This is a genomic window from Breoghania sp. (assembly GCF_963674635.1).
Classification (GTDB): Bacteria; Pseudomonadota; Alphaproteobacteria; order Rhizobiales; family Stappiaceae; genus Breoghania.
Genome location: NZ_OY771475.1, coordinates 3,376,880 through 3,492,222, shown reverse-complemented (window position 1 = coordinate 3,492,222; position 115,343 = coordinate 3,376,880). Strand labels below are relative to the sequence as shown.

Here is a 115,343-nt window from a genome sequence, read left to right as displayed (position 1 = left end):
GAAGCTGGAAGGCGATTTCGTTGAGTGCGGGGTCTTCCTCGGTTTTCTGTCCATGACGATATGCCATGCGCTCAACTTCGCGACTGTGCCCAAGACATTTTATCTCTTTGATACCTTCGATGGCATTCCGGACGATGGGAGCACAGAGACAGCGCGTCGCAACGGTTCGTATTTCGACTGCTATGATCAGGCGAGCAAGAACTTTGAACCATTCCCCAACGCGAAGCTGGTGCGAGGTCGACTGCCTAAGACGCTGGAGGATGTGACGATTGATCGGATTGCCTATCTCTCTGTCGATCTGAACCATGCGGGAACTGAGAAGGCGGTTATCAACGAGCTGTGGGATCGCCTGTCGCCGTCGGCAATTGTGCTGATCGATGACTACGCCTTTGCCAAGCATGAAGACCAGCACGAGATGTGGGACGAATTCGCCACCTCCAAGGGCTGCTCTGTCCTCACGATGCCAACAGGTTCCGGGGTGCTGATCAGACCCTGACAGGAAAGCGCAAGATCGTCTCACCCGAGGGGGAGGTCTGGTCGAAGGCCGGGTTGGGGGATCGAAGCCATCCAGGTCGACAGGAGATTGCTCCCGTCCCACATTGCAGACGTGAGCGCGCCTGACGGTTCGCCCACAACCAATCTAAAAGATAGGAGCGAACCTAGCGGTTCGCCCATAACCAATACAAAAGAGGAGCGAACCTAGCGGTTCGCTCCGGGCACCCAAAGGACGTCGCCCGCCCCCTTGTCATTGACCCAGCGCGCGGCCACGAAGAAATAGTCGGAAAGTCGGTTCATGTAGCGAAGCGCAGCCGCGTTGATGGCCTCGCGTTCCGCCAGTTCGCCGATCAGCCGTTCCGCGCGCCGCGCAACGGTGCGCGAAAGATGCAGATGCGCTGCCGCCGCCGTGCCCCCCGGCAGGACGAAGGAGCGCAGCGGCTGAAGATCCCCGTTCAAACGGTCGATCTCCGCCTCAAGCTTTTTCACCTGTTCGTCGGTCACACGAAGAGGCTCATAGGCAGGCGGCTCCTCCGTTTCCGGACTTGCCAGATCCGCCCCCAGATCGAAGAGATCGTTCTGAATACGCGCCATCGCGGCATCGAGCTCGGGATGATCGCCAAGGTGCAGGCGCGCGAGGCCGAGCGTGGCGTTGGTCTCATCCACCGTTCCATAGGCGGCGATCCGCAGGTCATGCTTGGCCCGGCGCTCACCGGATCCGAGCGCCGTTGTTCCGTCGTCGCCCGTGCGCGTGTAGATCTTGTTGAGTACCACCATCGCAACCGTCTCCACCCCTGTGCCCGGCACCTGAATCGGCGCCCATTTTGCGCGCGGACCGTAGACCAGACTTGCCGCCGCGAAAAGTCCGTGAGCGCAAAGCAAACCGTCGCCAGACGTGAAAGCGGGGAAGGCAGCGCAACCGGCCACCTCCCCCGTCCCGAATTCCATCGCAAGCCGGTCGATCGACCGGCCTACTGGCCCGTGGCTTCCAGCACATCCTCGAAGGAGCGCAGACCCGGCACCGGCGAGTTGACCAGAACTGCCATGTTGCCGGGCTGATGCTGGTTCTTCCACATCTTGGTGTGGGCCTTCGGGATCTGTTCCCAGGGAAAGACCTCCGACATGCACGGATCGATGCGCCGTTCCACCATCAGCTTGTTGGCCGCCGCCGCCTGCTTCAGATGGGCGAAATGCGACCCCTGAATGCGCTTCTGGTGCATCCACACATAGCGCGCATCAAAGGTGATGTTGAAGCCGGTCGTTCCCGCACAGAAGACAACCATGCCGCCTCGCTTCACCACGAAGGTCGAAACCGGGAAAGTCTGCTCGCCCGGGTGCTCGAAGACGAAATCGACATTCTCACCCTTGCCGGTGATCTCCCAGATCGCCTTGCCGAACTTGCGGACCTCGGAGAACCATTCCTTGTACTCCTCGGAATTGACCTTCGGCAGTTGCCCCCAGCACTTGAAGTCCTTGCGATTGATCACGCCCTTCGCACCCAGGCTCATGACGAAATCGGTCTTGTCTTCCTCGGAAATGACGCCGATGGCGTTCGCACCGGCGGCCGCACACAGCTGCACGGCGAAAACGCCGAGACCGCCCGAGGCGCCCCAGACAAGCACATTGTCACCGGGCCGCAGGATATGCGGGCGATGCCCGAACAGCATGCGATAGGCCGTGGCGAGCGTCAGCGTGTAACAGGCGCTTTCCTCCCAGCTCAGATGCTGCGGACGGTGCATGAGCTGACGGGCCTGAACGCGCGCGAACTGCGAGAACGACCCGTCCGGGGTCTCGTAGCCCCAGATGCGCTGCGTGGCGGAGAACATCGGATCGCCGCCATTGCACTCCTCGTCGTCGCCGTCATCCTGATTGCAGTGGATCACGACCTCGTCGCCCACCTTCCAGCGCCGGACCTTCGAGCCGACGGCCCAAACGATGCCGGACGCGTCGGAGCCGGCAATATGAAATGGCTGCTTGTGGACGTCGAAGACGGAAATCGGCTCGCCGAGACCTGCCCAGATGCCGTTGTAGTTGACACCCGCCGCCATCACCAGAACGAGCACCTCGTCATCGCCGATCTCCCAGGTCGGCACGACCTCCTTCTGCATCGCCTCTTCCGGAGGACCGTGACGGTCGCGACGGATCACCCAGGCGTGCATGTTTTTCGGCACATGACCCAATGGCGGGATCTCTCCCACCTCGTAGAGGTCCTTGTACTCGGCGGCAGGCTGCGGCGGCGCAGCCTCGATTTCAGCGGTGACAGCCATTTTGTCTCTTCCCATTTTTGCTTCTCTCCGACCTCGGTCGCTCACCCGTTGCCAAACGCCCTTCCCTGCGTCGACAAGACAAGATGGCGGCCACCCGGATAGCCGGGCCCTCCCTCGCGGACAGACATCAATATTGCGCTGCAATATCGAGTGGATGCAAGAGCCTTACATGGTTCTTTAGTCGCAAGCATTGAAAAGTATCAGACCGCAGCGCGGCATGATGTTGCGTAAGGTGGAGTATATTCGCGAGAAAAACAGAGATAGTGCCTATAATCGCGCCATGGTGACTGCTGCGCCGCAACAGAACCCGGAAATGAAAAGGGCCGCGCGACACATGTCGCGCGGCCCCATCGATCATATCCCGACGGAATGGCGGGTTCAGGCAGCCCGAACACGGGAGAGAAAGGCATCCACCTCTCCGCGCAGGGACGTGGCGTCCCCGCTCAGCGCTTCGGCGAAGGACTTCACATCCCCACCCAGTTCGCCCGTCTGGGTCGCGCCATCGCGCACCACGACGACAGCCTGGCTCACCTGCTGTGTGCCACTGGCGGCCTCCGACACGTTGCGCGCGATTTCCTGAACGGAAAGCCCCTGCTCTTCTGCTGCCGCCGCGATGGAGGAAGCCGTCTCGCGCATGACCTCAAGGCGGCCGCTGATCGTGTTCACCGCCGTCATCGACGCGGATGCCGCGCTCTGCATCTGCTCGATCTGGCTTTCGATCTGTTCCGTCGCCTTGGCCGTCTGGCTTGCCAGCGCCTTGACCTCAGAGGCCACGACCGCGAAGCCCTTGCCCGCCTCGCCCGCACGAGCTGCCTCTATTGCCGCGTTCAGCGCCAGAAGGTTGGTCTGGTTGGCGATATCCTGAATGAGGCTGATCACCTCGCTGATACGCGCAACCACGTCGCTCAACTCGCCGACAGAGGTGCTGGTGCGGGCGGCTTCCGCCGCCGTTTCCACCACCAGACGCGCATTGTTTTCAAGCTGGCCGTTGATTTCGCGGACCGATTCAGCCAGCTGCTCGGCGGAGTCGGCCACCGAATTCACATTTGCCGATGCCTGCTCAGAGGCACTGGACGCCTCGATCACGCGGCCTGACGTACTGTCGGCGAGGTCTGAGAGCCGCTCCGCATTGCTGGTCAGCGTACTGGCGGATTCGCCCAACCGATTGACCAGCGCCATGACCGAGTTTTCAAACTCCTGCGCCAATGCTTCCAGCTCTTGCTTGCGCTGAACGCGGTTGCGTTCTTCCGTCTCGCGCGCCTCTTCTTCCAGACGCCGGTTCTGAGCCAGATTGTCTCGGAACACCGTGAGCGCACGGGCCAGATCCCCGACCTCATCCCCGCGGCTCGCATAATCGATTTTCGTTTCCAGAGCGCCCTGCGCGATTTCGCCCGTCTCACGCGCGATCACACGCATGGGATGCGAAATGCCGCGATAGCCGAACAGCCCCGCGCAGATGGACAGAACACAAAGGGCCGCACCGGAGACGATGGCGGTCACTTTCACATTCTGAAGCTGTGTCGCCTGCGCCGTCTCCGCGTTGCGGACTTCGGTCAAGAGCGTGGATTTGTAGCCGGCCAGAGCGGTGTGAAGCTCCCGTGTCAGATCCTCGATCTCGCCGGTCACCTCCAGCGCCCGCGCCACGTCGACCGTCATCGGACGTTCCATCAACGCGATCTGGCGATCCGCATAGGCGCTCTGCCACTCCTTTGCATGCCCCTCGGCGTCCGTCAGAAGGGTCTTGTCCAGTTCCGTCTCGCTCTCAAGCTTCGAATAGGCCTCGGCCCGACGCTCGTTCGCCTCACGATAGCTGGCGACCCGGCTCTCATCGCCCGTCAGAAGGTAGGTGCGGATATAGGCCTGCGCATCGGCGAAATGCTTCTCGTAGCCGTTCACCGTGTCGAGCGTCTTCATGAGACTGGTCATCTTCATCACGGAATTCTGTGCAGCGCCGATCGCATTATAGGTCACCAGGGCCCCCGCCAGGCCTGCAATGAGGATGCAGGCAAAGATGGCGGCCAGCTTTCCGGTGACGGAGAGCTTGCGAATGTTCATTTTAGCTCAGTCCTTCTGGAAGGCCGCAATCACACGCCGAGGCGGCGCTGCAACTCGGTCAGGTTGATTTCGATTGTCGCTGCCCCGATGGGGGTGCCGGTATCGACATCCGCAATGGTCATGTTGACCTGCGCGCGCCACGTCTTTGTCGCCTCGTTCCATTCAGCCTCATCGATAAAGACAGCATCGCCGCCCATCGGGAAGGTCTTCTGGAACTTCGCTTCATCACCTTGCCAGTAGTCGGACGTGATGGAACTCTGCCCCACATTGAGGCCGTAGGAATCGACAACGAAGATTTCCGAATAGAGGCCAAGCGACGCGGCCTGAATGCGCGACAACTGCGACGAGGTCGGGTTGGACATGACACGCGCGATCATCGGCTGCTTGCCGTCGCTTTTCGTTTGGGCACGCCATGTCGTGTCAAGCTCATCGATCCGCGCCTGATCGATTCCGGCCAGACGTTTGTTCTGCGCCTTTACGGAAATCTGGATCACCTCATCCTTCAAAATGGCCCGAAGGGTGGAAATGACGTCAGCAGAGATCAACCGCCCCGGCTCGGGTGCGGTGGCTGGCGCGGCAACGTCACCGGCAATGGCGCTTGCCTGCAGGACGACCGCAAGAAGACAACCGGATACGAGTGCTTTCACCATGCTTCCGAACCTTTTCTTTGACATAGCATTCATATCGCTTAGGTCGGGTTTACTTATGATTAAATTCATTCCTCATGAGTAGTATTTCTTATGTCATATAAGAGAATATTATTGACCGGATTGAACGGAACCGGTTCTGACGTTTTGACGCCTGCGTGAGATCTGAAATACCCGCATTTCTTTTGTACTTTCACACGCGGCGCAAAAATCATTATAAATATTAAATAGTTCACCGAAGCCCTCAACGCTGGATCCTGTGCGTCTTTGAAAATCCTGATGCCCGCGGGCCACCTCCCGCTTCCTCTAGGAGACCTCTTCCTTGGTTTAGGTGACAGGCGGAATGAAAAGCCGTAAAACGAAATTGCGGCACTGCATCATTCTTGGGAGGAACAGCGCGATGTCGGCAAATATCAGGACAGGGGCGGACAAGCCCTGGATTTTCCGCACCTATGCGGGCCACTCGACGGCAGCGGCATCCAACGCGCTTTATCGCTCCAACCTCGCCAAGGGACAGACCGGCCTTTCCGTGGCTTTCGATCTGCCGACGCAGACCGGCTATGACCCGGATCACGCGCTTGCGCGTGGCGAAGTGGGCAAGGTCGGCGTGCCGGTCGCGCATCTGGGCGACATGCGGGCGCTTTTCGACCAGATCCCGCTTGAAAAAATGAACACCTCGATGACGATCAACGCCACCGCGCCTTGGCTTCTGGCGCTTTATGTGGCGGCAGCCGACGAACAGGGGGCAGACCGCTCTCTCCTGTCCGGCACAACGCAGAACGATCTCATCAAGGAATATCTCTCCCGCGGCACCTATGTGTTTCCGCCCGCGCCCTCCATGCGGCTGACCACCGACATGATCGCCTGGACCTACCGGGAGATGCCGAAATTCAACCCGATGAATGTCTGCTCCTATCACCTGCAGGAGGCGGGCGCGACGCCCGTGCAGGAGCTGGCCTTCGCGCTCGCGACCGCGCAGGCCGTGCTCGACAATGTGAAGGCGTCCGGCGCCATCGCGCAAGCCGACTTTCCCAAGGCGGTCGGCCGCATCTCGTTCTTCGTCAATGCCGGGCTGCGTTTCATCACCGAGATGTGCAAGATGCGCGCCTTCACGGAACTCTGGGATGAGATCTGCCGGACACGTTACGGCGTGGAGGACGAACGCTACCGCCGCTTCCGCTATGGTGTGCAGGTCAACTCGCTGGGCCTGACCGAACAGCAGCCGGAAAACAACGTCTACCGCATCCTCATCGAGATGCTGGCCGTGGTGCTGTCCAAGAACGCGCGCGCCCGCGCCGTGCAGCTGCCTGCCTGGAACGAAGCGCTCGGACTGCCGCGCCCCTTCGACCAGCAATGGTCGCTGCGCATGCAGCAGATCGTGGCCTATGAGACCGACCTTCTGGAATATGGCGACATCTTCGACGGCTCGGCGGAAATCACCGCCAAGGTGGAGGCCCTGAAGGCGGAAGCGCGCGAGGAACTGGCCCGCATCGACGCCATGGGCGGCGCGGTGGCGGCCGTTGAATCCTCCTACATGAAGCAGAAGCTCGTGGAATCGAACACCCGCCGCCTTGAGGCCATCGAGAGCGGCGAGCAAACCGTTGTCGGCGTGAACCGCTGGACGGAAAGCGAGCCCTCACCGCTGGCCGGTGGCGCCGATGGCGGCATCCTGACCGTGCCGGAGCATGTGGAGGCAGAAGCCGTCGAGGCGCTGAAGGCCTGGCGCGCGGCGCGCGACGACGCGGCTGTTTCGCAAGCCATCGCCGCCCTGAAGAGTGCCGCCGCCGAAGACCGCAACATCATGGAGCCCTCCATTGCCGCGGCCAAGGCAGGTGTGACCACCGGCGAATGGGGCGCGGCCCTTCGCGAGATTTTCGGGGAGTATCGCGCCCCCACCGGGGTCGGACGGTCCGCACGCGAGGACGGCAGCGAGACGGAAGGTGTGCGCGCAGCGGTTGAGGCGGTGTCGCGAAAGCTGGGGCGTCGACTGAAGTTCCTCGTCGGCAAGCCCGGCCTCGACGGCCATTCCAACGGCGCGGAACAGATCGCGGTGCGCGCGCGCGATTGCGGCATGGAGGTGGTCTATGAGGGCATCCGCCTGACACCTGCCCAGATCGTCAACGCAGCTTTGGAAGAAAGCGTGCATGTGGTGGGGTTGTCGATCCTCTCCGGCTCGCATCTGGCGCTGGTGCGCGACGTGATGGACCGCATGCGGGCCGCAGGTCTCGACGATGTGCCGGTTGTCATCGGCGGCATCATTCCCGAAGAGGATGCCAAATCCCTGCTGGCCGCCGGCGTTGCCGCCGTGTATACGCCGAAGGACTTCCAGCTCACCGACATCATGGCCGATATCGTCAGGATTGTGGACGCACAGGCAGTGAAGGCGGCGTAAAGACACAAGAGACGCATGATCCAAATCTCGGCCTCTTGGTTCAAAGAGATAGATCATGCGTCAAAGAATAATACTTCTCGCCCTGATTTTGGTCATTACGATTGGGCTCATCCCGACTCTTGATGTTTATAAATATTTTCTATTTGAGCATGAAATCAGACTCAACTTACCATATCTGATCATTACGGCGGGACTTGCACTCCCGCCTCTTCTTGTTCTTTCAGGCCTCTTGGCGGCTTTCACCAACTGGCGCTTAAACAGGGTCATCGCGTGGCTTCTGGCGCTCGCCGTGCTTTTCGGTTTCCTGAGTTGGGTTATGGGGGCCGCAGCCCTTGCTGCACCGGGAGCCACTCTCATCTGGTTCCGTGCTTTGGCCCTTGCCTTGTCGTCCCTGGCCTTGCTCCGCCTTTTGACTTCTGCGCCCCCCCCCGCCCCATCGTCCCGGCTTGCCTGGACGATGATCGGCATCGCCGCTGCAATCGCCGTGTGGTCTCTGGCCGGGATGATCTGGATCAGCTACAGCGCGTCGGCCATCGCAGGAGATCGCCCGTATTGCCTTGCCTTCCATTCGCGCGAAGGCAAACCCGTCAGGTCGTTCTCTGAACTCAGATATTTCTCATTCTTCACAACGTCTTCCGGTTACAAGAGAAGCTCGCACTGGTACTTTCATGGTGTCCTGATCGTGAATGCAAAAGAGGGCAGACAAGTATACAACTGGTCCCCGCGAGGATTTGCATGGGATCGGGTTCATAATCCGGAAATCCTGCTCGAAAACCCGGTGAGCGCATGCGATCCGAAAGCGGAGTTCATGAGAGATCTTCGTCTCTACTGAGAGCCGCAGGTTCCTTCATACGCGACCGTCCAGATGCCGCGCTTTCCTGAGATCGGGGAACATCCTCGCCCAGAGCACGGCAACCGCCATCGTGCCTGCGCCGCCCACCACGACCGCCGACACCGTGCCGATGGCCGCGGCCATGACACCGGCGCGGAATTCGCCAAGCTCGTTCGAAGCTCCCACGAACACCATGTTGACGGCATTGACCCGGCCGCGCAGCGCATCGGGGGTCCACAGCTGGATCAGCGTCTCGCGCACATAGACCGACACCATGTCGAAACCGCCCATCAGCAAGAGCGCCGCAATCGACAGCCACGGCATTGTCGAGACCCCGAAGACAATCGTGAAAGCCCCGAAAAATCCGACAAAGACGAACATCAAAAGCCCCGCGTGATCGCGCAAGGGATGGGCGGCCAGCCAAAGTGCCACCATGATCGCGCCGATGCCGGGCGCGGCGCGCAGGAGCCCAAGGCCCCACGGGCCCAGTTCCAGGATATCGCGCGCATAGACAGGCAGAAGCGCCACCGCGCCGCCCAGCAGCACCGCGAAGAGATCGAGCGAGATCGCCCCCAGCACCACCTTCTCGCGCCAGATATAGCGAAACCCGTCAATCACGGAGGTGAAGGTCACGCGGCCCACTGCGGTGTGCTGCGCCGGTTTCGGGATCAAGAAGACGGATATGGCGGCACCGGCCAGCATCGCCAGCGCCACGATATAGCTCGCAAGCGGCGATACGCCGTAAAGGAGCCCGCCCGCCACCGGCCCAACAATGCTTGCCACCTGCCATGCGGAGGAATTCCAGGCAATCGCGTTGGCCAGATGCTCCGCCGGAACGAGATTGGTAACGAGCGCAGACGCCGCCGGATTAAAGAAGGCCCGCGCCGTACCGAAGCCCAGCAACAACGCAAAAACCGGCCAGACAACGGATGAACCCGACAGGGTGAAGCCAAGAAGGGCCGCCGCCATCACCCCCTCGCCCACCAGCGCCCCCCCCATCACCGTGCGCCGCCCGAACCTGTCGGCAACCGTTCCCGTCATGAGAACGAGCAGAAAGGCCGGCAGGAACTGGGCAAGCCCCACAAAGCCCAGATCCAGCGGATCGCGGGTGATGTCATAGACCTGCCAGCCAACCGAGACGGAAATGATCTGCACCGCGAAGGTGGCCCCGAAGCGGGCGGCCCAATACCGGCGATAGGCGGAATGGGTGAAGGCGAGCCAGCGTGACGCCTTGTGGTCCGCGCCGGATTGCGCGCCGTGAGACGGCTCCGTTTCGTGAGGTGGTGACATGCGGAGCATCCCGGGCGTCGCAAAAGACGAACTGCCGTAGCGGATTCTGCCAACAGCAGGATCGATCTCTTATATCAAGCCGGGGTTCCTGCACAGTGCCAAGACGTTTCCATCTGCATTTCGTGGACGATGCTTCAATCGCGGCGGACCATCTGGTAAGGGCGTGAATGTCGCGGTAATGTCTTGCCCGCCCCGCGCACATCTGTGCCGATACCGTTTCCTCTCCAACACTTCCGGAACGCCATGACAGACCAACTGAAGATCGCCACCTGGAACATCAATTCCGTGCGGCTTCGCCTGCCATTGGTGGAACGGTTCCTGCAAACCTATGCCCCCGATGTCCTGTGCCTTCAGGAAACCAAATGCCCGGATGCGAGCTTCCCCTTCGCCGCTCTTCGCAAGGCGGGCTACCAGAACATCGAGATCAACGGCCAGAAGGGCTATCACGGCGTCGCCACGCTCTCGCGTCGCCCGCTGACGGGTACCGAACGCAGGCGCTTTTGCGACAAGGACGACAGCCGTCACATCGCGACCGACATCCCCTTCGCCGATCGCAATCTGCGCATCCACAACTTCTATGTGCCTGCGGGCGGCGATGAGCCGGATGCCAACATCAACGAGAAATTCCGCCACAAGCTCGATTTCCTCGACGAGATGGAGGACCTCCTTGGCGCGACCCAGTTTCCCTGCATTGTCGTCGGCGACTTGAACATCGCGCCTTACGAGCAGGATGTGTGGTCCACCAAGCAGCTTTCGCGGGTGGTCAGCCACACACCGCTTGAACGCGAACGTCTGGAGGATGTCCGCAAGGCAGGTCCGTTCGTGGATGCCATGCGCGCTCACATCCCCATGGAAGAAAAGCTCTACACCTGGTGGAGCTACCGCGCCCGCGACTGGAAGGCCGCCAACAAGGGCCGCAGGCTCGACCATGTCTGGGTCACCCCACCGCTCGCACCCAAGATCGTCGATGTGAAAGTGATCGAGGAAGCCCGCGGTTGGGAAAAGCCGTCCGACCACGCCCCCGTGCTGACCACACTGGAAGGCTGAAGAGAGGCAACGAGGGCACCCGATCAAGCCCTCCCCGCCTGACCAGCGGATCTTGTCGCCGACATGCGCGCTTGCCGCCCATCCTTCGAGACGACGCTTCGCGTCTCCTCAGGATGACATCGTGGGTGGGGATGCTTTGAGATGCGCAACATATGCAACGTCATCCTGAGGAGCGCTCATCGAGCGCGTCTCGAAGGATGGGCCGCTTGCTCGAAACGGATCCCAAGCCCCTACTTCTGAACCTGGGCCATCTGCGCGCCCACCGCCGCGCCGCCCATGCCGGGTTCCGGCGAACGTCCCGCACCCGGCAGCTCCGCCCGGATGCGTGGCAGGCATTCGGGATAGGCGTCCTGCAGCCAGCCGATCATCTTTTCGCGGATTTCGCAGCGAAGATCCCACGCCCTCGGCGAGGTTGATGCGGTCATCAGCGCACGAACGAGAAGACCACGCTCATCGGAGGCCTCCACCTGAAGGTTCACGACGTTGCGGTCCCAGAGCTTCGACTGGTCGAGCAACTCTTCCAGCTTCTCCCGCATTTCCTGAACCGGCACCGTGTAATCCACCCGCCAGTAGACGGACCCGATGATCGAGGCGGATTCGCGCGTCCAGTTCTGGAACGGCTTTTCGACGAAATAGGAAAGCGGCACCACCAGCCGCCGCCAGTCCCAGATGCGGATGACGACATAGGTCGCCGCGATTTCCTCAATCCACCCCCATTCGCCCTCCACCACCACCGCATCCTCGATACGGATCGGCTGGGTCAGCGCGATCTGGATGCCCGCGATGAGATTGGACAAAACCGGGCGCGCCGCAAAGCCGACCACAAGGCCCGCCACGCCTGCGGAGGCGAACAGGCTAACGCCATATTCGCGCACCGGTTCGAAGGTCATCAGCGCAAGACCGATGGTGAGGATGACGATCACCACATTGATGACCCGCCGCATCACCCGGATCTGCGTGATGTAGCGCCGCGCCTGAAGATTGTCCTCCACATCCAGCCGGAAATGGCGCGCATAGCGGTCGGCCACAACGCCCAGAACCAGGACCGCCGCCCACCCCACCAGCAGGATCATCAGCACGAACATGGCGTGATAGATGTCGCCGATGAAGCGGAAGGGCACATCGAGCAGCGGCACCGCGAGCGCCAGCGCCACGATGAAGAAGACGAGCCGCGTGATCGGCCGGATTCGTTTCGCAATGAGGGTGAGGTTTGGATAAACCTTGCCGAAGGTCCGGTTGAAGATGCCGATGGCGACGCGATGGGCCAGATATCCGATCAGGATCGCAAACAGGATCAATCCGGCCGCCAGAATGGGATCGGGCAGCCGGTCAATCTCGGCAGGCGCCAGTTTGTCGAGTTCTTCCAGCACGGCGGTCGGTCCCCGGAACGTCCTGCGGATCGCGCAGGATGCTCCGGATCAACGCATGACCTTGAGTAAGGTTCCCGCACCTGCGGCGCTGATTAGAACCACTGGTTTTTCTGGCGGATGAGACCTTCCTGCGCGGTGGAGGCGACTAGCCGTCCGTCGCGGGAGTAGATCCGGCCCCGGCTGAAACCGCGCGCGCCGGAAGAAGACGGGCTGTCGGTTGCATAGAGCAACCAGTCATCGGCCCGGAAGGGCCGGTGGAACCAGACGGAATGGTCAATGCTGGCGGGCTGAATCTGATCGGAGAAGACCGACAGGCCATGCGCAAACAACGAGGTGTCCAGAAGCGTCATGTCGGAGGCGTAGGCCAGCACGCAGCAATGGATGTTCGGATCGTCCGGCAGGGTATCGGTGGCGCGAATCCAGACATATTGCTCCGGCGGCAGTTTCTCGTTGGAAACGTAGTGCCGCATGTCCGTCGGCCGCAGCTCAAGCGGGCGCTTGCGCTCCCAGTAGCGCTGCACGGATTCCGGCGCATGTTTCAGGAATTTCTCCTTCAGTTCCTCCTCGCTCGGAAGGTCTTCCGGCTGCGGAACGTCCGGCATCTCCATCTGGTGATCGAGACCGTTTTCGGGGATGTGGAACGAGGCCCCCATGGAAAAGATCGCTTCGCCATGCTGGATGGCGACGACCCGCCGCGTCGCGAAGGAACGACCGTCGCGGATGCGGTCCACCTCGTATAGAATGGGCACCGACGGATCGCCCGGGCGCATGAAATAGCCGTGCATGGAGTGGATGTGATGGCCGACGCTCACGGTTTTCATCGCCGCGCCCAGCGCCTGCGCGACGACGCGGCCGCCAAAAACCCGTTGCCAGCCGCTTGCCGGATTGCGGCCCCGGTACAGATTGTGTTCAACATCCTCCAGTTCGAGGATTTCCAGGAATGTCTCGACAGCCGTATTCATATGCGTTTGTTTCCAGGGACCAACCGGGAATAAGCCCGGCTTCCAAAAGGCGGGAAATACGTTAGACAATGCGGCAGGGATACCAGATGCCATCACGTCGTTGTTGGCGGAACCCTGCGCAGGCGGGATGCGCAAGTCAAGTCGGGGCTGTACTGAGCGGCAACCGGAATGGCGCCGGACAGACAGTCTCAGCCGGTGCCCATTAGCTGCAAGGAGTGGATATGTCGATTATCCGGAAGGATGACGAGGTGCTGGACGTTCTGGTCGCCGGTGGCGGTTATGTCGGGCTGTCGCTGGCTCTGGCGCTGAAGGTTTCCGATCCCGCGATCAAGGTCGCGGTGGTCGACATGCGACCGCGCGCGGCCATCGAGAAAGACCTGCGCTGTTCGGCAATCGCGTCCGCCGCCGAGCGCATGCTCACCCATCTCGGCGTCTGGCAGCAATTCGCGGACCGCGCCCAGCCGATCAATGAGATGATCATCACCGACAGCAAGCTGCGCGACACGGTGCGTCCGGTGTTCCTCACCTTTTCCGGCGAGGTCGCACCCGGCGAGCCTTTCGCGCATATGGTCGCCAATTCCGACATGGTCGGCGCGCTGCACGACACGGCGGCCGCGGCCGGCGTCGAGATCATATCGCCGGAGGGCGTGTCCTTCTTCGAGGCGGATGGCGAATCGGTTTCGATCGAGCTTTCCGGCGGCACGACCCGCACCGCACGCCTTCTGGTCGCCGCCGACGGTGTGCGTTCCAGGTTGCGCGATCTGGCGGGCATCAACACCGTGCGCTGGTCCTACGGCCAGTCGGGCATCGTGTGCACCGTGGAACATGAACGCCCGCACGAGGGGCGCGCGGAAGAACACTTCCTGCCCGCTGGCCCCTTCGCCATTCTGCCGCTCACCGGAAACCGCTCCTCGCTCGTCTGGGCCGAACGGACCTCTGTTGCCGATACCCTCGTCAAGGGAGACGATTTCACCTTCGATCTGGAGCTGGAACGCCGCTTTGGTTACCACCTCGGAGAGGTCAAGGTCGCAGGCCCGCGCCATGCCTATCCGCTGGGCCTGACGCTGGCGCGCGATTTCGTGAAGCCGCGTTTCGCGCTGGCAGGCGATGCCGCCCATGGCATCCACCCGATTTCCGGTCAGGGCCTCAATCTCGGCTTCCGGGACGCTGCCGCGCTCGCCGAAGTGATCGTGGAGGCCCGCCGGTACGGCCAGGATGTCGGCGCGTTCGACGTTCTGGAGAAGTACCAGCGCTGGAGGCGCTACGACACGTTCCAGATGGGCGTGGTGACGGACGTCTTGAACCGGCTCTTCTCCAACGAATCGGACGTGCTGCGCGCGGCGCGCGACTTCGGCCTCGGTGTCGTCGATCGCCTGCCCGGCCTGAAGCAGATGTTCATTCGCGAGGCCGCCGGGCTCACCGGAACCGTGCCGCGCCTTCTCACCGGCGAGGCGATCTAAGGTGTCGGGAGACACCCGCCTTCCCGGCAAGGGACGGGCGGTCCTGATTACCGGCTGTTCATCCGGCATAGGGGCAGCGGCGGCCACCGGCCTGCGCGCGCGCGGCTACCGTGTGCTCGCCTCCGCCCGTCAACCGGCCGATGTGGCCAAACTCCAGGCCGACGGCTTTGAGGCCTTCCACCTCGACTATGCGGATGCCGATTGTGTGGCCGAGGCCGCGACAGCCGTTCTGGCGGCAACCGGCGGGACCCTCTACGGGCTCGTCAACAATGGCGCCTACAGCCAGCCCGGCGCGGTGGAGGATGTCCCCCGGGCAGCGCTCGCCGCGGAATTCGAGGCCAATCTCTTCGGCTGGCATGATCTGACCTGCCGCCTGATCCCCGCCATGCGGGCACGCGGCGAGGGCCGAATCGTGCAGGTCTCGTCTGTTCTCGGCCTGATCGCCATGAAATATCGTGGCGCCTACATCGCATCCAAGTTTGCCCTGGAAGGCTTGAGCGACACACTGCGTCTGGAACTCGCAGGCACCGGCATTCATGTGGTTCTGGTGGAACCCGGCCCCATTGCCACACGATTCTCGATCAATGCGGCGGAGCATTTCCGCAAGACCATCGATGCGGAGAATTCGCCTCACCGCGATGCCTATGTCCGGCGCAGGGCGCGGCTGGAACGCGGCGGGGCGAAACGCTTCAAGTTGCCGCCCGAAGCCGTGGTCCGGCGCATCGAACAGGCGCTGGAAGCCCCGCGCCCGAAACTGCGATACCGCGTGACGACACCCGCCCATGTCGCCGCCATCGCCCGCCGCCTGCTGCCCGGTCGCGTTCTGGACCGTGTCCTCGGCGGAGCTTCTGACCGCGAACAATGAAATTGGACGTTGCGGCAGATTTCGATCATCAATTAAAAGGAATGTCTGATCAAGAAACCGGCGGCAGCCTGAAAAGGGAGGATGCGCCGGTCCGGGGGGCTCCTTGATGGCACAATTTCTCTACAATCTCATTCCGGTTGGCGTCGGCATTGTCGGACTGATCCTGATAGCCGGCCTTTTCAACATGCTGAGGGGCGGTTCGGCCAACACCTCGCAGAAACTCATGCGCGCCCGAGTCATCGCGCAGGCCGTGACGATCGCGATCGTCCTCGTGGCCGCCTTCATGCTGCACGGCCCGAGCTGAGCCCGACCGGACCAGCGGACGGGTTCACGCTTCCGCGCGGGCCTGTTCGCGCAAGATCCGGCGGATGACCTTTCCCGTCGTCGTCATGGGCAGGCTTTCGACAAACGCGATTTCGCGCGGATATTCATGCGCGGCCAGTCGAATGCGCACATAGTGGCGGATTTCCTGCGCCAGTTCCGGCGTCGCCTCCACATCCTCCTTCAGCACGATATAGGCCTTCACAATCTCGGTGCGCACCGCATCCGGCTTGCCCACCACGGCGGCCAGCGCCACCGCGGGATGCGCAATGAGACAATCCTCGATCTCACCCGGCCCGATACGATAGCCAGCCGACGTGATCACGTCGTCGTCGCGACCGACGAAATGGAAATAGCCATCCGCGTCCATGACGCCCTGATCGCCGGTGAGCATCCAGTCACCGACAAATTTCTGTTCCGTCGCCTCGGGTCGCTTCCAGTATTCAAGGAACATCACCGGATCCGGCCGCGCCACGGCGATCTGCCCCTTTTCACCGGCGGGCAACACCTCGCCCTCAGCCCCGATCACCGCCACATGATGCCCGGGAACCGGCTTGCCGATCGCACCTGCCCGCGAAACGCCGATCTTTGCGCAAGAGGAGAGCACGAGATTGCACTCTGTCTGGCCGTAAAACTCGTTGATCGTCAGCCCCAGCCCCTCATGGGCCCATTCATAGACCTCGCGTCCAAGCGATTCGCCCCCCGACCCGATGGAGCGTATCGCCAGATTGAACCGCTCGCGCGGGCGCTCCACCGTGCGTAGGATCTTCAGGGCGGTCGGCGGGATGAAGGCGTTGGCGACCTTCATGTCCGCCATCAGCGCAAGCGCCTCTTCGGGATCGAACTTGTCCGCCCGGTAAGCCACGACCGGAATGCCGAAATGCAGCGATGGCAGGAGGACGTTCAACAGTCCCCCGGCCCAGGCCCAGTCGGCCGGCGTCCAGAACCTGTCTCCCGGCTGCGGAAGAAACTCGTGCGGCATCTCCACGCCCGGCAGATGACCCAGCAACACCCGATGCGCATGAAGCGCGCCCTTGGCGGGGCCCGTGGTGCCCGATGTGTAGATCATCAGGGCCGGATCATCGGCCCGCGTCACCACCGTTTCGAAACGGTCGGAGGCCTTCGCCATGACATCCGCAAGCCGAAGCACACCCGCAAACGGTTCGTCTCCCCCCTCTTCAACGCTCAGAACTGTCTCAAGCTCAGGCAGGCATTCGCGGATTTCCGCGATCTTCTCAAGGCCTGCCCTGTCCGTGACGATCGCCTTCGCCCCGGCATTCGCCAAGCGGTATTCCAGCGCCTCCACGCCAAAGAGGGCCGCCAGCGGCAGGGCGACCGCGCCGAGCTTGTAGGTCGCAAGATGGGTGAGCGCGGTTTCCGGCATCTGCGGCAGCAGGATCGCCACACGGTCTCCACGCCCGACACCGAGCGCGGCCAGTGCGTTGGCAAGCCTGTCGGCGCGCCGGCGCAGCTCCTGAAAGGTGATTTCCTCAACCGTGCCGTCGCGATGCCGGTTCTGGATCGCGACGCGCGTCGGGTCAGCCAGCGCCCAGCGGTCGCAGACATCGGCAGCGATGTTATAGAAATCAGGCACCTGCCAGCGAAAACCGGCAATGAGCCCGTCATACGTATCGGATCTGGTCAGCATATCTCCCCCCGAACCGGCCGGGTCGCCGGTTCCGACGGCCGATGGTCGGCCGCTCCTTATTGGTTCCGCGCCACATTAGGCTCCGTTACGGAACCCTGCAATCGCACAGAAGGGAGAATGGGCCGGTAATTCGCAAAGCCCTGTTATTCCTCGGGGCCTGCCAGAACCAGCGACCAGAACACCTTGTACTTGCTGCCCGGCGCATAGGCCGTCGCGATGCCCATCCGGGTCATGCGCTTGTCGAGCATGTTGGCATTGTGCTGCGGGCTGTCGCGCCAGCCGGAAAAGGCCTCCGCCAACCGCCGATAGCCTGCGGACACATTGGCCACCACCGGCCCCTTGGGGTAACCCGACGCATCGAGGCGTTGACGTGCCGCCTTGCCCTTTGCAAGCGAGACATCGACCGACTGCGCCGCGGCCATCTCCCGCGCCTGTTCCTCTGCCACCTTCGTCAGGGCCGGGTCGAGCGTGAGGCCGGGCGCGCCGTGTTTCTCGCGATAGGTGGAGATCATGGTTCGTGCGGAAGCTTCATCCACACTCACCCCGCGACGCCCCAGATCGACATAAAAGGGAGGGGTCTCGCTCACCTGTTCGGCGCAGCCCCCCAGCAGCAAGAACGCGCCCACGGCGAGCGCGAGGTGACGGCCCGAAATCATCATACATTGTCTCCATCCGCATCGGCTTCGCCCGGAGCTTCGGCCACCGGGGGCGAGGGCTCATGCGGTCCGGTGTGGGTCGGCTCGCTCGCCGTAGTCGTGTGTTGCAGGTTCCGGCTGGTTTCTTCCCGGCCGCGCAAAGCCGCTTCCAGCCTGTCCATGTCGCGGATGTTGAGATCGCGCTGCGGGAAGGGAATCTCGATGCCCGCGTCCCGGAAGCGGCGCATGATCTCGAAACGCATGTCCGACTTGACCGACAGCGCGTAGTCGATTTGGGCCAGATAGGCGCGCAATTCGAAATCGAGCGACGAGGCCCCGAACTCCATGAAATAGACGACAGGTGCGGGATAGGCCAGCAGCTGGGAGTTCTCGCGGGCAACCTCCATCAGGATATCGCGCACCAGTTCCGGATCCGTATCGTAGGAAACGCCCACGCCCAGAATGATCCGGCCCGACGTGTCGTCGTGCATCCAGTTCTTCACGACGCCGGAAATCAGGTCGGAATTCGGCACGATCACGGTCTGGCGATCGAAGGTTTCGATTTCCGTGGCGCGCACATTGATGCGCCGGACATAGCCTTGCGCCTCGCCCACGACGATCCAGTCGCCCACCTTGATCGGGCGTTCCGCCAGAAGGATCAGGCCGGACACGAAGTTGTTGACGATCGACTGAAGGCCGAAGCCGATACCGACCGACAATGCACCGGCGACGATGGCGACGTTTTGAAGGCTCAGCCCCATGAAGGTGAAGGCGATCATGCCCGCAACGATCACGCCGACATAGCCGACACCGGTGCGGATGGAGGATTTCAACCCCACATCGAGCCGCGTATGCGGCAGATAGCTCATCTCAAGCCAGCGTTGCAGGGCGCGCGTGACCGTGAGCCCGACGACGAAGATCACCAGCGCCAGAACAACCTCTGACAGCGAGAAGTGGAAGGAGCCGATCTCGAAACCGAAGATCACCTGCCGCACCAGACTGGTCACGTCTCCGGTGGAAAAGCCCCACGGGGCCAGCAGCGAAATCACCGCGCCGACGATCAGCAGGATGCGCAGCACACCGGAAAGAAGCACGCCGATCTGCTCGATGGTTCCCGGCTCGAAGGCCAGTGTCTCGCGCAAAGCGCGCCCGAGCCTGCTGTCGGCGCGAAACATCGCAAGGGCGACGTCATCGACCACCACCAGCAACAGGTGCGTGATGCCGAAAACCGAGACAGACCATATGATCTGCTGCGCCACGAAGGAGGAGACCTGCATGTAGCCGATGACCGGGGCGAACAGCGTGATCAGGGCTCCCAGCCAGAATACCGGCATCAACCAGCGCGCGATCGGGCTGAGGCCGCCCCCATCGATCGTCTCCGCCTCCGCTTGTCCGGACCCCGCGATCGCCTTCAGGGCAGCAATGATGATGAAGCCGAGAATGATGGCGATGACGGATTGCAGCGCCAGGATCAGATCGACCGGCGCGGTCAGCACATCGAGCACGTCATTGAAGATCAGCGACATCGCGAAGGTGATGCCCGCCGCCGTCGCCAACTGCATCAAGCGCCCGGCAGCATCGTCACTGATGGGCAGCAGACGCCAGTTCGGACGGGAGGGAGCAATCAAGGCCCATGCAAGACCCTGCACGAAGGATGCAAAAACGGCACCGCGAAAAATGGCGCCGAGTACACGGCCGACCTGATCCGGCGCCAGGTTGAAAGCTTCCAGACCGCGGAACAGGATCACCATGGCCGCCGCCGGCACCACCGTTGCGAGAATGGTGATCGCCAATGCCGCCGTGGAACGATGCATGGGCGCGGGCGTGACGTCCGGATCACGGGCAGCCCTGTCGAGCAGCAACCGGCGCAGCGGCCAGATCAATCCGTAGGTTCCCACAAGCGCCATCACCACGAGCATCACGGCCCAGGCGCCGGATATCGCGTAGATCGCACGGAACCAGTTGCTGACGAGACGGCCCGCCGACGAGATCAACGGCCCCAGATCTTCGACGACCCGCGACCAGAAATTCGGATCAAGGACGCTGGGCGTGGGCGTGAAGAGACGGCGCGTCAGCTGATCGCGTCGATATTGCACGATCCGGGTCAGAAGCTCATCGGCGCGCAGCTGGATGACCTGCACCTGCTTCAAGAGGCCGTTGATTGCGCTGAGTTGCGCGCGCTGCTCCTCCAGTTGGGCCGCAACTGCGGCGGAAACCGCCTCCTGCGCGCCTTCCGCCGGCTGCAATTCCTGGACACGGCGCTCCACGGCCTCCGCTCGCGGCCGCAAGGTGCTGCGCACTTCCTCGCTCGCGGTGCGCATATCGACTATGGCGGAGCGAAGATTGTCGAGCCGGGTGGGATCGATCGTCTGAAGCTGGAGATCGGCTTCGGCCTGATCGAGTTGGCGTCCCCACATGTCGATCTTGCGCTGGTTGGTGTCCAGCGTGGCCTGCAGGGTTGGATCGAGCTGAACCGGTTCAGCCGCAACCACGGGCGCCTTTGGCGCCGCCTCGGGCTTGGCGGTGTCAGCCCCGCTCTCATCGCCACTCGCGGACGTCTCCGCGGCGGTGTCAGCCCCGCCCGAGTGCGGGAGCTGTGACGCATCTTGAGCCCATGCCGAACCAAGGCCTGGCGTGACCAATAGACAGGCAAGAACGGCGAAGAGACGAAGCATTGGGATCACGGTCAGGTCCATCAGTCGGTTCGCAGGGCGGAAGCGCGGACAGCCGTCTACCGTCCGCCGCATCACCGACCGGCACGATTTTGGCCGGCCAACTGTGCCGTGTGACGGTGATTCCCGCAACGCACAGCCTTCTCGCATCGCGCTATTTTGCGGCTGAATTTGGGAAATGCGAAACCTTGGCCTGTCGACCCTGTCACCCCTTGAGTGCGGCAACGACCTCCTCGGGGATCGCTTTCGACTTGATCTTGGCCGGATCATCGGGATGCTTGCCGACCCAGACCCGCTTTTCCGTTGCCTCGATGGCGAGTTGGTCGCCCTTCATCACCTTGTGAAGGATGTGAAACGAAGATCGTCCGAGTTCTGTGACGCTCGTGTCGATGCGAATTTCATCGCCGAAGGCCGACGGGATCATGAATTTCGCCTGGGTATCGACCATGGGAAAGCCGACGAAATCGTATTTCTCGATCAGTTCGATCTTCTTGAGGCCGGTGGCCTTGTGAAACAGCCCGGCGGTGCAGGCATCGAACATGCCGAAATAGCGCGGATACCAGACGATCCCCGCCGGATCGCAATCCCCCCACTCGATCTGGATGACGCGGCTTGAAACGAGCATGAACGAAACCTCCTCCACATTTTTGCGGATGAGGTTGTAGCCCGCCGGCGGCGTATTGACCATAAGTCAGTTTCAGTTCGTGACCGCAGCGTTGTTTAGGCCGCCGGACACCCTACGCCCCGTCTCCTCGCCAGTGATCCTGCCATATAGATCAAACTCCCGGCTCAAATAGACGGAGCCTTCCCTGGAGAGATGAGTTGTATCCCGATAGATGGTCATGTCCCCCACATGGGTCAGACACGTCTCGCCCTCGCAAAGCAGATCGCGCAGCCTTATGACCTTGGCGAAGGGCTCCAGCGCGCTGTAGATCCCGTAGACCGACTTGCGGAAAGTCGCATCTTCCTCACGCGTGATGCCACAGGCATCGAGCGACGTGCCAAACACCTCGTGCCGGTAGAAGCAATCGCCGAAGTCCTTGCCGTTGATTGGTGGGGATGTGATGAGAACCGGCGTCTTGCCGATCCGTTTGACCCAGTCGATTGTCTTGCGAAGCTCTTCAACGGCCTTCTCCGGCCCTCCAGGAACAACGTTGCCCGCAGCATCCAGCATGCCACGGTCGACTGAAAACTGGCTCATGAGTGATGCAATCACAACGAATTCCACACTCTCGTTGTGCGAGAGCCACTCAACCACCCGATCATTGAAAGCCAGGCACTCTCTCGACACACGCAGATCCGGACCTGAGTTGTATTTCAAGCCAGCACCATGGAGCATGGCCGTACAGGCTGACTTTGTCAGCTGGATCATCCGGATATCCGGTCTGGCGGCTTTCAGGCCGTCCACGAGATGGCGTGCATGGGAATCCCCCCAAACGGCGATGACCGGCTGATCATCTGTCTTGCAATCGGGGATGTCGACCGCGCCGTCACAGGCCTCCGCCAGACCATAGGCTGGCTTCAGGCGTTCACTGAGCTGAGTGATCAATGGATTGCGAAGCGGCAACCAATGCTTGCCCTGAATGACCGTGTAGCGCGCGCCGACGATCATGAAGACAGTGGCCGCGAGGGCAGCAGTCGCGATCTTGATCGGTGAGGCAAAACGCTGACGACGGATCGGGCGTTCCAGCACAAGATAGGTCACCCAGGACAGCGCAAGCGACAGGCCGACAAGGGCCAGGTAATCGCCGGTGGAGAGACTGTCCTGTCCGAAACGCAGCCTCGCAAAAACAAAAACCGGCTGATGCCAGAGATAGAACGAATAGCTGAGCAGCCCGATACCAACGAAAGAACGGCTTCCGAGCATTTGCCCTGCCAGGCTGCGGACGTCGGCAAAGGCAATCACAAGCATCGCACCGATAACGGGAATGACCGTCCACAGGCTCGGATAACGAAACTCTTCGCCGAGAAGAAACACCGACACGAGAATAAGGCCGACACCCAGCGCACTCCCGGCTTCCGCCTTCCACCGCGAAACGGCCCCCGGCCTCACGCCCTTCATGGCGAGCACAGACCCGGCGAGAAGTTCCCAGGCCCGTGTCGGCAAGAGATAGTAATTCAGCAGACTGTCAGTCCGCGACATGTATTCCGCGAAGGCGAGACTGATTGCCAGAAGGATAACCGAAACTGTCAGTAGATGGGGACGCCACCAGCGCCAGAGCGCGAAAAGCAGAAGCGGAAAAACCACATAAAACTGCTCTTCAATGGCGAGGCTCCACGTGTGGAGCAATGGCCGCAGCTGCTCGGCAGCATCAAAATAGCCACCACCCGCCATGTACCTGATATTCGAGCCAAATAGCGAAACCGCCACCACATCCTTGGCAAACTCGCGCAGCTGATCCGTTGGCATCCACAAATAGGCCATCACGAACGAAGCCAACACGACCGCGACAAGGGCGGGGATGATCCTTCGAATACGCCGATCGTAGAACCTGAGTAGCGAGAAGGAGCCTTTGGAAAGATCGGCAAGCAAGATGCTGGTGATCAGATAGCCGCTGATCACAAAGAACACATCTACGCCGACAAAGCCGCCTTTGAAGGGCGCAAGGCCTGCATGGAACAACACCACGGGCACGACGGCCAGCGTCCGCAAACCGTCGATTTCAGGGCGATAAGCCAGCCTCATCAGCGAGAACTTCCAAGTTGTCCGAGTCCCGCGTTTTACGGGATCGCCCGGCGATCTTCCACCCTTATCAAAAAGCCTGGCGGCAATTGAATTGCCATGTCCCGATAATGAAAAAGGGGCCGCCCCAAGTCGGAGCGGCCCCTTTCATCTCTCGGACAGGTTGAACCCGGTCCCTACGCCACCAGGTTCCTGAGAACGTAGTGCAGGATGCCGCCGGCCTTGATGTAGTCCAGCTCGTCTTCGGTATCGATCCGGCACAGCACCTCGATCGCCTTCTTGGTGCCGTCTTCGTATTCGACGTCGATATTCACCATCTGGCGCGGCTTCAGGTCGGCCACGCCCTTGATCGACACCTTCTCCTTGCCGGTGATGCCATGCGACTGCCAGCTCTCGCCTTCCTTGAAGGTGAGCGGCAGCACACCCATGCCGACGAGGTTGGAGCGGTGGATACGCTCGAACGACTGCGCGATGACCGCCCGCACGCCCAGAAGGCGCGTGCCCTTGGCCGCCCAGTCGCGCGAGGAACCGGTGCCGTATTCCTTGCCGGCGAAGATCACGAGCGGCTGGCCCGCGTCGCGGTATTCCATCGCCGCGTCGTAGATCCACTTCTGCTCGCCGTCCTTCATCGTCACGCCGCCTTCGACGCCCGGAACCATCTGGTTCTTGATGCGGATATTGGCGAAGGTGCCGCGCATCATGACTTCGTGGTTGCCGCGGCGCGAGCCGTAGGAGTTGAAGTCCACCGGACGAACCTGATGATCGACAAGGTACTTGCCGCCCGGGCTGTCGGCCTTGATGGAACCGGCCGGCGAGATGTGGTCGGTGGTGATGCTGTCCAGGAACAGGCCCAGCACCGCCGCGTTCTCGACATCCTGAAGCGGCTTCGGCTCCATGGTCATGCCTTCGAAATAGGGCGGGTTCTGTACGTAGGTCGAGGTCGCGGGCCAGTCATAGGTCAGACCGCCTTCAACCTTGATCGCCTGCCAGTGCTCGTCGCCCTTGAAGACGTCGCCGTAACGCTCACGGAACATCTCTTCCGTGATCGAGGTGCGGATCAGCTCCGCGATCTCGGCGCTGGTCGGCCAGATGTCCTTCAGGAACACCGGCTTGCCGTCCTTGTCCTCGCCGAGCGGGTCCTTGGCAAGGTTGACGTTCAACGAACCGGCGATCGCGTAAGCCACCACCAGCGGGGGCGAAGCCAGGTAGTTGGCGCGCACATCCGGGTTCACGCGGCCTTCGAAGTTGCGGTTGCCCGAAAGCACCGAACAGGCCACCAGATCGTTGTCGTTGATCGACTTGGAGATCTCCTCCGGCAGCGGGCCGGAATTGCCGATGCAGGTGGTGCACCCATAGCCGACAAGATCAAAGCCGAGCGCATCGAGATCGTCCTGAAGACCGGCCTTGTTGAGATAGTCGGTCACCACCTGCGAGCCCGGTGCCAGCGAGGTCTTCACCCACGGCTTCACCTTCAGGCCCTTGGCGACCGCATTGCGCGCCACAAGGCCCGCGCCGATCAGCACCGAGGGGTTGGAGGTGTTGGTACACGAGGTGATCGCGGCGATCACCACGTCGCCGTGGCCGAGATCGTGGTTGCGGCCTTCCACGGCGAAGCGCTTGGAAAGCTCGTCCGCCTTCTTGAATTCCTCGTCCATCACCTTGGCGAAGCCTTCCGGCGCCACGTCGAGCGCGACACGGTCCTGCGGACGCTTCGGGCCGGCAATGGAGGGAACGACGGTGGAGAGATCCAGCTGCAGCGTGTCGGTAAAGACCGGCTCGGAGTGGGTGTCGCGGAACATGCCCTGCGCACGGGAATAGGCTTCCACCAGCGCAACGCGGTCATCGGCGCGCCCCGTCGAGGTCAGGTAATTGAGCGTATCGCCGTCCACGGGGAAGAAGCCGCAGGTCGCACCGTATTCCGGCGCCATGTTGGCGATGGTCGCGGCGTCTTCCAGCGACAGGTTGTCGAGGCCCGGGCCGTAGAACTCCACGAACTTGCCGACAACGCCCTTCTTGCGCAGCATTTCCACGACGGTCAGCACGAGGTCGGTCGCCGTCACGCCTTCCGGCAGCTCGCCGTCAAGACGGAAGCCGACGACTTCCGGGATCAGCATGGAGATCGGCTGGCCGAGCATGGCCGCCTCCGCCTCGATGCCGCCCACGCCCCAGCCGAGAACGGCAAGGCCATTGACCATGGTGGTGTGGCTGTCGGTGCCGACCAGCGTATCCGGATAGGCGATCGTTTCGCCGTCTTCGTCCTTGGTCCAGACCGTCTGGGCCAGATATTCCAGGTTCACCTGGTGGCAGATGCCGGTGCCCGGCGGCACCGCACGGAAATTGTCAAAGGCTGACTGGCCCCAGCGCAGAAACTCGTAACGTTCGCCGTTGCGCTCATATTCGCGTTCCACGTTCTGCGTGAAAGCGGTGGAATTGCCGAAGTGGTCGACCATCACGGAGTGGTCGATAACCAGATCGACGGGAACCAGCGGGTTCACCTTTTTCGGGTCGCCGCCAAGCTTGGTCGCCGCATCGCGCATGGCGGCCAGATCGACGACCGCGGGCACGCCGGTGAAGTCCTGCATCAGCACGCGCGCAGGACGATAGGCGATTTCGTGGGAGGACTTGCGCTCCTTCAGCCACCCGGCAACTGCGCGGATGTCATCGGCGGTCACGGTCCGACCGTCTTCGAAACGCAGCAGGTTTTCCAGAATCACCTTCAGCGAGAAGGGCAGCTGGGAGATGCCCTCAAGGCCGTTCGCTTCCGCGTCGGGAAGCGAGAAATAGGTGTAGCTCTTGTCGCCGACGGCAAGCGTCTTGCGGCATTTGAAGGTGTCGAGCGATTTTGTCACGGCTGGCGATCCCCTTTCATTCGAGGGCGCATCGCCATTCGCCGACGGCGCAGCGCCCTGTTGGCGGCCTGACCAATGCAGGCCCGCAGCAGGAATTCCGGGTCCGGTCCCTCCGGGCCTGCCGGAGAAGGGAAACGAACCCCAAATCTTGTCGCATGGTCCGGATCCGATCAGGTCTTGCGACCCGACGAAAGACCGTCCCCTGGCGATAGTTCTCTGCCGGCTTCACAAGGACAGCGCCGTCGTCACTCTCCCGCCGCCTCAACCTCCGGCGACGGATACGGGAAAATACAATGTCCCCCCAACGAGTGACCTTCCGGCACCGCGTCTTGCATAGCGCGGCTCGTCATAGCGAATCTTGCGGAGCGGCACCAGTGCGGCGTGCGTCAAACAGCATCTTTCCGCACCGCCACACTCTCGGCTCGCGCGTTTTATATACAATGGTATACAAAAGTCATCCCCGAATTGCGCAGACCGCGCAAATTGCCGCCCCTGCCGCTTTTGCGCGGTCAAAGCAGCTCACGACCTGCCGCAAACCGCATTCCTCCTTGATCGCAGGTGTGAAAACAGCCTAAGTGCCTGCGCGACCTGTGGGGATCGGGAGGCCTTGCCTTTGAAGCTGATCGCGGAAAATCTCGCCTGCGAACGCGGTGGTCGCCGCGTCTTCGATAAACTTTCCTTCAAGCTCGACGCCGGAGAAGCGCTGATCGTCACCGGGCCCAACGGCGTGGGAAAGTCCAGCCTGCTGCGCGTTCTGGCCGGTCTGGTCGCCAGTGCGGAAGGCTCCGTCACGCTCCAGGGGGGCGATGTGGACAAGACGCTTTCCGCCCAAAGTCACTATTTCGGCCATGCCGACGCGCTGAAAGCCCCGCTGACGGTGGCGGAAAATCTGGCCTTCTGGCGGCGCTTCAATGACAGTCCGGCGGCAACCGTCGATGAGGCGCTGGAGACCGTCGGCCTCGACTTCATCTCCCATCTTCCCGCCGCCTATCTCTCGGCAGGACAGCGCCGCAGGCTGGCCCTTGCCCGCCTGCTGGTTTCGCACCGTCCGCTCTGGCTGATGGACGAGCCGACCTCCGCGCTGGATACCGCATCGGAGGCAAAGCTTGTGGACCTGATGAACGCCCACCTTGCGCATGGCGGACTGATCGTGGCGGCAACGCACCAGGATCTGCCGGTCAAACCCGCCCGCCACCTGCGCTTCCAGCCAGCCGAGATTGCGGCATGAATGCTCTTCCCGCCCTTTTCCTGCGCGAATTGCGGCTCGCCGTGCGTGTCGGCGGCGGTGCGTGGATGGGGGTTCTGTTCTTTCTTTGCGTGGTGGTGGTGGTTCCCTTCGGCATCGGGCCGGACCTGAACCTTTTGGCCCGCATCGGCCCGGCCATCCTGTGGATCGGCGCACTTCTGGCGTCTCTCCTTGGCCTCGACCGGCTGTTTCAGGCAGATCGCGACGATGGCTCTCTCGACCTTCTCCTGATGAGCGATACCCAGCTGGAGATGGTTGTCTTCACAAAATGCCTTGCGCATTGGGCCTCCAGCGGCCTGCCGCTGGTCATCTCCGCGCCGGTTCTGGCCATGTTCCTCAACATGGAGCCGACGGCCACAGCCGCGCTTACCGCAACGCTTCTGGCCGGAACCCCCGCTCTCACCCTGATCGGCGGCATTGGCGCGGCGCTCACCGTCTCCCTTCGCCGGGGCGGGTTGCTGCTCGCCATTCTCGTGCTGCCGCTTGCAATCCCGACCCTCATATTCGGGGTGAGTGCGTCCAATGCGGCGCTTGACGTCTCGCTGCCCTTTGCGACGCCCTTTGCGATCCTGTGCGCGCTCACCCTGATCTCGACCGTCATCGGCCCCTTTGCTGCTGCGACCGCCCTCCGATTCTCCTCGGATTGACCCAACGCCGCATTGATGCCGCAACCTTGCGCGATTAGAACCGTTCCATGGCAATCATCGACCTCGCAAATCCGACCCGTTTCCTTCGACTGAGCGACCGGCTGCTGCCCTGGCTCATCGGCGCGACCGTGCTGACCATGACCGCAGGCCTCTACCTGGCCCTTTTCGTCTCGCCCGACGATTACCAGCAGGGCGCGACCGTCAAGATCATGTACATCCACGTGCCCTTCGCCTGGCTTGCCATGTTCTCCTATTCGGTCATGGCAATCGCCGCGCTGGGCACATTGGTCTGGAAGCACCCGCTGGCGGATGTCTCCGCCCGCGCCGCGGCCCCCATCGGGGCCGCTTTCACCTTCCTGTGCCTGGTCACCGGCTCGCTTTGGGGCAAGCCCATGTGGGGCACCTGGTGGGTGTGGGATGCGCGGCTGACTTCGGTGCTTGTGCTTTTCATCATGTATCTTGGCATCATCGCCCTGTGGCGCACGATCGAAGAGCCCATTCGCGCGGGCAAGGCCGTGGCCGTGCTGACGCTTGTCGGCTACATCAACATTCCCATCATCAAGTTCTCGGTCGACTGGTGGAACACCCTCCACCAGCCCGCCTCGGTGATGCGCATGGATGGGCCGGCCATGCCGTCCTCCATGCTGACGCCGCTCCTGACCATGGCCCTGGCCTTCACGCTCCTCTTTGTGACGCTGCACATGATGGCCATGCGCAGCGAAATCCTGCGCCGCCGCATCCGTGCGCTGCGCCAACGCGAGGCGGCAGGCGCAGCCGGTGTTGCAACGGCCACGCAGGTCACCAAGGAGGCACCATCCACCGCTTCTGAAACGGAACAGGCGGAGGCACAGTCCTGATGCTGCCAGATCTCGGCAATCATGCCGGCTTCATCATCGCATCCTACGCAATCACACTTGCGGTTATCGGCGGCATGATCTTCTGGATCGTTGCCGATTACGCCCGTCAGAAGTCGATCCTGGCGGATCTCGACGCACGCGGCATCCGCCGCCGTTCAGCCAATACGGATTCAAAGTCATGAGCGGAGTGTCCCCCGACACCGATCCCTCAGCGGGCGAACCACCACGCCGCCGCGTTTCGGTGCTCGTGCTTCTGCCGCTGATCATATTCGTCGCTCTCGCGGCCCTTTTTCTCGTGCAGCTGACCGTCGGGCGCAGCCCGAACCAGATCCCCTCCGCACTGATCGACCGCCCTGCCCCCGATTTCGATCTCCCTGCGCTGGCGGGTCTTGAGCGTGACGGCGCACAGGTGCCGGGTCTTTCGACCGCCGACCTCAAAACCGGCGACACCGGCATTGATCTGACGGGCCGGGTGACGCTGGTGAATGTCTTCGCCTCCTGGTGCGTCCCCTGCCGCGAAGAGCATCCGCTTCTGGAGGAACTCGCCAAACGTCCCGATGTCCGGCTGGTCGGCATCAACTACAAGGACAAGCGCGCCAATGCGCTGCGCTTCCTCGGATCGCTCGGCAATCCCTATGAGGCCATCGGTGTGGACGAGAAGGGCCGCGCCGCCATCGACTGGGGCGTCTACGGTGTGCCGGAGACCTTCGTCGTCGATCGCACAGGCCGCATCCGGTACAAGTTCATCGGTCCGCTGAGCCCGAAAGCCATGACCGAGGTGCTGATCCCGCGCATTGAGGAAGCCCTTGCGGGCAACTGAGCGCAGTCGACAGGACAGACTGATGACAAGGGGTGGCTTCGCAAAGGCCGCCCCTTGTCGTTTCCGGGATCCGGCGCGCCCCTCCCTCGCCGTACAAACGAATGTCACCCCAACGTGACTTTTAATTGACCCGTCCCGCGACTAAGGTCGCCTCACATTTCTCGGCAAAAGAGAGTGCCTTCTTCGGAAGCGCATGCCTCGGGTCACGGCACCCCTCAGGAACAGGACGAAGAATGCTCGGAACGGACAATCCGTTGAACCCGCGCGAACCCGCCCGGCACAAGAGCGTTGCCGCGCTGTGCTCGATGCTCGCGCTGGCGCTCTCCTTGCTTCTTCCAGCCCCCGCCTCAGCCGACCCCAAGGCCGTTGTGGAGCTTTTCACCAGTCAGGGCTGCGCGTCCTGTCCGCCCGCCGACAAACTTCTTGGCGAACTGGCCAAGCAGGAGGATCTGATCGTCCTCTCGCTGCCGGTGAACTACTGGGACTATCTCGGCTGGAAGGACACCCTCGCCAGCACCGACAACAGCGCCCGCCAGCGCGCCTATGCGGATTTGCGCGGCGACCGCGCCGTCTACACGCCGCAGGCCGTCGTCAATGGACGGCGCCACGCGATCGGCTCCGACAAGCGCGCCCTGCTGAACGCCATCAAGAGCGCAGGTGAGCTGCCTGTTTCGGTGAGCGCTGAAATGGGAACCGATGCGCTTGATATTCACGTCGGCGGGGGCAAGACGCCTGGCATGATGGCGACCGTCTGGCTCGTGCTGTTCGATTACAAACGCAAAGTGCCGATCGCACGGGGCGAGAATGGTGGCCGCACCATCACGTATCACAATGTCGTGCGCCGGATGCAGGCCATTGGCATTTGGAAAGGCGAACCGGCCAGCTATTCCATGCCGCGTGGCGAACTGGTGAAGGCCGGCATGCAGGGATGCGCCATTCTCATTCAGGGCGAAGACGGAAAAGGCCACCCCGGCCCGATTGTCGGCGCGACCTATCTGGCCCGAGATCAGCGACAGGCCGCCGCCCGCTAGCCGAGCCCGTGACGGGCTTCCCAGTCGAAGGCCTGTTCCATCCGGTCATTTCCCCAGAACAACTCGCCATCGGACGTGACGAAATTCGGTGAGCCGTAGAGGCGCAACCTGTCCACCTCCGCTCCGCGCGCGCGCAAGACGGCCTTGATCTCCTCCCCCCGCGCCTCTTCCAGCAGCGCATCCGCATCAAGACCCAGATCCATCAGGATGCCCGCCAGCAGTTCCTGTTGCGAGATATCCATCCCCTCCCCGAATTCCGCGTGATAGACCGCGCGCACGAAGGCGGGCGTCCAGCCCTCCTTGCGCCCCAGAAGCGACAGCCGAACCGCCATCACCCCGTTTTGGGGAAAGATCTCCGGGCGCATGAGCGGCAAGCCGTAAAGCTCGCAATGGCGCTCCATGTCGCGCCACATGTTGGCACCCTTGTCGGTATAGGCGTCGAAAGGCGACTTCTCCCAGCCCTGCCGCCTGAAAATCGGCCCCAGCAGGAAAGGTTCCCATACGACGTCGATGCCACGTTGTCGCCCCTCCACCTCTATGCGCATCGCAGCCAGATAGCTGTAGGTGGATGCAAACTCGAACCAGAAACTCAGCGCCATTCTCTTCTCCCCTGCGAAGCGGCCAGACTATTTCACCATGAGGCCTCCCGGTCCAGAGACGCGGCCACGGCTTCGCCGACGAACAAGGTCTTGCATCGCAGCACGAACATAGATTGACTGTGCGCTGTTCCACCGAGATGCGACCGGGAATTTCCCGGAGCAAGACGCACACAGCTGCCGGCCCGAATGATGTCCGACCCCGAAAAAGACAGCCCGACCCTGATGCGGGCCGTGTCTCACCTGCGCAGCATCGCCAGGGCCGCCCCACGCCATCCGGTCGTCAGCCTGATTTGTGCGACGGTCATCGCGAGCGGCTTCTTCCTGCTTTTCCCCGGCGTCGACCTGTGGGTCTCCGGCCTGTTCTTCGATCCCGCTTCCGGCAATTTTCCCGCCGCAAGCAACGAAGTCCTGAAACGCCTGCGCTCGCTTGGCCCCTATCTGGTGTGGCTGATCGCGCTCGGCAGTGTCCTGATCCTGGTCGTCAAGGTCATCTGGCCCGAACAGCCGCCGCTGGTCCCGCTGGGAAAACCGCTCTTCCTGCTGATCACCCTTGCGCTGGGCCCCGGCCTGCTGGCAAACGGCATCCTGAAAGCCCATTCCGGTCGCCCGCGCCCGCGCAATGTCGACGTTTTTGGCGGCGACTTGCCCTATGTCGACGTCTGGCGCTTCACCGACCACTGCAAGTCCAACTGCTCCTTCGTTTCCGGAGAAGGATCATCGGGCGCCTGGCTTCTGGCTCTGGCGCTGGTTCTGCCGCTTGCCTGGCGCAAGCCCGCCTTGTGGGCAACGGCAACGATCGGCGTGCTGGTTTCCGTTAATCGCGTGGCCTTTGGCGGGCATTTCCTGTCAGACACGGTGCTCGCCTGGACACTGAACGGGCTCCTCATCGCCCTGTTCTACCATCTGTTCTTCATCTGGCAGCCCGCATGGGTGACGCCATCTTCGCTCGATGCTGCCTTCTCACGGATCGGTTTTTCCTTGCAGGACCGATTTGCCTATCTCGATGCCCGCGTGCGCCGGTTCAAACGCGCACACAAAAAGACTGAATAACAAGACTTCACCTTTTCATCCGGAGGTTCTTCCCGTGCTCGTTCGCGACGTCTGTATCGTCGGCGGCGCCGCCGTCGGCTTGTCCATCGCCCATTTCCTCAAGCGTGACCTGAATTTCCAGGGAACCGTCACCGTCGTGGAGCGTGACCCCGCTTATGCGCGGGCCGCCACCACCTTGTCCGCGGCCTCCATCCGCCAGCAGTTCTCCACCCCGGAAAATGTCCGTCTGTCGCTTTATGGCCGCGACTTCTTCCGCGCCCTGAAGGACCGCTTCGGCGCCGATGCAGATATCGGCTTCAAGGAAGGGGGTTATCTGGTTCTGGCGGGCGAGGCCGGAGCCGAGATCCTGCGTGAAAACCACGAGGTCCAGTGCGCGGAAGGCGCCGATATCGCGCTTGACGATCCGCAGGATCTGCTCGCACGGTTTCCCTGGCTCAATACGGAAGGCCTGGCGGCAGGCGCCTGGGGCCGCAGCGGCGAAGGCTGGTTCGACGCGCATCTGCTGCTTGCGCTCTTGCGCAAGGCCTGCCGGGAAGATGGCGTGGAAATTCTCACCGACACGGTCGTCGGCCTCACCCGCGAGGACAACCGGATGACCGGCGCAACGCTGGCCTCCGGCGAAACCATAGCCTGCGGCACCCTGGTCAACGCGGCCGGGCCCTCTGCGGGCGATGTGGCAGCCCTTGCGGATATCGACCTGCCGGTGGAGCCGCGCAAGCGCTCGGTCTTCACCTTCCGCTGCAAGGACGCCGCGCCCGGACTGCCCCTGATGGTCGACACATCCGGCGTCTATGTGCGCCCGGAAGGCGAGACCTTCATTTGCGGCGTCTCCCCGGCCGCCGAGAACGATCCGCGTGCCGCCGACGACGATTTCGATCCCGATTGGTCGCTATTCGAAGAGACTATCTGGCCCGCGCTTGCCCATCGTGTGCCCGCCTTCGAGGCGATCCGACCAGGCCCCGCCTGGGCCGGACATTACGATTACAACACGCTCGACCAGAACGCGGTTATCGGCCCTCACCCGGAAATCGCGAACTTTCTCTTCGCGAACGGCTTTTCCGGCCACGGCCTGCAACAGGCCCCCGCGGTCGGCCGCGCCATTGCCGAATGGATCGCGCTTGGCCGTTATGAGAGCCTCGATCTTTCCATCTTCGGCTATGAGCGCATTGCGCAAAATCGCCCGCTCTTTGAAAAGGTCGTGATCTGATCCGTCATGGTCCGATCCGGGGACGTTTCCTCCCTCGCATGACGAGCCTGTGTGGTGGAGATCTGGCAAGAGCCCTCTAGATCACCGAATGACTCTGACATTGAGAGCGCGAGGGAGGACATGTCTCATGACTGAAAAACCGCAAGTGCTGACCCCGGCCGAGCGCGACGCCGCCCTGGCCCGGCTGGACGGCTGGACCACGCCCGATGGCCGTGACGCCATGACCCGGACGTTTCGCTTCGCCGATTTCAATGAGGCCTTCGGCTTCATGGCGCGTGTGGCGCTGGTCGCGGAAAAACACGATCACCACCCGGAATGGACCAACGTCTACAACAAGGTCGAGGTCACCCTCTCCACCCATGACGCTGGCGGCGTAACCGCCCGCGACATCGCTCTGGCCGAAGCCATGGAGGCCATCGCCGCCACAACCTGACATCAGGCTCCCGGCGGCGCGGCGCCAAACCGCGATCAGGCGCCCTTGCGGATCACGAAACGCATCCAGCCATCTTCACGGGCGCTATCCTCCAGCACATGGCCTTGCTCATTGCAGAAATGAGGAATGTCGAGCCCGGCAAGCGGATCGCTGGCCAGCACCGCGATCCGTTCGCCTGCCTCCACGCCCTGAAGCGCCTTTGCGGTCTTGAGAACGGGCATGGGACAATTCAGCCCGCGCAGATCCAGCTCGCGCGAAATGGCCGGCCCCTCTCCGTCGCCATCCCTGGGCAGGGGGGCAGTGGCAGGCAAAGCGTTGGCGGTGTCCGTAGATGATCGCTGCGATGTCATGGCGGGAAAAAAGCACGTCGCGTCGCGCGCGCAAAGACATTTTGCCCGCAGGCTCCCCGAAGGGGGCCTGTCCTCAAGACGGTTGCACAAGGCGAACAAAGCGGACAGGCTGGGACGGGTTGCGGCGGGGTTCGCGTTGAACTGCCCGGAACTGCCTGACGACAAACGGTTTGCGGGAGGATCCGATGTCCACGAGTTTTGCAGATCCGTACGAGATCCTCGATTTCTGGTGGCAGGCGGGGCCTGAGAAATGGTTCGCCCGCGATGATGCCTTTGACGCGGAAATCGCCGAGCGCTTTTCGGATATCCAGCGCATTGCGGCCGAAGGCGGCTTCGACAGCTGGGCGGAGACCCCGCACGGGACACTCGCCCTCCTTCTCCTGCTCGACCAGTTCCCCCGCAACCTCTTTCGCGATGATCCGCGCGCCTTCGCCAGTGACGCCAAGGCGCTCCAGATTGCGCGCATGTCACTTTCCCACGGTTTCCACAGGGCCTTTCCCAAGAAGGCCCGGCTATTCTTTTTCCTGCCCTTCGAACACGCGGAAGACATCGAAGCCCAGCAGACGAGTGTTGATCTGTTTCGACAACTTGGGGAACAAGAAGGCTACCTATATGCACTTATACATATGGATGTCATCCGGCGCTTCGGGCGCTTTCCGCACCGCAACCCCGCGCTGGGACGCATGACGACCCCCGAAGAGCAGGTCTATCTCGATACAGGCGGCTTCTCCGCCTGAATATATACTTCGCAAAGAGAATGAGGTCAGCTGACCAGCCTGTTGCCTGTCGGGAAGGTTATCCTTTTCGCTGCGCGACAGCATCCGCCTATTGCGTCAAAAAGCCTTGACCGCATCAGTATTGATGCTTGTGTTTTGCTCGCAAAAGAGGTGTGATCCCCCTCCTGAATACCGTCCATTCCCCCCTTGCGCCAATGGAGGTGGCGGGAATATTTTTCCGGTATTTTCAGAAGAGAGGAACAGTCATGTTACTAAAGAAGACGATGCGCTTCGGAGCGGTCGCGTCCGTTGCGATGCTCCTTGCCGCACCGGCCATGGCAAAGACACTTGTCTATTGCTCGGAAGGCAGCCCCGAAGGCTTTGATCCGGCCCTCTATACCGCTGGCACGACCTTCGATGCCTCCGGTCGCGCCGTCTACAACCGTCTTGTCGAATTCAAGCACGGCGGTACGGAGATCGAACCGGGCCTCGCGGAAAGCTGGGACATTTCGCCTGACGGCAAGGAATACACCTTCCACCTTCGCAAGGGCGTGAAATTCCAGACCACGGATTTCTTCACCCCGACCCGCGAGCTGAACGCCGACGACGTGATTTTCTCGTTCGAGCGTCAGGCTGCCACCAAAGGAACCTGGTTCGACTATTCGAACGGCTCCTGGGAGTATTTCAACGGCATGTCCATGCCGGACCTGATCGAGAAGATCGAGAAGGTTGACGACCTCACGGTGAAGTTCGTCCTGAACCGCCCCGAAGCTCCGATGCTCGCGAACCTCGCGATGGACTTCGCGTCGATCGTGTCGAAGGAATATGCCGACAAGCTGGAAGCCGAAGGCAAGCCGGAAATGCTGAACCAGGTGCCGTTGGGAACCGGCCCGTTCCAGTATGTCGCCTACCAGAAGGACGCGGTCATTCGCTACAAGGCGAACCCGGACTACTGGAAGGGCAAGGAAGCCATCGACAATCTGATCTTCGCCATCACTCCGGACGCCTCCGTGCGTTACGAGAAGCTGAAGGCGGGTGAATGCCAGATCATGGCCTATCCGAACCCGGCCGATCTGGAAGCCATGAAGGCCGATGACTCCATCAACCTGATGGAAAAGGCCGGCCTCAACGTCGGCTACATGGCCTACAACACGCAGATGCCCCCCTTCGACAATCCGAAGGTCCGCAAGGCGCTGAACATGGCCATCAACAAGCAGGCCATTCTCGACGCCGTGTTCCAGGGCTCCGGCCAGGCGGCCAAGAACCCGATCCCGCCGACCATGTGGTCCTACAATGACGCCGTGAAGGACGATCCGTACGATCCGGAAGCCTCCAAGAAGATGCTCGAGGAAGCTGGCGTCAAGGATCTGTCCATGAAGGTCTGGGCGATGCCGGTGCAGCGCCCCTACAACCCGAATGCGCGTCGCATGGCCGAACTGATCCAGTCCGATTTCGCCAAGGTCGGCGTCAAGGTCGAGATCGTGTCCTATGAATGGGGCGAGTACCTCAAGCGCTCTTCCGACGTGAAGCGTGACGGTGCGGCGCTGCTCGGCTGGACCGGCGACAACGGCGATCCGGACAATTTTCTTGCCGTCCTGCTCGGCTGCGACGGTGTGGGTGGTTCAAACCGCTCGCAGTGGTGCTATAAGCCGTTTGAGGACCTGATCCAGAAGGCCAAGATCACGTCTGACATTGCTGAGCGTACAAAGCTCTATGAAGAGGCGCAGGTTGTCTTCAAGGAGCAGGCGCCGTGGGCGACCATTGCCCACTCTACCGTCTTCATGCCCGTTGCCAAGAACGTGACCGGCTTCGTGCAGGACCCGCTGGGTTACCACCGCTTCGACGACGTCGACCTGAAGTAGGTTGTAAAAGACCCGTTAACAAATTGATCCCGGTCGTGTATACGGCCGGGATTTCCCGTGCCTGACTGGCCACGGCAGGACCAAGAGTTCATCGGTTACCCCATGCTTCGTCTGATCCTCAATAAGATCGGTCTGCTGATACCGACGTTTATCGGCGTGACCATAATTTCGTTTCTTTTCATCAGGTTGCTGCCGGGTGATCCGGTCTTGCTGCTTGCGGGCGAGCGTGGCTTGACCCCGGACCGCTACGCCAAGCTGTTGCACCAATACGGCTTTGACCAACCATTGTGGCAACAATATCTCGACTACCTTGTCGGGATCTTTCACGGTGACCTCGGCGTTTCCATTTCCACCCGCCGTCCCGTGTTGAATGAATTCTTCTCCCTGTTCCCGGCAACGGTGGAACTCTCGCTTTGCGCGATCATCTTCGCCGTGGTCATCGGACTGCCGGCCGGTGTCATCGCCGCGCTTTATCGTGGCAAGACCCCCGATCACGCCGTCATGACCACCGCGCTTGTCGGGTATTCCATGCCGATCTTCTGGTGGGGCCTGCTGCTGATCATTCTGGTTTCCGGCACATTGGGCTGGACCCCGGTCTCAGGTCGCATCTCGCTGCTCTACTATTTTGATTCGGTAACCGGCTTCATGCTCATCGACAGCCTGTTGTCCGGTGAACCCGGCGCCTTCACCTCCGCGGTCAGCCACCTGATCCTGCCCACCATCGTGCTGGGCACCATCCCGCTCGCCGTGATCGCGCGCCAGACGCGCTCCGCCATGCTGGAAGTTCTCGACGAGGACTATGTCCGCACCGCGCGGGCCAAGGGCCTGCCGCCGCGGCGTGTCATCGGCCTGCATGCGCTTCGCAACGCCATGATCCCGGTCATCACCGTGATCGGCCTGCAGATCGGCGTGCTCTTTGCCGGTGCAATCCTGACCGAGACGATCTTCTCGTGGCCGGGTATCGGCAAGTGGATGATCGATTCCATCTTCCGCCGGGATTACCCCTCCGTGCAGGGCGGCCTTCTGCTCATCGCGGTGATCATCATGCTGGTCAATCTGCTGGTCGATGTGACCTACGGTCTGATCAACCCGAAAATCCGGCACACGAGGTAAGCCATGTCGGAAACGACCCTCACCACCTCGCAGCCGGAGCGTGCCACGGGCCGCATCGCGCTGCTGAAGGAGTTCTGGCAGTACTTCTCCACCAACCGTGGAGCGGTCGCAGGTCTGTTCTTCTTCCTGGCAATCATCATCATTGCCCTCTTTGCAAACTACGTCGCTCCGCACGGCGCTTCCGTGCAGTACCGCGATGCGCTTCTGGTTCCCCCGTCCTGGACCGAAGGCGGCGACGCCCGCTTCCTGCTCGGCACCGACGCCGTGGGCCGGGACATTCTTTCCCGTCTGATCTATGGCAGCCGCTACTCGCTGTTCATCGGCTGCGTGGTGGTCTCCATCGCGCTGATCGCCGGCATCTGCTTCGGCCTTCTGGCTGGCGCGATGCGCGGTTGGGTCGACACGCTAATCATGCGCGTCATGGACATCATCCTGTCCTTTCCCAGCCTGCTTCTGGCCCTCGTGCTGGTCGCCATTCTCGGCCCGTCTCTGACCAACGCGATGATCGCCATCGCCATTGTCCAGCAGCCGCATTACGTCCGCCTCACGCGTGCCGCGGTGATGAGCGAGATGTCGCGCGACTACGTGATGGCGGCGCGCGTTTCCGGCGTGAAGGGCCTGCGCCTGATGCTGGTCACCGTGCTGCCGAACTGCATGGCACCGCTCATCGTTCAGGCGGCCCTGTCCTTCTCCACCGCGATCCTCGACGCGGCCGCCCTCGGCTTCCTGGGCGTCGGCGCACAACCGCCCACCCCGGAGTGGGGCACGATGCTGGCCGAGGCCCGTGAGTTCATTCTGCGCGCATGGTGGGTCGTCACCTTCCCCGGCATCGCCATCCTGCTGACCGTGCTCGCCATCAACCTGTTCGGCGACGGTCTGCGTGACGCGCTCGATCCCAAGCTGAAGAGGTCGTGACCATGTCCCTCCTCGATTTTTCAAACCTGAGCGTCGAGTTCGAGACGCTGAACGGCGTTTTCCGCGCCGTCGACAAGGTCTCGCTGACCGTCAATCCCGGCGAAGTCGTCGCGATCGTGGGCGAGTCCGGATCGGGCAAGTCGGTCTCCATGCTGGCAGTCATGGGCCTTCTGCCCTGGACCGCCCATGTCACCGCCGATCACATGACCTTTCAGGGCCGGGACATGTTGTCCATGCCCGGCAAGGAAAAGCGCAAGATCATCGGCCGCGACATTTCGATGATCTTCCAGGAGCCGACCACGAGCCTCAATCCGTGTTTCACGGTCGGATATCAGATCACCGAAACGCTGAAGATGCACACGGACCTGAGCCGTTCGGAGCGCAAGAACCGCGCGATCGAGCTTCTGCGGCTCGTCGGCATTCCCGCGCCCGAGCGCCGGATCTCCGCCTTCCCGCATCAGCTTTCCGGCGGCATGAACCAGCGCGTGATGATCGCCATGGCGATCGCCTGCGATCCCAAGCTTCTGATCGCGGACGAGCCGACAACGGCGCTCGACGTGACCATTCAGGCCCAGATCCTTGAGCTTCTGCTGAAGATCAAGGAAGAGAACGACATGGGCCTCGTGCTGATCACCCACGATATGGGTGTGGTGGCGGAAACCGCTGACCGCGTCGTCGTGCAATATGCGGGACAACAAGTCGAGCAACAGCCGGTGAAGGGTCTCTTCCACGATCCGCATCATCCCTACACGTCCGCGCTTCTCGCAGCCCTTCCGGAGCGCGCGACAGGTGATCACCTGCCCTCCATTCCGGGCGTGGTGCCGGGACAGTTCGACCGCCCGACCGGGTGCCTGTTCTCCCCGCGCTGCAAGTTCGCAACCGACAAGTGCCGCCTTGAACAGCCGCCGCGCGCTGGCGCCGAGCTTGGCTACGCGCTTTGCCACACGCCGCTTTCCGACGGCAAACCGGACAGCGAGGCTGCATGATGGCAGAAACGGACATGAAACAGGAAACCGCCCGCAGCGAAACCCGTCGGGGTGAAACGGTCCTTGTCGCAAAGGACATCAAGCGCCACTACGAAATTCCGCAAGGCGCCTTCGGCAAGCCGAAGGTGCTGAAAGCCGTGGATGGTGCGAGCTTCACGCTGGAACGCGGAAAGACGCTGGCGGTGGTGGGGGAATCGGGCTGTGGCAAGTCCACGCTCGCCCGTGTCGTCACCATGATCGAACCCGCCAGCGGCGGCTCGCTCAAGATCGGCAAGACCGATGTCGTGGGTGCGTCGAAGGACGCGCTTTCGGCGCTGCGCTCCAAGGTCCAGATCGTCTTCCAGAACCCCTATGGCTCCCTCAATCCGCGCCAGAAGATCGGCGCCGCGCTGGAGGAGCCGCTTCTCGTCAATACCAACCTGTCGCGCAAGGAACGAGAAGAGAAGGCCCGCGCCATGATGGCCGAGGTGGGCCTGCGCCCCGAGCATTACGATCGCTATCCGCACATGTTCTCCGGCGGCCAGCGGCAGCGTATCGCCATTGCGCGCGCTCTGATGCTCGACCCGTCGATCCTTGTCCTCGACGAGCCGACCTCCGCACTGGACGTGTCGATCCAGGCGCAGGTTCTGAACCTGCTTCGCGAGATCCAGCGGCGCTACAACTTGGCCTATCTGTTCATCTCGCATGACCTGTCGGTGGTGCGCTACATCGCCGATGAGGTGATGGTGATGTATCTGGGCCGCCCGGTGGAACAGGGGCCGCGGGACGCGATCTTCGAAAGCCCGCAGCATCCCTACACGCAGGCCCTCCTGTCGGCGACGCCGGTGGCGAACCCGGAAGGCAAGCGCGAGCGCATCGTGCTCACCGGCGAGCTGCCTTCGCCGATTGCGCCGCCGCCCGGCTGCACCTTCCATCCGCGCTGCCCCAAGGCCACGGCCATGTGCCAGCAGGCTCTGCCGCCGGTGCAGACCGTCTGCGGCACGACGAGCTGGTGCCATCGTCCGTGGGAAAGCGACGAGGCCGGAAAGGCGGCCTCCGAGCCCGCTGCCTGACCCGGGTTACGCCCCTTAATTCACGCCATGAAGGCCCGTTCGAATCCGACACGCCGGTGTCGCCATTCGAGCGGGCCTTTTTCGTTCCCGCCCCGGCCTGTCACTCGTATGGATTAGGCACGTTTGGCATTGCACATAATTGTTCTGTCGCATAACATTCTCTGACGGCGGACGGGAGGAAACGATTCCGCCGATTTTTTCAGGACACCAAGCAGGGAGGGCGACGTGTCCATGGCGCTTCAAGCCTTTGCCGAACCGGTTTTCCGGTCCGAGGACTATCGTGACGTGGCGTTGATGGATCTGACCGTCAACACCCATGAGCACGATGACGGTACAATCTATATTCAGCCAGAAGCCGAGCTCGGCCCCTATCCGGGCAAGCTCACGGAAAGGCTCGACCACTGGGCGAGACAGGCGCCTCAGCGCACTTTCATCGCCATGCGCGATCCCGAAAAGGGCGGCGCCTGGCGCGAGCTCTCCTACGGCCGTACCCGCGCCCTGGTGCGCAGTCTCGCGCAAGCGTTGATCGACCGGGGACTGAGCCCGGAGCGTCCGGTTGCGATCCTGTCGGGCAATGACATCGAGCACGCGCTGCTTGGCCTCGCCTGCCTCTATGCCGGCATTCCCTATGCGCCGATCTCGCCGGCCTATTCCACGCTTTCAACCGACCACGCGAAGCTCAAGCACATCATTGGCCTACTGACGCCCGGACTGATCTTCGCCTCCGATGGCGAGACTTTCGCGCGCGCGTTTCAGACGCTGGCGTCAGACGACCGCGAATTCGTCGTCACGCGCAAGGGCGATGAGAAGACCACGCTGTTCGAGACGCTGACCGAGACGCCGGAAACGCTGGATGTGGACCGTGCGCATGAAGCCGTGGGCCCGGACACCATCGCCAAGTTTCTCTTCACCTCCGGCTCCACAGGGCTTCCCAAGGGCGTCATCAACACCCAGCGGATGATCTGCGCCAACCAGGTGATGCTGAACACGGTTCTGCAATTCCTCAAGGAAGAGCCGCCGGTGATTGTCGACTGGCTGCCCTGGAACCACACGTTCGGCGGCAACCACAATGTTGGCCTCGTGCTCTTTAACGGCGGGACCCTCTATATCGATGAAGGCAAGCCGATGCCGGGGGGAATTGAGGAAACGGTGCGCAATCTGCGCGAGATCTCTCCGACCGTCTATTTCAACGTGCCCAAGGGCTATGAGGCCCTCATTCCCTATCTGAAGACCGAACCGGACCTGCGAAAGCGGTTCTTCGCGCGCCTCAAGCTCACCTTCTTTGCCGGTGCCGGCCTTGCTCAGCCTGTGTGGGATGAGTTCGACCGGATCGCGATTGGAGAAACGGGCAAGAAGATCGTCATGCTGACCGGTCTTGGCGCGACCGAAAGCGCGCCCTTCGCCTTGTCGTGCTCACCGGAGACCACGGCGTCCGGCCATGTGGGTGTGCCGGTTCCCGGACTGGAGCTGAAGCTCGCGCCGGTGGATGGAAAGATGGAGGCCCGCCTGAAAGGCCCCAACATCACCCCGGGATACTGGCGTGACGAGAAGAACACCGCAAAGGCCTTCGACGAGGAGGGCTATTACAAGCTCGGCGACGCGCTGAAATTCATCGACCGGAGCCGCCCCAATCTGGGCTTCCTCTTCGATGGCCGGGTTGCGGAGGACTTCAAGCTGGCGACCGGAACCTGGGTCAGCGTGGGCCCGCTGCGGGCGCGTTTCCTCGACCATTTCGCGCCTTTCGCGCGCGACGTGGTCATTGCCGGGCTGAACCGGGACGACGTGACGGCGATGGTCTTTCCCGACCTTGGGGCCTGTCGCACCCTTGTGCCGGACCTCGGCTCCGAGGCAAGACCCGCGGCCCTTCTGCGCCACCCCGCCCTGCGCACAATGCTGAAGGAGCGGCTTGACGCCATGGCGCGTGAGGCCACCGGTTCCTCCACCCGCATCTGCCGTCTCCTGGTGCTGGAGGAGCCGCCTTGTATCGATGCCGGAGAGGTGACCGACAAGGGCTCCATCAATCAGCGCGCCGTGCTGGCGCGCCGTGCCGAGCTGGTGGAGCGGCTCTATGACGTCGCCTGCCCACCCGACATCATCGAGATAGACTGATCCCACGACCAAGCAATCCCGAGAGACTTCCCGAAGGAGTTTTCGATGGCCGCTGGCCTTTGTTCCACTTTTTCCGATGCCTGGCTGCTGGATGGCGCCCGCACCCCCTTTGTCGACTACAACGGCGCGCTGGGACTGATCTCGCCCATCGATCTGGGCATCAAGGCCGGACGCGCCGCGCTTGAGAAATGCGCCATCGATCCCGGCGACATCGGTTCCGTCATTTGCGGTAACATGGCGCAGGCGAGCTATGACGCCTACATGCTTCCGCGCCATGTGGGCCTCTATAGCGGCGTTTCCCAGGAGGTGCCCGCTCATCTTGTCCAGCGGGTCTGCGGCACCGGCATCGAGGTGGTCATGCAGGCCGCCGACACGGTCTCTCTCGGGCGTGCCGAGGCCGCGCTGTGCGTCGGCGCCGAATCCATGAGCCGCAACCCCATCGCCGCCTATACACATCGCGGCGGCTTTCGCATGGGGCAGGTGGAGTTCAAGGACTTCCTGTGGGAAGCCCTGCTCGACCCCGCCTGCTCCTGCACCATGGGCGATACGGCGGAAAATCTCGCTAAACGCTATCAGATCACCCGCGAGGAGGTGGATGCCTTCGCCGTTCGCTCCTTCGAGTGCGCCATTGCCGCCCGCGATTCCGGTTTCTTCGATGACGAAATCGCCCCCGTTACCAGCGAGACCTTCGCGCTAGAGGGCTACAACGACCGCGGCATCCGCCTGCCGCGCAAGGTGGAGGCGGTGGAGGAAGACAGCCACGTCAGGCCCTCCCCCATCGAGGTTCTGGCAAAGATCCGCCCGGCCTTTGGCGGCGTTCAGACAGGCGGCAATTCCTCTGCGGTCGTGGACGGAGCGGCCGGTGCGGTGGTGTGCTCGTCCGCCTATGCCGAGAAGGCCGGCAAAATGCCGCTTGCGCGCATTGTGGCCGGTGTCTCGCTCGGCGTCCCGCCGGAGATCATGGGCATCGGCCCGGCTCCTGCGATTGCCCGTCTGTGCGCGCTGACCGGCGTCCCGCTTTCCGAAATCGACCGGATCGAGATCAACGAGGCTTTCGGGGCGCAGATCCTCGCCTGCATTCGCGAGCTTGGGCTCGATGAGGCGAAGGTCAACGTGAATGGCGGGGCCATCGCCATCGGCCATCCGCTGGGCGCGACGGGGGTGCGCCTGTCGCTGACGGTTGCACGCGAACTGAAACGCTCCGGCCTGCGCTATGGCATCGCGTCGGCCTGCATTGGCGGCGGACAGGGCATCGCCATGCTGGTGGAAAATGTCGCCGCCGTGAACTGATCCTGGCGCCTGATACAGCGCCTGACGCGCCTCTGGCGCCGCTTCGGGGAGGAACCGACATGCGTATTGACGGGGGCTGCCATTGCGGCGCCATCACCTTTGAAGCGGACATGGACCCGGACGCGGTCTATGTCTGCAACTGCACCGACTGCCAGGTCCTCAGCGGATCTCCGTATCGGATCGTGATCGTGGTCGCAGCCGACAAGGTGACGCTTTCAGGCGAGCCGAAGATCTACATGAAGACCGCAGAAAGCGGGCGCCCCCGTCAACAGACCTTCTGTGGCGAATGCGGCGCCCCCGTCTATTCGCGCGGGGTGGGCGCGGATGCGGGCATGATGGCGCTGCGATGGGGCCTGGTGACCCAACGCCATGACATCAAGCCCGTGCGCAAGGCATGGTGCCGATCTGAAGCCCCCTGGCTCGATGAGCTCGTCAGGCTCCCCGGCAACGAAACGGCCTGAAGGGCGCGCACATACAAAGCACCTACAAAAAAGGCGCGGGTTGCCCCCGCGCCTTTTTTTCAGGCCCTGTCGTCAAGGAAAGCGCGCCTCACACGACCGCAGGCATCGGCCGGATCACCTGCATCAGCAGGCGATAGGGCGCAAGCAGCGTCAGGGAGACGAGCATCTTCACCGAGAAATCGCCGACCGCCCAGGAAATCCAGCGCGGCGCTTCGATGTTGAAGAGGCCCAGAAGCGGCGCCTGATCGGTCGCAAACGCGTCGCCATGCCCCAGAAATGCGAACGCCATCGAAAACGCAATCCCGAAGAACAGGATCGTGTCGAGCACGGAGCCAAGGAAGGACGAGAGAAACGGAGCCTTCCACCAGGAACTGCGGCGCAGGCGGTCGAAAACAAAGACGTCGAGCATCTGGGCGGCCAGAAAGGCCGAGCCGGATGCCAGTGCAATGCGCGGGTTGGAGAGCGTGACCGACAGCGCGACCGCCACACAGAAACCGACAAACACCACCCAGCGCGCAGCAACCGCCCCGAACCGGCGGTTCGTCAGATCCGTCACGAGAAAGGCTGCAGGATAGGTGAAGGCGCCCCAGGTGAGCAGGTCGGCCAGATCATAGCCGCCGACGGTCATCTGGAACGGATACTGAACCAGAATATTGGACGCCAGAACAACCAGCGCCATGGCGGTCACGCCAAGGGCCAGCGAACGGACGGTTAAAGGCTGCGTCCGGGTCATCCGAGCCACTTTCCTTTGAACATGCGCATGCGGCGCGCGCCCGTTTTACCGAACGCCCGCCGCATGCAAAAACTCTTACAATCGTCTCGCCTCAGCGCCCACGACGCCCGGCATACCGGGTTTCGAAGGTCTGGAGGTCTGCCCCGTGCGGTCAGGCCCGCGCCGGGAAAGAACCAACTTAGGCGGTGGCAGCCTGCTGCTTGCGCTTGATTTCGCGCTTCAGCTGAGCGGCCTTCAGCGACAGTTCGTCGGTCTTGGCCTTGGCCAGGAACGCGTCGAGACCGCCGCGATGCTCCACCGAACGCAGCGCATGCGCACAGATGCGCAGGCTGAACGAACGGCCAAGCGTCTCGCTCATGAGCGTGACGTTGCACAGATTCGGCAGAAAGCGGCGACGCGACTTGTTGTTCGCGTGGCTGACGTTGTTGCCGGTCATCACGTCCTTGCCGGTGAGTTCGCACCGTCGGGCCATGGGAACACCCTTTTTATTGCTTCGCGAAGCCACACATGCGCTTCGCAATGATCTCGTCAAAGCCGGAAAATTCGGCTGAAGGTTCAGGCTCCGGATTGGCCGCGCCACCCATAAGGGCAACAGGAGTGGACGTGGAGGTCCATCTCGCCAGGTCCGGCCTGTCGGAAAGTCGCCTCGGTATAGTGATGCCCCCCCGCGGCGTCAAGACCGAAAGCGGGTCCGCGCCAAAATGGATGGCGAATGCGCCCCGGATACCGAATGTTAAGCTTCCGGTTACCATAAGCAGCAAGAATTGAGGCTTAATCACACCGTCCCGGCGGGTTGCGCCACGGTGAAAACCTATTCCGCCAAAGCGGCGGAAAGGCTACCTTGTCGCAGCAACGTCCGAACGGAGGACTTGAGCGTGTTCAGGATTCCCGATCGCATGACCGTTTTCAATGCCGCACGCACACGCCCATGCCGGCCATTTGTGGCCGCAGTTGCCGGGCTCGGCCTGCTCGCTCCCCTGGTTCTTGCCGCGGCCGCGCCCGCCGATGCGGCCTCCCGCGGCACCCGGCTTGGCGCCAGCTACGACATTTCCTTTTCCGGCCTGACCTTCGCCAAGGGCGACCTGTCCGTGGATATCAAGGGCAACGCCTATGAGGCCCGCATGGGCATGCGCACCTCGGGTCTGGTTGGCGTTTTCGTGGCTTCCAAGTCCAACGCGGAAAGCACCGGTCGCCTGCGTGGCTCCCACGTGGTTCCCACCCGCTATTCGATGATGGCGGAAGAATCGAAGATCTCCTCCCGCGTCGCCATCCATATGGGCCAGGGCAACGTGCAGGATTTCGCGGTGAGCCCTCAGCTCAAGAAGCGGCCGGATCGCATTCCCGTCACGAAGCGCCACCGTTACAATGTGGTCGACCCGCTCTCCGCCGCCATCATGCCGATCGCGCGCAAGCGGGACAGCCTGTCGCCCGAAGCCTGCAACCGCCGCCTGCCGATCTTCGACGGTTGGCAGCGCTATGACGTGCAGCTTTCCTATCGGCGCACGGAAAACGTCTCCGGGCGCGGCTATGATGGCCCCGTTATCGTGTGCGGTGCGCGCTGGATACCGGTTGCCGGCCATCGCCCGGCAAAGAAGTCGGTTCAATACATGGCCGACAACAAGCACATCGAGATCTGGCTGGCACCGGTGGCAGACGAACCGCTTCTGGTGCCCTACCGCATTTCGCTTCGCACCATGAGCGGCGACATCGTGGTGGAAGCGCGGAAAATGACGCTGCGCGAGATGGACAAACGCCGCGCGGCGCGCTGATGGGACGCAGCACCGGGCAGTGACGGAAATTGCCAGCAAGACCGGAAACGCACCGGGCCCCTTGCATCGCTCCGGCCTGCCCGCGCATCCGCCCGGTCTGCCCTTGCATCCGCCTTGCCTTCCCTGGCGTCCCCTTGCCATCCCCGCGGGAACATCCGCGTCCTCGCGCAGCCCACAGCTCGTAACTGCGGAAAAGAACCGAACTCGCTTTCACCGTTTGGCGCGCCCCATATCTCACTTGCATTACGAGCGCGCTTGACACACATGGGACTTGCGGCCAGTGTCGCGCCGCGTTGCGATATCCGACTTCTGGCGCCGCTTGCGAGCGACGGGCGGATACCGCAAGACAAGACGAACGAACAAAGGTGCCGGCAACCTCCCTGGCCGGTCAGGGTCGCGGAAACGCCGACCCTCCATGAGCGGAAAGTTCTATGCCCAGCTATCTGGAATTCGAAAAGTCGGTTGCCGATCTGGAAGGCAAGGTCCAGGAACTGCGGACGATGAACCGCGACGACGACGTCGATGTGGGCGACGAAATCGCCCGCCTGGAGACCAAGGCAAACCAGGCTCTCGCCGACATTTATGCGAAGCTGACACCGTGGCAGAAAACCCTCGTTGCCCGCCACCCGGATCGCCCGCATGCGGCCGACTATATCGATCAGCTCGTCGAGGACTTCACGCCGATGGCCGGCGACCGGAAGTACTCCGAGGATTCAGCCATCGTCACCGGCATCGGTCGCTTTCGCGGACGTCGCGTCGCCGTGATTGGCCAGGAAAAGGGCCACGACACCCAATCCCGCCTGAAGCACAATTTCGGCATGGCGCGGCCTGAGGGCTACCGCAAGGCGGTTCGCATCATGGAACTGGCAGATCGCTTCGACATGCCGGTCGTTACCTTTGTCGATACCGCGGGCGCCTATCCCGGCATTGGCGCGGAAGAACGTGGCCAGGCGGAAGCCATCGCCCGCTCCACCGATGCCTGCCTTCGGCTCGGCGTGCCGAATGTCGCGATGATCATCGGCGAAGGCGGATCGGGCGGCGCGATCGCAATCGCGACGGCGAACCGGGTCATCATGATGGAACACGCCATCTATTCGGTCATCTCGCCGGAAGGGGCGGCCTCCATCCTCTGGCGTGACAGCGCCCGCGCGCAGGATGCCGCGACCAGCATGAAGATCACCGCACAGGATCTGGTCAAGCTCTCCGTCATCGACGCGATCGTTCCCGAGCCGATGGGCGGCGCCCATCGCGCGCCCGATATTGCGATCCGCGATGCCGGCAACAAGCTGGAAAGCGCGCTGGCGGAATTCGATGGCATGAGCCATGACGAGATCCGGCAGCTACGCCACGAAAAATTCCTGGCAATTGGCCGCAATCTCTAGTCGGTCATCATATCGCCGGATTCAAATATAATTGAGCTAATGAAGGATCGGTCTGAAGGTTCTGCCTCCGGCCTTTCCCGTATTCGTGCGCTCGTCGGTCATCATGTCGGCCGGAGCGTTGCGCGAGGGCATTTTATTGCCGTGTTTCGGGTGTTCATTCCCCTGCGCTAGGCCCGGTCAACGACACGCAGAGGCTGGCCGGACCATGGCGGCAGTCTGATCTAAGCGAGCCTGTAAACCTTTTCGAAAGGTTAACAAACTACACTCGATATCCACTCCGGCTTGCGCCCGGCACATGCGCATGCGGACCTGGAACGCGTCTCGCCGGGCCGCCAGCAGCCGTTTTCATCATGGCGCTGGTCGAGCTGAATGACGGCGATAGTTGAGGTGGACACATGTCTGCTCCTGACAGGGCATTTTCAACCAACATGACAGCTTCGGACAAGACCTGCGCCCACGGGGCCGCCCCTCGGCATACGCTCAAGCGCGCAATCACCCGCGCTGTCTTTGCCGCAAGCCTGATCGCGCTCTCGGGGTGCCAGGCAGACGAGCTGGGATATGGTGCCAAGGCCGAACGCCCCCTTCCCCATGCGATCAAGGCGGAGATGTCCGCCAAGCAGATGAAGCCGTCAGATCCGATTCTGGTGCGGCTCTTCAAGGAAGAATCGAAGCTGGAAATCTGGAAGCAGACGCGTTCCGGCCGCTACGCGCTCTTGAAGGAATACGACATCTGCAAATGGTCGGGCGAACTTGGGCCCAAGGTGAAGGAAGGCGACCGTCAGGCGCCGGAGGGCTTCTACACGATCCGCCCCGCGCAGATGAACCCGAATTCCTCCTATCATCTGTCTTTCAATACCGGCTTTCCCAACGCCTATGACCGTGCGCTCGGCCGTACCGGCAGCAACCTGATGGTCCACGGCGCATGCTCCTCGCGCGGCTGCTACGCCATGACCGACGAACAGATCCAGGAGATCTACGCGTTGGCGCGCGAAGCCTTCAGGGGCGGCCAGAGAGCCTTCCAGCTACAGGCCTACCCTTTCCGTATGACGGCAGAGAACATGGCCCGGCATGCGGACAGCGAACACACAGAATTCTGGAAGATGCTGAAGACCGGCTATGACCATTTCGAGGTCAGCCATCTGCCGCCCAAGATCGATGTCTGCGACCGGCAATATGTCTTCGATGCGGAACCGGAAGACGAGAATGCAAGATTCGTCTCCACCCGCGCCTGTCCGGCGTATGAAGTGCCGGAGCGCCTGCGCCTTGCCGTCGCCGCCAAGCAGCGCGCGGATGACGAGAAGACGGCAATGATCGTCGCCCGTCTTCAGAAAAAGCGCGAGCGCGAAGAAAAGTGGAAGAACGGCGAAAGCGCGATGGCGAAGCTGTTCGGTCCGGGCAATGAAGCGGCGACAACGGCCGATGGGCCTGCGGCGACCGGCCCTGCACCGGCGCAGTCTCCCGTGCTGTCCTATGCCACCGCGCCCGATGGAACGCCGGTGCCCGCCCCCAATCCGGAACGCGACGACCTGACCACGGCATCTACCCGCAAGGGTGGGTTCTTCTCCAGCCTCTTCACCGGCAACGAAAGCCGCGCCGCCTCGCCGGTGGCGCCTGCCTCCGAACGCCCCGCGAACGCGCCCCTGCCACAAGCAAGCGCGTCCCAGGCAAGCGCGCCCGTTTCCCAAGCCCCCTCCGGCCCGGCAACGCAAACCGCGGACGCGATCACGCCGGAAGAGAAGCCTTCCCCCAAAAAGGCTGAGGAAAAGACCGGCTCCAAGGTCTCCCGGATGGTTTCGCGCTGGTTCAGCTTCGGCAAGAACTGATCGGTCGGAACACCCCCGAACGAGGCTGAAGCCGTCAGGCTTCGGCCTCGACCATCTTCGCCTCAAAAACACGCTCCCAATGGCAGCCCGGCCGCCCCCCTCGGCATGTGTGCGCCCCAGCAGACTTGCGCCCCAGCAGACTTGCGCGCCCCGCCCCTGCTCCAGTCCTGCCCTTTTGCATTTTGTGAAGGCCATCCGTCGGCTGCCTTCCCTTTTCGCGCGCATCATGCCCGCCTGTGCCGATCCGCCCGGCCGCATCCCGGCCAAACCCCGCCCTTTCACCGTCTTCCGCCCTTCACCGTCGTTCGGTCCTGTCCCGTGGCCCAGCCTGAGCGCTCCGCTGCCTGTTTCCAGTTGCAAACGATTTGCATTTGCATTCTCCGAAGGAAGCTGATTGTATAACGCTTCCAATCTGCCGCTGATGCCGCGCGCTCGGCCGCAAGCCCGATCGGAGTAAGAATGAGAGTCGGTTCCCGCCTGAAACGATGGATTGCGCTGGCCGGTCTGACCTGCGGCATCGCCTTTTCCGGCGCGCTGAGTGACGTCGCCCTGGCGAAGCTCAAGGTCGCCACCAGTTTCACCATTCTCGCCGACATGGCCCGCAACGTGGCGGGCGAGCATGCCGAGATCGTCTCCATCACCAAGCCCGGTGCGGAGATCCACAATTACCAGCCGACCCCCGGCGATATCATCCGCGCTCAAGGCGCTGACCTGATCCTCTATAACGGGCTCAATCTGGAGCTTTGGTTCGAGCGGTTCTTCAGCAACCTCTCCGGCGTGGAGCGCGTTGTGCTGTCGCAAGGCGTGGCGCCGATGAGCATTGATCAGGGGCCCTATGCCGGAAAACCGAACCCGCACGCATGGATGTCGCCGTCCGACGGCCTGATCTACGTGGAGAACATCCGCAAGGCGCTTGTTGCGGCCGATCCCTCCAATTCCGCCGCCTATGACGCAAACGCCGCCCGGTACAAGGCCGAAATCGAGGCCCTTGCCGCCCCCATCAGGGCGGAACTTTCAAGGATCCCGCCCGAGAGGCGTTGGCTTGCGACCAGCGAGGGCGCTTTCTCCTATCTCGCGCGCGATTTCGGATTGAAGGAGATCTATCTCTGGCCGATCAACGCCGATCAGCAGGGCACCCCGCAACAGGTCCGCAAGGTGATCGACGCAATGCGCGACCATGACATCCCCGTGATCTTTTCCGAAAGCACCGTCTCGCCCAAGCCTGCGCAACAGGTGGCGCGCGAGACCGGCGCAGCCTATGGCGGGATCCTCTACGTGGACAGCCTGAGCGATGAGGGCGGCCCCGTGCCGACCTATCTCGACCTCATCCGCATCACTTCGCGCACCATCGCAGAAGGACTGACCGGCAAGGCAGGCGTAAAATGAGGACACCGCCCGCACGAAAGTCAGCCAATTCGGACACCCCGCCCGAAACCACCCCGGCGTCCGCCCCCGGGCTTTCCGTTTGCGACGTCACGGTCACCTATCGAAACGGCCACACCGCACTCATCGATGCCAGCTTCGCCATTCCCCGCGGCTCGATCACCGCGCTTGTGGGCGTCAACGGCTCCGGCAAGTCGACGCTCTTCAAGGCGATCATGAATTTCGTGCCCCTGGCGAAGGGCTCGGTCAGCATTCTCGGCCTGTCGGGGCGCGATGCGCAGCGACAGAACCTCGTCGCCTATGTGCCCCAGAACGAGGATGTGGACTGGAACTTCCCCGTTCTCGTGGAAGACGTGGTGATGATGGGCCGCTATGGCCACATGAACTGGCTACGCATTCCCGGCAGGCGCGACCATGAGATGGTCGAGGCGGCCCTCCAGCGCGTGAACATGGCCGATTTTCGAAAGCGCCAGATCGGGGAGCTGTCGGGCGGTCAGAAGAAACGCGTGTTCCTCGCTCGCGCCCTTGCGCAGGAAGGTCAGGTCATCCTGCTGGACGAGCCCTTCACCGGCGTGGACGTCACGACAGAGGCCCAGATCATCGCGCTCCTGAAGGATTTGCGCGACGAAGGCCGGGTGATTCTCGTCTCCACCCACAATCTGGGCTCGGTTCCCGAATTCTGCGATCGGGCCGTGCTGATCAACCGTACCATCCTGACATCGGGGCCAATATCCGAGGTCTTTACCCGCCCCAATCTGGAGCGCGCATTTGGCGGGGTCTTGCGGGAATTCACGCTTGGAGGCGCCGATCTCCACGACGACAACGATCCGCGCAGGCTTTCCGTCCTGACGGATGATGAACGCCCCATCGTCATGTATGGCGAGAATGGCAACGCCTTGCGCACCATGGCGCGCGAGGGCGACGCGGCCGCCAAAGGGGGAGAGGGGGAATGAGCGCGCTCATCGAGCCCTTCACATATGGCTACATGATCAACGCCATGTGGGTGTCGGCGCTGGTGGGCGGCACCTGCGCCTTTCTCTCCGCTTACCTGATGCTGAAGGGCTGGTCGCTGATCGGCGATGCGCTGTCCCATTCCATCGTGCCGGGCGTTGCGGGCGCCTACATGCTGGGCCTCCCCTTTTCCATTGGCGCATTCGTGGCGGGAGGGCTGGCCGCGGGCGCGATGCTCTTCTTCAACCAGCGCACCAAGCTCAAGGAAGACGCCATTATCGGCCTGATCTTCACATCCTTTTTCGGCCTCGGTCTTTTCATGGTCTCGCTGTCGCCCACCTCGGTGAATGTCCAGACCATCATTCTCGGCAATATTCTCGCGATAACGCCCACCGATACGCTTCAGCTTGTCCTGATTGCCGCGGTGACACTGGTCGTGCTCCTGGCCAAGTGGAAGGACCTGATGCTGACCTTCTTCGATGAAGCCCATGCGCGCTCCATCGGGCTCAAACCGGAACGTCTCAAGGTCATCTTCTTCACCCTGCTCGCCGCCTCCACCGTCGCCGCGCTGCAAACCGTCGGGGCCTTTCTGGTCATCGCGATGGTGGTGACGCCCGGCGCCACCGCCTATCTCCTGTGCGACCGCTTTCCCCGCCTGATCGCGACAAGCGTCGCCATCGGCACGATAACGAGCTTTCTGGGCGCCTATGTCAGCTACTTCCTGGATGGCGCGACCGGCGGCGTCATCGTCGTCGCCCAGACGCTCATTTTCCTCACCGCCTTCCTCTTCGCGCCCAAACACGGAATGCTGGCGAACCGGGCCCGCGCCCGCGCCATGCTCACCGCCGATAGCCATGAACCGTCGGGAGCGGACAAATGAGCGACGCCCTCGCCACGGCGCTGATGCCCTTCCAGTTCCCCTTCATGCAACAGGCCTTCGCGATCTCGCTGATCGTTGCCGTACCGATGGCGCTTCTGTCCTGCTATCTGGTGCTGAAGGGCTGGTCGCTGATGGGCGATGCGATCTCCCACGCGGTGCTGCCGGGCGTTGTGCTTGCCTATATCGCGGGGCTTCCGCTCGCCGTCGGGGCCTTCGGGGCGGGCATGACTTGCGCACTCGCAACCGGCTTCCTGAAGGAAAACAGTCGCATCAAGGAAGACACGGTGATGGGTGTGGTCTTCTCCGGCATGTTCGGACTGGGCATCGTGCTTTACGTCTCCATCAGAACGGATGTGCATCTCGACCACATCCTGTTTGGCGACATGCTGGGTGTGACATGGGCCGACGTGGGCCAGAGCGCGCTGATTTCGCTGGTGACGACCGGGTTCGTCCTGATCTGGCGGCGCGACCTGCTGCTTGCCGCATTCGATGCCCAGCATGCCCAAGCCATCGGCCTGCCCGTCCGCTTTCTCCATTACGGACTTCTGGCGGTAATCTCGCTTGCCATCGTGGCGGCCTTGAAGGCGGTCGGCATCATCCTGGCCATCGCCATGCTGGTGGCCCCCGGCGCGATCGCCTATCTGGTGAGCCGAGATTTCAGGCGCATGATGGCGATCTCCATCCTGGTCGCGGTCGTCTCCACCCTTGTCGGCATCTATGCGAGCTTCTTCATCGACAGCGCGCCCGCGCCCACCATCGTGCTCACCATGACGCTGCTCTTCATCGTGACCTTTGTCGCCACGCAGCTGCGGGAAAAATCCGTCGAAGGCGGATCGACCTGACGCGGGTCACAACGGCCAGAAGACCAGGATTGCCGGAACGCCGGTGCACACGATCAGGATTTCAAGCGGCAGCCCCATGCGCCAGTAATCGGAAAAGGCATAGCCGCCGGGGCCCATGATCAGCGTGTTGTTCTTGTGGCCGATGGGCGTGAGGAACGCACAGGATGCGGCAACCGCCACGGCCATCAGGAACGGATCGGGGCTGACATTGAGGCTGTGCGCGATATCGATGGCGATCGGCGCGCCGATCACCGCTGTGGCGGTGTTGTTGAGCACATCCGACAGCGTCATGATCACAATCATCAGCACAAACAGGATGGCGGCGGCTGGCAGACCCCGCGTCAGTTCGACGATGCCTTCCGCGATCAGGGTCGTGCCGCCGCTTTCCTCAAGCGCCAGGCCAAGCGGGATCATCGATCCCAACAGAACCACGACCGGCCATTCGATGTGATCGTAAACCTCGCGAATGGGCACGATGTCGAAGGCGACATAGAGCGCGACCACGAAACCCAGCGCGATCGGCAAAGGCGTGAGCCCCGTGCTGGCGGCGATCAGCGCCGCGGCAAACAGCACGACCGCCAGCGCCGCACGTCCATGCTGCGTAACCCCGATCCCGCGGGCGGCCAGCGGCAAGGCCCCGAGCCAGCGCGTCACGTCCGAGAGCCGGTCCGCAGTGCCATAAAGCAGCAGGATATCACCGGCGCGGATGGTCAGTTTGCCGAGCCGCTCGTAAAAACGCTGGCCATGACGGGAAACGCCCAGAAGCGTCGCACCCTGCCGCCGCAGAAGCTGCACGTCCTGAACGGAGCGGCCGTCAAGCCGGGAATCCCGCGGCACAACCACTTCCGCCACGCCCATGCCTTCGCCGGTGGCTCTGCCCTTCTTCTGTTCGCCGTCCACCTCCAGCTTGGCGAGACCACGGAACTTGTCGATGCCATCCGGCCCGGCTTCCACGATGAGCACATCGCCGGCACGGATTTCCAGATGTCGCGAGGAAGCGGAAAACCGCGTCTTGGCCCGCACCAGCCCGATCACCGCCACATCCGCCTCATCCGCAATCGCGTCGATCTCTCCGAACGCGACGCCGACGAGTTTGGAATCCTCGCCCACCACCAGCTCGGCGATGTAATCGTCCAGCTCGAAAAGGCTCTCCTCGCCGCCCCCATCGCGCACACGCCCCGGCAAAAGCCGCCAGCCGATAAAGGCGACGAAGACAACACCCACAAGCGCACAGGAAAGCCCCACCGGGGCAAAATCGAACATGCGGAAGGGCGCATCGAGCGTGCGGGCGCGGATTTGCGAAATGATGATGTTGGGCGGTGTCCCGATCAGCGTGACCATGCCGCCCAGAATGGTGGCGAAGGCGAGCGGCATGAGCGTCAGGCCCGGCCCGCGTCCTGCCTTGCGCGCCGCCTGCATGTCCACCGGCATCAAGAGCGCCAGAGCCGCAACATTGTTCATGAAGGCCGACAGAACGCCACCGATACCGCCCATCATCGCAATATGTGCGCCAAGCCCCCGCCCCGCGCCCGACACCTGCCGCGTGATGATGTCGACCGCGCCGGAATTGATCAGCCCGCGCGAGACCACCAGCACCAGCGCCACGATGATCGTCGCTTCGTTTCCGAACCCGGCAAAGGCATCCTCAAGCGGCACCGCGCTCAGGGCAACGCCGATCAGCAAGGCTGCGAAGGCCACGAGATCATAGCGCCACCGCCCCCAGAGCATCAGGGCAAAGACACAGAAGAAAATGGAGAAGAGAACGATCTGGTCGTAGTTCATCGGGAAATCCGGATGGGAGAATATCGGCACAGGTTAGCCCATGAGCCGGGATGTTGGATACCGGTGGGATCACCGGAACCATGCTTCAAGTCGATTCAGGCCCGTTTGGTTCCGCACGACAGGCATTGAAGATTTGAGCCGGAGAGATCCATGGGGCAGCCGATCCTCCGGCTATCTCTGCCCCACCCCTCAGGCCCAGATCGCCATCCGAAGCCCCTTGGCGTCGCGCGCCGGTTCGCCGGGAAAGGATTGCGCCTCGCCCCTGAATATCCGCCCTGCGATCACAGCATTGACGGCTGCATCCACCAGATCGTCCGCTCCTACACCGCGGGGGCGCTTCTGCTCCCAGAAGGCAGGCGCATAGCCGAAGCCCTCCAGAAGCGCACGGCGTTGCTCGATGCCCGGCATGGACCCCTTGTTGCGCACCTTCTTCGCCAGGCTCATCGGCATCTCGCCATTCAGCCGCCAGAAGGCCAGTTCCGGATGCACTTCGAAAACCCGTGCCTCAAGCTCCGGCGTCATCACGGCATCGATCTCGCGGATCTTTGGAAAGAGGTTGAAGGCCTGACGGGAAACCTTGCGCGGCGGCTCGGATGTCTCAAGCGCCGCCTGGCAGGCCGCGCCATAGTCCTCGCACATCACTGCCTTGCGGGACGGCACCGAAAAGACCGAGGACTGCCGCTCCCCCAGAAGCGGGCGGATGAGCCGTTCCGGCCCGCGCCCGCCCAGCCCGGATCGCTCCGCAAGCCCGATGGGCATATCCACGGCGAGGATCGCCGGAGCCGGATCAAGGCGCAGGAGATCGGCAAAGCGCGGGAAAAGGCGGACTGTCGGGGCCGGATCACCTGCGACATCACGAATGACCGCAATCCAGCCACCGGGGCACCCGTCCACGCCCGCAACGCGCGGGCGGGCGAGCCCCTCAGGCACGTGCCTTGCGCTCAAGGATATGGCGGGCGGAAACCATGGCGACCGGGCGTACGATGGCGTGCTGGTGTTCGGTCAGCATTTGCTCGTCAGAACCCGCCTTGGCACTGCGTGCGGCCATCTCGAACGTGCCTGAGACCGCACGCGCCAGCGCCGTCTCGTCATCGGCGCCCTCAAGCTCTGCCGCCAGAAAGAGCGCGGCCAGAAGATCGCCGGTGCCGTGCGGCACGCCTTCAAGCTCGGCATGCTCCACCGCAAGTGCGCCCTTTGGCGTCGCCAGCAACGTGGAGAGCGAGTTCTTGCGCAGCGCCGGGGCGGAGGTGACCAGCACACGTTGCGCCGGCAAGCTGCGCGCCGCCTCAAGCGCGGCCAGTTCGGTGTCGACCGGCCGTCCGGTGAACCAGCCAAGCTCGAACAGGTTCGGCGTCAGGATATCCGCGCGCGGCATCAGTTCGTTGCGCTGCGCATCCACCGTTTCGGGCGGAACATAGAGGTTGCCCTCATCGCCGATGATCGGATCGCAGAGATAGATCGCTTGCGGATTGTTCGCCTTCACCGCATCGACCAGCCGTGCGAGCGCCGCACCCTGATAGGCGGCCCCGAGATACCCGGTGAGAACGGCCCCGACATCGCCCAGCCACCGCGAGCCGATCAAATCGTCCACCATTGCGGTAAACGAGGCTTCGTCGGGAATGATGCGCGTGGAGGGCCCGTATTTCGGGTTCCAGCCGAGCAGGATGGTTGGCAGGTGCCAGACCCGGAAACCGAGGCGTTCCAGTGCGAACAGGGTTGAACGCCCCCCAACCGCGCCACGCACCACCTGAGACGTGGCAACGATCACCGCGGGCTTGCGGGCGACTTCCTGACCCGGTCGGTCTGCCGACCGGGCGGGTTCTATATCGGGCGTATCGGTCATGTCGGCGGACTTCATCCGGAATGGGCGGCAGAGCGCCCATCGCCCGTGCCGTAACGGGTCTCGATATAGTCGAGCACCATTTTCTTGAATTCTTCGGCAATGCCGGGCCCGCGAAGGGTCTTGACCTTCTCGCCGTCAATGAAGACCGGGGCCGACGGCGTCTCTCCGGTACCGGGCAGCGATATGCCGATATCGGCATGCTTGGACTCGCCCGGCCCATTCACGATACAGCCCATGACCGCGACGTTGAGCGCTTCCACGCCCGGATATTGCTGCCGCCAGATCGGCATGGAATCGCGGATGTGGTCCTGGATGTCCTGCGCCAGTTCCTGAAACACCGTGGAGGTCGTGCGCCCGCAGCCCGGACATGCGGCCACCACCGGCACGAAGGAACGGAAACCCATGGTCTGCAGAAGCTCCTGCGCCACCTGCACCTCGCGGGTGCGGTCGCCGCCCGGCTCCGGCGTCAACGACACGCGGATCGTATCGCCGATGCCCTGTTGCAACAGGATCCCCATGGATGCGGCAGACGCGACGATGCCCTTGGTCCCCATGCCCGCTTCCGTCAGGCCCAGATGCAGCGCGTAGTCGCAACGTCCCGCCAGATCGGCATAAACGGCAATCAGATCCTGCACGTTGGAAACCTTGGCCGACAGGATGATCTTGTCGCGCGCCATGCCCAGCGCCTCGGCGCGTTCGGCGGACAGAAGCCCGGACCGAATGATCGCCTCGCGCATGACATCGGAAGCCGGAGCCGGCTCCGCCAGCGCGGCGTTTTCATCCATCAGATGGGTCAAAAGCTCCTGATCGAGCGAGCCCCAGTTGACGCCGATACGCACCGGCTTGTCGTTTTTCAGTGCGATCTCAATGATCTGCGAGAATTGCGTGTCGCGCTTGGCGCGAAAGCCCACATTGCCCGGATTGATCCGGTATTTGGCAAGCGCCTCCGCACAGGCGGGATGGTCGGCGAGCAGCTTGTGGCCGATATAATGAAAGTCGCCGATCAGCGGCACATCGATGTTCTTCAGCATCAGCCGGTCGCGGATATGCGGCACGGCGGCGGCCGCTTCGTCCCGGTCAACCGTGATGCGAACCAGCTCCGAGCCCGACCGCGCAAGGGCGGCGACCTGCGCCACCGTCGCCTCGATATCCGCCGTATCCGTGTTGGTCATCGACTGCACGACAACCGGCGCGCCTCCGCCAACAGTGACCGATCCGACCTGCACACCGACAGACGGACGACGAGGCTTGAGAAGGGCAGGATGGGTCATTGCGGAAATCGATCTCATCAATCGGGTTGCTGACAAGGACGCTCAGTGGCGTGAGTGGCACTTAGGGCATGATCGCCATGTGCGCCAGTACATGCGAGCCAGTGCAAGCTTGCGCCCTGTTCTAGAGCAATTCACGCGGATGCGAAATCGCCCGCTGCGCAATTGTCTTGACCGGCCGAGCGACGGCTCAAGCGGTCGCGCCCGCCTGCGTCTGGCACCTTGCGCAGAGCCCGCGGATTTCCAGCACGGAGCGGCGCGGTTCAAACCCGGCTTGCGCCGCAATGGTCGCAATCGGTCCGGCCAGGTCCGCTGAGGTCGCCTCGCCCGCGGCCCCGCATTTTTCGCAGAGCAGAAAGACAACCTCGCCGGTCTCATGATCATGGCAGCAGGCCACATAGGCGTTGCGGCTTTCGATGCGATGGACGAAGCCCTGCTGCGCGAGGAAATCCAGCGCGCGATAGACGGTGATCGGCGCAGGCCGCGGCCCGTCCTCGGCCAGACGGTCAATGATGTCATAGGCGCTGGCAGGCACATGGCTTTCCAGCAGCTTTTCCAGAACGCGACGTCGCTGGGCGGTGAAATTCACCTTCCGCCGCGCACAGGTCGCCTCCGCGCGCTGAAGCGCCCCGCTCTCGCAACGCGCATGATCATGATCTTCATGTTCGAACACGAAATCGTGCTCCTCGTCTGAGGCTGCGCAAAAGCGCCTTTACATGCTCTGGCTTAGCATGCGCACGCCGCTTCCGCCAATGCTCACCCGTTCGTGAGGTGGGTTGCGCGCGCAAATGGAACTCTTACCTTGCGTTATGATGTTGCACTGCATCATAACCCTGAACGAGGGTCGAAGAGACACTTCGACCGGGTCCGCAAGCCTCCTGCGGGAGACTTCGGCATAAGATATTGTTTTCGGAGTTCATATCATGCTCAAGAACAAGGTTGCCCTTGTGACCGGATCCACGTCCGGCATCGGCCTCGCCTATGCTCGTGCTCTGGCGGGCGAAAGCGCGAACATTGTGATCAACGGGTTCGGCAAGCCGGAAGATATCGAAAAGGAGCGCGCCTCCATCGAGGCCGATTTCGGTGTCACCTGCGTCTATAACGGCGCCGACATGACCAAGCCCGACGAGATCGCGGCCATGGTCGCCGACGTTGAGAAGGACCTCGGCGGCGTGGATATTCTCGTCAATAACGCAGGTATTCAGCACGTTGCGCCGATCGAGGAATTCCCGGTCGAGAAGTGGGATCAGATCATCGCGATCAACCTGTCCTCTTCCTTCCACACCATCCGCGCTGCCCTGCCCGGCATGAAGAAAAAGGGCTGGGGCCGCATCATCAACACCGCGTCCGCCCATGCGCTCGTCGCCTCCCCCTACAAGGTGGCCTATGTGGCGGCGAAGCATGGCATTGCGGGCCTGGTCAAGACGGTGGCGCTCGAAGTTGCGGAGGACGGCATCACGGTCAACGCCATCTGTCCGGGTTACGTCTGGACGCCACTCGTGGAAGAGCAGATCCCGGACACGATGAAGGCGCGCAACATGAGCGAGGAAGAGGTCAAGCGCGACGTGCTTCTGGCCGCCCAGCCCACCAAGGCCTTCGTGACCGTGGAACAGGTTGCCGCCCTCGCGGTGTTCCTGTGCTCTGACGCGGCCTCATCCATCACCGGCACGATGCTGCCGATGGACGGCGGCTGGACGGCCCAATAACCAGACCGGATCCGGCAAAGCGACAAGGGGACGGCTCCGGCTGCCCCCCCTCGCATTCGGACCCCGCGCATCCGGCCCCTTGCCTTCACGCGGCGGCGCGAAGGGGGCGATGCTAGCGCACCACCACGATCTCGGTATTGGCCTTGCCGTAACGTTGCACCAGCTCATAGAGCTTGCGGGCATGGTCCGGGTGGAGCCGCACACAACCATGAGAGGCGGGCCGACCCAGATTTTTCACCGAATTGGTGCCGTGAATGGCGTAGCCATGATGGAAGAACACCGAATAGGGCATCGGTGAGTTGTGGTATTTTTTGGAGAAATAGCGCTTGTACATGCGTGTGGGACGGAACCTTCCGCGCGGTGTGCGGTAGCCGCGCCGGGCGGTGGAGACCTTCCACGAATACCGTCGCCAACCGTTGACCGTCACTTTCATGCTTTGATCGGACAGGCTGATCACAGCCTTCACCTGCTCCGCACTCGCGCTCGCAGGCCCGCCCGTTCCGAGCATCGCGACGGCCATCGCCATCGCTGCCACAAGACAAAGTCGTCTGAATACGAACATCCAACCCTCCCAGCCAGAGCTTGATGATAACGTCAGCAAAGGTCACGCCTCAAGCGGGTGCGGAAAAATCTCATAATCATCGTAAGTACCGCGAAACGGCGGGCCGTCAATTCTGGCTGGCCCGGCCCCCGGGCCTCCGCCCTGGCCTCAGCTCTGGCCTCTGGCCCGTAACGCCCCCTCCGCTTGCCTCAAATCCCGATGACGGACGCAAGCGCATTGTCAGAAAAGCTCCTTCGTCGCATCATGGATACATGGGGGTTTTCGCTGTTTCGCGGTTGGCAGAGCCATGCGAAACGGAAATTCCGGGCGACGGCCCGCTTTTGGGGCATGAACGGAGAGATGGGCAGAATGATTGGCAAACCGGTATTGGCAGGATTGGTGGCGCTCCAATTGGCGGGTTTTCTCACCTTGAGCTCTGCCCATGCGGAAAAGATCGCAAGCTTCAAGATCGGCAACTGGGAAGGTGGCGCCTATACCCATTCCCAGACCGGCGAATTCAGCCATTGCGCGGCATCAGCCAGCTACCGGAGCGGCATCACGCTCATTTTTTCCATTCACAAGGACCTCAACTGGGCCCTTGGGCTGGTGAACAAGAAATGGAAACTGGACGTCGGCAAGAGCTATCCCGTGCGCTACTGGGTGGACAGGGGCCGCGACTATTCCGGAACAGCCGAGGTTATCTCCGCAAATCAGGTCAAGGTTGCGCTTCCGGGCGATGACCGCCTCTTTTCGGCCGTGCGCAACGGGCGGCAGTTGACGGTTCTGGCCGCCAATGACGAAATGAAGTTCTCGCTCACCACCACCAATCGGATGCTGTCGCGCCTGTTCGACTGCGCCCGCACCTGGCGCAAGCGGAATCTCAACACGCCCGCCAATCCGTTTTCCGATGGCGGTGCCAGCGACAACCCGTTCTCGACCGACACTGAGGAAGACAACAGCAATCCCTTCGGTGCGGACAAGGGGTCGTCCACACGGCGGCTGGATGTGGATTTGCCGCTCGCGAACGCCGTTTTGACGAGCCAATAGCCAAGACGGGGCGGTCGGCGTACGCCCTCTGCGCCCCGGTACGCTGTGGCGCCGCATTTCATGCTAGAGTGCGCAACTCCGCATGAAGTGATTCCGCTCGCGCGGATCGTCTCGTATCACCATCCAACGCACTTGAGATTGCCCGGAAACACTGCATGAGCCTTGCCCGCGATATTCCGCTGCTGCGCCAGGTGCCCCTTCTGGGCGAGTTTTCCGACGAGCAATTGCGGCTTCTGGCCTTCTCCGCTGAAAACGTCGTCGCCAATGAGGGCGAAGTGATCTTTCGCGAAGGCGAAAGGTCGGATGCCAGCTACGTGATTGTCAGCGGCAAGGTGGTCCTGCGCGGCGGCGAAAAGGGCAAGGAAGACCTGGCCACAGTCGGCCCCGGCACCCTTCTGGGCGAAATGGCGCTTTTCATCGAGACAACGCGTCCCAACACCGCAGTCCCCCTTGAACGCACGGAGATGATCCGCATCCGCCGCGCGCTCTTCAAGCGGATGCTGCAGGAATACCCCGATATCGCCCAAGCCATGCACCATGGACTGGCCGGGCGCCTCAAGGCCACAACCGACCAGCTGGTGAAGGTGGCCGACACGCTCGATGAATTGAACATCGTGCCGCTTGACGGCAAACGCGGCTGATTTTTTCCGCAGGTTTCGCGGATGGCGATATGCCTTTCGCCCTTCGTGACGCCCGCAAAACAAATTCAATTATGCGCATGCGTCCAAACGTCGCGGCGCGCACTCGCCCCTCGTGCCCTATCTACTGAGTGCGACATTTTGGCGTGCCCGGGTCACATGACGCCCGCGCATATACGCTCTCCCCGATTAGAACCTGCGTTCTGATGGGGATTTGCCTGGCAGTATGAGCCAGGTCACAAGTGGAGGAAGGTTCATGGCTGCATTTTCGACCAACATGGGATCTGCGGAACGTATTGCCCGCATCGTCGTCGGCATCGCGCTTTTGGCTTTTGCGCTGATGGGTCCTGCGGACATCACCTGGAAGTGGGTGGGCTGGATCGGGATTGTCCCGGTTGTCACCGCGCTTGTCGGCTGGTGCCCGCTCTACACGGTCCTCGGCATCAACACCAAGGGCTGATCCGACACACGGATCCTCAGCGAAAACTCAAGCGAACTGGCCTTGGACTCCGTCGGAAAGGGTTCAAGGTACCGGCGGGGACCGGCCATCCCTCAGCCCCGGCGGACAGCCGGGCCCCGCCATAATTGCGCCAAGTCAGACCGGCGAAGACGCCCATGCCACGGCTCCGGGCACGCGCGCCCGCCCGGAGGTGCGCGCGCGCCCCAATTCCCTCGCGATATCTGTTAAAAGTTGGCTGGCGCGGCGCGCGCGGGCCCGCTACTTTGCCGTTGCGGCATCGCAACAAGAAGCAATCGCCAAGAAACCGCTCCGGGGAATGACCTCAAGGATCCAGACATGACTTTCCGACCGCGCCGTTCAGTGCTCTACATGCCGGGCTCCAACGCCCGCGCCCTCGAAAAGGCGAAGACACTTCCAGCCGATTGCCTCATTCTCGATCTTGAGGATGCGGTTGCGCCCGATGCAAAGGAGACGGCCCGCGACCAGGTCGCCGCGGCCGTCAGGCAGGGCGGCTACGGCCCACGCGAGGTCGTTATCCGCATCAACGGACTGACAACCCCCTGGGGCGAAGACGACCTGAAGGCGGCGGCGGCGGCGAACCCAGACGCGATCCTGATCCCGAAAGTCTCCGCCCTTCAGGATCTGGCCGGGATTGAGGGCATGCTGCAACAGGCGGGCGCTGCGCCGGATCTGGCCCTGTGGGCGATGATGGAAACGCCGCTCGCCATGCTCAATGCCGGGACAATTGCGGCGGCATTCACCGATACCTGCCCGCGCCTTGCGGCCTTCGTCATGGGCACGAACGACCTTGCCAAGGAGACAGGCGCGCGGCTTGTTGAAGGCCGGGCGCCCATGCTGCCCTGGTTGATGACCTGCCTCGCGGCAGCCCGCGCCTACCGCCTCGATATCCTGGACGGCGTCTATAATGACTTCGGCAATGCGGAGGGCTTTGCCGCGGAATGCCGACAGGGGGTCGAACTCGGCATGAACGGCAAGACGCTGATCCATCCCAAGCAGATCGAGCCCTGCAACGCAGCCTTCTCCGCCACAGCGGAAGAGGTGGAGCGCGCACGCGCCATCATCGCGGCCTTCGATCTTCCGGAAAACGCAGGCAAGGGCACCATTCAGCTTGACGGACGCATGGTGGAACGTCTCCATGCGGACATGGCGCGGCGGACGGTTGCGATCGCCGATGCGATTGCCGCGCGCGCAAGCTGAAACAAGGTCAGACCCGCATCATGAAACTCTACCGCTTCATCACCGGCCCGGATGACTCCGCCTTCTGTCACCGGGTCACGCAGGCACTGAACAAGGGCTGGGAGCTCTCCGGCTCCCCGACCCTCACCTTCGATCCGGTCAAGGGCCGGACGATCTGCGGCCAGGCGGTGACGAAGGAAGTCGACGGTGTGGACTATTCGCCAGAAATAAAGCTCGGGGAGTACTGACGGCCGAACAGACTGCGGATGACCGCAGGAGACGGGCAGCCTAGCGTCTCAACTCCGCCAGCACCTTGCGGGCCGCCACGCGGTGTTCCTCGCGGATGGAGGTGGTCACCAGTGCGATGGCAGCCATCAACACGCTTGCATCGTCCGCAAAGCCGACGCCGAGGATGAGATCCGGCACGGCATCGAGCGGCAGAACGAAATAGGCCAGCGCGCCCAGCAGCGTGGCGCGCACCTTGACCGGGGTCTTCGGATCGAAGGCGCAGTAATAGGCCGCGATCACATCCTCCATGAACGGGATCTGGCCAAGGGCCTTGCGCACCGTCTTGAAGAACGATTTGCGCACCCGCTTCGCCTTGCCGTCGAGCCTCTCGCGACCGCGCAGGGTCGTGGGATCGTCCGGGCCAAGGATTTCGCCGTCAAGCGGATAGGTGCGGGTCATGGCGTCTCCCGTTTCTGGTGAAGACCTCATCATAGGCAAGAATGCGTCGAAAATCGTGCTCACGGACAAGCACATGCCGAGATCTCTTCAGTAGGCCCGGCGCACGCGCCTCAAACCCGCGCCTTCCAACGCCGAAGCAAGCCCGCGTTGGTGACAACGGACACCGAACTCATCGCCATTGCGGCCCCGGCGATGGCCGGAGACAACAGTCCGATCGCGGCCAGCGGAATACCCACCACATTGTAGACGAAGGCCCAGAAGAGGTTCTGGCGGATCTTGGCGACGGTCGCCTTGGAAACCTCCAGCGCGCTTGAAACCATGCGCGGATCGGACCGCATCAGCGTGATGCCCGCCGTCTCCAGCGCAACATCCGTGCCCGACCCCATCGCGATGCCGATATCGGCCGATGCCAGCGCCGGGGCATCATTGAGCCCGTCGCCGACCATGGCCACCGTGCCGCCCGCCTTGCGCAAGGCCTCGATGTGCGCCGCCTTGCCATCGGGCGGAACGCCTGCTTCCACATCGTCGAGCCCCAGGCCGCCGGCAATGGTGCGCGCCACGGCCGGGCTGTCGCCGGTCAGCATCAGCGTGCGGATGCCCATCGCCTTGAGCCGTTCAATCGCTTCTTTCGCCCCCGCGCGCGGCTGATCTGCCATGGCGATCACGCCGACGGTGCGTCCGGCAATGGCCACCATCACGCTGGTGCGACCCCTGTTCTCCAGATCCCGGCGCATGTTGTCCGCGGTAAAATGATCGATCCCGAATTCATCGAGCAGCGCGGCATTGCCGATCATCACCTTCTGGCCCGCAATGTGCGCGACAAGCCCGCGCCCGGTATGCGCTTCGAACTGCGTGGGACGGGCCAGCTCCAGACCGCGTTCCTGAGCCGCGCGCACCATGGCTCCGGCAAGCGGGTGCTCGCTGGCCGTCTGGGCGGAGGCGGCGATGCGAAGCAGCCGATCGGAATTGCCATCAAATGCGAGAATATCGGTCACCTGCGGACGCCCTTCCGTCAGCGTCCCGGTCTTGTCGAAGACAACCGTATCCACATGGACGGCCACTTCCAGCGCCTGAATGTCCTTCACGAGAATGCCGGAGCGCGCCGCCGCGCCCGTTCCCGCCACCAGCGCCGTTGGCGTGGCAAGACCCAGCGCGCAGGGGCAGGCAATCACCAGCACCGAGACGGCTGCTATCAAGGCATGTTCGAAAGTGCCGTCAAACACCATCCAGCCTGCAAAGGTCAGCGCCGCGATGGCGACGACAGTCGGCACGAAGATGGCGGAAACCCTGTCCACCAGCCGCTGCACCGGAGCCTTTCCGGTCTGGGCGTTTTCGACAAGGCGGATGATCCGCGCAAGGGTCGTGTCCTCGCCAAGAGCCGTCGCCTCCACGCTCAGCGCGCTGGATCCGTTGATCGTGCCCGCGGTGACGGTATCGCCCTCAGACCGCAGAACCGGCAGGCTCTCACCGGTGATGAGCGCCTCGTCCATCTCGCTCGCCCCCTCGCGGATCACGCCATCCACCGGGACCTTTTCACCCGGTTTGACCAGAACCAGATCGCCGACCCGCAACGCGGACACCGGCACGACCTCGCTGCCGGTGGCGGTCAGCCGGGTGGCGCTGTCCGGTCGCAAGGCCATCAGCGAGCGCACCGCCGCGGTGGTGGACCGCCGCGCGCGGGCTTCCAGCAGCTTGCCGAAAACAATCAACGTCAGGATGACGGCGGATGCCTCGAAATAGAGATGCCCGGTAGCTGCAGGTCCCATCGTGATCACATGATAGAGCGAATAGAAGAAGGCGGCGGAGGTGCCGAGGGCCACCAGCACATCCATGTTTGCACTGCCGCCCCTGAGCGCCTTGAACGCTCCACGATAGAAACGCATGCCCGCGATGATCTGGACGGGCGTGGCCAGAAGCAGCTCGACCATCGGCGTCAGGTGGAACTGAAGCCCGGCCGTCATGGCGATCATCTGAGCGACCAGCGGTGCACTGAGAATGAGGGACAGCAGGAATATCGAGAAAGCGCGGCGTTCTTCCCTGTGCGCCGCCGCTTCACGCTCTTCGCGCTCCTGACGGCGTTTTTCCGCGTTGGCGGCGCGCGGATAGGCGTGATAGCCCCCCTTCTCCACCGCCGCGACCAGCGTCTCCAGCGCCACAGTGTCGTTGACGGCCAGATCCGCACGCTCCAGCGCCAGATTGACGCTCGCCGTATCGACGCCCGCAACGCGGCTCAGAAGCTTCTCCACCCGTGTCGCGCAGGCCGCGCAGGTCATGCCGGTGATATCGAGTTGCACGGAGCGGGAGTCCTGCGGGCGGGAGACGGATCCGGGCTCGGCGCCTGAAGGCTTGTCTGCGGCGTGGGTACTCATCGCGATAGGTCCGGTTGCTCAGCCCAATGCGGCTTCCCGGTCGAGATAGGGCTTCCAGTCGCTGGAAGGTCAAGCCCCCTGGCCTGACACGCATCACGTGTGGTTCAGGCCTTTGCGCGCCTTGATTGACGTTACGTCACGTACGATGTTATGCTGACATCCTGTTGGAAAGCACTCAGCACACCGCGTCCGGATTGGGAGACGGATCGGAGCAATGCTGAGACGGGACTTCGGCTCTCGGGAGGAGCTGTCCGGCGGTTTCCGACGGGCATTTCCGTGCCAAACCATTGAAATAGTTATTTTAAGAAAATTCATTTCAGCAAGGAGGAGGGGAACCTCCTCCTTGTTTCGTGTCATGGCTCCCGAACGCTCCTCGGCACCTTCCCCAATCGACCTGTCAGACAAGACGGCTTGCCCTAAAAAGGATCAGCTTCGCGCGACTGCGGGACGGGCCCGGCCTGCGCATGAGGGAAGATGGGGAGGAGCAAAACCGAACCGCCGGATCCATGCCGGCGGATAATCGGAATGGCCCCCACGGCCCGTCAATTGCGGACCGTGGGCAAACCATGAGTGCGGGATCGGCGCCTGGATCAGGCCGCAGCCTTCTTCGCGCGCGCGGCCTTCTTGCGGTCATTGGGATCGAGGATCGCCTTGCGCAGACGGATGGTCTTCGGCGTCACTTCCACCAGTTCGTCATCGGCGATGTAGGACAGCGCCGCTTCCAGCGAAAGCCGGATCGGGGTTGTCAGTTTCACCGCCTCGTCCTTGCCGGACGCACGCATGTTGGTGAGCTGCTTGCCCTTGATCGGATTGACCTCAAGGTCGTTACCGCGGGTGTGTTCACCGATGATCATGCCTTCATAGACCTTGACGCCGGCATCGATCAGCATCGGACCGCGGTCTTCAAGGTTGAACAGCGCGAACGCGACCGATTCGCCGTTGGAATTGGAAATCAGAACGCCGGTGTTGCGGCTCGGAATATCGCCTTTGTAAGGCGCGTACCCGTGGAAGAGGCGGTTGAAGATCGCCGTGCCGCGGGTGTCCGACAAGAGCTCCGACTGGTAGCCGATAAGGCCGCGCGTCGGCGCATGGAAGACGAGACGGGTGCGATCGCCGCCCGAGGGACGCATCTCGATGAGATCGGCCTTGCGCTCGGAGAGCTTCTGCACGACCGCGCCGGAAAACTCCTCGTCGACGTCGATGATGACCTCTTCGATCGGCTCCAGCGTGTTGCCGGCCTCGTCTTGCTGGTAAACCACGCGCGGACGACCGACGCAGAGCTCGAATCCCTCGCGGCGCATATTCTCGATCAGGATGGCGAGCTGAAGCTCACCACGCCCCGACACGATGAAGGCATCCGCCTCGTTGGAATCCTCGATCTTGAGTGCGACGTTGCCTTCCGCCTCCGCCAGCAGGCGTTCACGGATGACGCGGCTTTGCACCTTGTCGCCATCATTGCCCGCAAGAGGACCATTGTTGACGCGGAACGTCATCGACAGGGTCGGCGGATCGATCGGCTGGGCCTTGAGGGGCTCGGTGACATCGGGTGCGCACAGCGTGTCCGCAACCGTCGCGGTCTGCATGCCGGCGATGGAGATGATGTCGCCGGCTTCCGCCTTGTCCACCGCCTCGCGCTCCAGACCACGGAACGAAAGCACCTTGGAGATGCGCCCGGTCTCGACGGTCTTGCCGTCCATCGACAAGGCCTTGATCGCCATGTTCGGCACGGCCGTTCCCGACACGACGCGACCGGTCAGGATGCGGCCGAGAAACTGGTTCGGCTGAATGGTCGTCACGAGCATGCGGAACGATCCGTCCTCCGCAGCCGGCGGCGCGACGCGGTCCAGCACCATATCGAACAGCGGCGCCATGGAGGGCTCGGCCGGCTTCTCCGTCTCCAGCGACATCCAGCCCTGCTTGGCCGAACCGTAAAGAACCGGGAAGTCGAGCTGCTCCTCATTCGCGTCCAGCGCGGCGAACAGGTCGAAGATCTCGTCCAGCACCTCTTCTGCGCGCTGGTCCGGCTTGTCGATCTTGTTGATCGCCACAATCGGCTTCAGGCCCAGCTTCAGAGCCTTGGCGAGAACGAACTTGGTCTGCGGCATCGGGCCTTCCGATGCGTCGACCAGAATGATCACGCCGTCAACCATGTGCAGGATGCGTTCCACCTCGCCGCCGAAATCGGCGTGGCCCGGCGTGTCGACGATGTTGATGCGGGTGTCGTTCCACATCAGCGATGTCACCTTCGCAAGGATGGTGATGCCGCGCTCACGCTCCAGGTCGTTGGAATCCATCATCCGCTCTTCCGTCCGCTGGTTTTCGCGGAAAGAACCGGATTGCTTGAGCAGAACGTCGATCAGAGTAGTCTTGCCATGGTCGACGTGCGCGATGATGGCGATATTGCGCAGTTTCATGTACCCATCCAAAAAAGCACCGCGCGCCCATCGGGCCCGCGGTTCGTTGCACGCTCAAAGCGGCAGGCCCACCCGGGCCGTTGTTGCGATTGGCCGGGTATATAAGGCAATTGGCTGGTTTGTGCAACGCACTGCGCGCATATCAGTGTGCAGCTTGACCACAGGGTGCCGCACCGATAGGTAATAAGGCCTTCATATTATATGAGCGACATATGACCTATTGCACGAAAGCCATATGATCCCCGAGGCTCCCGACCGGACCATAACCTTCCTGCTCAGCGACATCGCGCGTCTCATCCGCCAGCACTTTGCGGAAGGGCTGAATGATGCCGGCCTGGGCCTGACCCTGGGCGAGGCGCGCACACTTGCGTTCGTGCGGCGACTGCCCGGACGCCGACAAAGCGTGATCGCCGAATATCTCGGCGTCGAGCCCATGACGCTGGTTGGCTTCCTCGACAAACTGGAAAAGGCGGGGCTGGTCGTGCGCGAAACCGATCCGGTGGATCGCCGCGCCAAGCGCATCACCGCGACGCCCGCCGCCGCGCCGACAATCGCCAGGCTCGACGCCATGGTCGGACAGATCCGCAAGACAGCGGTTGCCGGACTTTCAGAGGCCGAAATCGAGCAGGCAGTCCGGTTGTTGGAAACCTTGCAGAAAAACCTGAGCGGCGGCGCCGACGCGTCCGCCGTCGCGAAAGAAAGCGACGCATGATGCAAATGCCCGTCCCAAGTCCGCTGATGAGCGAACGCCGGACCTCTGCGCTGGGAGGGGCTCTCGTGGCAATCGGGCCGATTTCCATGGCACTCTACACGCCCGCGCTGCCGACGTTGACACATGTCTTTCACACCACCGACGCGGTCATCAAACTGACGCTCACGGCCTATTTCGCAGGCTTCGCCTTCACACAGCTCATTTGCGGACCGCTGACCGACGCCTATGGACGGCGCCCCGTGGCGCTATGGTTTCTCGCCCTTTATCTGGGCGCAACCGTTCTGGCGACCTGGGCGCCAACCATCGAGTGGCTGGTCATTGCCCGATTGTTTCAAGGCGTCGGAGCGGCTGTGGGCGTTTCCGTTTCACGCGCCATCGTGCGCGACCAGTATGCCGGTCAGGCCTCCTCGCGCATCCTCAACACCGTCAGCATGATGCTGGCGGTCGGCCCTGCCGTCTCCCCCACCATCGGCGGCATTACCCTGGCCCTCCTTGGCTGGCAGGAAATCTTCTATTTCATGGTGCTCTACGGAATAGCGCTCGGCGCCGCCGTGCTGTTCCTGCTGCCGGAAACCAACCTCTACCGAGACCCCGCACGTGCCCGCCCCAAGCCGCTGGTCCGCGCCTATGCGGCCCTGCTTGCCGCGCCGGGTTTCATGCGCCCTGCGCTCTTTCTGGGCTTTTCGCTGGGCACCATCTACACCATGGCGACCCTCATCCCGTTCGTGATGATCGACCATGTGGGCCTGACGCCGACGCAATTCGGCCTCGGCATGATGTTTCAATCCGCCTGCTTCTTCTGCGGCACGATCCTCACCGCCCGGCTCCTGCGCCACTTTCCGGCAGAGCGCCTGCTGCCCTGGTCCATGATCGGCATCGTCGTGGGGATGAGCCTTCTTGCGATCACGCTGCACATGCCCACCTTGCGCTACCTGACGGTCATGACGCCGATCGGCATCTTCACCTTTTCCATCGCCATGGGCGTGCCTGCGGCCACCACGGCGGCCATGGCCTCCTTTCCGCGCATTGCAGGCTCTGCGGCGGCGTTGATGGGCTTCATCCAGTTCGGCAGCGGCTTTCTCGGCTCCATCATCGGCGCGTCCTTTGGCGATCCTGTTCTCGCCATGAGCATTGTCGCTCCGGCCATGCCGATACTCGGCATCCTCGCCTATCTCATTCTGGGCTTCCTGATCCGCCGCTCCTCGCCTTCCGGTCTGTAAACCCGCCCTGCGACCAACGGCATCGCAAGGCGCGGGCCTAGAATTTTCCCGTTTCCTTCCGCGATGGAACCCGCAATGATCAGGGGCCACCTGCCCGCCTCGCCAACGGCATGCCTCACCCGCTGCCGGACCCGAAAACGGGCATTCTCGTGAAGAAACGGACCTCCCTCCCATGACCCGTCACCACGTCACTTCCAATTCCACCTTCGAGCGCCAGTTCGGCTATGCGCGGGCCGTGGTGGAGAAAGACTGGATCTTCGTCTCCGGCACGACCGGCTACGACTATGAGAGAAGCACCCTGCCGGCCACGGTGGAGACGCAGACACGCAAGGCATTGGCCAATATCGCGCGCACCCTTGCGGAAGTGCGCGCCTCACTCGCCGATGTCGTGCGTGTGCGCTACTACGTCAGCGATCGCGCCCATGTGCGACGGATCGCACCGATCCTCGCCGATACGTTCGGGGAAATTCAACCCGCGGCCACCATGGTCCTGTGCGAGATGATTGAACCGGAAATGCTGATCGAGATCGAGGTGACCGCCGTTCGCCGGACGCGCGCGGAAACCGACTAGAGCGCGCCCGAACACCCTCATGGGCCGCCATGGGCCGCGCTATTCGCGCCGCAGGAGCCGCTCAAGGTAATCCAGCTCAAGCTGCGGGCGGCCGGGATCCGAATAGCGACGGCGCAGTTCTTCCAGAATGCGCCGCGCTCTCTGGATGTCGATATCGCCCGGCACCGGCACACGGTTTCCATCATCGAAACCATCGGTGCGCCGCGGACGTCCGAGCGGATCTTCGCCATTGCGCATGTTCGGCCGGGCCATGCCGCCAGGCCCGCCGGGGCCCATCATCTGTTCGCCCAGCTGTTGCGCGCCGCGCCGCAGGGCTTCCAGCGCATTGCCCTGCTCGCCGACCGCACTGCCCGTATCGCCTTGCCCAAGGGCCTTTCCGGCCCGGCCCATGCTGCGGCCCGCCTCGCCCAGCTCACCCGGCTGCTTCATGCCGTTTTCCGCCATCTGGTCCATCAGCTCCTGCAGCCGCTTTTCCAGATCTCCCTGCCCCTCGCGAAGCTGCTTCAGCGCCTCGGCGAGCTGCTCCTTGGTCATCCGCTCCCCATTGCTGCCGTCTTCGCCCTGCTGACCGCGCTGGTCCTGCCCCTGGCGATGCGTCTGGTCCATCAGCTCCTGCTGGCGCCGGATCATGTCCGCCAGCTCGTTGAGCATCTTCATCATTTCCTGGCTCTGCTGGCCCTGAGGCATCTGCTGCATGCGACCGGTCTGGAGATTTTCCAGCATCCGCTGCATCTGGGCGAGCAGATCGCGCGCGGCATCCTTGGCGCCGCTCTTTGCCAGTTCCTCGATCTGACGCAGCATCTCCTCCAGATCCTGACTGCGCAGCATCTGGGAATTGGGATCCATGGGCTGCATGGCCTGCGGATTGTTCTTCATCTGCTCCGCCAGCGCCTGCATGTAGCGCTGCAGGGCCTCGCGCAGCTCCTGGGTGAGCTTCGCGATCTCGTCGTCGGAAGCTCCGTTTTCCAGAGCTTCGCGCAGCTTGTTCTGCGCAGCGCGCAACTCGCGTTCGGCGGCCGAAAGATCCCCATCCTCGATCGTTCCCGCAAGCTCCCACATCAGGTCGGCGACAGCGCGCAGAGCCTCATCATCCGATGCCTCCAGCAGACGGGAATAGACGAATTTCATGCCGAGAAACGTCTTGGGATCCTCCATGAAGGTATCCGGAGCCAGCATGAGCATGTCCATCGCATCCGCGACCTGCGGCTGCTGGTTGGCATCAAGTGCCAGATTGCGGCGCTGTTCGACGACGGCCCGCGCCAGAGGCTTGGAAAAGGGCCGCTCCGGCAGGGTGATGACCTTGGTCTCGCTGCGCCCCTCCTGTCCGGCCTGGTCTTTTGCAACCAGCGTCAACGCCACCTTCGATCCCGCCCAGGGGTGGGCGGTCAGATCCTTGAAGGTCTCCCCCTTGCCGTCATGCGCCCGACGGCCCGGCAGCGCCAACGGAAAGGCCGGGGCCTCGTAGAGCGGCCGCGGCTGCCCTGGGGAGGCCTGCCCCGTGGCGCCATTCTCCACCGGTGTGATGTCAGCCCGTGCCGACATCACGCCGAAATCGTCCGAAACCTCGTAATCGAGCTTCAGCGTACCGCTCACTTGGGGTTCCGGCTCGCTCAGGAACCGGATCACCGGGTTTTCATCCGGCTCGACCGCAAAGCGCCAGCTGTCGACAAGCGAGCCACCGCGACGCGCTTCAACCGTGCCATTGCCGCGCAAGGTGACGCGATGTTCGAGCGGCGCATCGGACGCTGCATTGAGATCGCGCGGGGTCTCCGGCGAAATCTCCTCACGCTCCTCGCCCATTGCCGCAATGACGGAGAGATCCCGGCTTTCGCCCTGGGCGCGCACAACCACCACACTGCCTTCCGGCACGGTCACGACCGCGTTCGGATCGCGCTGCGGCCCGACCTCGCCGGTCAGGAAGATCGGCGGGCGGCGTGTATAGGCGGGTGGCGTCACCCAGGCGTCGATGCGCCCGAAGGCTGCCGGCGTTTCATCCGCGCCGACAAAGGCGGACAGGGTCCGCGTCCCCCGATCCCCCATAGAGGCACCGAACCCCACCACAAGCAGCATCGCGACCACCACGCGCAAGCCCCAGGGATCGGTTCGAAACGCCTGCGGATGCGGCCATCCGGCACGAAGGGAGGCCATAGCCCTCAGGGCACGGACGCGGTGTGCCTCCCAGAGAGCTCTGGCGACGGGATCTTCCGTGCCGGTGGCAAGGTTGTCTTCCAGTGCGATAAGCGGATGGTGACGATACCGGCCCGTGGCCTCGATGCGGGCAAGCCCGTGAGCCCGGCTTGGCCAGCGCAAGCCGCGCGCCGGATAGGAGGCCCAGCCGAGCGCGCCGATGAAGCCCAGCACCCCGACCCAGCGCAGAACACTCGGCAGGATCAACCAAAAGCCCATCCAGGACAGGGCGAGAAACACGCCCGCCACCATCAGGACCCGATAGGCAATCGGCCATAGCCGCTCCCAGAAAAGGGCGGCTCGGGCAAGCGCAAGGGACCGGCTCAGCTTGCGTTCGAACGCAGCCCCTGACACGGGAGCCTGATCGGCGCGCGCCTGATCACGGGCGAAAGGATCGCGTTGCTCAGCCAAATTGCAGCTCCCCGATTACCGGCACCCCCCGAAAACGGCGACGAACCAAGGCTCCCGCACAAATGGCGCGGAAGGAGGTCCTGCTCTTCCACCCTACAGGGTGTGGCGGTGAATGCCATTCGGCAAGCTAATTATGGCCGCGACGTGATCCGCACGGCTCACAATCTGTTCAAGAGGCAGATGCTGCCCGCCGGTCGAAGCCGACTTCCGGCTCCGGCCTCAGTCTTTCAGCCAGTCCGGCACACGGTCGAGCGCGATCAGGTCCTCATAGGAGGGCCGGGGCCGGATGACGGCGAACGTGTCGCCATTGACCATAACCTCAGGCACCAGACGGCGCGAATTGTAGGTGCTCGACTGCACCGCCCCGTAGGCCCCTGCCGAATAGACCGCGATGAGATCCCCGGAGGCCAGCTCCGGAAGATCCCGGTCATGCCCGAGATAGTCGCCCGTCTCGCAAACGGGCCCGACGATGTCGGCCACCATGCGCGGAGCATCGGGCGCGGGTTCCTTGACCGGCCCGATCTCGTGCCAGGCCTCGTAGAGCGTCGGACGCACCAGATCGTTCATCGCGGCATCGGCGATGACGAAGGTCTTGCCCGCCCCATGCTTCACATAGACCACCTCGGAGACGAGAATCCCCGCATTGCCCGCAATCAGACGACCCGGCTCGCAAATGATGCGGCAACCAAGGCGCTCCACATGCTTCTTCACCAGCGCCGCATAGGCTTCCGGATGCGGGGGCGGTTCATTGTTGTTGCGATAGGGAATGCCGAGACCGCCGCCCAGATCGATATGCTCGATCTCGTGGCCGTCGCTGCGCAGCGCCTCGATCAGTTCGCCAAGCCGCGCAAAGGCCGCATCGAACGGTTCAAGCTCGGTGATCTGCGAACCGATATGCATGTCGATGCCGGTCACCTCGATATTCGGCAGCGCCGCCGCCCGGCCATAGACCTCGCGGGCGCGCTTCCAGGGAATGCCGAACTTGTTTTCCGACTTGCCCGTGGAAATCTTGGCGTGGGTGCGGGCATCCACATCCGGATTGATCCGAAGCGAAATGCGCGCCGTGCGCCCCTTGCCGCTGGCGACCCGGGAAAGTTCCTCCAGCTCCGGCTCCGATTCCACATTGAAGCACAGGATGTCCTGATCGAGCGCGAAGGCGAGTTCTTCCCTCGTCTTGCCAACACCGGAAAACATGATCCGGCTGGCCGGAACGCCCGCTGCAAGCGCACGGCGCAGTTCCCCTTCCGAAACGACGTCCATGCCTGCGCCGAGGCGCGCCAGCGTCGTCAGGACAGCCTGGTTAGAATTGGCTTTCACCGCATAGCAGACGAGCGAGTCGATCCCGTCAAACGCACCGGAGAAGACCTTGTAGTGACGCTCCAGCGTCGCGGTGGAATAGCAATAGAACGGGGTGCCGACTTCGCGCGCGATATCGGCCACGCTCACGTCTTCGGCGTGCAGGACGCCGTTGCGATAGGAAAAATGGTGCACGGGCTAAAGCTCCGGGAAAAATCAGATAAGCGGATCGAGAATGAAAGGCCGGTCAGGCGTCTTGGTCGCAGACGTCTGTTTGCCGGAGGGGCCGGGAACGATGACGCTCAGCCCGGTTGCTTCCGGTTTTCGTTCCGCCGACGGCGCCTCAAGCGGTCCACGACGCCCGCAACCGCTGACGGTTAGGGCGACGACAGCGGCAACAAGAACGGCCAGACGGGCGGAACGGACGGCGCTCACGGAAATCTCCAGATTCTGATCCGGGCACCCTGGCTCAGGGAGAATACCCCCGAGAGCCGGATAGGTTGCCCGCAAAGCGAGATGACGGGCCTGCGCAAATTGCGCAAGCACATTCGTGTCGCACGGCGGCGCGTTCGCTTCAAGCTGTTGTTTGCGCCAAAACGAACCTGTGCGCCGCCGGATTCTGTCGCAGGAAGGGCCGGTTCAGCCCTTCGCGGCGTTCTTTTCCAGCTGCTTGAGCCAGCGCCGGGCCTGTTTGCGCACATTGACCGGCGAGGTGCCGCCATAGCTGGTGCGGCTACGCACGGACTTGTCGACCGACAACACCGAATAGACGTCCTCGGTGATCCCCGCTTCCACGCTCTGCATCTCGGCAAGCGAGACCTTGTGCAACTCAATGCCCTGCGCCGACGCGATCCCCACGATGGAGCCGGTGATGTGATGCGCGCGCCGAAACGGCACCCCCAGAACACGGACGAGCCAGTCGGCCAGATCGGTTGCCGTGGAATAGCCCGAACCGGCCGCCTTTTTCAGGCGGCGCACATCCGGTTCCATGTCCGACACCATGCCCGTCATGGCGGCGATGGCCAAAGACAGGTTGGACAGCGCGTCGAAGGCCTGTTCCTTGTCTTCCTGCATGTCCTTGGAATAGGCGAGCGGCAGCCCCTTCATCACCGTCAGAAGACCAACCAGAGCGCCGGTGATGCGGCCCGTCTTGGCGCGCACCAGTTCGGCTGCATCCGGGTTGCGCTTCTGCGGCATGATCGAGGAACCGGTCGTGAACTTGTCGGAGAGCTTCACGAAGCCGAACTGCGCCGAGCACCACACCACGATCTCTTCCGCCAGCCGCGACAGGTGCATCGCCGCGATTGCAGACGCGCCGAGCGCTTCGAGAACGAAATCGCGATCCGCAACCGCGTCGAGCGAATTGGCGGTGGGGCGGTCGAAGCCGAGGGCTGCCGCCGTTGCGTGACGGTCGATCGGGAAGGAGGTACCGGCAAGGGCGGCAGAGCCCAGCGGGCACTCGTTCATGCGCTTGCGCGCATCGCTGAAACGCCCTCGGTCGCGCGCGATCATCTCCACATAGGCCAGCATGTGATGGCCGAAGGTGACCGGCTGGGCCGACTGTAGATGCGTGAAGCCCGGCATGACCGCGCTTGCGTGCGTTTCCGCCTTTTCCGCCAGCACGCGCTGGAGTCCAGCAAGCTGATCGTCAAGCGTGTCCATCGTGTCGCGCACCCAGAGGCGGAAGTCGGTCGCCACCTGGTCGTTTCGCGAACGCGCCGTATGAAGCCTGCCCGCCGCATCGCCGATCAGGTCGGCCAGCCGCGCCTCGACATTCATATGAATGTCTTCCAATGCGCGTGAGAATATGAACGTGCCTGCCTCAATTTCTGACAAGATCGTGTCTAGACCGTTGGAAATCGCCTCGGCATCTTCTGCCGCAACGATACCCTGGGCCGCCAGCATGGCGACATGGGCCTTGGACCCGGCAATGTCCTGCTGATAGAGCTTGCGGTCATAGCCGATGGAAGCGTTAATTTCTTCCATGATTGCGTCCGGGCCTTCGGCAAACCGGCCGCCCCACATGCGATTGCTCATCCTCAAGCCCCTGTAAGCAAGGTTGCCAAAAACAATGACCGAACCCGCCAAAGAAACCCCGAGACGTGGCAACGGCCGAAAACTGATCGCACTCGCCGCCCTGGCCGGCGCTGCAATCGGTGTCGTTGCGATATACGGGATCGGAATGCCTGATGGCAACTCAGGCAATGGCAAGTCATGTGCGGTTTCCTTGAAAAGCGCGCAAGCCGCCAAACCGCTCGCCACCGGAGAGGTGGCCGCATTCCTGCCCACAACCAAACCGCTGGATGCCTCCGAGCTCGTCTTCAACACGGCAGACGGCACCGCGAAGACGCTGAACGATTTTGCCGGAAAGACGGTTCTGCTGAACCTCTGGGCAACCTGGTGCGCGCCGTGCCGGAAGGAAATGCCCGCGCTGGACCGCTTGCAGGGTGCCATGGGCGGCGACGATTTCCAGGTGGTGGCGGTGAATGTGGACGTGCGCCCCGGCGACCGGCCGAAGAAGTTCCTCGACGAAATCGGGGTGGAGCATCTCACCCGCTATGGCGATGACAAGCTCGGCCTCTTCGTCGCCCTTCGCTCCCTGGGCCGCGCCACCGGCCTGCCCGCCACGATGCTGGTGGGGCCGGATGGCTGCGAAATCGGCACGATGTATGGTCCGGCGGAATGGGATTCCGACGACGCGCAAGCCATGCTGAAGGCCGCCATGACGGCGCAGAACTGATCCGGCTCTGCGTCTTTGGGGAGCACAAAAAAGAGTGTCGGCCCGCGCAACGCGCGAGGCCGACATGGTCGTTCGCTGTCGCGGGGGGACAACGACGGTCAGAAAGGGCAAACAGGCCTGACGCCTAGACGGAGATGTCCAGCGACGAGCCCACGCCGCGCTCACGCGCTGGCGGACGATCCTGCGTTCCGCTTTCGGAACTGTCGGACGCTGCCTGTACCGGCGGGCTGGTCGGCGTACTGTCATTGCCGCTGGCGGCCTGAACATTGCCTGCCGGCGTTCCGGACTGGAGTTCCTGGCTGGACTGGCTTCCCTGTCGCTCGATCTTCGTATCGAAATCGAATTGCGACTGTTGGGTGGGTCCGGCTCCGGTGATCTGCATAAGAGAACACTCCTTGTTTCAAGGACGTGACCGCAGGGTCGCTCTATCTCGTTAACGGCTGGTAACGAATCGATATCAAGCTGTGACGATACTCAATTTCGCGTTTAGCGAGCGGTTAAATTTTGATGAAAATCGTCACAGGGCAGGCTTGCGGTCCTTGAACCTGCTGAGAAATCCGCGCTCAGGCGCTGATATCGATGGCCTGTCCCATGCCCTGCGGCGCGGCCGCCTTGGCGGACTGCGCAGCTTCTTCGAGCATCGCGGCCATGGCCTGCGCCTGCGCCGCACCCTGCTTCATGAAAGAAGCGACCATGGTGGAGACGGCCTGAGAACGGTCTGCGACGACAGCGGCTGTTGCGATTGCGTTCATGAAGCTACTCCTTTGCGCCAAACCATGGGTGGCGGAAGTTAAGATTTCGCGAAGGCGAAAGATCCAGTTTTAACGACAGGGCGCCACCCGCAAGCAGCAGCCCCGACGCGCTGACAGACCCCGCATCAACCCAGATCGGGTTCCGCAAGGCCACGACGACGGCAGGCTGCGCGCACCGTATTGGCGAGCAGGCAGGCAATCGTCATCGGCCCCACACCACCGGGAACCGGCGTGATCTGGCCCGCGACCTCGACAGCGGTTTCGAAATCGACGTCCCCTACGAGCCGCGTCTTTCCTTCACCGCGTTCAGGCGCCGCGATCCGGTTGATCCCCACATCGATGACGCAGGCTCCCGGCTTGATCCAGTCACCCTTGATCATCTGCGCGCGGCCGACGGCCGCCACCAGAATATCGGCCTGGCGGCACACGGTTTCAAGATCGCGCGTACGAGAATGGGCCATGGTGACGGTGCAGTTTTCGTTCTGGAGAAGCAATGCGACCGGCTTGCCGACCAGAATGGAGCGCCCCACAACCAGTGCATTGAGGCCGGAGAGATCGCCGCCGTTTTTCTCGGCCAGCGCTTCCTTGGCGAGGATCACGCATCCTTGCGGCGTACACGGCACAAGCCCCGGCTTGCCCAGAACGATCCGCCCGGCATTGACCGGGTGCAGACCGTCGACATCCTTGGCCGGATCGATGGCGAGGACGACCGCATCGGAATCGATATGTGCGGGCAACGGCATCTGCACCAGAATGCCGTCGATACCGGGATCGGCATTCAGCCTCTCCACCAGCGCGATCAGATCGGCCTGCGAGGTCGCTTCGGGCAGGATATGCTCGATGGAGCGCATGCCGCATTCGCGGGTCAGCCGGATCTTGTTGGAGACATAGACCTTGGAAGCCGGGTCCTCTCCCACGAGCACGACCGCAAGGCCGGGTTCAACGCCCGCATCGTCCTTTAACCGGGCGACCGCAACAGCAACCGTTTCACGCAAGGCGGCCGCACGGGCCTTACCGTCGATAAGGGTGGCGCTCATGGATATGTCCTTGGAATCTGGATCCCGATGAGGGGCTGATATCGGCAGCGTCTTATCAGCCCGAGCGCGGCAATGCGAGGGCTTCCAGCCCCTGAATCAGGTCCTTTTCATCCCCCTGGACGAAAAGGGTCTTCAGACGGGCCGTATGGCCCGCCTCGACCGAGACGTCGCGGGACGGCACTTTCAGGGTCTTTGAGATCAGTTTTTCAAGCGCCTTGTTGGCGGCGCCCTTGTCGGGCACCGCACGGACCCGCGCCGCAAGCACGACGCGACCATCGGACAAGACGTTCAGGCCGTCGAGCTGATCGCGGGACGCCTTGGGCGTCAGACGCAGGGCAATCCGCACACCGCCATCGGCCGCGCGCCAGGGAACATCCTGCGTCACGATCCGATCACCTCACACATCCGGGCGCCTAGTAGTAGCAGCCGCTGAGATTCCGGATCAGATTCTGAATCAGCATCATGATCAGGATCACCACGATCGGCGACAGATCCAGCCCACCCATGGCGGGCAGGATGTTGCGGATCGGACGATAGACCGGCTCGGTCAGCGAATAGAGCATCTGACCGATCGTACCCACGACCTGATTGCGCGGGTTGATGACATTGAACGCATAGAGCCACGAGAAGATCGCGGATGCGATGATGACGTAGAAATAGAGCTGCAGCGCAACCAGGATAACAGGGACGATGGAGCAGACGACGGCCATCTTGGTCGATCTTTCCGTGGTTCGGGGTCTCAATGGGTTCTGGCGTTTACAGGTGAGCACATGTAGCGACAGGCTGGCGGCATGGCAAGATGAACCGTTGCCGCGCGCGCCATCGCACCCCGCCACCGCGTCCGGTGAGGCGCGCGGAAACGCCTTGCAGCGCAGTCGCCCCATTCCTGCGGACGATGCGAATCGGCTTCCGGGCACGCATGAATGAAGCCCGCCTCCCCCAGCGCCCAAACAGCATTGAGATGACATTCGCCCGCGACTCCACAGGCGGGGTTTTCCATGTTTCAAACGGTGAGACGGCGGTTCCTATGCACAGGATGACAATTTGGTCTGAATTCCTCGCAGGTTCGCCTTGACAGCCCTCACTGCGGGCGACTAAATGCGCCTCACCCAAAAGGTCGGGGCCGTAGCTCAGTTGGGAGAGCGCGTCGTTCGCAATGACGAGGTCAGGGGTTCGATTCCCCTCGGCTCCACCATTTCCTCCATATCATCTTGATCGCCAAAGAAGACCTTTGATCTCAAGGGTCTGCTCAGCTCATGCTGTACACAACGGCTTGCAAGCCGGTGTCGAGGCAGCCGCATGATCTGCGAAAGGCGCGTTCCGAAGAGTGGACGAGGCTCAGAAGCGCCTTGAGCGCGGGCGAATTCGCGGAGGCGGAACATGCGCCAGTCCAGGTTGTCTCTGACTTCTACGAAACGGTCGCGGCCTTGCGCCAACAAGCCCGCCATGTCGTGGCCCGCGCCATTCCTTCTCTTGCAAAGTCCCGCGAAGCGCTCTGGTGCCTCGACTTCGATCACCGCCGCATCATGGCATCGAGGGTTGCTCGCTAGAACACCCATCCAATGCGTCTGGGCCGGCCGGAAGGAGCAACAGGTCTGCCCTTCGAAAAGGCGACGCGTTGCAGGCGTGTCTCGCCCCCCGAGGCTGGCGCCGCACCGGATAAGCTGACAAAGCGGCGCGGTTCGTCCGGCTCTCGCCACGGCTATTGACGGCACGGCTTTGCAAGACGAGCCGAATGGGCCCGGCTCTCAGGCACCGGAGAAGGCAAGACAGTCCACCATGACGGCCAAACCGATCGTCAAGGTTTCTGTCAAGCTGGTTCAAACGGGAACCCGCAACGCTCTGGGTCTTCTATCCATAGAAAATTGACATGATAGACATTTAATTCGAATTTCAATCGTTCGCTCATCCTGAAAACTACTTAAAACCCAGTACAGACGTCGACACATTCGAATATTTGCTTTACCAATATTTTTTACGTTACGTTAGAGCGCCAAAGTTATTGATTGTCGTGTGTTGAAAATGAACAAGTTCTGTATCCGGAAAATTCACGCGTAACGGAAACTACATAGCGCAGCCTCGGTCAGGATCTGAGTGTGCGTCCAGCTCGGATATCGCCACGACGATCGTCGTGGAGACGGGGAGGAATGTCAGTGACGGGATCGCAATCGCGGGGGGGGGCGACATGACGGTTGGCGTGATTGCTCGGATGTTTGGGGTCGCTACGGCCGTTTTTCTCGTTTCCGCCTGTGCGGCAATACAGCCGTCCGGCATCGATGAACAAAGCCTTCTGGACCAGGCGCGCGCGGATCGCGTCAGCGCTCGCGAAGGCGTCGAGCCGATCGAAGGCAAGCTGTCGCTCGACGAAGCGATGGCGCGCGCCCTCAAGTACAATCTCGACCGCCGCGTCAAGATGATGGAAGAGGCGCTCGCCTTCAAGGAACTGGACGTCTCGAAGGCCGACATGCTGCCGCGGCTGGTGGCGCAGGCCGGTTATGACTGGCGGAACAACGACAAGATCAGCCAGAGTCGCAACTCGCAAACTGGCGCATTGTCGACGTCGCGCTTCATTTCCCAGGAGCGCGAGCACGAAACGGCCTCGCTGGCGCTTAGCTGGAACATTCTCGACCTTGGCGTCGGGTACTACAGCGCCAAGCAGCAGGCCGATCGCGTCCTGATCGCGAGCGAAAGGCGGCGCAAGGCCATGCACCTGCTGATGCAGGATGTGCGGACCGCCTACTGGCGCGCCTACAGCGCGCAACGGCTGCGCGCAAGGGTGCGCGCCACGACGCGCGAGGCCGAAGCCGCACTGACCGACGCGCGACGCGCGGAACAGGAAAAGCTGCGCAACCCCCTCGATTCATTGCGCTATCAGCGCCAGGTGCTGGAAAACCTGCGCCTGCTGGAATCGATCGACCAGGAACTCTCGACCGCCCAGATTGAGCTGGCCTCCCTGATCAATGCGCCGCTCAACCAGAAACTGGTGCTGATCGCGCCCAGGGCGACGACCAACCGCAAGGTGTTGAGGATCCCGGTGGAGGTCATGGAGGAGACGGCGCTGGTTGCCAACGCGGACCTGCGCCAGGAACACTACAACGCGCGCATTGCCCGGGTGGAGACCCGCAAGGTGCTGCTGAAGCTGTTCCCCAACCTGATCTTCAAATATGGCGGCAACCACGACACCGACGTCTACCTGCTCAACAACAACTGGCTCGATGCGAGCGCGCAGCTTTCGTACAACCTGTTCAACCTGTTGACCGCGCCGACACGGATGAAGCTTGCGAAGGCGGGCGTCTCGCTGGCGGACCAGCGGCGCGTCGCCATGCAGATGGCGGTGATGGCGCAGGTTCACCTCGCACGGCAGAACTATGCCAATGCCCTGCGCCAGTTCGCGCGCGCCGACGCGATCTGGGAAACCGATCGTCGCATCGCCGAGCACATGAAGAACCGCGAGGCGGTGGAGGCCCAGAGCAAGCTCGACAGCGTCGCCAACCAGACCACGGCTATCCTCAGCCTGCTGCGTCGCTACCAGGCGTTGGCGCTGGCGCAGGCAGCTGAAGCCAAGCTTCAGGCCACCCTCGGCGTCGATCCCCCGATCGGCAGCGTCGACGAGCTCTCCCTTGCCGAGCTCTCCCGCGAAATAGCAGCCAGCGGCGGCGTCCGGACGGAGGCGGCGTCGGCATCGCGCGCAAGGATCCCGGAGAGAAAGGCCGCCAAGCTATGACGCCCCGGGCTTTCCTGCGTCCTCTTCTTCTTCTCGCGCTGGCATTTGGCTGCGGAACTGGCGGCGCCGCCTCGGACGACGCCGGCGGAGCCCTGCCCTCCGGCCTGCAGCGCCTGGAAATCCGCGCGCAGTTGCTGCCCCGCCGCTTCACCACCCTGGCGGCGGAAATCGGCGCGAAAATCAGCCGCCTGCCAATTCCTGAGGGCGGACGCTTCGAGGCTGGCGAGCTTCTCGTCGGCTTCGACTGCGCGCTGCCGCAGGCGATGCTGCAAAAGGCGCAGGCGGAACTGACGGCGGCGCAGCGCACTTACGAAGCGAACCGGCGGCTGGCCGAGCTCAATTCCATCGGCCTGATCGAGGTGGAACAGTCGGCCGCCGCCGTCGCGAAGTTCACCGCGGACATGCGGGCGCAGGAGGTCGTGCTGAGCAAGTGCTCTGTCACGGCGCCATTTGGGGGCCGTGTCGCCGAACAGATGGTGCGCGAGCAGCAATACGTTCAGCCCGGCCAGACGTTGCTCGATATTCTCGACGACAGTTCCCTCGAACTGGAATTCCTGGTGCCGTCCAGCTGGCTCGCTTGGCTGAAGGTCGGCCAGAGTTTCGAAGTCGAGATCGACGAGACGCAGGCGACCTATCCGGCCCGGTTCGTCCGCATCGGCGCGCGCGTCGATCCGGTCAGCCAATCGATAAAGGTCGCGGCGACGATCGACGGCGAGTTTCCCGAACTGATCGCCGGAATGAGCGGTCGCATCCACGTCTCCCCGCCCTGACCCGGCCCCAATCTCAGTCGCAGTCGCAGTCGCGCCGAATCAGCATCCGATCCCTAGCCGAGCAACCGATCATGAACGACAGAGCCAAAATCGAGCAGACATCGTCCAAATCCGGCATCCAGCGCCGCAGGCCGACCCTTCTGGCCCTTGAGCAGCGCTTCATGTTCGACGGTGCGGCGGTCGACCACGCGATCGACACGATCGATACTCCGGCCCCCGACGCCGCGATCCCGGAGCCCTCGACCATGACCGGCATGGACCCCTCCTTGCTGGAGGTTGGCACGGACGACGTCCAGCTTCAGGGGGTGGCGTATCAGGCGCAAGACACGGTGCGACAGTATCTGCGCGGTGCAACGGATGAGCAGCTTTTCGCGCTCTTCAACGGCGGCGGCGATGCCCCAGACGCCGACTGGACGCAACGCATGAGCGACCTGCGCGCCGCTATCGACGACGGCAGCTTCACGCTGCGGGTCGTGGAGATGGAGAGCGCCAGCGAGTTCACCGCAATGGCGGCCTATGCAGGCGAAGGTCCCGATGGCGCGCCGACGATCTTCGTGAACAGTGGATGGTTCGCGATGTTCGGCGCCCCGGACGCCACGCGCGCCCTTGTCGAGGAGATCGGTCACGCCCTGGACGACTACCTCAACCCGGATGCGGATACGGGGGGCGACGAAGGCGAGGCATTTGCCACGGCAGTCCTCGGCATCGATGCCCGCGAGGGATTCTCGCTCGGCACGGAGACCGGCCAGGTGGTTGCCGGCGGCGTGACATACGACGTGGAGTTCGCGTCCTTCAAGTTCGTCAACGCCTACCAGATGATCACCGACATCGACGGCGACGGGATCGTCGACAACACCGAGAGCTGGGCAGAGAAGGAGCAGGAAACCCACACCCTGATGGTTGGCGATCCGTCGATCAACCACGGCGGTCTCGATTCCGTAGGCATCGTCACGGTCAACGACGCCACAAACAACCGCTTTTTCAGTGGCAACGACGTTTCCGCTGTGGCTCTCAACATCGGAAATCAGGACTATTTCGGCTGGATAAGCCGCCCGGTAAAGGTGCAGGGGCAGGTCGTCGGCTTCTATTTCTGGACGGATCAGGACTTCACGGATCTGTCGAGCGCCCAGGTCGACGGCAATCGGGACACCGACACGGCAGATCTCCCCGGCGATCCGGGCGTCACCGACAACAAGGGCTTCATCCTCGTTGTCGACCAGAGCTATTTCAACGGCCTGATCGATGCCGGAATGACCCCGGTGAGCGTCTCGGCGAGCCCGGTCTGGAGCGCGGTGACGCCCGGCACCTACAACACCATCCAGGTGAAGTCTTCATCGGATCGGGTGGACACCGCGCTGAACAATCTGCTCGGGCCGGAAACGACGCCGGCAGCCCTCGTCGCTACGGACGACGTCGCCAGCGGATCGCCCGGCACGTCCGGCGGAGCGGCGCTGGAGGAAGGCGCGGACGACAATTCCGTCTCGCTCAACGTGCTGACTTCGAACGGCAACCTGACAGATACCATCGATGCGACGGGCAACGTCCTGACAAACGACGTCAATTCCGACGGACTGGCGCCGCTCGAGGTGATCGCCATTGCGAGCGGCGGCACGAACGAGTCGGCGGATGTCTCAGCCTCCGCCGCAGGCGTGGTCGCCGGTCGCTACGGAACGCTGACACTCAATGCCGATGGCACCTATACCTATGTCATCGACAACCGCGACCCGGCTGTTGAGGCGCTTCTTTCGACCAGCACGCCGCTGGAGGACGTGTTCACATACACCATCGACGACGGTATCGGCGGCACGGCGTCGGCGACGCTGACGGTCCAGATCAGGGGCAGCAACGACGCCCCTGTTGCCGCGGACGACTATAACGTCGCCAAGGAATCCCTGCTGAGCGACAGCACGGCCTATTCCGGCAGCGACACGGTCGGCGCGGTGGCGACCGGCGACGTCACCTTGAACGACGCGGACCTGGATCATTCCGAAGCCGACAAGACCATCGTGGGCCTCGATGAGACCGGGGCCGCGACCGCCGGAACCTACACCGCGAGCGGCGCCAGCACGACGTTGACCTTCGCCACGAGCACCAACATCAATTCCGTCAGCGTCGGCGCAAACGTCTTCTGGGACCAGGACAGCGATACGGGGACGAAACAGGTCGCGGTCGCCGTTTCCGACGGTGCGGCGACCCCGACCTACACGCTGATCACGGTGACGGCCAAGGCGGATGGCGAGGTGGCAGGGACCACGGACTTCACGCTCAGCGCGACGCCGACCCACTACTGGAACGGAGCAGCCTGGACCGCATTCACCGATGTCACGGCGCAACTGGGGTCAGGAGCGCGCTATTTCGAGTTCGGAGCCGCAAACGGCAACGTCGCGGCCAACAGCGCCAAGGGCGGGACGCTCATTCTCGACGGCGTGGATGTCGTCGTGTCGGTCGACATCACCGGTGCGTCCGGCTCCATCTACGAGGGCATGGTGGTTACGGCGCTGGACGGCAGCACCTCCGTCCTGCCATCGGGCACCGTCGTCACGAAGGTGAACCATGACGGCAGCGGCAACATCACGTCCATCGAGCTCTCCAACGACTTTTCGCCCAAGCCCTCCGATCCGAGCGGCTACGCGTTGTCGTTCACGATGCCGACCGGTGGCGACACGACAATCACCACCGCCTACGGCACCCTGGAGCTCCTGAGCGACGGCAGCTACACCTACACGCCCATCGCCAACAATCCACTGCTCGACGCAGGCGAAACCGTCGTCGAATCCTTCACCTACATCATGCAGGATGCGCTGGGCGCCAAGAGCGAGGCGACACTCCACATCACAGTCGTCGGCTCCGGCACGAACGATCCGGTCGCCGGCAACGACGCGATTACCGCGGTCGAGGCGGGCGGCATTTCCAACGGCACGGCCGGCTCCGATCCCTCCGCCACGGCCAGCCCGAACAGGCTGATCGACAACGACACGACGGACACAAGCAACTTTCCGAACAAGTACGTGAGCGGCGTGACCTCGGTCGAGACGGGGAATTCCGGCGATCCGGCAGCAAGCTCGGAGGCCGCAAATACCGGTACCGGTCCGGCGGTCGTCGTCGGAAAGTATGGAACCTTCACCGTCGGCGCGGACGGTTCCTACGTCTATACCGTCGACAATGCGAACCCCACTGTCGAGGCGCTGCGCATCTCGGGCGAGACGCTGAGCGAGACTTTCACCTACGTCGTGAAGAACTATGACGTGGGCAACAGCACGCTTGGCGGCGTTGATACGGCCGTGGTCACGGTCACGATCCAGGGGGCGAACGATGCACCGGTTGCCGCCAATGACAGCGTGACGGCGACGGCGGGCCTTGCCGCGCCGACCGGAAATGTCCTCAACAACGACGTCGACGTCGATGCCGGCGACACGAAGACCGTCCTCTTCGTCGAAGCCGGGACGACGGCCACGCCCGGCACCCCTGTTTCGGGGGCCGTCGCCATCACCGGGACCTACGGGACGCTGACCATCAATCCCGACGGCACCTATTCCTACGCCGTGGATCAGACCAATGACGCGGTGAAGGCGCTTGCGGCGGGCGCCACGACCTCGGAGACCTTCAGCTACCAGATGGAAGATGCGAGCGGCGCCGTGTCGTCCGCGCTCCTGACCGTGACGGTGACCGGCACCAACGATGCACCCGTCAACGGCTATCCGGCATCGGTGACCGGGGCGGTCGACACGCCGATCCTCTTCACCGGGGCCAACCTCGTCTCGGTGGGCGATGTGGACGGCAACCTCCAGTCCGTCACCCTGCATGTCGACCACGGCACACTTTCGGCGACCGGGTCGGGTGGGACGATCGACGGAGCGGGAACGGCCGATCTGGTCATTACCGGCACGCAAGCCGAAATCAACGCGATCCTGGCGACACTCAGCTACACGCCGTCGGGCGGATATACGGGCGCCGACTTCCTCACCATTTTCAGCCAGGACTCCGGCAACGCCTATGACAGCGATGGCTTTGCCATCAACATTCCCACCGCCTTCACCGGCCCGACGGTGCTTGAGAGCGATCTTTCGAGCGGCAGCAATCCGGGCGGAACGGGCGAGACGGCAAGCACGACGCTGAGCGCGCCGAGCGGACAGACCTTCGGCACGGTCGACCAGAGCGGCAGCGATGCCTACGGCACCTGGACGCTGACGACGGCGGGCGTCTTCACCTACACGCTGACCACCGCCCCGGACGTCGCCGGGGCCTCGACCGCCCGCTCGATCGACATCCTGACCTATGATGCGTTCGGCAACAGCACCGTCAACACCGTGTCCGTCACCATTCTCGATGACGGACCGTCCGCGATCGCAGATACCAACAGCGCGACCGATGGCGGTTCGGCGGTGACGGGCAACGTGCTGAGCGACGGCACCGACGACAGCTTCGGCGCCGACGGACCGGCCCCCTCCGGCGGGGTCGTCGGCGTGCGCGCGGCGGGCGGCGATACGTCAACCGCTGTCACCACGGGCACCGGAACGAGCATCGCCGGGCTCTATGGCAGCCTGACCCTTAATGCAGACGGCAGCTACACCTATACGCCCGCCTCGAACGCACTGGCGGCAAGCGCCAATGACGTTTTCGTCTACACCATCGAGGACGCAGACGGATCGCGCTCGACCACCACGCTGACGATCAGCGTCGCCCCGTCCCTCACCCCCACCGCCTTCACCGGCCCGACGGTGCTTGAGAGCGATCTTTCAAGCGGCAGCAATCCGGGCGGAACGGGCGAGACGGCAAGCACGACGCTGAGCGCGCCGAGCGGACAGACCTTCGGCACGGTCGACCAGAGCGGCAGCGATGCCTACGGCACCTGGACGCTGACGACGGCGGGCGTCTTCACCTACACGCTGACCACCGCCCCGGACGTCGCCGGGGCCTCGACCGCCCGCTCGATCGACATCCTGACCTATGATGCGTTCGGCAACAGCACCGTCAACACCGTGTCCGTCACCATTCTCGATGACGGACCGTCCGCGGTCGCAGATACCAACAGCGCGACCGATGGCGGTTCGGCGGTGACGGGCAACGTGCTGAGCGACGGCACCGACGACAGCTTCGGCGCCGACGGACCGGCCCCCTCCGGCGGGGTCGTCGGCGTGCGCGCGGCGGGCGGCGATACGTCAAGCGCTGTCGCCACGGGCACCGGAACGAGCATCGCCGGGCTCTATGGCAGCCTGACCCTTAATGCAGACGGCAGCTACACCTATACGCCCGCCTCGAACGCACTGGCGGCAAGCGCCAATGACGTTTTCGTCTACACCATCGAGGACGCAGACGGATCGCGCTCGACCACCACGCTGACGATTTCGATCGTCCCTGCCGGAACGCCATCGGCGGACCTGTCGATTGCCAAGTCGGTGGATACCGGCACACCGGAACTCAACGGCGAAGTCGTCTATACACTGGTCGTCACCAACAACGGGGCAAGCGAGGCGAGCAACGTTCGGGTCACCGACGAACTGCCGGCGGGCCTGAGTTTCGTCGGCGCCAGTCTCGACGGCACAAGCTGGGATACGGACGGCACGACCTCGAACTATGTGGTCGATCCCTCCGGCAACGATCTGTGGACGGTCGGCAATCTGGCCAGCGGTGCCAGCCGGACGCTCTACATCAAGGCCGTGGTCACCAGTTCGGCGGTCATCGTCAACACCGCCAGCGTGACCTCGGACACATACGATCCCGATACGGCGAACAATACCGACAACGGTTCCGACGGAAACCAGACCGTCGATGCACTCGGCCCGACGACCGTCACGGGCGGGTCCTACAACGAAGACGCCGCTCGGGCGATCTTCACGGTCGATGCCGACAATGGCCGCATGCTGACCCTCGACGTGCGGGATGTGGCCGCCGCCGGCAAGGCACCGACGGGCGACGGCGAAGGAAAGCCCGACGACACGCTCGACACCGCGCCGATCTTCTATTCGCTCGATGGCGGGGCGACGTGGCACCGCTATACAGGCGCTCCGGTGCAGGCGGGCTCGGTGCCGGTGCTCGTCGCGGTGGACATCACCGCCGAGCGTGACGATGTCTATGAAGGCGAGGAGAGCTTCCAGCTTGTCGTCAATGCCGAAGAGCCGAGCGAGGCGGCGGGGTACGCCTCGATCTTCGATGACGGCACCGGGACGGTCACCGATCCGATCGACGAAACGACGACCAACGATACCGGCACGGATAATGATGGGCCGAAGGACGATGACCGGATCGTTGCTCCGCCACCTCCTCCGCCACCTCCGCGGCCTCCGGTGGAGCCCGGCGGCGACCCGCGCCCGCTTCCGCCCGTTCTCGATCCGGCGACATCGCCGGTCGCGCGGCCAGACATATTCGCATCCGCCGGCCCGGACTTCCGGCTTTTGGCGGAGCCTTCGGCAAGAGAAAGCGGCCTCAGCGAGAGCTACACCAGCCTTGCCGGGTTCCCCATCATCGTCATCGATGGCTCCCAAAGCAGCCTGACGATCTATCGCGGGGTTGCGGACCAGTATGCCGACAGCGGCAGCGCTTCGTCCTTTGCCGTGCCCTACGATGCCTTCGCCCACACGGACCCGACCGAGAGGATCGTGCTGTCTGCCAACCTTGCGGACGGACGCGGGTTGCCGTCATGGGTCGTCTTCGACGCCCAGAGCGGCAAGTTCGTGGTTACCCCACCCCGGGAATTCGTCGGCGAACTGAAGATCAAGGTGACCGCGCGCGACAGCCAGGGACGGGAAATCAGCACACTGTTCCGTTTCTCCGTCGGCGAGAAGCGTTCCGAAATCACAGGCGGTCGTCAGTCCTTCAGCGCCCAGCTCAATACCATCGGACATGTTTCCATGCCGGAATTCGTGACGCTCAATGCGGTCCGTGACGTCAGCCGGGCAACCTGAGGCATGGCGGGGAGGAGGAAATGGCAGACAGCCTCGCACTAGCTCCGAACCCGCTGGCGACCCTGCTGGAACTGGGTCATCGCGCCCGCCTGGCGGAGACGGTCGCGGAACTCGAATTTATCCTGGCCAACGACACCCATGGCCTCGCCCCCTACCGGCAGGCGGCAGTCTGGCTGGAAGAAGGCGGTGTGTGCTGTCTGTCCGGCATCGTCCAGATCGAGGCGAATGCGCCGTATGTCCAATGGCTTGAAGAGGTCTGCCGTCAGTTGGAGGGGGCAGGCAGATCCGGACCTGTAACCGGAGGCGACATTGAGGGAGCGGCGGGAGACGCCTGGGCGCAATGGTTGCCCGCGAACGGTCTCTGGCTGCCAATGCCGCGATGCCCCGGCGCGCTTTTCCTGGCCCGGGAGGTGCCGTGGACGGAACGCGAGATCTCCGCGCTGAGGGAATGGGTCGACCTGTGGTCCCACGCCTGGCGGGCGCTGAGGACCCCGTCCTTCTGGTCCTGGCCTTCGCTGAAGGAAAAATGCTTCGGCACTGGCAAGCCCCGCGCCGCTCGGCGCTGGTGGCAGCGCGCCTGGCTGCGCTGGACGGCGGCACTGCTCGTCCTGTGCATCCCCGTCCGGCTGACGGTCATGGCGCCGGGCGAACTGGTGCCGGTCCGGCCGGCCGTCATCCGCGCTCCGCTTGAGGGCGTTATCGACGCCTTCCACGTCCAGCCGAACGAGAGGGTCGAAAAGGGGCAACCCCTGTTCGGTTTCGACGAGGCCCGGATCCGGTCGCAACTTCAGGTTTCCCGGCAGGCCCTCGCCACCGCAGAGACCGAATATCGCCAGACCGCCCAACAGGCGCTTTCCGACGCCCGCTACAAGGCCCAGCTGGCCGTCCTCGCCGGCAAGATCGGGGAACGGCGCGCGGAGGCTGCCTTCGTCGCCGACCAGCTCGATCGCGCGCGCGTGCTCGCCCCGCAGGGCGGCATCGCGCTCTTTGACGATCCATCCGAGTGGATCGGCCGTCCGGTGAGCATCGGCGAACGGGTCATGCGCATCGCGACGCCGGATGACGTCGAGGTGGAAGCCTGGGTGCCGCTGGCCGACGCCATCCCTCTTGCGGAAAAGGGGAAGGTCAGCCTCTATCTGAGCGCCAGCCCGCTTACGCCGGTTGTCGCCCGCCTGCGCTACATGGCGCACGACGCCAGCGAACGTCCGGACGGCACCTACGCCTATCGCCTTCGTGCCAGCCTGGATAGCCCGACCACGCACCGGGTTGGGCTCAGGGGCACGGCCAAGCTGGAAGGCGGCTGGGCACCGCTGGCATATTGGGTGCTGAGGCGCCCGCTTGCCAGCATTCGCGCCACGCTGGGCGTCTAGCCATGGCGATGCCGGCGCTGCGCGAAGAACTCGCCCTGATACCCGGACCGACGCGCGGCGACGGCCAGCCGACGTGGACGTTGCACGATCCCGCGCGCAACCGGTTCTTCAGCATCGACTGGCTCTCATGCGAAGTCCTGCGACACTGGTCGCTCGATGAGCCCGAGGCGATCGTCGAAGCCATCGACCGCAGGACCACCCTGCAGCCGCATGCCGGCGACGTTGAACTTGTTGTTCGCTTTCTTGCCGAGAACCAACTCCTGCGACCGCAGGGAGCCAACAGTTCTCGTGAGATGGCGGCCCGGTTGGCGAAACGGCAAGGCAGCCGGCTGAAGTGGCTGGTGCATCACTACCTGTTCTTCCGTATTCCACTGGTGCGCCCCGATGCCTGGCTCGGTCGCTGGTCGGGCCTTGCCGGCCTGTTCTGTACGCGAACGTTCCTGTTCCTGACGATCATGGCCTGTGCGCTCGGCCTGTCGCAGGTCGCCCGTCACTGGGACCGGTTCGTTTCGTCCCTTGTCGACAATTTCACGTGGGAGGGACTTGCCGCTTACGGAACGGCGCTTATTGGCGTCAAGCTCCTGCACGAACTCGCCCACGCCTTCACAGCCAAGCATTACGGTTGCCGCATACCGACCATGGGCGTCGCGTTTCTCGTGATGTGGCCGATGGCCTATACCGACACCAACGAGGCCTGGCGGCTGGCCAGTCGCTGGCAGCGCCTGCATGTCGCCGGCGCCGGCATCGCGAGCGAGCTGGTCATCGCTGCCTGGGCGACCCTCGCCTGGGGGTTTTTGCCCGACGGAGCCTTGCGGTCGGCGGCCTTCGTCCTTGCCACGTCAAGCTGGGTGGCTTCGCTGGCCATCAACGCAAGCCCGTTCATGCGCTTCGACGGCTATTTCATCCTGTCCGACTGGCTGGATATCCCGAACCTGCACGAACGCAGTTTTGCGCTTGCCCGCTGGCGGCTGCGCGAATGGATGTTCGGCCTCGGCGAGGAAAAGCCCGAGCACTTTTCGCCCGCAGGCGAACGCGCCCTCATCCTCTTCGCGATCGTGGTGTGGATCTACCGACTATTCCTGTATCTGGGCATCGCCGTTCTCGTTTATCACTTCTTCATCAAGGCCGTCGGCATCGTCCTTTTCCTCGTGGAGATGGTCTGGTTCGTAATGCTGCCCATCGTGCGTGAACTTGGCGCCTGGAAACAACGCTGGCCGCAGATCCGCAAGCAGCGCCGAAGCCGTTTCAGCGCGTTCCTGCTGCTGATCGTGCTGATTCTGCTCGTCCTGCCCTGGCCGGGACGCGTGGGGTCCAGCGGCATCCTTCGCCCGTCCGGGCATTGGCAGGTCTATGCACCCGGTCCGGCCCGGGTCGAGCGCTTCGACCTTGCGGAAGGCGCCAGTGTCGATGCCGGCGACACGCTGATCACCCTCGTCGCCCCGCAGTTGCTGGCGCAACAGGCCAGCCTCGTTGCCCGGGTCGAACAGTTGCGCTGGACGGCGGGAGCAGCCGGCTTCGACGCGGAATTCAGATCCCGCATGCGGAGTGCGCGCGAGGAGCTCGCGACGGCCGAAGCCGAACTGGCCGGCGTCAACAAGGACCTGGCCCGCTATTCCATCGTTGCGCCGTTTGCCGGAACCCTCCGCGACATTGATCCGGACATGCGCTCGGGGAGCTGGGTCGAAGGCCGGGAGAAACTCGCCCTGCTCGTCGGGGCAGGCGACCAGGTGGTCGAGACATATCTCGACGAAGCGTCCGTCAAGCGCGTCCGGATCGGCGATCGCGGGCAGTTCATGATCGACGCCGGCTCCGGCCCCGTGCTGGCGTTGACGGTCGCGAATATCGACGCCGATGCCAGCCGAATCCTGAACAACGGAATGCTCGCCGCTTCTGCCGGCGGACGGATCGCAACGCGTGACCGCAACGGCCTGAAAATCCCCGAATCCGGCATCTACCGCGTGGTTCTCAAGGTGGACGAACCATCTCCGGCGCTTTCCACGCGGACCTGGCGAGGCACGGTAACGATCCGCGCCGACTGGGAATCGCCGGCCTGGCGCTACGCGCAAAACGCCCTGGCCGTTCTCGTCAGAGAGGCTGGCTTCTGAAGCGGTGGGACTGTCCGGTTCCGGGGCTTTCAGGTTCGTTTCGGGTCGCCCTTGGACGTCGCGGGAAAGCGCCCCTCTCCCCAACCCCACCATTTTCTTCCCGACTATTGCTGCGTGTCTGGCCAGTGGTTTCCAGCGAAGCTCCTGTGGCGCGTCGCGAGGCCGACCGCTCGACCGCAGCCTCCCCGCATCAGCACATATCCCGATGCAATAATTCGACCCGCGGCTCGGGGCTTCTGCGCACACAAGCCCTGCGCCCACCGGACATGTCCCGGCAGCGACGCTGCGGCAGAACGCCCCACGATCCGCATCCCGCAACAGCATCGTATTTCGCATCCGGTCGGGCCGAGGACGGACTGCCAACCGATCGGATCAGCTCCGGGCGTCCTTGATTTCCGTCACATTCTGGAGGCTTACGCTGCGGGAGATGCAATCCTTGCCGCTCTCGCGTACTGCCATCGTCAACGCCCACCTATGCCATTCAGGCAGACCTGCCATGCCGATGGGGCAACCCCGTAACCTTGTTCGACATTTAGAAATCAACGAGATATGCACTGCAACAAACTCGGCTGGCACCTCCCTGTCGGCCCGAGTTCCCGTAGGGCGGAAAGGATGTCGGAGCACGACAACCGCCGGAACATCGCAAGATGCGCGGCATTTGCGTTGTTTGGTGCAGAGCATGCGTTGGCGGCGGGGCTCATGGTTTTCCGCATGCCCGTCCTAGGCACTTCAATGACCTGAACCGGCAGCTGAACCGGCCATTCGCATTTAACAAGAGATCGTTCCAGAGTTTTGCTGCAATGCGAACAGAAACAAACAAGGTTGGCTCGATGAGTGAATTTCCGAAAGGGCGCGCCCTTTTCGTTATGCCGACGTCCATCGGCGATCCCACCCCTGCAATCGCGCAAGGCATGGTCCATCTGTTCAACGAAGCCGGCAATTCGGTCGGTTATGTGAAGCCGGTGCGCGAGAGCGATGAAGTCAGCGATACCGACGTTGTGTCCGCGATCCCGCGCCGCCATGCCGAGCGCCTGATCCGTGAAGACCGCACCGACGATCTGCTCGATCTCGTCGTCGCCACCGTCATCGAGACGCGCGGCGAGCGCGACATCATGGTCGTCGAAGGCGTGTCGCTTCTTCCCGGCCGCTCGCTGATCAGCGAAATGAACCAGGCCATGGCGGCCGGGCTCAGCGGCGACATCATGCCCTTCGTATGTGGCGCCAACGACAAGCCCGAAGACGTGATCGACCGGATCGACGACGTGTTGCACGGCATCAAGCGGATGCGCGGCAAGACCCCGGTCCGCATCATTGTCGGCGCTCCGGCGGATCGCGATGCGGCCGCGGAGTTGCGCCAGGCGCTGGACCGTGCGGCCCTGCCCTGCCCCTGCGAGTTGCTGACGATCGACAAGGACATTGCAGCCGCGCCGAGCAAAGCCGCCATTGAAAAACTGGCCGACGCCATGCGTGGCTGGTTCCCGGAGCTTTTCCGCGCCCCCCATTTGCGCAGCGTGACACCGCCGCTTTTCCGCTATCGCATGGTGGAAATGGCGCGCAAGGCGAACAAGCGCATCGTGCTGCCGGAAGGCGACGAGCCCCGCACCCTGAAGGCTGCCGCCATCTGTGCGGAAAAGGGCATCGCCCAGTGCGTGCTGCTCGGCAAGCCGGACGAGATCCGCGCCGTTGCCACCCAGATCGGCGTGACACTGCCGCATTCCGTGGAGATCCTGGATCCCGACATCTTGCGCCCGCAATATGTCGCGCCCATGGTTGAGCTTCGCAAGTCCAAGGGACTGACCGCGGAACAGGCGAACGACGCGCTGCAGGACACGGTCGTGCTCGGCACCATGATGCTGGCACAGAACGACGTGGACGGACTGGTCTCCGGCGCGGTTCACACCACTGCGAGCACGGTGCGTCCCGCCCTACAGCTGATCAAGACGCGGCCCGATGCGAGCCTCGTCTCCAGCGTGTTCTTCATGCTGTTGCCGGAACAGGTCGTGATCTATGGCGATTGCGCCATCAATCCGGACCCGACGGCGGAGCAGCTGGCCGAGATCGCGATCCAGTCGGCGGAGACCGCAGAGACCTTCGGGATCGATCCGCGCGTCGCCATGATTTCCTACTCCACCGGAAATTCAGGTCAGGGCGCCGATGTGGACAAGGTCAAGGACGCCACGGCCCGCGTCCGCGAGGCACGGCCCGAGCTGAAGATCGACGGTCCGATACAGTATGACGCGGCGACCGTGGAGAGCGTTGCACGGTCCAAGGCGCCGGACAGCGATGTTGCAGGCCGGGCGAATGTCTTCGTGTTCCCCGATCTCAACACCGGCAACACCACCTACAAGGCGGTGCAGCGCTCCGCCGCTGTCATCAGTGTCGGCCCGATGCTTCAGGGCCTGCGCAAACCGGTCAACGATCTGTCGCGCGGCGCGCTGGTGGACGATATCGTCTACACCATCGCCCTGACCGCCATTCAGGCCGGCGACATGGAAGCCGACGCCGCGGTGCTGCGCGTCGCAGCCGAGTAAGATCGGCCACAAACCCAAGCATTGCCCCGGCCAGCAAGGGCCGGGGCAATCACCCGAGCTTTTTCCTCCCCCGAGCTTTTTTTCTTACCCGGTCGGCTTTCGGCCCCCGATCGGCCTTCTGCCGAGAACGCGCAGCGTCATGTTTCTCCCGAACCGCAAGACCGGATAGAGGCACCGCGCCATCGCGCGTCTGCCGAGCATGATGCTCATCATCCGGTTGGCGAGCCCCTCCCGGCTCGACAGGGTCGACAGAAGTTGCACGCAGTCGGCGCCGAAATGGTCGCGCCCGCGATACCGCGCCAGCATCCCCTTGTCGAGATCGTACCCGGCCGCCAGAGCCTCGCGAACCAGCGGATGATCGCAGCGCGCATCGATCAGCTCCACCTCGCCCACGGCGGCACGCAGGCGCGTCATGGTCACATAGGCGCTGCAAAACGGACATTGGCCGTCGTAAAGGATCTGAATCCCACCCAAGGCTCTACCGCCTCCCCTTAACATCCCGACAGACCACCTGCACTTGCCAACAGCCAGTATGGGCTCTGATAACTTAAGATATACAATAATACATCGGGGACCTACAGCAATTCACGATGTTGTTTTTGATCTGAATTCGAAGGAAGCTGCATTCATAATTTACTTCAAGACCGAGGTTGTTATGAAAAGATATTTTTATACACTCGCTTTCGCGGCATCCATGACCGTCTCAGGCGCTGTTTTGACATCTGCGCCGGTCCTTTCCCAGGGGCGTCCCGGCTACACCCCGATACCGCCGGAGTTCGGTTATTTCCAAAACAATGTGGAGCTCAACAAGGCCATCGAGACCGGCGATATCGCCTATTCCCGGCGTCACGCATGGTCGCTCTTTGCCGGAATGATGCAGCCGCTCGATGCGGGCGATCCGAACTCCTGGCCGATCTGGTTCAGTTGGCAGACGAGCGCCCAGGCTTTCGATGCACCGCAAGCCAAGGCCGCGCCACCGATCCGCATTCGGCTGACACCATCCGTTGCCGGTCACAAGCGGGCAAAGGAGGCGGGCGCGGATATTCCGGTCGTCACACCACAGCCAATCTATCCGGTGCCGACACCCGTGATCGAAGCTTACCCGGATGCGATCTCCGGCAGCGGTGCGGACACCACGATCAAGGATGGCACTTTCTTCGTCTTCAACGGCGACATCATGGTGGCGACGGAATCCCTTTCCCAGGAGGGCTATGGGGCGATCCGCGATGGAGAGCTTTATCTCACCGCGACCCTCAAGAGGGCGCATGAACTGGGCCAGAACATTTCCCTGCCGGACCGCTACGTCTCCACCAAGCACATGTATTGGCCGGTCAAGGCCGAAGGCCTGACGCCACTTCCCTGGTGGAACGACAACTACCCCGACAGCTTCAATGGCTATGTGGGCTATGAGACATGGGACAGTGTCGTCGCGATCGATCCCTCCGGCAAGCGCATCGGCGAGAGCGCGCAAGTCACCTATCTCTATGGGATCGAGAACCATGACGGCACACCGATGCAACCACGCACGGAAACCGCGCAGGTGGTGGGCCTGGACAGCTTCTATCATCACAAGGTGAGCGACGCGGACTGGAAGATGTTTTCGCAAGCCGACAAGGCGATGCTGAATGCCGCCAGCTACTGGCTCTACAACAAGCCCTTCCAACCAGGCGACTATCTGGCGAGCGTGGCCATGCATGTCATGACCAAGGAGGTGCCCACATGGACGCTGCAAAGCGTCTGGTGGTCCAACACGCCCGACAAGGGCCCCTATGCCGCGGACCGGCCCACCGATCTGAAGGCCGTCGGTCCCTGGACGCACTATCTCCTGACCGAAGCCAACAGCTACAAGCCCGATGCCTCAGGCCAGCTCGCCAAGGCGGTGAACCCCTATATCGAGGGCGTCATCCACCCGATCCGCACCAACTGCCGCAACTGCCATGTCCGTGCGGGCTACCCCTCCGGCGGAAAGGGCAAACCGGCGGAAGGCACAACCGGCTACTCCAATGCCAACTGCCCGGACCTGCTGGCGGCCCTCACACCGGATGATGCCTGCTTCAAGGGGGTGACCCTGTCCGATTTCGCCTGGATCATCCCCGACCGCGCGCATTGACCGGAACCCGTGGTGTCATGAAAAGGGGAGCCGGTGCACCTGGCAGCGGCTCCCCCAAAACTCTCAAGACAGGCCCGGCCCGAAACCCGACCGGTGCCTCTCAGACCTTCGCGCTCTGGCGTACGAAGGCTTCGATTTCGGAGGCCGGTCGCGCACCACTCAAGCGCGCGACCTCGCGCCCGCGATGCCACAGGATCAAAAGCGGAATGCCGCGAATATTCAGCTTTTGCGAGACGCGGGGGAAGTCCTGCGTGTTGATCTTGGCAAACCGCACCTGCGGACTTACCGCCGAGGCCGCCTTGGCGAATTCCGGCGCCATCATCCGGCATGGCCCACACCAGGGTGCCCAATAATCGACAACGAGCGGCAGCTCGTCTGTGCGCGTCGCCTTGTCATGGGCGCCCTGATCAAGTTCGATCACCTTGCCCGAGACAAGCGGATCACCGCACACCCCGCATTTCGGCCCCGCGGAGAGCTTCGCATAGGGAATGCGGTTGGTCTGCTCGCAGCTCGGGCACACGATCTTTACCGCGTCCTGCATCGCTGAAACCCCAATATATTAGAACTTGCGAATATATAGGGATGGAAGATCCCCTCCACAAGGTCCTGCCTTGCACAGGTTCAAACAAAAGAGCCGCCCCCCGATCAGGGAGGCGGCCCTTTGGTGTGGTGGATCTCAGCAAACCCGATGGCCTGCGCCGATCGGCTGCGATATGTCAGGCATTGCGGGTCCCAAGACGCGCCGGCTCTTCCTCATCGGTCTTGCCGGCATAGTAGTTTGCGATGAGCGCGCCGGAGATATTGTGCCAGACGCTGAAGATCGCGCTCGGCACCGCCGCGACGGGCGAGAAATGCGCATTGGCAAGTGCTGCGCCCAGCCCCGAATTCTGCATCCCGACCTCGATGGAAATCGCCTTGCGCTTGGCCAGGGACAGGCCGAAAGCGCGGCTGGCGAAATAACCGAGCAGGTAGCCGCAGCCATTATGCAGGACCACCACGGCAAAGATCATCAGGCCGGACGATGCGATGGCGCCCTTGCTGACGGCGACGACGGCGGACACGATCAGCACGATGCCGATCACGGAAACGAGCGGCAGCGCAGGAACGGCGGCCGCAACGGCCTTCGGCATGACCTTCTGCAGCGCATATCCAAGAGCAAGCGGCGCAAGCACCATCTTGATGATGGAAATGAACATGGCCATTGCATCGACCGGCAGATACTGGCTCGCCAGTAGATAGACGAGAAACGGCGTCACGAAGGGCGCCAGAAGCGTCGTCACGGAGGTGCAGGCCACCGAAAGAGCGATGTCGCCCTTGCTCAGATAGGCCATCACGTTGGACGAGGTCCCGCCCGGACAGCAGCCCACGAGGATCACCCCCGCGGCGACTTCCGGCGACATCGGAATGATGGTCGTCAAGGCAACGGCCAGCAGCGGCATGATGAGGAACTGCGAGACCACGCCGATCCCCACTTCCACCGGACGGCGCAGAACTTCCACGAAATCCCGACCTTTGATGGTCAGGCCCATGCCGAACATGATGATGGCGAGCAGCGGTACGATATACGGTACGATCTGCTTGAAAATGTCCGGCAGGATGAATCCCAGAACTGCGAACAGCACGACCCAGTAGGCGAAGGTCCGGCCGACAAGGCCGGAGAGACTGGCGAGGAATTTCACGAGACGATCCTCTCGATGACACGCCCGATTAGCTCGGACGGGCAAATATTTTGTGATTGTTTTTTGGTCATCCCGACCCGCGAGGCGGGCGGAAATCACAGCGCCCGGTATAGACGAACAATCTGCGCGCAAGAAAGGGGTGAAACGAACAAAATGGAAAAATATCCGCTTAATTTCGGTATTTTTTACCAGAAACGCCCCTTACGCCGCGTTATTTTCCTCACCAAGAACCAGTTCCTCCGCCAGATCGCCTTGCGAGGAGAGACAGGCCCGACCCGACAAGCTCGCTTTTGATGCGTTGCGCTGCCCTTCATTTCGGCATGATTGACATTTTTATTTATGCAATTTTTAACGGTACCCTCCCTAACGCTGTCGATGCATTTCCCGGATTCAAGTGGGCAGGACAAGCGTGATGAAGGCAGTTGCGCGGCAAGGCGAACCTCGGGCATTTGGGGCGCGAATAGGGAGGCATCCCCTTGCCCTTTCGCGCTGTCTCGCCCTCCGCCGCATCATCGCGCGAGGCTGCGCCCTTCTGGTGTTCGTGGCCGTTCTTCCCAGGCTCGCGGTTGCCGGGATGCCTCAGCCCCTCGTCCCGCTCGCCGAACGGGTCTCGCTGCTTGAGGTGGCGAACCGCAATCTCGATTTCATCTGGCTCATGATCGCGGCAGCCCTTGTGCTGTTGATGCAGGTCGGCTTCATGTTGCTGGAGGCCGGGATGGTGCGCTCGAAGAACTCCGTCAATGTCGCACAGAAGAACATGCTCGACTTCGTGTTCTCGGTGATCATGTTCGCTTCTGTCGGCTTCATGTTCGCCTTCGGCTCCGGCAACGGATACGGGATCGGCATCGACCCGCGTCTTTTCATGCTTCAGGACCTCGACGAGTGGGGCATCGGCTTTTTTGCCTTTCAGGTGATGTTCTGCGGCACGGCGGCAACCATCGTCTCCGGCGCGGTGGCCGAGCGCATGCCGCTCGCCGCCTACATCCTTTGCTCAATCCTGATCGCGGCGCTGGTCTACCCGACCTTCGTGCACTGGAGCTGGGGCGCGGCGCTGGCGGACAACCCTTCTGCCTTTCTCGGCAACATGGGGTTCGTGGACTTTGCCGGCTCCACCGTGGTCCATTCCACAGGGGCGTGGATCGCGCTGGCCGCCTGTATCATCATAGGCCCACGGCTTGGTCGCTTCACCGAAGACGGCAAACCGATCCGCATTCAGGGCCACAGCCCGGTTCTGGCAACAGCGGGTGCATTCCTGCTCTTTGTCGGCTGGATCGGCTTCAATGGCGGCTCCACCGCCGCCGCCGTTCCCGAGATCGCGCACATCGTTGCCAACACCGTCCTTGCCGCAGGCACCGGCGGCGCTGCGGGGTATCTGGAAGGGATCAGACAGGATCGGCTGATCCTGCCGGAAAAGGCCTTTTCAGGAATGGTCGGCGGCCTTGTCGCGGTGACCGCCGGCTGCATGGTCCTGACGCCCGGCGGCGCGCTCCTTGTCGGCGCGATGGGCGGGCTGGCGGCGGTCTGGTCAAACAACTTCCTGGAAAGACGATTGAAGATCGACGACGCCGTCGGCGCGATCGGCGTTCACGGTGTGGCGGGCATCCTCGGTACGCTCGCAATCCCCTTTCTCGCCCCTCTCGAACACCTGCCCACCGGGTCGCGCCTTTCCCAGCTCGCGGTCCAGTCCCTTGGGGTGGGGATCAACTTCGCCTGGGCGTTTACCCTCGGCCTTTCCTTTTTCTGGTTGCTCGGCAAGGTCATGCGCATTCGCGTGGGGTGCGAAGGCGAACAGCTCGGCCTCAATGAGGCGGAACACGACACCCGGTTCGGCATCGGTCATGTCGAAGATGCCTATGCCCAGCTTATCGGCGGGAAGACCGACCTCTCACTGCGCCTGCCGGTCATTCAGGGCAATGAAGCCGAACGTCTGTCCGACTTGTTCAACCAGTTGATGGATTCCATCCAGAACGAGGAACTGGCCCGCAACTACGCGGTGGAGAAGAAGCGCTCCGAAGAAGAGGCGGAGCGGCTCTCCGCCCTTGCCAACGCCACTTTCGAAGCCATTGTCATCACCGTTGCCGGGTGCGTTGTCGACGGCAATGCCGCCCTTCAGGACCTGCTGGGTACCTCCATCGAGAGCCTGAAAGGCCGGAAGTTCGACCGGCTTTTCAGCACCCCGACCTTTGCGTCCGCCCTGTCTGAAACACCTGAGGATCAAGGGTTATGCGACATTCTCGCAAATGAAAGCGGGCCCTACGAGATGGTGGCGCTTCACGCGGAGGGAGTGCGCATCCCTGTGGAGGTGCGCACACGCGAGATTGTCTATCGCGGCGAACACACCTGTGTCTCCGCGGTGGTCGACCTGCGCGAGCGAAAGAAGGCGGAAGCGCGCATTCGCCATCTCGCCCAGCACGATCCGCTGACGGATCTGCCCAATCGCGCCGTCTTCACCGACAGGTTGAAGGAGAGCCTCGATACGCTCCGGGTCAGCGAGTCTTCAGGCGTCACCGCCGTGCTCCTCGTGGATCTCGACCGCTTCAAGGATATCAATGACCTGCATGGCCATCCGGTGGGAGATCGGGTGATCCAGGTGACGGCGGAACGCATGCGCCAGGCGGTGCGCGAGGGAGATGTGGTGGCCCGTCTGGGCGGCGACGAATTCGCCGTCCTCCAGTCCGGCATCGGCTTCGCCAATCAGGCCGCCGATCTCGCCCATCGGCTGTTGCATATTCTCGATCAGCCCATCGATTGCACGGGCGGGCTCGTGGTGCGTTCCGGCGCCAGCATCGGTGTCGCTCTCGCGCCAAGCGACGGAAACACCTGCGAAACCCTTATCTCCCGGGCCGACACAGCCCTCTACAAGGCCAAGAGCATGGGGCGCGGCACCTATTGCATCTTCGAAGAGGGCATGGATGCGGCAATGAAGATCCGCCGGGAACTGGAGGCCGATCTTGCGCAAGCCATCGAACGCGATGAGTTCGAGTTATTCTTCCAGCCGCGCATGGCGACGTCCGATGCTTCCATTGCCGGTTACGAGGCGCTGATCCGCTGGCACCATCCCACACGCGGCCTTGTCAGCCCGACGGAATTCATTCCCGTGGCGGAGAATTCGGGCCAGATCGTTCCCATCGGCAAATGGGTGCTGAGCAATGCCTGCCGCATCGCGCAGACGGCGTTTCCCGATCGCCACGTATCGGTCAACGTCTCCCCGCTGCAGTTCCGCGACAAGAGCTTCGTGGAAACGGTCGCCGAGGCGCTTCACAGGAGCGGGCTCTCCCCACAGCTTCTGGAAATCGAGATCACGGAGAACGTGGTGATCGACGATGACGCGCGCGCGCTGGGCGTCCTCAATGCGCTCAAGAAACTGGGTGTGCGTATCGCGCTCGACGATTTCGGCACCGGCTACTCTGCGCTTGGCTATCTGAGCCGCTTCCCCTTTGACACGATCAAGATCGACCGCTCTTTCACCGCCGGGATCGAGACCAGCGCGAACACAAAGGCCATTGTCGAGACGATCCTGAAGCTTGGTCGGGCCCTCGGCATGACGCTGGTCGCGGAAGGCGTTGAAAGCGCCTCGCAGCTCCGGCTGCTGGTGGATGACGGCTGCGACGAAATCCAGGGTTACCTGATCGGGCGGCCCGAACCGGCGGGACAGCTCTGCCGCAAGGCGCCGAGCGTCGCCCTCAAGACGGTCCTGGCGAGCTGCGCCGGAGCCGACGGCATCCGCCGCCTGACGGAACTGGCCGAAAGGGTCCGCGACGAAGTTGAAGCGACCAGGCAAGATGAACCGGTCCAGCACGCCCGGCAATTGCGCGTCGCAAATGCCAATACCTGAGCGAACGGACAGGTGACGCCCCGTCCTTTCGTATCAATGCCTTTTCCGCCAGGACGGGCTATGTCTTTCCAGGTCCGATCAGAGACGTCCGGAGGCATGGGAGATGAGCAAGCTTCACATTCGCCAAGGCGGCAGCCCGCACGAAAACCGTCTGCCTGTGGTGCTCCTGCACGGCTGGTCCTGCCATGGCGGCTTTTTCGAAGGTCTGATGCGCGACTTGCGCGATGAAACGCTGCTGCTTGCGCCGGACCTGCCCGGACATGGAAAGACCGGCGCGGATGTCGATCTGACCATTGAGGCGGCCGCCGATGCGGTGAACGACCTTCTGGAAGAGCGCGGGCTGAACCGGGTCGTACTGGTCGGCTGGTCGATGGGAGCCCATGTCGCCTATGCGCTGATCGAGCGCCATGGCACGAGCCGCCTCGCCAGCCTCGTTGTCGAAGACATGACACCGAAGGTGCTCAACGACGACGCATGGCATCTGGGTACGAAGAACGGCAACAACGCCACCCTCAATCTGCAGCTCATCAACACGATCGAAACCCAGTGGCCGCTTTTGGCCGAAGCGGTTGCCAAGGGTATTCTGGCGGAGGGACTTGAGCCCGATCCGGACCTGCTGGCCTTCAACCGACGGGAAATGCTGGCCGCGAACCCGCCCCAGATCGCCGCCATGTGGGCCTCGCTGACCGCGCAGGACTTCAGGCCCCTGATGGCAAAGATCGATATCCCCGTTCACCTGGCCCGAGGTGCCCGCAGCCCCCTCTATGGACGCAATGTCGCCGAATGGCAGGCGGAGCGACTGGCGGATGCGACCATTCACGAGTTTCCCCGGTCCGGCCACGCCCCTCACATGGAGGAGCCGGAGGCCTTCGCGGACTTCCTGCGCTCATTGATCACCGTCCGCTGAGCCCGCCCCGCACAGAAGATCGACCAGCTCCAGAGCCGATCGGCTGAGCCGTCTTTCGCGATGATGAAGGAGCGAATAGGCACGGGCCGGCAGATCGTAGCTGACAGCGACCAGATCGCCCCGCCCGAGAAAGGGCTCCGCGACGGAGGCGGAGACCACCGAGGCGAAGCCATCCGCCCTCACCGCCGACAACACCGCCTCGTTGGAGGGAAATTCCAGCGCCACATCGAGCCCTGCAGGATCGACCCCGCGGGCGCGGAGATCCGCTTCAAAGGCCGAACGTGTGCCTGAGCCGCGCTCCCGAAGGATCCAGCGGCTCCCCGCCACGATATCCTCCGCCTGAAGCCGCCGCCCATCTCTCCAGGGATGATCCGCCCCGACCACCACGATCAGCGCATCCTCGGTGATCTTGCGCAGCTTGAGTGCCGGCACATCGACCACCCCTTCCACGAAGCCGATATCGGCCTCGCCCGCGGCAACCGCCTCCGCCACCGTGGCGGTGTTGCCGATGGAAAGGGCCAGCTCGATCCCCGGAAAGCGCTCATGGAAGCGCACCATCGGTGCGGGCAGCCAGTAGCAGGCGATCGTCTGGCTGGCGGCGATGGCAAGCCGGCCGCGACGCAATCCGCCAAGTTCCGCCAGCACATGCTGCGCCTCGTCCGCGCGCGCCAGAACCGCCTTTGCCTCGTCCAGAAACACCCGCCCGTTTTCATTGAGAACAATGCCACGCCCGACCCGGTCGAACAACGCCACGCCGTAATAGCCTTCCAGCGTCCGCACGGCGGAACTGACGGCGGATGGGGTCAGGTGCAACGCTTCGGCCGCACGCGTCAGATGCTCGCGCTCGGCGACGGCGACAAAGATGGACAGTTGTTCAAAAGTCATGACATGGGTCCCGGCCCACGGTTCGCCCGGATGCCGATACAGACCGACCGCCCGGCACCCTCACAGAACCAACGAGAGGGCATTGAATGCTCAATCGTTCGATTTTCTTGAAACAAATATCCAGAATTATCCGATGGAGCAAAACGAATTTCCATGCGAGCTTGCGCCTCCCTTCCTCCCCGGTGCTGCCTCATGCCGTTTCGTTTTCCCTTCTCCCCTCTGCTTCCCGGCCTTCTCGCCACCCTTGCCATCTCCGTCGCCTCCATCGGCCTTGAAAAGGTCCAGACGGTGGTTTTCGGACGCAACTGGTTCGAAGGCCTGGTGATCGCCATTCTGCTCGGTGCGCTTGCGCGCTCCTTCCTGCCCCATCCCGACAGTCTTCGTCCGGGCATACGTTTTGCGGCCAAGCAAGTGCTGGAAGCGGCGATCGTGCTTCTGGGCGGAACGATCAGCCTCGGCGCCATTCAGGCAGCCGGGCCGGGCCTGGTCTGCGGCATCGCCTGCATCGTGGTTCTGGCGATTGCTGCGGGTTACATGATCGGCCGGGCGCTGGGTCTCTCGCACCATCTTGCGACATTGGTCGCCTGCGGCAACGCGATTTGCGGCAATTCGGCCATTGCGGCAACGGCTCCGGTGATCAAAGCGGAAGGCGAGGACGTCGCCGCCTCCATTGCCTTCACCGCGGCCCTCGGCATCGCCGTTGTCCTCCTCCTGCCCGTCATCGGCGCCGCGCTCGGCATGTCGGAAACCCGATACGGCGTGATGGCAGGGCTCACCGTCTACGCGGTTCCGCAGGTTCTGGCCGCGGCCGCCCCCATGGGCACCATCGCGGTGCAGGTCGGCACCCTGGTCAAACTCGTGCGGGTGCTGATGCTGGGCCCGGTCATTTTCACGCTCGGCCTCCTGCCCGGAAACCGGGAGGCGGGTGCCTCTGTCAGCAAGCTGGTGCCCTGGTTCATCATCGGCTTTCTGCTGCTGATGGCCCTTCGTTCCGCCGACCTGATCCCGCAGGGCTTTCAAATCCCGCTGAAACAGGCCTCCGGCGCGCTCACCATCGTCGCCATGGCGGCTCTCGGCCTCAATGTCGATATCCGCACACTCGCCCACGCGGGCGGTAGGGTGATCCTGGCCGCCACACTGTCACTGCTGGCACTGGCCGCAATGAGCGCAGGCCTTCTGCAAATTCTGGCAATCGTCTAGCGCTCAGCCGCCCCTGGCGAGAAACGCCTCGATGCGCGCCAGCGCCTGCGAGATATTCTCGCGCGAATTGGCGTAGGAAACGCGCACATAGCCCTCGCCCAGAGTGCCGAAATCCGGCCCGCCGATCAGCGCCACGCCCGCCTCTTCCAGCAATACGGAAGCGAGTTTCTTGGCCTGCCAGCCCGTCGCCTTGATGTTGGGAAACGCATAGAAGGCGCCCTTGGGCAGGATGCAGCTGATGCCCTCGATGGCGTTGAGCCCGTCGACCACCAGCTTCCGCCGGGCATCGAATTCCGCAACCATCTCACGGACCGCATCCTGCGGACCGGTGAGCGCGGCAAGGCCGGCATATTGCGTCGGCGCGTTCACGCAGGACCACGCATTGACCGCCAGCTTGCGCACCTTGTCGTAAAGCGCATCCGGCCAGAGCGAATAGCCGAGCCGCCAGCCGGTCATGGCGTAGGTCTTCGACCAGCCATCGAGCAGGATCAGCCGGTCGCGGATTTCCGGATAGCTCAAAAGCGAGACATGCGCCTCGCCGTCATAGGTCATCTGGCCGTAGATCTCGTCCGACATGATGGCGACATGGGGGTGGCGCTCAAGGCCCGCAACCAACGTGTCGATCTCCGCCTTGGGCGTCACGCCGCCACACGGATTGGCGGGCGAATTGACGATCACCAGCCGGGTCTTGTCGGTGATGAGCCCGAGAAGTTCATCGGCGGAAAAGGCAAAGCCGTTTTCCTCGCGGATCGGCACGGGAACGGGCGTGGCGCCCGTGAACTCGATCATCGAGCGATAGATCGGAAAGCCCGGATCGGGATAGAGGATCTCCGCGCCCGGCTCTCCGAACATCAGGATCGCGGCAAACATGGTGACCTTGCCGCCGGGAACGATGATCACCCGCTCAGGCGACACCTCCGCCCCCGTGCGCTTCAAGAGATCCGCGGCCACGGCCTCGCGCAAGGGCGCGATGCCGGTTGCGGGCGTATAGCCGTGATGCCCATCCCGCAGCGCCTTCACGGCCGCTTCCACGATGTGATCGGGCGTGGAAAAATCCGGCTGGCCGATGCCGAGATTGATGATGTCCTTGCCTTCACCCGCAAGCTCAGTTGCGCGCGCCAAAACGGCGAAGGCGTTTTCCTCGCCGATACGGTCGAAGCCGGAAATGGTGGTGAGCATGAGTGGTCCTCCCGGACGTTCGAACTGTCCGCCAGCCAAATGGGCGTCGGGCTTTGGTTTTAATGATGCTGCTGGTGTTTGGGAACGGGGGAAGAAGGGCGCAGCGGGTGCGGCTCAGGCAGCATTTTCAGGCCCGCTACCGCGTATGAGACGACGTTTCCAGAATTTGAAGAGGCGGGAGGCTGGTTCCATTTCATGCACTGTTCCGTCCGGATCGATACGGTTCGGCACATCGGGCAAGGGCCGATCCATCGGCCATCTGACCCTCTGGAGATTGAGTTGCCGCAAGCCTTGCGGCATTGCGCTTGGCAACCGCCGGATCACACAGCCTTCGACGTCGAGTGACTGAAGAGCCGTCAAGCCAGCCAGAGGCGCGAGATCTGTGACCTGCGTGAGGGAGATATCGAGCGTCTCAAGCGCAGTCAGACCGGCAAGGGCTGCTATATCCGAGACCTGCGTGCCGGAGAGCCAAAGCGTCTCAAGAGCCGTCAAGCCAGCCAGAGGCGTAAGATCCGTAACCTCCGTAGCAGAGAGACCGAGCGACTGGAGGGCAGTCAAGCCAGTCAGAGGCGTGAGATCCGTAACCTGCGTCTCGGAGAGATCGAGCCACTGAAGAGCCGTCAAGCCAGCCACAGGCGAGAGATCTGTGACCTGCGTATGGGAGAGATAGAGCGACTGGAGGGCCGTCAAGCCAGCCACAGGCGCGAGATCCGTGACCTGCGTACCGGAGAGACCGAGCGACTGGAGGGCTGCCAAGCCAGCCAGAGGCGTGAGATCCGTGACCTCCGTGTGGGAGAGATGGAGCGACTGGAGGGCCGTCAAGCCGGATAACAAAGTAAGGTCAATCAGATCGTTGGTTCTAAAAAACAACTCCCGAATATGCGGCACCCAAGCCTCTGGTGGCGCTTGGCCAGCGAGAATCATTTCTCTTGCCCGATCCTCGACATCCTCCGGAATTTCCTCGTCGTCCTCTCGCTTCCGCCCCGGCACGCCGGGCGGAAGCCCCTTGTCCGGCGCAGGACCGGGCAACTCGTCGCGCGCATAGTCCGCTGCCCAGAGCGACAGACGACGCAGGATGGCATTGTCGCGCGCCAGACGCATCACAGGACGTGAATAGGTCGCCAGAAACCGTTGCGTGGCCTCGATCGTCCCCGCCGTCGGCTGGCCCGAGAGTGCGAGAGCCAACGCCGCGACGGAGCAGTAATCGCCAACGGCCTTGACGCCATTATTGGCCGCTCTGCCGACACTCGCCACCGCTGCCGCGAGCGTACGGGCAAGCGAGCCGACCGCGCCTTCCGTCTGAACCGCAACGGACGCGACCGCCTCGATATTTTCCGGCGCTGTCGCCTCTGCTTCCCCGCTCAACGCCTTGACCCGCGCCTCGGCCCGCTCGGTCAGGAGGTCCGGCGTTTCCAGTAGTCCCTTCAGTGTATCGCGTGTCGCCTCCAGGGTTTCTGCCGGGTCCTGTTCGGCCTCCTGCGCGCGCACCCGCGCCTTCAAGCGCCGACCTTCCGCAAAGCCATCGGCGAAGAACATCGCCTCACTGGCCAGTGCGGCGGTCTGCGCCTGATCTTCCGGCTCCAGCGGCTCGGTCATGGCCCGCTGGTCCGGCGCGGCGAAAGCCTCGGCATACTGTTGCAGAGCGCGCGCGCGGGTCCACAAAAGCGGCACGTCGATATCCGCCAGATCCTCGGCAATGACCTCCCGTAGACCGGAGACGACACCTGCAAGGCGGGGATGGGTATTGCCGAGACTGCGTTGCGCGCGCTTCGCCAGGGCTTCAGCGTTTCGCTTCAACTCCTCGTGCAGGGTGCGATTGAGCGGATCTTCACGCTCGTGGCGTGACGGCGGCGTTTCAACGAGGTCGTAGCCGTCAGGGGTGGCGACCAACCGCAGACCGCCGGGGTCGTTCGTACCTTCCGGTGGCTTGTTCCGCCATTGGTGAATGTCGGCGGAAAGCTGCTGCGCGGCCCTGTAATGCCCCTCATCCTGCGGCTTCCATGCGGCGATGGCCTTGAGGTTGCCGTTGCCATCCTGCGGGCGAACATGCAGCGCGCCGAAACGGCGCTTGAAGCTGCACTTCTTGGCCAGAACCGGAGCCACGAAGGCATCGCGCGATTGACGCGCCCGCTCGATCTCCGGCCATTCGGTATCCATGATGTAGGAGGAGGCGAGAAAATCCGGCGAGAGCAACAGAAGAAAAAGATCCGCGCGCTGGATCTCGCGGCGGATGGTGTCGTCCCATTGTGTGCCAGCCGTCAGTCGGTCATCGAACCACACATCTATGCGAAAGTGGTCGAGATCCGGTTTCAGGTGAGTCAGCAGCCGCTCCAGCGCGGCGCGATCCTTGTGGCAATAACTGATGAAAAGTCTCAGGTCCCCCATGAGGCAAAACATGGCATGCCGCAGGGATTCGCACAATCGGTGCGCACGTAGTTACACCTAAACAAAACCCGAGCATCGAGAGATGCGGCTGAATGAAATGCTTACCGAGATGTTGCCTGCCGCGTCAGGCGATCTTCTTCAGGGCTTCCAGCTCTTCCCGCTCGGGGCTCGCGCCCTTCAGGTAGAGTGCGCAGGTGGTGCGCAGCATGGAGGCGAAATTCGGGATCGTGCCGTTGATCTCGATCGCTTCGTCATAGAGCTGGGAGAGAAATTTCGGCGTGGTGAGCCCCTGGCCCGCGGCGATTTCGTCAAGCAAGTCCCAGAAGGTCGCCTCAAGCTGAATGCTGGTGGAATGGCCGGCAATGCGGACCGAGCGGTTGATCTGCCGATACCCGGCCGGGTCCTGCCCTGCAAATACCCTGCACATTTTGCGTTTTCTCCCCTTTGCCGCGGGTTCCCGAGCCGCGGATCCGCTAGTATTCGCGCTCACAGGCCGGGGCGCAACCGTGCTTTTGGAGAAGCTCTATCACCCCCTCGCGCCTTGCCCTGCCCGCCTCGGGCCTTGCCCTGCCTGCCTCGCGCTGACAACTTCGCCGAATAGCTTCGCTCTAACAACTTCTCCATGGCCAACCCCGTCGCAAGTTTTTGGCGTGGTAGTCAACTGCCACCACTTTCCCGACAGCGCCCCCATACTCATTCTCAAACGCCGTCTCACCGTCGGCATCAGGACAACAAACGGAGGCTATCCGTGGCAAAAGCCATTCACATGATGATCCGCGTTCTCGAAGAGACCCGCTCCATCGACTTCTATTCAAAGGCCTTCGGCCTGGACGTGGCCGACCGCTACGATTTCGACGACTTCACGCTTGTCTATCTGCGCAATGCCGAGGCCGACTTCGAGGTCGAACTGACGGTCAATAAGGGGCGCAGCGCCCCCTACGATCTGGGTGACGGCTATGGCCACGTCGCCTTTTGCGTCGAGGATCTCGATGGCGAACATGCCCGCTTCGCAGAGCTCGGCCTCGCGCCGCGTGATATCAAGGAATTCCATCGCGACGGATCGCTGATGGCCCGCTTCTTCTTCGTTGAAGACCCGGACGGCTACAAGATCGAGGTGCTGCAGAAGCACGGTCGATACCGCTAAGCCCGTCGCCGTCGCGTTTGGGAGAACGCGGCGGCGCCGGTTTTTGGAAATGGGAGGAAAGACAATGTCATCCATCGACGCGAAAGGGCGCACGCGCCCGAAAGATGATGCATGTGCGGGTCTCACCCGCCGTACGCTGCTGCGCGGCACGGCCGCAACCGGCCTTGGCGCGCTCTTGCTGGTCTCCGGTCGCGCTGTGATCTGCCCCAGCCAGGCCTGGGGGTTAGAGACCACCTCGCTCAAGCCCGAAACCATGGCCACGCTGATTCAGATGGCCCGGGATATCTACCCCCACGACAACGTTGCCGACCGCTTCTACGCCATCGCCGTGAAAGGCCATGACGAGAAAGCGGCTTCCGATGAGAGCTATCGTGACCTCATCGAAAGCGGCATCGGCGATCTCGATCAGCGCGCCGGGGGCACCGGCTATCGCAACCTCGGCTGGGAGGAACAGCGCGTCGCTGTCCTGAACCAGATCGAAGACAGCCCCTTCTTCCAGACCATACGCGGAGGTCTTGTCGTCTCGCTCTACAACCAGAAGGAGATCTGGCCGCTCTTTGGATACGAAGGCGAGTCCTACTCCAAGGGCGGTTACATCGACCGCGGCTTCGACGACATCGACTGGCTCTAGGCGCGGCCCAAAGGCCCGAACGCCCAAAAGAACAAACGCGATACTGGAGGAAACACCATGGCTGCTCCCTATGAGCTGAACGACGACAGCGTTGTCGTCATCATCGGTTCG

At 62.9% G+C, this 115,343-nt stretch carries 97 protein-coding genes and 1 tRNA gene (2 of these 98 running past the window's edge); 56 read left to right on the top strand and 42 right to left on the bottom strand.

All coding sequences use genetic code 11. The features are described from left to right. A protein-coding gene (locus ABGM93_RS15240; RefSeq protein ID WP_321500931.1) for a TylF/MycF/NovP-related O-methyltransferase crosses the window boundary here: on the top strand, positions 1-496 show its 3' portion. It extends 239 nt beyond the left edge of the window; 496 of the gene's 735 nt are visible here — the last part of the coding sequence; its start codon lies beyond the left edge, outside the window; the stop codon is at positions 494-496. A 203-nt stretch (positions 497-699) separates the two neighbouring features. Here the strand turns inward: ABGM93_RS15240 and ABGM93_RS15235 are convergent, their stop codons facing one another. The 4 genes from ABGM93_RS15235 to ABGM93_RS15220 all read right to left on the bottom strand — a co-directional run bounded on the left by ABGM93_RS15235 (position 700) and on the right by ABGM93_RS15220 (position 5,467). Then, positions 700-1,272 (bottom strand): cob(I)yrinic acid a,c-diamide adenosyltransferase, encoded by a 573-nt coding sequence (locus ABGM93_RS15235; RefSeq protein WP_321500928.1) that lies wholly within the window; start codon positions 1,270-1,272, stop codon positions 700-702. A 194-nt stretch (positions 1,273-1,466) separates the two neighbouring features. Continuing rightward, entirely contained in the window at positions 1,467-2,762 is a 1,296-nt protein-coding gene (gene ccrA, locus ABGM93_RS15230; protein ID WP_319774540.1) for a crotonyl-CoA carboxylase/reductase, read from the bottom strand. A gap of 378 nt (positions 2,763-3,140) precedes the next feature. Beyond that, a complete protein-coding gene (locus tag ABGM93_RS15225) occupies positions 3,141-4,817 on the bottom strand; it encodes a methyl-accepting chemotaxis protein (protein ID WP_321500926.1) in 1,677 nt (558 codons plus the stop codon). A 29-nt stretch (positions 4,818-4,846) separates the two neighbouring features. Beyond that, the gene (locus ABGM93_RS15220; RefSeq protein WP_321500924.1) at positions 4,847-5,467 is read right to left on the bottom strand and encodes a hypothetical protein; all 621 of its coding nucleotides are present in this window, start codon (positions 5,465-5,467) and stop codon (positions 4,847-4,849) included. A 397-nt stretch (positions 5,468-5,864) separates the two neighbouring features. On the opposite strand from ABGM93_RS15220, the gene ABGM93_RS15215 reads away from it, so the two are divergent. Both ABGM93_RS15215 and ABGM93_RS15210 read left to right on the top strand, forming a co-directional pair. After that, a complete protein-coding gene (locus ABGM93_RS15215) occupies positions 5,865-7,856 on the top strand; it encodes a protein meaA (RefSeq protein ID WP_321500922.1) in 1,992 nt (663 codons plus the stop codon). A 55-nt stretch (positions 7,857-7,911) separates the two neighbouring features. Then, entirely contained in the window at positions 7,912-8,688 is a 777-nt protein-coding gene (locus ABGM93_RS15210) for a hypothetical protein (protein ID WP_321500920.1), read from the top strand. A 15-nt stretch (positions 8,689-8,703) separates the two neighbouring features. Here the strand turns inward: ABGM93_RS15210 and ABGM93_RS15205 are convergent, their stop codons facing one another. After that, positions 8,704-9,978, bottom strand: a complete 1,275-nt coding sequence (locus tag ABGM93_RS15205) for an MFS transporter (protein ID WP_321500918.1) — start codon at positions 9,976-9,978, stop codon at positions 8,704-8,706. Between the two features lie 243 nt (positions 9,979-10,221). Here ABGM93_RS15205 and xth point away from each other — a divergent pair, with 243 nt between their 5' ends. Next, complete coding sequence (gene xth / locus ABGM93_RS15200; protein WP_321500916.1) at positions 10,222-11,025, top strand: exodeoxyribonuclease III; 804 nt, start codon at positions 10,222-10,224, stop codon at positions 11,023-11,025. 230 nt (positions 11,026-11,255) lie between these two features. Here the strand turns inward: xth and ABGM93_RS15195 are convergent, their stop codons facing one another. Both ABGM93_RS15195 and tesB read right to left on the bottom strand, forming a co-directional pair. Continuing rightward, on the bottom strand, positions 11,256-12,395 hold the full coding sequence (locus ABGM93_RS15195) for a mechanosensitive ion channel family protein (RefSeq protein WP_321500914.1): 1,140 nt from the start codon (positions 12,393-12,395) through the stop codon (positions 11,256-11,258). Between the two features lie 92 nt (positions 12,396-12,487). Beyond that, entirely contained in the window at positions 12,488-13,357 is an 870-nt protein-coding gene (gene tesB / locus ABGM93_RS15190; RefSeq protein WP_321500912.1) for an acyl-CoA thioesterase II, read from the bottom strand. 221 nt (positions 13,358-13,578) lie between these two features. Between tesB and ABGM93_RS15185 the strand changes: the two genes are divergently transcribed. From ABGM93_RS15185 to ABGM93_RS15175, 3 genes are all read left to right on the top strand, one after another. Further along, complete coding sequence (locus ABGM93_RS15185; RefSeq protein ID WP_319774549.1) at positions 13,579-14,817, top strand: ubiquinone biosynthesis hydroxylase; 1,239 nt, start codon at positions 13,579-13,581, stop codon at positions 14,815-14,817. A gap of 1 nt (position 14,818) precedes the next feature. Continuing rightward, entirely contained in the window at positions 14,819-15,682 is an 864-nt protein-coding gene (locus tag ABGM93_RS15180; RefSeq protein ID WP_321500910.1) for an SDR family oxidoreductase, read from the top strand. 106 nt (positions 15,683-15,788) lie between these two features. Beyond that, positions 15,789-15,986 carry a twin transmembrane helix small protein gene (locus tag ABGM93_RS15175; protein WP_319774551.1) on the top strand — a complete coding sequence of 66 codons (198 nt, stop codon included), beginning with the start codon at positions 15,789-15,791 and terminating at the stop codon, positions 15,984-15,986. 24 nt (positions 15,987-16,010) lie between these two features. On the opposite strand, the gene ABGM93_RS15170 is transcribed toward ABGM93_RS15175, so the two are convergent. The 6 genes from ABGM93_RS15170 to acnA all read right to left on the bottom strand — a co-directional run bounded on the left by ABGM93_RS15170 (position 16,011) and on the right by acnA (position 26,490). Beyond that, entirely contained in the window at positions 16,011-17,651 is a 1,641-nt protein-coding gene (locus tag ABGM93_RS15170) for an acyl-CoA synthetase (protein ID WP_321500905.1), read from the bottom strand. A gap of 143 nt (positions 17,652-17,794) precedes the next feature. Beyond that, the gene (locus ABGM93_RS15165) at positions 17,795-18,310 is read right to left on the bottom strand and encodes a CAP domain-containing protein (RefSeq protein WP_321334227.1); all 516 of its coding nucleotides are present in this window, start codon (positions 18,308-18,310) and stop codon (positions 17,795-17,797) included. Continuing rightward, positions 18,307-20,778, bottom strand: a complete 2,472-nt coding sequence (locus tag ABGM93_RS15160; RefSeq protein WP_321500900.1) for a DUF3772 domain-containing protein — start codon at positions 20,776-20,778, stop codon at positions 18,307-18,309. The genes ABGM93_RS15165 and ABGM93_RS15160 overlap by 4 nt, the downstream gene beginning before the upstream one ends. A gap of 385 nt (positions 20,779-21,163) precedes the next feature. Further along, a complete protein-coding gene (locus ABGM93_RS15155) occupies positions 21,164-21,583 on the bottom strand; it encodes a thioesterase family protein (protein ID WP_321505932.1) in 420 nt (139 codons plus the stop codon). Positions 21,584-21,655: 72 nt separating this feature from the next. After that, on the bottom strand, positions 21,656-23,644 hold the full coding sequence (locus tag ABGM93_RS15150) for an acyltransferase family protein (protein WP_321500898.1): 1,989 nt from the start codon (positions 23,642-23,644) through the stop codon (positions 21,656-21,658). 173 nt (positions 23,645-23,817) lie between these two features. Beyond that, a complete protein-coding gene (gene acnA, locus ABGM93_RS15145; protein ID WP_319774557.1) occupies positions 23,818-26,490 on the bottom strand; it encodes an aconitate hydratase AcnA in 2,673 nt (890 codons plus the stop codon). A gap of 613 nt (positions 26,491-27,103) precedes the next feature. On the opposite strand from acnA, the gene ccmA reads away from it, so the two are divergent. From ccmA to ABGM93_RS15115, 6 genes are all read left to right on the top strand, one after another. After that, positions 27,104-27,718 (top strand): heme ABC exporter ATP-binding protein CcmA, encoded by a 615-nt coding sequence (ccmA, locus tag ABGM93_RS15140; protein WP_321505931.1) that lies wholly within the window; start codon positions 27,104-27,106, stop codon positions 27,716-27,718. Further along, a complete protein-coding gene (gene ccmB / locus ABGM93_RS15135) occupies positions 27,715-28,383 on the top strand; it encodes a heme exporter protein CcmB (protein WP_321500894.1) in 669 nt (222 codons plus the stop codon). The genes ccmA and ccmB overlap by 4 nt, the downstream gene beginning before the upstream one ends. A gap of 47 nt (positions 28,384-28,430) precedes the next feature. After that, positions 28,431-29,240: a heme ABC transporter permease gene (locus tag ABGM93_RS15130; RefSeq protein WP_321500889.1), complete on the top strand. Its 810-nt coding sequence runs from the start codon at positions 28,431-28,433 to the stop codon at positions 29,238-29,240. Then, on the top strand, positions 29,240-29,422 hold the full coding sequence (gene ccmD, locus ABGM93_RS15125) for a heme exporter protein CcmD (protein ID WP_319774560.1): 183 nt from the start codon (positions 29,240-29,242) through the stop codon (positions 29,420-29,422). Before ABGM93_RS15130 ends, ccmD begins: the two co-directional genes overlap by 1 nt. Next, the gene (locus ABGM93_RS15120; protein WP_321500883.1) at positions 29,419-30,060 is read left to right on the top strand and encodes a DsbE family thiol:disulfide interchange protein; all 642 of its coding nucleotides are present in this window, start codon (positions 29,419-29,421) and stop codon (positions 30,058-30,060) included. The genes ccmD and ABGM93_RS15120 overlap by 4 nt, the downstream gene beginning before the upstream one ends. A 233-nt stretch (positions 30,061-30,293) precedes the next feature. Then, the gene (locus ABGM93_RS15115; RefSeq protein ID WP_321500879.1) at positions 30,294-31,091 is read left to right on the top strand and encodes a DUF1223 domain-containing protein; all 798 of its coding nucleotides are present in this window, start codon (positions 30,294-30,296) and stop codon (positions 31,089-31,091) included. Here the strand turns inward: ABGM93_RS15115 and ABGM93_RS15110 are convergent. Beyond that, positions 31,088-31,690, bottom strand: coding sequence for a 2-hydroxychromene-2-carboxylate isomerase (locus tag ABGM93_RS15110; protein WP_321500877.1), 603 nt, complete (start codon positions 31,688-31,690; stop codon positions 31,088-31,090). The two genes, ABGM93_RS15115 and ABGM93_RS15110, sit on opposite strands and share 4 nt — an antisense overlap. Positions 31,691-31,879: 189 nt before the next feature. Here ABGM93_RS15110 and ABGM93_RS15105 point away from each other — a divergent pair, with 189 nt between their 5' ends. The 3 genes from ABGM93_RS15105 to ABGM93_RS15095 all read left to right on the top strand — a co-directional run bounded on the left by ABGM93_RS15105 (position 31,880) and on the right by ABGM93_RS15095 (position 34,380). Next, positions 31,880-32,740 carry a phosphatase PAP2 family protein gene (locus tag ABGM93_RS15105; RefSeq protein WP_321500875.1) on the top strand — a complete coding sequence of 287 codons (861 nt, stop codon included), beginning with the start codon at positions 31,880-31,882 and terminating at the stop codon, positions 32,738-32,740. 34 nt (positions 32,741-32,774) lie between these two features. Then, complete coding sequence (locus ABGM93_RS15100; protein WP_321500873.1) at positions 32,775-33,947, top strand: FAD-binding oxidoreductase; 1,173 nt, start codon at positions 32,775-32,777, stop codon at positions 33,945-33,947. 127 nt (positions 33,948-34,074) lie between these two features. Next, on the top strand, positions 34,075-34,380 hold the full coding sequence (locus tag ABGM93_RS15095; protein WP_321334246.1) for a 4a-hydroxytetrahydrobiopterin dehydratase: 306 nt from the start codon (positions 34,075-34,077) through the stop codon (positions 34,378-34,380). Between the two features lie 35 nt (positions 34,381-34,415). On the opposite strand, the gene ABGM93_RS15090 is transcribed toward ABGM93_RS15095, so the two are convergent. Continuing rightward, positions 34,416-34,601, bottom strand: a complete 186-nt coding sequence (locus ABGM93_RS15090) for a sulfurtransferase TusA family protein (protein ID WP_321500871.1) — start codon at positions 34,599-34,601, stop codon at positions 34,416-34,418. Between the two features lie 314 nt (positions 34,602-34,915). On the opposite strand from ABGM93_RS15090, the gene ABGM93_RS15085 reads away from it, so the two are divergent. The 9 genes from ABGM93_RS15085 (at position 34,916) to ABGM93_RS15045 (ending at position 45,234) form a co-directional block, all read left to right on the top strand. Next, positions 34,916-35,467, top strand: coding sequence for a DUF924 family protein (locus ABGM93_RS15085; RefSeq protein WP_321500869.1), 552 nt, complete (start codon positions 34,916-34,918; stop codon positions 35,465-35,467). 263 nt (positions 35,468-35,730) lie between these two features. Next, entirely contained in the window at positions 35,731-37,308 is a 1,578-nt protein-coding gene (locus ABGM93_RS15080) for an ABC transporter substrate-binding protein (protein WP_321505929.1), read from the top strand. Positions 37,309-37,410: 102 nt separating this feature from the next. Beyond that, positions 37,411-38,421 carry an ABC transporter permease subunit gene (locus ABGM93_RS15075; protein ID WP_321500867.1) on the top strand — a complete coding sequence of 337 codons (1,011 nt, stop codon included), beginning with the start codon at positions 37,411-37,413 and terminating at the stop codon, positions 38,419-38,421. Positions 38,422-38,424: 3 nt separating this feature from the next. Further along, positions 38,425-39,336 (top strand): ABC transporter permease subunit, encoded by a 912-nt coding sequence (locus tag ABGM93_RS15070; RefSeq protein ID WP_319774570.1) that lies wholly within the window; start codon positions 38,425-38,427, stop codon positions 39,334-39,336. A 2-nt stretch (positions 39,337-39,338) separates the two neighbouring features. After that, on the top strand, positions 39,339-40,322 hold the full coding sequence (locus tag ABGM93_RS15065; RefSeq protein ID WP_321500864.1) for an ABC transporter ATP-binding protein: 984 nt from the start codon (positions 39,339-39,341) through the stop codon (positions 40,320-40,322). Between the two features lie 14 nt (positions 40,323-40,336). Beyond that, positions 40,337-41,374, top strand: a complete 1,038-nt coding sequence (locus ABGM93_RS15060) for a dipeptide ABC transporter ATP-binding protein (RefSeq protein ID WP_319774572.1) — start codon at positions 40,337-40,339, stop codon at positions 41,372-41,374. Between the two features lie 231 nt (positions 41,375-41,605). Further along, complete coding sequence (locus ABGM93_RS15055; RefSeq protein WP_321505925.1) at positions 41,606-43,483, top strand: feruloyl-CoA synthase; 1,878 nt, start codon at positions 41,606-41,608, stop codon at positions 43,481-43,483. 45 nt (positions 43,484-43,528) lie between these two features. Next, positions 43,529-44,773 carry a thiolase family protein gene (locus ABGM93_RS15050; RefSeq protein ID WP_321500862.1) on the top strand — a complete coding sequence of 415 codons (1,245 nt, stop codon included), beginning with the start codon at positions 43,529-43,531 and terminating at the stop codon, positions 44,771-44,773. 59 nt (positions 44,774-44,832) lie between these two features. Beyond that, a complete protein-coding gene (locus ABGM93_RS15045) occupies positions 44,833-45,234 on the top strand; it encodes a GFA family protein (RefSeq protein WP_321500860.1) in 402 nt (133 codons plus the stop codon). Positions 45,235-45,322: 88 nt separating this feature from the next. Here ABGM93_RS15045 and ABGM93_RS15040 read toward each other — a convergent pair whose 3' ends face one another. Together ABGM93_RS15040 and rpmB are read right to left on the bottom strand one after the other, a co-directional pair. Further along, positions 45,323-45,967: a VUT family protein gene (locus ABGM93_RS15040; RefSeq protein ID WP_321500858.1), complete on the bottom strand. Its 645-nt coding sequence runs from the start codon at positions 45,965-45,967 to the stop codon at positions 45,323-45,325. A gap of 178 nt (positions 45,968-46,145) precedes the next feature. Next, positions 46,146-46,439: a 50S ribosomal protein L28 gene (gene rpmB / locus ABGM93_RS15035; RefSeq protein WP_321500856.1), complete on the bottom strand. Its 294-nt coding sequence runs from the start codon at positions 46,437-46,439 to the stop codon at positions 46,146-46,148. Between the two features lie 424 nt (positions 46,440-46,863). Here rpmB and ABGM93_RS15030 point away from each other — a divergent pair, with 424 nt between their 5' ends. The 7 genes from ABGM93_RS15030 (at position 46,864) to ABGM93_RS15000 (ending at position 54,997) form a co-directional block, all read left to right on the top strand. After that, positions 46,864-47,736 carry a DUF3108 domain-containing protein gene (locus ABGM93_RS15030; RefSeq protein WP_321500854.1) on the top strand — a complete coding sequence of 291 codons (873 nt, stop codon included), beginning with the start codon at positions 46,864-46,866 and terminating at the stop codon, positions 47,734-47,736. 431 nt (positions 47,737-48,167) lie between these two features. Next, positions 48,168-49,118 carry an acetyl-CoA carboxylase carboxyltransferase subunit alpha gene (locus ABGM93_RS15025; RefSeq protein WP_321334263.1) on the top strand — a complete coding sequence of 317 codons (951 nt, stop codon included), beginning with the start codon at positions 48,168-48,170 and terminating at the stop codon, positions 49,116-49,118. Between the two features lie 428 nt (positions 49,119-49,546). Continuing rightward, positions 49,547-50,941: a L,D-transpeptidase family protein gene (locus ABGM93_RS15020; protein WP_321500851.1), complete on the top strand. Its 1,395-nt coding sequence runs from the start codon at positions 49,547-49,549 to the stop codon at positions 50,939-50,941. A gap of 459 nt (positions 50,942-51,400) precedes the next feature. Then, the gene (locus ABGM93_RS15015; RefSeq protein WP_321500848.1) at positions 51,401-52,327 is read left to right on the top strand and encodes a metal ABC transporter substrate-binding protein; all 927 of its coding nucleotides are present in this window, start codon (positions 51,401-51,403) and stop codon (positions 52,325-52,327) included. Continuing rightward, on the top strand, positions 52,324-53,277 hold the full coding sequence (locus ABGM93_RS15010; protein ID WP_321500845.1) for a manganese/iron ABC transporter ATP-binding protein: 954 nt from the start codon (positions 52,324-52,326) through the stop codon (positions 53,275-53,277). The genes ABGM93_RS15015 and ABGM93_RS15010 overlap by 4 nt, the downstream gene beginning before the upstream one ends. Further along, on the top strand, positions 53,274-54,155 hold the full coding sequence (locus ABGM93_RS15005; protein ID WP_321500842.1) for a metal ABC transporter permease: 882 nt from the start codon (positions 53,274-53,276) through the stop codon (positions 54,153-54,155). The genes ABGM93_RS15010 and ABGM93_RS15005 overlap by 4 nt, the downstream gene beginning before the upstream one ends. Then, complete coding sequence (locus ABGM93_RS15000; protein ID WP_321500839.1) at positions 54,152-54,997, top strand: metal ABC transporter permease; 846 nt, start codon at positions 54,152-54,154, stop codon at positions 54,995-54,997. Before ABGM93_RS15005 ends, ABGM93_RS15000 begins: the two co-directional genes overlap by 4 nt. A 6-nt stretch (positions 54,998-55,003) precedes the next feature. Here the strand turns inward: ABGM93_RS15000 and ABGM93_RS14995 are convergent, their stop codons facing one another. The 5 genes from ABGM93_RS14995 to ABGM93_RS14975 all read right to left on the bottom strand — a co-directional run bounded on the left by ABGM93_RS14995 (position 55,004) and on the right by ABGM93_RS14975 (position 60,563). After that, positions 55,004-56,779 carry an SLC13 family permease gene (locus ABGM93_RS14995; protein WP_321500836.1) on the bottom strand — a complete coding sequence of 592 codons (1,776 nt, stop codon included), beginning with the start codon at positions 56,777-56,779 and terminating at the stop codon, positions 55,004-55,006. Between the two features lie 189 nt (positions 56,780-56,968). Continuing rightward, positions 56,969-57,709, bottom strand: a complete 741-nt coding sequence (locus ABGM93_RS14990; RefSeq protein ID WP_321500833.1) for a DUF429 domain-containing protein — start codon at positions 57,707-57,709, stop codon at positions 56,969-56,971. After that, positions 57,702-58,622: a pyridoxal kinase gene (pdxY, locus tag ABGM93_RS14985; RefSeq protein ID WP_321500829.1), complete on the bottom strand. Its 921-nt coding sequence runs from the start codon at positions 58,620-58,622 to the stop codon at positions 57,702-57,704. The genes ABGM93_RS14990 and pdxY overlap by 8 nt, the downstream gene beginning before the upstream one ends. Positions 58,623-58,633: 11 nt before the next feature. Beyond that, positions 58,634-59,911 carry a flavodoxin-dependent (E)-4-hydroxy-3-methylbut-2-enyl-diphosphate synthase gene (gene ispG, locus ABGM93_RS14980; RefSeq protein WP_321500824.1) on the bottom strand — a complete coding sequence of 426 codons (1,278 nt, stop codon included), beginning with the start codon at positions 59,909-59,911 and terminating at the stop codon, positions 58,634-58,636. A 169-nt stretch (positions 59,912-60,080) separates the two neighbouring features. Then, a complete protein-coding gene (locus ABGM93_RS14975; RefSeq protein ID WP_319774588.1) occupies positions 60,081-60,563 on the bottom strand; it encodes a transcriptional repressor in 483 nt (160 codons plus the stop codon). A 250-nt stretch (positions 60,564-60,813) separates the two neighbouring features. On the opposite strand from ABGM93_RS14975, the gene ABGM93_RS14970 reads away from it, so the two are divergent. Continuing rightward, positions 60,814-61,596 (top strand): 3-hydroxybutyrate dehydrogenase, encoded by a 783-nt coding sequence (locus tag ABGM93_RS14970; RefSeq protein WP_321500817.1) that lies wholly within the window; start codon positions 60,814-60,816, stop codon positions 61,594-61,596. A gap of 112 nt (positions 61,597-61,708) precedes the next feature. Here the strand turns inward: ABGM93_RS14970 and ABGM93_RS14965 are convergent, their stop codons facing one another. Then, positions 61,709-62,158 (bottom strand): L,D-transpeptidase, encoded by a 450-nt coding sequence (locus ABGM93_RS14965; protein WP_321500815.1) that lies wholly within the window; start codon positions 62,156-62,158, stop codon positions 61,709-61,711. 348 nt (positions 62,159-62,506) lie between these two features. Between ABGM93_RS14965 and ABGM93_RS14960 the strand changes: the two genes are divergently transcribed. The 5 genes from ABGM93_RS14960 to ABGM93_RS14940 all read left to right on the top strand — a co-directional run bounded on the left by ABGM93_RS14960 (position 62,507) and on the right by ABGM93_RS14940 (position 65,727). Further along, complete coding sequence (locus tag ABGM93_RS14960; protein WP_321500813.1) at positions 62,507-63,184, top strand: hypothetical protein; 678 nt, start codon at positions 62,507-62,509, stop codon at positions 63,182-63,184. A gap of 155 nt (positions 63,185-63,339) precedes the next feature. Next, the gene (locus ABGM93_RS14955) at positions 63,340-63,825 is read left to right on the top strand and encodes a cyclic nucleotide-binding domain-containing protein (protein ID WP_321500811.1); all 486 of its coding nucleotides are present in this window, start codon (positions 63,340-63,342) and stop codon (positions 63,823-63,825) included. Between the two features lie 253 nt (positions 63,826-64,078). Further along, positions 64,079-64,282 (top strand): DUF2892 domain-containing protein, encoded by a 204-nt coding sequence (locus ABGM93_RS14950; protein ID WP_321500809.1) that lies wholly within the window; start codon positions 64,079-64,081, stop codon positions 64,280-64,282. Positions 64,283-64,618: 336 nt separating this feature from the next. Next, a complete protein-coding gene (locus ABGM93_RS14945; RefSeq protein ID WP_321500807.1) occupies positions 64,619-65,500 on the top strand; it encodes a CoA ester lyase in 882 nt (293 codons plus the stop codon). A gap of 20 nt (positions 65,501-65,520) precedes the next feature. Then, positions 65,521-65,727 (top strand): DUF1737 domain-containing protein, encoded by a 207-nt coding sequence (locus ABGM93_RS14940; RefSeq protein WP_321500805.1) that lies wholly within the window; start codon positions 65,521-65,523, stop codon positions 65,725-65,727. A 40-nt stretch (positions 65,728-65,767) separates the two neighbouring features. Here ABGM93_RS14940 and ABGM93_RS14935 read toward each other — a convergent pair whose 3' ends face one another. From ABGM93_RS14935 to typA, 3 genes are all read right to left on the bottom strand, one after another. After that, on the bottom strand, positions 65,768-66,166 hold the full coding sequence (locus ABGM93_RS14935) for a YkvA family protein (RefSeq protein WP_321500803.1): 399 nt from the start codon (positions 66,164-66,166) through the stop codon (positions 65,768-65,770). 110 nt (positions 66,167-66,276) lie between these two features. Then, positions 66,277-68,535: a heavy metal translocating P-type ATPase gene (locus tag ABGM93_RS14930; protein WP_321500801.1), complete on the bottom strand. Its 2,259-nt coding sequence runs from the start codon at positions 68,533-68,535 to the stop codon at positions 66,277-66,279. 590 nt (positions 68,536-69,125) lie between these two features. After that, positions 69,126-70,949, bottom strand: a complete 1,824-nt coding sequence (typA, locus tag ABGM93_RS14925) for a translational GTPase TypA (RefSeq protein WP_321500799.1) — start codon at positions 70,947-70,949, stop codon at positions 69,126-69,128. 235 nt (positions 70,950-71,184) lie between these two features. On the opposite strand from typA, the gene ABGM93_RS14920 reads away from it, so the two are divergent. From ABGM93_RS14920 to ABGM93_RS14910, 3 genes are all read left to right on the top strand, one after another. Then, positions 71,185-71,661: a MarR family transcriptional regulator gene (locus ABGM93_RS14920; protein ID WP_321500797.1), complete on the top strand. Its 477-nt coding sequence runs from the start codon at positions 71,185-71,187 to the stop codon at positions 71,659-71,661. Next, positions 71,658-72,881, top strand: coding sequence for a multidrug effflux MFS transporter (locus ABGM93_RS14915; protein WP_321500795.1), 1,224 nt, complete (start codon positions 71,658-71,660; stop codon positions 72,879-72,881). Before ABGM93_RS14920 ends, ABGM93_RS14915 begins: the two co-directional genes overlap by 4 nt. A gap of 172 nt (positions 72,882-73,053) precedes the next feature. Then, positions 73,054-73,452 (top strand): RidA family protein, encoded by a 399-nt coding sequence (locus ABGM93_RS14910; RefSeq protein ID WP_319774601.1) that lies wholly within the window; start codon positions 73,054-73,056, stop codon positions 73,450-73,452. 39 nt (positions 73,453-73,491) lie between these two features. Here ABGM93_RS14910 and ABGM93_RS14905 read toward each other — a convergent pair whose 3' ends face one another. From ABGM93_RS14905 to argH, 4 genes are all read right to left on the bottom strand, one after another. Further along, positions 73,492-76,050: a TIGR02302 family protein gene (locus ABGM93_RS14905; RefSeq protein ID WP_321500793.1), complete on the bottom strand. Its 2,559-nt coding sequence runs from the start codon at positions 76,048-76,050 to the stop codon at positions 73,492-73,494. A gap of 219 nt (positions 76,051-76,269) precedes the next feature. Then, complete coding sequence (lysA, locus tag ABGM93_RS14900; protein WP_321500791.1) at positions 76,270-77,541, bottom strand: diaminopimelate decarboxylase; 1,272 nt, start codon at positions 77,539-77,541, stop codon at positions 76,270-76,272. 21 nt (positions 77,542-77,562) lie between these two features. Further along, positions 77,563-77,781, bottom strand: a complete 219-nt coding sequence (locus ABGM93_RS14895) for a lipoprotein (RefSeq protein ID WP_319774604.1) — start codon at positions 77,779-77,781, stop codon at positions 77,563-77,565. 204 nt (positions 77,782-77,985) lie between these two features. After that, on the bottom strand, positions 77,986-79,383 hold the full coding sequence (gene argH, locus ABGM93_RS14890) for an argininosuccinate lyase (RefSeq protein ID WP_321500788.1): 1,398 nt from the start codon (positions 79,381-79,383) through the stop codon (positions 77,986-77,988). Positions 79,384-79,528: 145 nt separating this feature from the next. On the opposite strand from argH, the gene ABGM93_RS14885 reads away from it, so the two are divergent. Further along, the gene (locus tag ABGM93_RS14885) at positions 79,529-80,086 is read left to right on the top strand and encodes a TlpA disulfide reductase family protein (RefSeq protein ID WP_321334302.1); all 558 of its coding nucleotides are present in this window, start codon (positions 79,529-79,531) and stop codon (positions 80,084-80,086) included. 124 nt (positions 80,087-80,210) lie between these two features. On the opposite strand, the gene ABGM93_RS14880 is transcribed toward ABGM93_RS14885, so the two are convergent. From ABGM93_RS14880 to ABGM93_RS14860, 5 genes are all read right to left on the bottom strand, one after another. Continuing rightward, positions 80,211-80,468 carry a hypothetical protein gene (locus ABGM93_RS14880; protein ID WP_321500786.1) on the bottom strand — a complete coding sequence of 86 codons (258 nt, stop codon included), beginning with the start codon at positions 80,466-80,468 and terminating at the stop codon, positions 80,211-80,213. Positions 80,469-80,649: 181 nt separating this feature from the next. Next, on the bottom strand, positions 80,650-80,838 hold the full coding sequence (locus ABGM93_RS14875; protein WP_319774608.1) for a hypothetical protein: 189 nt from the start codon (positions 80,836-80,838) through the stop codon (positions 80,650-80,652). 125 nt (positions 80,839-80,963) lie between these two features. Further along, entirely contained in the window at positions 80,964-81,875 is a 912-nt protein-coding gene (gene folD / locus ABGM93_RS14870; RefSeq protein WP_321500784.1) for a bifunctional methylenetetrahydrofolate dehydrogenase/methenyltetrahydrofolate cyclohydrolase FolD, read from the bottom strand. A 55-nt stretch (positions 81,876-81,930) separates the two neighbouring features. After that, positions 81,931-82,260: a DUF167 family protein gene (locus ABGM93_RS14865; RefSeq protein WP_319774610.1), complete on the bottom strand. Its 330-nt coding sequence runs from the start codon at positions 82,258-82,260 to the stop codon at positions 81,931-81,933. Between the two features lie 28 nt (positions 82,261-82,288). Beyond that, positions 82,289-82,585 (bottom strand): YggT family protein, encoded by a 297-nt coding sequence (locus ABGM93_RS14860; protein WP_319774611.1) that lies wholly within the window; start codon positions 82,583-82,585, stop codon positions 82,289-82,291. Between the two features lie 409 nt (positions 82,586-82,994). On the opposite strand from ABGM93_RS14860, the gene ABGM93_RS14855 reads away from it, so the two are divergent. The 7 genes from ABGM93_RS14855 to pta all read left to right on the top strand — a co-directional run bounded on the left by ABGM93_RS14855 (position 82,995) and on the right by pta (position 99,277). After that, positions 82,995-83,070, top strand: a tRNA-Ala gene (locus ABGM93_RS14855). Between the two features lie 990 nt (positions 83,071-84,060). Then, entirely contained in the window at positions 84,061-85,599 is a 1,539-nt protein-coding gene (locus tag ABGM93_RS14850) for a TolC family protein (RefSeq protein WP_321500777.1), read from the top strand. After that, positions 85,596-86,369, top strand: coding sequence for an efflux RND transporter periplasmic adaptor subunit (locus ABGM93_RS14845; RefSeq protein WP_321500775.1), 774 nt, complete (start codon positions 85,596-85,598; stop codon positions 86,367-86,369). The genes ABGM93_RS14850 and ABGM93_RS14845 overlap by 4 nt, the downstream gene beginning before the upstream one ends. 71 nt (positions 86,370-86,440) lie before the next feature. Next, positions 86,441-93,271 (top strand): VCBS domain-containing protein, encoded by a 6,831-nt coding sequence (locus ABGM93_RS14840; protein ID WP_321500773.1) that lies wholly within the window; start codon positions 86,441-86,443, stop codon positions 93,269-93,271. A 20-nt stretch (positions 93,272-93,291) separates the two neighbouring features. Continuing rightward, a complete protein-coding gene (locus ABGM93_RS14835) occupies positions 93,292-94,641 on the top strand; it encodes an HlyD family efflux transporter periplasmic adaptor subunit (protein ID WP_321500771.1) in 1,350 nt (449 codons plus the stop codon). Between the two features lie 8 nt (positions 94,642-94,649). Then, a complete protein-coding gene (locus tag ABGM93_RS14830; RefSeq protein WP_321500768.1) occupies positions 94,650-96,746 on the top strand; it encodes an HlyD family efflux transporter periplasmic adaptor subunit in 2,097 nt (698 codons plus the stop codon). Positions 96,747-97,576: 830 nt separating this feature from the next. After that, positions 97,577-99,277: a phosphate acetyltransferase gene (gene pta / locus ABGM93_RS14825; RefSeq protein WP_321500765.1), complete on the top strand. Its 1,701-nt coding sequence runs from the start codon at positions 97,577-97,579 to the stop codon at positions 99,275-99,277. Positions 99,278-99,361: 84 nt separating this feature from the next. Here pta and ABGM93_RS14820 read toward each other — a convergent pair whose 3' ends face one another. Beyond that, positions 99,362-99,751, bottom strand: a complete 390-nt coding sequence (locus ABGM93_RS14820; RefSeq protein WP_321500761.1) for a DCC1-like thiol-disulfide oxidoreductase family protein — start codon at positions 99,749-99,751, stop codon at positions 99,362-99,364. Positions 99,752-99,932: 181 nt separating this feature from the next. Between ABGM93_RS14820 and ABGM93_RS14815 the strand changes: the two genes are divergently transcribed. Then, on the top strand, positions 99,933-101,387 hold the full coding sequence (locus tag ABGM93_RS14815) for a hypothetical protein (protein ID WP_321500757.1): 1,455 nt from the start codon (positions 99,933-99,935) through the stop codon (positions 101,385-101,387). Between the two features lie 100 nt (positions 101,388-101,487). Here the strand turns inward: ABGM93_RS14815 and trxC are convergent, their stop codons facing one another. Further along, positions 101,488-101,928, bottom strand: a complete 441-nt coding sequence (trxC, locus tag ABGM93_RS14810) for a thioredoxin TrxC (RefSeq protein WP_321500753.1) — start codon at positions 101,926-101,928, stop codon at positions 101,488-101,490. A 175-nt stretch (positions 101,929-102,103) separates the two neighbouring features. Beyond that, the gene (locus ABGM93_RS14805; protein WP_321500750.1) at positions 102,104-103,066 is read right to left on the bottom strand and encodes a bile acid:sodium symporter family protein; all 963 of its coding nucleotides are present in this window, start codon (positions 103,064-103,066) and stop codon (positions 102,104-102,106) included. 574 nt (positions 103,067-103,640) lie between these two features. On the opposite strand from ABGM93_RS14805, the gene amt reads away from it, so the two are divergent. Continuing rightward, a complete protein-coding gene (gene amt / locus ABGM93_RS14800) occupies positions 103,641-106,901 on the top strand; it encodes an ammonium transporter (protein WP_321500748.1) in 3,261 nt (1,086 codons plus the stop codon). 103 nt (positions 106,902-107,004) lie between these two features. Continuing rightward, a complete protein-coding gene (locus tag ABGM93_RS14795; RefSeq protein WP_321500746.1) occupies positions 107,005-107,808 on the top strand; it encodes an alpha/beta hydrolase in 804 nt (267 codons plus the stop codon). Here the strand turns inward: ABGM93_RS14795 and ABGM93_RS14790 are convergent. Then, positions 107,788-108,693: a LysR substrate-binding domain-containing protein gene (locus ABGM93_RS14790; RefSeq protein WP_321500744.1), complete on the bottom strand. Its 906-nt coding sequence runs from the start codon at positions 108,691-108,693 to the stop codon at positions 107,788-107,790. The genes ABGM93_RS14795 and ABGM93_RS14790 overlap by 21 nt on opposite strands. A gap of 192 nt (positions 108,694-108,885) precedes the next feature. Between ABGM93_RS14790 and ABGM93_RS14785 the strand changes: the two genes are divergently transcribed. Then, positions 108,886-109,893: a putative sulfate exporter family transporter gene (locus tag ABGM93_RS14785; protein ID WP_321500742.1), complete on the top strand. Its 1,008-nt coding sequence runs from the start codon at positions 108,886-108,888 to the stop codon at positions 109,891-109,893. Positions 109,894-109,896: 3 nt separating this feature from the next. On the opposite strand, the gene ABGM93_RS14780 is transcribed toward ABGM93_RS14785, so the two are convergent. The 3 genes from ABGM93_RS14780 to ABGM93_RS14770 all read right to left on the bottom strand — a co-directional run bounded on the left by ABGM93_RS14780 (position 109,897) and on the right by ABGM93_RS14770 (position 113,884). Further along, on the bottom strand, positions 109,897-111,072 hold the full coding sequence (locus ABGM93_RS14780; RefSeq protein WP_321500740.1) for a pyridoxal phosphate-dependent aminotransferase: 1,176 nt from the start codon (positions 111,070-111,072) through the stop codon (positions 109,897-109,899). Positions 111,073-111,186: 114 nt separating this feature from the next. Next, positions 111,187-113,457 (bottom strand): leucine-rich repeat domain-containing protein, encoded by a 2,271-nt coding sequence (locus ABGM93_RS14775; RefSeq protein ID WP_321500739.1) that lies wholly within the window; start codon positions 113,455-113,457, stop codon positions 111,187-111,189. Positions 113,458-113,581: 124 nt separating this feature from the next. Further along, positions 113,582-113,884 carry a ribbon-helix-helix domain-containing protein gene (locus tag ABGM93_RS14770; protein WP_321500737.1) on the bottom strand — a complete coding sequence of 101 codons (303 nt, stop codon included), beginning with the start codon at positions 113,882-113,884 and terminating at the stop codon, positions 113,582-113,584. A gap of 321 nt (positions 113,885-114,205) precedes the next feature. Here ABGM93_RS14770 and ABGM93_RS14765 point away from each other — a divergent pair, with 321 nt between their 5' ends. The 3 genes from ABGM93_RS14765 to ABGM93_RS14755 all read left to right on the top strand — a co-directional run. Beyond that, positions 114,206-114,601, top strand: a complete 396-nt coding sequence (locus tag ABGM93_RS14765) for a VOC family protein (protein ID WP_319774624.1) — start codon at positions 114,206-114,208, stop codon at positions 114,599-114,601. A gap of 64 nt (positions 114,602-114,665) precedes the next feature. Continuing rightward, positions 114,666-115,232, top strand: coding sequence for a gluconate 2-dehydrogenase subunit 3 family protein (locus ABGM93_RS14760; RefSeq protein WP_321500735.1), 567 nt, complete (start codon positions 114,666-114,668; stop codon positions 115,230-115,232). A 57-nt stretch (positions 115,233-115,289) separates the two neighbouring features. Beyond that, a protein-coding gene (locus tag ABGM93_RS14755; RefSeq protein WP_319774626.1) for a GMC family oxidoreductase crosses the window boundary here: on the top strand, positions 115,290-115,343 show its start. It continues 1,518 nt past the right edge of the window; only the first 54 of its 1,572 coding nucleotides appear in the window; it begins with the start codon at positions 115,290-115,292; its stop codon lies beyond the right edge, outside the window.

What these genes read in the sequence shown, in the direction of transcription:
- ABGM93_RS15235 (WP_321500928.1), bottom strand. Translation starts at nt 1,272, where the DNA reads ATGGTGGTACTCAACAAGATCTACACGCGCACGGGCGACGACGGAACA.
- ccrA (WP_319774540.1), bottom strand. Translation starts at nt 2,762, where the DNA reads ATGGCTGTCACCGCTGAAATCGAGGCTGCGCCGCCGCAGCCTGCCGCC.
- ABGM93_RS15225 (WP_321500926.1), bottom strand. Translation starts at nt 4,817, where the DNA reads ATGAACATTCGCAAGCTCTCCGTCACCGGAAAGCTGGCCGCCATCTTT.
- ABGM93_RS15220 (WP_321500924.1), bottom strand. Translation starts at nt 5,467, where the DNA reads ATGGTGAAAGCACTCGTATCCGGTTGTCTTCTTGCGGTCGTCCTGCAG.
- ABGM93_RS15215 (WP_321500922.1), top strand. Translation starts at nt 5,865, where the DNA reads ATGTCGGCAAATATCAGGACAGGGGCGGACAAGCCCTGGATTTTCCGC.
- ABGM93_RS15210 (WP_321500920.1), top strand. Translation starts at nt 7,912, where the DNA reads ATGCGTCAAAGAATAATACTTCTCGCCCTGATTTTGGTCATTACGATT.
- ABGM93_RS15205 (WP_321500918.1), bottom strand. Translation starts at nt 9,978, where the DNA reads ATGTCACCACCTCACGAAACGGAGCCGTCTCACGGCGCGCAATCCGGC.
- xth (WP_321500916.1), top strand. Translation starts at nt 10,222, where the DNA reads ATGACAGACCAACTGAAGATCGCCACCTGGAACATCAATTCCGTGCGG.
- tesB (WP_321500912.1), bottom strand. Translation starts at nt 13,357, where the DNA reads ATGAATACGGCTGTCGAGACATTCCTGGAAATCCTCGAACTGGAGGAT.
- ABGM93_RS15185 (WP_319774549.1), top strand. Translation starts at nt 13,579, where the DNA reads ATGTCGATTATCCGGAAGGATGACGAGGTGCTGGACGTTCTGGTCGCC.
- ABGM93_RS15175 (WP_319774551.1), top strand. Translation starts at nt 15,789, where the DNA reads ATGGCACAATTTCTCTACAATCTCATTCCGGTTGGCGTCGGCATTGTC.
- ABGM93_RS15170 (WP_321500905.1), bottom strand. Translation starts at nt 17,651, where the DNA reads ATGCTGACCAGATCCGATACGTATGACGGGCTCATTGCCGGTTTTCGC.
- ABGM93_RS15165 (WP_321334227.1), bottom strand. Translation starts at nt 18,310, where the DNA reads ATGATGATTTCGGGCCGTCACCTCGCGCTCGCCGTGGGCGCGTTCTTG.
- ABGM93_RS15155 (WP_321505932.1), bottom strand. Translation starts at nt 21,583, where the DNA reads ATGCTCGTTTCAAGCCGCGTCATCCAGATCGAGTGGGGGGATTGCGAT.
- ABGM93_RS15150 (WP_321500898.1), bottom strand. Translation starts at nt 23,644, where the DNA reads ATGAGGCTGGCTTATCGCCCTGAAATCGACGGTTTGCGGACGCTGGCC.
- ccmB (WP_321500894.1), top strand. Translation starts at nt 27,715, where the DNA reads ATGAATGCTCTTCCCGCCCTTTTCCTGCGCGAATTGCGGCTCGCCGTG.
- ABGM93_RS15130 (WP_321500889.1), top strand. Translation starts at nt 28,431, where the DNA reads ATGGCAATCATCGACCTCGCAAATCCGACCCGTTTCCTTCGACTGAGC.
- ccmD (WP_319774560.1), top strand. Translation starts at nt 29,240, where the DNA reads ATGCTGCCAGATCTCGGCAATCATGCCGGCTTCATCATCGCATCCTAC.
- ABGM93_RS15120 (WP_321500883.1), top strand. Translation starts at nt 29,419, where the DNA reads ATGAGCGGAGTGTCCCCCGACACCGATCCCTCAGCGGGCGAACCACCA.
- ABGM93_RS15115 (WP_321500879.1), top strand. Translation starts at nt 30,294, where the DNA reads ATGCTCGGAACGGACAATCCGTTGAACCCGCGCGAACCCGCCCGGCAC.
- ABGM93_RS15110 (WP_321500877.1), bottom strand. Translation starts at nt 31,690, where the DNA reads ATGGCGCTGAGTTTCTGGTTCGAGTTTGCATCCACCTACAGCTATCTG.
- ABGM93_RS15105 (WP_321500875.1), top strand. Translation starts at nt 31,880, where the DNA reads ATGTCCGACCCCGAAAAAGACAGCCCGACCCTGATGCGGGCCGTGTCT.
- ABGM93_RS15095 (WP_321334246.1), top strand. Translation starts at nt 34,075, where the DNA reads ATGACTGAAAAACCGCAAGTGCTGACCCCGGCCGAGCGCGACGCCGCC.
- ABGM93_RS15090 (WP_321500871.1), bottom strand. Translation starts at nt 34,601, where the DNA reads ATGCCCGTTCTCAAGACCGCAAAGGCGCTTCAGGGCGTGGAGGCAGGC.
- ABGM93_RS15085 (WP_321500869.1), top strand. Translation starts at nt 34,916, where the DNA reads ATGTCCACGAGTTTTGCAGATCCGTACGAGATCCTCGATTTCTGGTGG.
- ABGM93_RS15080 (WP_321505929.1), top strand. Translation starts at nt 35,731, where the DNA reads ATGCGCTTCGGAGCGGTCGCGTCCGTTGCGATGCTCCTTGCCGCACCG.
- ABGM93_RS15075 (WP_321500867.1), top strand. Translation starts at nt 37,411, where the DNA reads ATGCTTCGTCTGATCCTCAATAAGATCGGTCTGCTGATACCGACGTTT.
- ABGM93_RS15070 (WP_319774570.1), top strand. Translation starts at nt 38,425, where the DNA reads ATGTCGGAAACGACCCTCACCACCTCGCAGCCGGAGCGTGCCACGGGC.
- ABGM93_RS15065 (WP_321500864.1), top strand. Translation starts at nt 39,339, where the DNA reads ATGTCCCTCCTCGATTTTTCAAACCTGAGCGTCGAGTTCGAGACGCTG.
- ABGM93_RS15060 (WP_319774572.1), top strand. Translation starts at nt 40,337, where the DNA reads ATGAAACAGGAAACCGCCCGCAGCGAAACCCGTCGGGGTGAAACGGTC.
- ABGM93_RS15055 (WP_321505925.1), top strand. Translation starts at nt 41,606, where the DNA reads ATGGCGCTTCAAGCCTTTGCCGAACCGGTTTTCCGGTCCGAGGACTAT.
- ABGM93_RS15050 (WP_321500862.1), top strand. Translation starts at nt 43,529, where the DNA reads ATGGCCGCTGGCCTTTGTTCCACTTTTTCCGATGCCTGGCTGCTGGAT.
- ABGM93_RS15045 (WP_321500860.1), top strand. Translation starts at nt 44,833, where the DNA reads ATGCGTATTGACGGGGGCTGCCATTGCGGCGCCATCACCTTTGAAGCG.
- ABGM93_RS15040 (WP_321500858.1), bottom strand. Translation starts at nt 45,967, where the DNA reads ATGACCCGGACGCAGCCTTTAACCGTCCGTTCGCTGGCCCTTGGCGTG.
- rpmB (WP_321500856.1), bottom strand. Translation starts at nt 46,439, where the DNA reads ATGGCCCGACGGTGCGAACTCACCGGCAAGGACGTGATGACCGGCAAC.
- ABGM93_RS15030 (WP_321500854.1), top strand. Translation starts at nt 46,864, where the DNA reads ATGACCGTTTTCAATGCCGCACGCACACGCCCATGCCGGCCATTTGTG.
- ABGM93_RS15025 (WP_321334263.1), top strand. Translation starts at nt 48,168, where the DNA reads ATGCCCAGCTATCTGGAATTCGAAAAGTCGGTTGCCGATCTGGAAGGC.
- ABGM93_RS15020 (WP_321500851.1), top strand. Translation starts at nt 49,547, where the DNA reads ATGACAGCTTCGGACAAGACCTGCGCCCACGGGGCCGCCCCTCGGCAT.
- ABGM93_RS15015 (WP_321500848.1), top strand. Translation starts at nt 51,401, where the DNA reads ATGAGAGTCGGTTCCCGCCTGAAACGATGGATTGCGCTGGCCGGTCTG.
- ABGM93_RS15010 (WP_321500845.1), top strand. Translation starts at nt 52,324, where the DNA reads ATGAGGACACCGCCCGCACGAAAGTCAGCCAATTCGGACACCCCGCCC.
- ABGM93_RS15005 (WP_321500842.1), top strand. Translation starts at nt 53,274, where the DNA reads ATGAGCGCGCTCATCGAGCCCTTCACATATGGCTACATGATCAACGCC.
- ABGM93_RS15000 (WP_321500839.1), top strand. Translation starts at nt 54,152, where the DNA reads ATGAGCGACGCCCTCGCCACGGCGCTGATGCCCTTCCAGTTCCCCTTC.
- ABGM93_RS14995 (WP_321500836.1), bottom strand. Translation starts at nt 56,779, where the DNA reads ATGAACTACGACCAGATCGTTCTCTTCTCCATTTTCTTCTGTGTCTTT.
- pdxY (WP_321500829.1), bottom strand. Translation starts at nt 58,622, where the DNA reads ATGACCGATACGCCCGATATAGAACCCGCCCGGTCGGCAGACCGACCG.
- ispG (WP_321500824.1), bottom strand. Translation starts at nt 59,911, where the DNA reads ATGAGATCGATTTCCGCAATGACCCATCCTGCCCTTCTCAAGCCTCGT.
- ABGM93_RS14970 (WP_321500817.1), top strand. Translation starts at nt 60,814, where the DNA reads ATGCTCAAGAACAAGGTTGCCCTTGTGACCGGATCCACGTCCGGCATC.
- ABGM93_RS14965 (WP_321500815.1), bottom strand. Translation starts at nt 62,158, where the DNA reads ATGTTCGTATTCAGACGACTTTGTCTTGTGGCAGCGATGGCGATGGCC.
- ABGM93_RS14960 (WP_321500813.1), top strand. Translation starts at nt 62,507, where the DNA reads ATGATTGGCAAACCGGTATTGGCAGGATTGGTGGCGCTCCAATTGGCG.
- ABGM93_RS14955 (WP_321500811.1), top strand. Translation starts at nt 63,340, where the DNA reads ATGAGCCTTGCCCGCGATATTCCGCTGCTGCGCCAGGTGCCCCTTCTG.
- ABGM93_RS14950 (WP_321500809.1), top strand. Translation starts at nt 64,079, where the DNA reads ATGGCTGCATTTTCGACCAACATGGGATCTGCGGAACGTATTGCCCGC.
- ABGM93_RS14945 (WP_321500807.1), top strand. Translation starts at nt 64,619, where the DNA reads ATGACTTTCCGACCGCGCCGTTCAGTGCTCTACATGCCGGGCTCCAAC.
- ABGM93_RS14940 (WP_321500805.1), top strand. Translation starts at nt 65,521, where the DNA reads ATGAAACTCTACCGCTTCATCACCGGCCCGGATGACTCCGCCTTCTGT.
- ABGM93_RS14935 (WP_321500803.1), bottom strand. Translation starts at nt 66,166, where the DNA reads ATGACCCGCACCTATCCGCTTGACGGCGAAATCCTTGGCCCGGACGAT.
- ABGM93_RS14930 (WP_321500801.1), bottom strand. Translation starts at nt 68,535, where the DNA reads ATGAGTACCCACGCCGCAGACAAGCCTTCAGGCGCCGAGCCCGGATCC.
- typA (WP_321500799.1), bottom strand. Translation starts at nt 70,949, where the DNA reads ATGAAACTGCGCAATATCGCCATCATCGCGCACGTCGACCATGGCAAG.
- ABGM93_RS14920 (WP_321500797.1), top strand. Translation starts at nt 71,185, where the DNA reads ATGATCCCCGAGGCTCCCGACCGGACCATAACCTTCCTGCTCAGCGAC.
- ABGM93_RS14915 (WP_321500795.1), top strand. Translation starts at nt 71,658, where the DNA reads ATGATGCAAATGCCCGTCCCAAGTCCGCTGATGAGCGAACGCCGGACC.
- ABGM93_RS14910 (WP_319774601.1), top strand. Translation starts at nt 73,054, where the DNA reads ATGACCCGTCACCACGTCACTTCCAATTCCACCTTCGAGCGCCAGTTC.
- argH (WP_321500788.1), bottom strand. Translation starts at nt 79,383, where the DNA reads ATGAGCAATCGCATGTGGGGCGGCCGGTTTGCCGAAGGCCCGGACGCA.
- ABGM93_RS14885 (WP_321334302.1), top strand. Translation starts at nt 79,529, where the DNA reads ATGCCTGATGGCAACTCAGGCAATGGCAAGTCATGTGCGGTTTCCTTG.
- ABGM93_RS14880 (WP_321500786.1), bottom strand. Translation starts at nt 80,468, where the DNA reads ATGCAGATCACCGGAGCCGGACCCACCCAACAGTCGCAATTCGATTTC.
- ABGM93_RS14875 (WP_319774608.1), bottom strand. Translation starts at nt 80,838, where the DNA reads ATGAACGCAATCGCAACAGCCGCTGTCGTCGCAGACCGTTCTCAGGCC.
- folD (WP_321500784.1), bottom strand. Translation starts at nt 81,875, where the DNA reads ATGAGCGCCACCCTTATCGACGGTAAGGCCCGTGCGGCCGCCTTGCGT.
- ABGM93_RS14860 (WP_319774611.1), bottom strand. Translation starts at nt 82,585, where the DNA reads ATGGCCGTCGTCTGCTCCATCGTCCCTGTTATCCTGGTTGCGCTGCAG.
- ABGM93_RS14850 (WP_321500777.1), top strand. Translation starts at nt 84,061, where the DNA reads ATGACGGTTGGCGTGATTGCTCGGATGTTTGGGGTCGCTACGGCCGTT.
- ABGM93_RS14845 (WP_321500775.1), top strand. Translation starts at nt 85,596, where the DNA reads ATGACGCCCCGGGCTTTCCTGCGTCCTCTTCTTCTTCTCGCGCTGGCA.
- ABGM93_RS14840 (WP_321500773.1), top strand. Translation starts at nt 86,441, where the DNA reads ATGAACGACAGAGCCAAAATCGAGCAGACATCGTCCAAATCCGGCATC.
- ABGM93_RS14835 (WP_321500771.1), top strand. Translation starts at nt 93,292, where the DNA reads ATGGCAGACAGCCTCGCACTAGCTCCGAACCCGCTGGCGACCCTGCTG.
- ABGM93_RS14830 (WP_321500768.1), top strand. Translation starts at nt 94,650, where the DNA reads ATGCCGGCGCTGCGCGAAGAACTCGCCCTGATACCCGGACCGACGCGC.
- pta (WP_321500765.1), top strand. Translation starts at nt 97,577, where the DNA reads ATGAGTGAATTTCCGAAAGGGCGCGCCCTTTTCGTTATGCCGACGTCC.
- ABGM93_RS14815 (WP_321500757.1), top strand. Translation starts at nt 99,933, where the DNA reads ATGAAAAGATATTTTTATACACTCGCTTTCGCGGCATCCATGACCGTC.
- trxC (WP_321500753.1), bottom strand. Translation starts at nt 101,928, where the DNA reads ATGCAGGACGCGGTAAAGATCGTGTGCCCGAGCTGCGAGCAGACCAAC.
- amt (WP_321500748.1), top strand. Translation starts at nt 103,641, where the DNA reads ATGCCTCAGCCCCTCGTCCCGCTCGCCGAACGGGTCTCGCTGCTTGAG.
- ABGM93_RS14795 (WP_321500746.1), top strand. Translation starts at nt 107,005, where the DNA reads ATGAGCAAGCTTCACATTCGCCAAGGCGGCAGCCCGCACGAAAACCGT.
- ABGM93_RS14790 (WP_321500744.1), bottom strand. Translation starts at nt 108,693, where the DNA reads ATGACTTTTGAACAACTGTCCATCTTTGTCGCCGTCGCCGAGCGCGAG.
- ABGM93_RS14785 (WP_321500742.1), top strand. Translation starts at nt 108,886, where the DNA reads ATGCCGTTTCGTTTTCCCTTCTCCCCTCTGCTTCCCGGCCTTCTCGCC.
- ABGM93_RS14780 (WP_321500740.1), bottom strand. Translation starts at nt 111,072, where the DNA reads ATGCTCACCACCATTTCCGGCTTCGACCGTATCGGCGAGGAAAACGCC.
- ABGM93_RS14775 (WP_321500739.1), bottom strand. Translation starts at nt 113,457, where the DNA reads ATGGGGGACCTGAGACTTTTCATCAGTTATTGCCACAAGGATCGCGCC.
- ABGM93_RS14770 (WP_321500737.1), bottom strand. Translation starts at nt 113,884, where the DNA reads ATGTGCAGGGTATTTGCAGGGCAGGACCCGGCCGGGTATCGGCAGATC.
- ABGM93_RS14760 (WP_321500735.1), top strand. Translation starts at nt 114,666, where the DNA reads ATGTCATCCATCGACGCGAAAGGGCGCACGCGCCCGAAAGATGATGCA.